We start from the raw sequence: 86,157 nt of genomic DNA on the forward strand, positions 1-86,157 counted from the left end.
TGACTCACGAGGTAAATGACTTGATTGAAACCAACATGGGGCTTCATCAAGCCATTGCCAATGACGAGCTTGAAGTCTTCTTCCAACCCAAAGTCAACTTAGACTCGCAAGACATCATTGGTGCCGAGGCTCTAATACGTTGGCGTCACCCTAAACTGGGCTTATTGCCGCCCGTCGATTTCCTTGAGGTTGCCGAAAAAAGCGATCTCATTATCGACATTGATAAATGGGTATTTAAGAAAGTAGCGAATCTGATTACCGAATGGCAACGCGCAGGAATGGACCTACAGGGCGTAATTTTTTCCATCAACTTCTCAGCGAGAATGTTCTATATGACCGATCTCGCAGACCAGTTACAAGTGATACTCGACGAAACGGATTGTCAGCCTCATCAGCTGCTTCTGGAAATCACAGAAAGGGATATGATGCGAGATTTCGAGACCTGTTCAAGGACCATCGAGGTACTTCATTCTAAGGGTTACAAGATCGCTATCGATGATTTTGGAACGGGTTATTCTTCGTTGTCGGTGTTGAAGAATCTTTCCGCCGATTGCGTAAAATTAGATCGAAGCTTTATTGAAGATATTAACTCGTCAAAAGTAGATTATGAGATTACTTGCGCGGTTCTCAAGCTCGCGCAAATACTCGATTTCTCAGTGATTGCAGAAGGCCTTGAAACCCAGAATCATGTAACGACTCTGCGCCAGATCGGTTGTAAATATGCTCAAGGCTATTTCTTCGCGCGACCTTTGCCTATTGATGATTGGGTGTCCTACTTCTTGCTTAACTCAGAACAGAGCCCAAAAGAGGCTTAGCATCCGTTACTTAAATGAAACAATTCAGTAAGTTAAGTTCCTTCACTGATTTATGATTAAACAAGGGCTGCCTTCGGGCAGCACCAAGCGAAACATATCTTACGAGTCCCACCTGACTCTAACTTGTAGGTCAATATCCCGTCCCCTTGTAGTAAACACCGCTTACCTCAGCTCAGGGATACTGGCTTTCTTTCCATTTAAAATTGCGCGAATGCTTTCTATGACCATGCCCTTTAGAAGCTAACTTGATAACTCTTTTGCTGCCGCTTTGAGCTTAGTGCGCAACCACTTGTGGCTAGGTTCGTTAGTGCGACTGGGGTGCCAAATCATACACATATCGAGGTCTTCCAATTCGAATGGCAAAGGCAGCGTTTTAACGTCATATTTTTCAGAAAAGCAACGCACCGATGACATAGGTAGCACGCCAATGTAATCAGAGCCCTCAATAACAGGCAGCATCTCAACAACGCCAGCAGCTCGATAGACTATTCTACGTTTTTCAAGGTCACTGTAGTGTTCAGAACTCAATAAGCTTCTACGTGCATGCCACCTAGAGACCACCACATGATCAAGTGATAAAAACTGTTCCATATCGATAGTATCACCAATCGTGGGATGGTCTTTACGACACACCACCACCAGTTCCTCTTTAGAGATCACCTCATGCTTGAGCATGGTTCTTCCTCTTGGCGTCATATCGATAATGACATCATGTCTTTGAAGCCTTAAATCAGACTCGTAATCTTCCGTAAATAGAGGATGAACTTCTAATGCGATACCAGGTGCGACTTGACTGATTAACTGCATGACTCTTGGCATCATTTCATAACTCGCTGCTGAAACGCAGGCAATTGAAAACACACGGCCAGAGGTTTTAGGGTCGAAATCTCTTGATGCGGATAAGGTAGAAGTAAAGTTTTTAAGCGCAGCAGCCATTGCTGGATAGATATCAATAGCGAATGTGGTTGGCTCTACGCCAGAAGTAGTTCGATGAAACAGTGGCTCGTCATAGATATCTCTCAACCTTGCAAGCGCTTTGCTCACAGCTGGCTGGCTTATATCCATGCGATTAGCAGCCCTAGATAAGTTCTGCTCTTCATAAATAGCGACAAATATAGGAATTAGATTGAGTTCGGTACTTTTCATACAGTTCCATATTAAAGAAGCAGGTTCCCTATAGTAGAGAACCTGCCGATTTTGTTCGATGCGAATGACTAAAGTTTGCTACTTAGTTCTATCTTTTAAGTCTGGCAAGGCTTTAGGGATTTTCAAGCGGTCGAAAATTGAACGAGAATTGCTTGAGTTTGATTTATCACTGGGTAATTTACGTAAGCTTTTCCATAAACGAGTAAATACGTTTTTGTCTTCACGCCCTAGTTGAAGCGCTTCACTATCTTCTAGCCAACGCTTCTGTCCATTCAATTTACCAAGTTGCGCTTTATTCAGTTCTAACTGAGAGGTTTCGTTTCGCAATTGACGGTAGATAAAGGTTCTCAATGCAGCCCAATTACCTTGCTTAAGCAAACGACGGAATACCAACCAACTCGGTGTTGGGCGGTTCTCGTAATAACGTTTAACAGAAACAAAGCACGCCACACTGAACAACAGTGCCAGACCAACGCTAATAAACACTGACATGTAAGCCTTGATGAAAGATTGGACTGTGTGTTTAGCTTCAAACACATTCCCTTTTATCACCACGGTTTCAAGGCGTTGATTCTTGCTGTCCCACCACTGAAATGAAAACTCTGGCAACGTAAATTCACCGCCCTGCTGAATAACATAAACCGTCTCCTCAATTCGACTGGAACGGTAGTTACCACGATCTTGAGTATCATCTAAACGATTAGGTTGAGGGTAAGCTTGGTACTGCTGGGTCGATTCATTGTTCAACACATCCGGCAGTAATACAGACAAACTGTCTTTGGCCTTGATGGTTACCGTTCGAGTAATGGCATCGCCTACTTTTAAGTTTTCACTCGAGCGTTGCCATTGTTGCTCTGTATCTACTTCTGTTGCAGAAAACCAAGGCGATTCATTATCAAGTAAACCTGAAGGCAACGAAGCTTCAAACTTAATTGGCTGCGTGTAAAGCGTGCCTCCAACGTTAGAACCATCAGGTGCAGAAACTTGGACGCGAACCGGCACGGTTGGAATGACAAACTCGCCAGAAGTCATCGGATAAAGTGTCACTTCCCATCGTTGACGCGACCATGTAGTGCCATTGACCCGTTCCGTGTAATTAGTCGCGAGTTGGTTACGTTGCTTAGCGATCACGTTAGGGATTTCGATACTGCCGATTCGAGTCCCTCCCGTTAACCAACGCGGCGTCGCCACCTCAATGTTCAGAATTACCTGCTCATTAACGCTCACTTTAGTCGGCGTTATCTTATCGCCTGACTTTGGCTTTTCCCCTACCCAAGCTATAAGCTCAACGTCACCACTTTTTTGGAGATCGAAGATATCGGCAGCAGAAGCAACAAAAGGAGAAAACCAACTCAATATAAGAGTCATCGACAGTAACCACTTATGGGATCTGAATCGCACTCTCTTTGATTGAATGGCTTCAAGAGCTAAATCATATCGACTCATTGGGTTTGCTCCTGTTTTGATGCCTGTTCCTGTTTTGACGCTTGTTCGATGGAAGGTGCAGGGTCTCGTAGCTGAATTTGGAATTTAGATTTTAAGAAGAACTTAGGGTCCGCTTCTACTCGTTTTAACCACTTGTCAGCAAGTTCTTGGCTGCCCAAGATTTCATTGGCGTTAAGCGTTTCCTTAAGCATCAATTCTGCGACCGTTTCTTCTTCAGCGCCATCACCCGTTCGCGGCTGATCGTCTTCGAGTTCTAAAGACTCTTCAGGGCCATCTGTGGTTCCGGACTGGCTTTCACTGGTTCGGTTTACCTCTTCGACAATTCCACTAAGCACAGCAAGATTGTTTTCCACATCCGTTCTTAGTTCTGGTGACAGATCCTCTTTCTCGCTTAATGATTTCAAAAGGTCTCGCGCAGCAAGGTATTCACGCTGCCTGGCTAACGCACTTGCCGCGTTGTACAAACCAAGGTCAGTTTTGGTTTGCAGGAAGGCACTGTGAGCGAGCTTAAAATCACGAGCATAGTAGTAAGCCGCACCTTTTCTCATGGGTTCAGTGAAATGTTTTGCCGCTTCAAGGTATTCTTTCTGATTCAACAGGCGTTGACCTTGCTGATCGGGCGTTAGCCATAAGTCCCACCACCATTGAGCTGTTTTGTCCCAAGCCGTAACCGACTCCACCACAACTGGTTTCTCAGCGGTTAAGTTGACTGTTTTCGCCAAAGTGTCTGGTGAATACATACTGCTTGTGATCATCAAACCAACGACACACCACTGCACCAACCAGCCTTTTCTGAACCACAACAACATGATAATCGCCATTGGGATAAGCAAGCCATAGCCCATGTCTTTCCAAGGCATTGAAGATTCGCCGTTGAGCTGCATGTTTCTTTCAACCGCTCTGTTCAGTTGTTGGATATCCGAATCATCAACGGTCACCTCAATCACTCGTCCACCCGTCTTACTCGCTAAGTTACGCAGTGAATCTAGGTCGACTGGGTTATCGCTCACCACATTACTGTTTCCTGCGGCGAGAATGAGCAACTGATATGGATTGTCGTTAAAGAAACTCTCGTACGCCCTAATGGTGCTTGGGTTTACACCATCTAATACCAACAGTACAGAAGAGCCTAACTCACCAGACAGTTGCTGATTAATCAATGGCAGTGCTTCTTCTGCTGACTTACCTGATACCGGCATGATATCGGGTGTGATAGCCGCTAGAAACGGTTCGAATACTTTGCTGTCTTGAGTAACGGGCATCGCGACGTGTGCGCTGCCTGCGTAAACCACTAAGCCCGTATTACCGCCTTTCCGAGCTGCCAATAAGTCTCTAATTTTCTGCTTAGATCGTTCCAAGCGACTCGGTGGTAAGTCTTTAGCGAGCATGGATTCACTGTTATCAAGCACCACTAACATCGACGCTTTGTCTTCACCAAAAGGCGAAGCCTCACGTTGCCATGTTGGGCCAGAACAGATAATGATGGCGATAGTTACAATCACCACCAATAGCTTCAATGGCAGTTGCTTACGCCAGCCTGTTTCGCCAATCGTCAATGCATCACGTAAGTGTGCAGGTAGAATGTCTTTCCACGTTGGTTTGGTCTCTTCTCTCCAACGAACCCATAACAGGAAGAACATCGGAATAAAGGCCAACAACCACAAAGGTCGGATAAAATGAAACTGGGTGAAGAACTGTTGTAGAGTGAGAGAATCAGGCATCATCCTCTCCTTTCAATTTTTTAGTTTTAGAAGCCAAAAGCGACCTTCTACGTAAAGTCGCCAGACTAAAGGCAGCCAGATACATCACAACAACAATCGCCATTAAGTAATGGTGCAGCCCCTGTCTAGGACTATAAGTGGTACTTTCATATAACTGTGGTTCTAGTTCACCGATTTGAGCGTAGGCTTTGGTTAGTTCGTCGCGGTTAAGCGCCTCAAAGGCTTCGCCACCAGACTCTTGAGCCACTCGTTTGATGGTTTCCATATCCAAAGCCACTTCACCAACGGTTTGTGGGTCACCCATGGCGATCACGTGAATACGAACGCCTTTCGCCTTCGCCACTTTGGCGGCATCAATCGGTTCAACAAAGCTTCCCGTATCATTACCGTCGGTTAGTACGATCACGACCTTCTCTTTTTCGTTGGCATCAACACTTGAATCTTGAACGGCAGCACTTTGCTTTTCGCTTTGTTCAAACACCTTAATCGCCAAGCCAATTGCATCACCTAAGTGCGTGCTTTGCCCTGCCATAGCGACATCGGTTTGATTAAGCAGTTCAAGCCACACATCTTGGTCAGCTGTAAACGGTGTTTGTACAAACGCTGCATCACCAAAAAGAATCAAACCGAGTCGATCCCCTTTTCGGGTAGTCGCAAAATCAGCCAGCACTTCTTTGGTCGCGTCCAAACGAGATATTTTATCGCCGCGCTTAGAGGTAAAGTCTTGTTCTGCCATTGAGCCAGATAAATCGACCACTACCATCACATCACGACCTAATTGTTCGCGAACTTGCGGCTCACCAAGAATGGTTGGTTTAGCGAGCGCGCACACCACTAATGCCCAAGTAATAATGAGCGTGGTTCGTTGCCACCAGCTTGGTGTTAGCTGGCTTGCCCCTTCAGACGGCGCTTCACCAATAGCTTCAACCAATTCACTGAAAAATGGCACCTTGATGGCCATTTGCTTAGTTCGATAAGCTGGCACGGCAAAGTAGACCAACAACGGCAAAGGCAGCGCGATAAACCACAGTGGGTGCGCGAATTCAAAGCTGGCAGATAAACTATCAAACATTATCTTGCCCCTCTGGTTTCGCTTGTACATCTGGTTTATGAATTTTTAGCCACATCATCGCGGTTTGAATCACCTCTAAACGCTGTTCAAAGCTCAAACGCACATTAGGGTCAATTAGGCTTTGCATCCATAATTCTGAAACTTCATCGGCAAAGAACGCATTGCTGTTTTCACTTGTGTTAGCGCTAACAGGCAGATAAGCGTTCAGACGGTTCACATAAGCTTGTCCAAACAGCTTTGCATTACTACTGTCTAGGTAACGAAGTACCACTTTCAGTACTTTGAAGGTTCGCTCTGTTGAATTTTTGTCTCGTGCATCCAATACCATGAGCTCTTGAAGCGCTTCTTTGCGATAACGGTTATTCCACCATTTCTGCGCTAAACGATAAGCCAGATAGATAGCGACCAATAACAAAATAACGCCAAGGATCTTCCAGCCGATCGTTTGAGGAGCCCAGCTCACACTGTCAGGAATCGCTACATCGTGCAGTTCACGAAGGATATAAGTACTTGGGGGAGTATGTTCAACAGACATTTAGCGCCCTCCCACTAGCTTCTGCAGCTGTGATATGTGATTGCCCGACGTGTCTAATTCTATATAAGGGAGGTTTTTCATCGCCATCAATTTAGCAAGGGACTGTTTCTGAAGTGCCGCTTTCTGAGCAAGACTTTCACTCGCGAGGTTTACCTTAGATTGGCTATCCAGATTAAGTTGAAAGCGACCATCACCCACCACCCAGTTTACGCTTGCAAGATCTTGAGGCAATGACTGTTCTAATGGATCGGTGACCATAATGGCCAAGATATCGTTGTGTTGCTGTAACTGCTTTAGTCGATCGAGATGTTGTTCTCGGCAGTCTCGCCAGTCACTAATGAATATCAAGGTTGATTGCTTGAGTCTCATTTGCTTGATCAGTTCAATCCACTGACTAAACCCAACTCCCTCGCTGTCACTCACACTCACATCTAAGCTTTGATTAGCCTTGGTAAGGTGCTTTAACTGAGCCAATAAATCAGGCTGTGAACGCTGTGCTTTGGTATGAAAGAGCTTTTGATGTGAGGCTAAAACAAAGCCGACACGGTCACCGTCTTTTAGCACTCGCCATCCACACAATGCAGCGACTTCCGCTGCCACAACGGATTTCATGGTGTTTTGAGAAGCGAAGAACATCGAACTACGCTGATCGACGCAGATAATCACATTACGGTCTTTCTCTTCGGTATAACTGCGAACATGAGGCTTCCCCGTTCGCATCGTAACTTTCCAATCGAGATTACGGATATCATCACCCAATTGGTAATGACGTAATTCTTCGAAGTTCAAACCACGGCCACGGAACAGAGAATTATGTCGACCCGACAGTACACTGCCCGCCTTAAGATGAGGCAACAGAGAAAACGACTCAGCTTGAGCCTGAATTCGCACTAACCTTGAATAGTCACAGTACAATCGTGGATCAAGGCCTTGCGGTTTGGGAGCTTGTGTTGGCTTCGCCATGACGCCCCCTAGTTATCCGATCTCAACATTATCAAGCAGTTCTTCAACTACTCTTTGATGATCAACGCCATCGGCCAATGCGTCATAAGACAACGAGAATCGGTGGCCTAATACGGTCGGCAACATGGCACGCACATCATCTAACGTGACGTGGTCACGCCCTTGCAACCACGCATAAGCGCGAGCGCATTTATCCAATGAAATAGATGCACGAGGGCTTGAACCAATTTCAATCCATTTCGATAAGTCTGATTCTGGATAACGCTCAGGTTTTCGTGTAGCCATTACCAAAGCCACAATGTAGTTCTCAACTAAATCGGAAACGGCAATGTCTGGAAGTTGGCGGCGCGCTTCAAGCACCAATTCAGGTTCAATATGCTGTGGTGTGACTAATTCAGAACTCGTCTCGCTACCAAGTTCCTCACTGCGCACAAGTCGAATGATGTCACGTTCAGCTTCATCTTCTGGATAGTCGACCGTCACTTTCATGATAAAACGGTCCATTTGGGCTTCAGGTAGTGGATACGTACCTTCTTGCTCTACTGGGTTTTGAGTGGCTAGCACCATGAATAGATCTGGCAGAATATGAGTTTGCCCCCCCACCGTAATCGTTCCTTCCGCCATGGCTTCAAGCAGAGCCGCTTGTACCTTTGCAGGAGCACGGTTCACTTCATCGGCTAAAACAATACTGTTGAAAATAGGACCCGGTTGAAAGTGCAACTGAGGCTTTCCATCAAGCTCTTGATACACTTCAGTACCCGTTACATCTGATGGCAGGAGATCGGGCGTAAACTGAATTCGACCAAAACTGGTGTTCAGTAGGTTCGCCAGCGATTTCACTGAACGAGTTTTCGCTGTACCGGGAAGTCCCTCTAAAAGCACATGCCCATTAGTCAATAACCCTATCACCAGAGCCCGAACGACGTGGCTCTGACCGATAACACTTTTCTCTGTTTGTTCAATCAGTTGGTTTATTGCTTGTTGCGCATGGTTCATAGGTCTTCCCTTAATTCAATCTGGCTGCGTACATCCTACTCACAAGCCCCATAACTATTAGTTATACACGTGATAATTGCTCATCAGCGCGATAATTGGTTACAAACGGAATAAGCAGCAAGCACAATAGCCAAGCTCACCTCATCGCTTTATTTAAACTTAGCTTTCAATTGGTTAATGGCCTCCGGCGGTGCCACTTTGCTAAGTGATGAAATACATTGCTCAAACGCCTTTGGTACGCCCGGTATATGGCTGTTTCGCGCCAACACTTCACACTGGGCATACAGGTGCTGTGGGTTGCGGCTAAATTGGTAAGCCTTGTGCAGTGATTGACTTGCCGCAAGCACATCAGATTTCTCCAAAGCCAATCCGTACACATACCAATATTGTGGGTCGGTTTGCGCAGCTTCAGCGGCTTGTTTAAGGTAGTCCGTTGCTTGTTCGTAATCTTTCACTCGAAGCAGAGATAACCCTGTGCTGTATGGCAATACACTCGATTTAGGCTGAGCTTCAATACCTTGCTTCAAGGTCGACAACGCTTTTGCCTCGTTACCTTTCGCTCGATACAAATCCGCTAAATTGGCGTAGCTGTTCTCGAAATAAGGCTCTATCTCGATAGCACCTAGATAAAACTCAATCGCTTTGTCGTGCTGACCTAAATCTCGGTAAACGTTGCCTAGATTAGTACGTCCAAATCCTCTATCAGAATTAAATTGCTGTATCTCAATGTACTCTTCCAATGCAGGCTTGATTTGGTCTTTCTGCAGAGGATTCATTTCTCCCCAATAACGCACTAATGCGCCTGCGGTTTCTGAACGAATCGATAATACAGGGTCTTTCAGTAGCGGCTCTAGAATCTGCCAACGGTCAGTGAATGGGAAACCAGACGAGCCTTGAACAGCACCTAAACGGATCATCTCATCATCGTGTTTCACCGCTCTTGCCAGCGAGATAAGCGTGTTCTTACCCGTGTTGCCACCTAAGCGTTCTAAGCTCGATGCTCGAATAATATTACTTAAACTTGAATCCTGAGCAGAATACGCCAATGCATCTTCTGATCCTCTGTGCCCTATTGAGTCAGCATAAAAGGCAACGGCAAAGTGCTGCTGATTACGATACTTAGAATCTGGGAACCACCCACCAATTTGCTTATCGGCCCACTGATCGGTTTGATCTTCATGACAGCTAGTACAGACGTTCGGCGTTTTAATGTGTTGGCTGATATCTGGGCGTGGAATATGCCAACTGTGGTCACGCCTTGGATCGACTTCCATGTACGTCGTCTCTGGCATGTGACAAGTCGTACATTGTGAAGCTTCGGTATTCGCCTCGTGGAAGGTGTGCTTTTCAGGCGTGTATTCAGAGGCAATGTGACATTGGCTACACACAGCTTCTTCCGCAATTTTTAGTTCAGCAGTATGTGGATCGTGGCAGTTAGTACATGTGACGCCTTTTTCAGCCATCACTGATTGAAGGAAAGATCCGTAAACGTAATCTTCGTCGTAGATTTGACCGTCGTTGTGGTAAAGCTCAGGAGTAATTAAGCTCAGGCGATATTTATCAAAGAATGACCCGTTAACATGATCGCCTGTTTCATTCAGCTGAGTGCGTCGGCTGTGACATTGAGCACAGGTTTGAACTTGGTTAGTATGGATGATGTCTTTTGGTTGCAGGGTTGAGTTGCCCTCTTGGTAAACCCATTCTTTCACCGACTTCGACAAGTCGCGATCAAAGCCATAATGCGACGAGACTTGAGCATCCTTTCCGCCGTTGGCTTTTGCTAGCTGGGCTTGTTTAACGTGCTCGCTTGCAGGGCCATGACAGGCTTCACAACCGACATTAATCTCAGACCAAGTCGTGTTATAGGTATTACTCGCGCTGTCGTAGTTTTTCTCTAGATTCGTTGAGTGGCAATCGGCACACATGAAGTTCCAGTTTTGACCGCTATTGGTCCAGTAGAATTCATCAGTGTTGGTGGTATCCGGGTAGAGGTTAAACCAGCGTTGACCGCCTTCGCCCTCAGTGCGAGAGTCCCAAGCGAAAGGAATCAACTGTACTCGACCGTCTTCAAACTCAACCATGTACTGTTGTAATGGTTCAAAGGCAAAGGTATAGCTGATTTTGTAATCTTTGAATTGCCCGTCTGGGCCTTCGATATTGACCCAGAACTCTTCACCCTTGCGAAAAAATCGGTTGGGTTTACCGCCATGAGTGACCGTTTGATCGTTGAAATCGCCTAATACAGATTCATCTGTAGCGTGTTTCATCGCCATGTCATGATGAGAGCCCTGCCACGCTTCGACTTCTTCACTATGACAATCAACACAAGCTTCCGATCCAACATAGGTGGCTTTAGAGCCGATAGGTAAAACATCAGAGCTAGCGTGTGAAGCTACAGAACTGAGTTTTGAAGTCTCAGTGTTGCTATTAGGAGCTTGCTCGTTGGCATAGGTGCTCAAACTGAACAGCGACAACATAAGTGGAGACAAGATTACGGATAATACTGCGACTCTCTGGTGTTTCAATCCGTTCACTAGCGAGCACAACCATGCAGACATAACATTCCTTGTTTTTATACATCCTTATGCTTACTAAGGTAGACGTAAAAACGACTAAAATACAATTATTTAGTGGCAATGAGCACGATAGTTGTGATTCATATTCACGACCGGGATTTACTCATCGATATGCGCATAAAAAAAGAGCTCCTAGGAGCTCTTTCGTGTTATCAGTTTCATCAAGCTATCAGTTTCAATAAACCAAAGCTTACTTATTATGGTTCTCTTGAAGTTTCTCCATAACCTGATCCAAGCTAAAGCTTGCTGCTTTTTGGCGTGGTGGGTATTCGGCAAACGTTTCTAAGAACTCGCCTACATACGCTTGCGCAGGAACGAACATATAAGCATGGTCTAACAACCAGTCATAATAGGTATTCGACGTAATATCTGCATTTTCGTATGGGTCCATACGCAGGTTAAACAGCTTAGGAAGACGTAACGTCACGAACGGTTCTGACCAAATCTGCATGGTGCCCGTTGCACGTTGCTCCATGAACACCGCTTTCCATTGGTTGTAACGAAGCGCCGCTAAATCGCCATCGTCGGTAAAGTAGAAGATCTCTGAACGACGGCCTTTTTCTTCTTCACCCGTTAGGTAAGGAAGGAAGTTATAGCCATCTAAGTGAACCTTAAACGTTTTATCACCAGCAGTATGACCTTTAAGTAGTTTCTCTTTGATTTGGTCATCACCAGCAGCGGCAACGAAGGTTGGCATCCAGTCCATGTGGTGCATGATTTCATTGGATACTGTTCCAGGTTCAATCTTACCAGGCCAACGGACCATTGCTGGTACACGATATGCGCCTTCCCAGTTAGTGTTTTTCTCACCACGGAACGGGGTTGTACCCGCATCTGGCCAAGAGTTCATGTGTGGGCCGTTATCCGTTGAGTAGAAAACAATCGTGTTGTCTTTGATTCCCAACTTATCCACTTGCTTCAATAGTTGCCCAACGTGTCGATCGTGCTCAACCATACCATCAGCGTAGTTACCGACACCGGTCACACCTTTACTGTCGGCTTTCACGTGCGTTCTAAAGTGCATACGTGTTGCGTTCCACCAAACGAAGAATGGCTTGTCCGCTTTCACTGCGCGATCCATGAAATCAAGTGCCGCGTCTAGTGTTTCTTCATCGACCGTTTCCATACGCTTACGCGTCAGTGGACCCGTATCTTCAATCTTGCCATCAGCGAATGACTTAATGACACCACGCGGACCGAACTTCTTACGAAACTCAGGATCGGTTGGGTAATCTTCATTCTCGGGCTCTTCTTCAGCATTCAGGTGGTAAAGGTTGCCAAAAAATTCGTCAAACCCGTGTGCTGTTGGAAGGAATTCATCTTTATCGCCAAGGTGATTTTTACCAAATTGACCTGTCATGTAACCCATAGGTTTTAGCATTTCTGCAATTGTCGCGTCTTCCGCTTGCAAGCCAATGTCCGCGCCCGGCAAGCCTACTTTACTCAAACCTGTTCGTAATACACTTTGTCCCGTAATAAAGGTAGAGCGACCCGCAGTACACGATTGCTCAGCGTAATAATCGGTAAACATCATCCCTTCTTTGGCGATGCTATCAATATTAGGCGTTTTGTAACCCATTAAACCAAAGGTGTATGCGCTAACATTAGACTGTCCAATATCATCCCCCCAAATCACGAGAATATTTGGTTTTTCAGCTGCGAATGTGGTGGTGGAAGCCGCCATCATCGCCGTACCCAAAATCGCTAAACGACGTTTAACGCCATATTTCGCTGTCATAGAAACCTCTTCGTAAGTTATTTGCATCCTGCCCTACAACGTATAGTCCATTTTTTAAGCATGCGCGAGGTTCGCTAAGCTATTAATCTTTTTGTCATTTTTTATTCCGATACAGGTGCAGAAGTTATCGATAAGGTTTACGGCGACAAACATGATAAGGATCACACATGTTATCTAAGGGTTTCTGGTAACCATCAGACTAAATTCAATTTAATCAGCAAGTTAACCATGCATCATAACGATTGGTTATAAGCACTATAAAAGGACGTAACGGAATTTTGAGAATAACATTTGCTCATCGATGCGTTGTTCTAACGCATTAATCTTAAAAGTGAATCGGAGTCCTTATGGGTACTAAAATTAATAAACTAGCATTAGGTGTTGGCTTATTAGCAGCTTCTTCAGCGGCAACAGCAGCAGAAAAACCAAACATTCTTGCTATCTGGGGTGATGACATTGGTGTATTCAACATCAGTGCATACAACAACGGTATGATGGGTTACGAAACACCTAACATCGACCGTATTGCTAACGAAGGCGCACTATTTACTGACCACTACGGTCAACAATCGTGTACTGCTGGTCGTGCTGCATTCCTAACCGGTCAAGAACCTTTCCGTACAGGTCTACTGACTATCGGTATGCCAGGTTCGGACCACGGTATCCCTGATTGGGCTCCAACGATCGCAGACCTTCTTAAAGAACAAGGCTACATGACAGCTCAGTTCGGTAAGAACCACATGGGTGACCAAGACAAACACCTTCCAACGAACCACGGTTTTGACCAGTTCTTCGGTAACCTGTACCACCTAAACGCGGAAGAAGAGCCAGAGACTTACTACTACCCTAAAGATCCTGAGTTCCGTAAGAACTTTGGCCCTCGTGGTGTAATCAAATCGACTTCTGACGGTAAGATTGAAGATACAGGCCCTATGACGCGTAAGCGTATGGAGCATGCGGATGAAGAGTTCCTAGAAGAATCTCTAGCATTCATGGAAAAAGCAGTGAAAGCTGACAAACCATTCTTCATTTGGCACAACACGACTCGTATGCACGTGTGGACTCGTCTACAAGAAAAATACCAAGGCGCATCTGGTATCAGCATCTACGCTGATGGCATGTTAGAGCACGATGACCAAGTGGGTATCCTTTTAGACAAGCTTGATGAGCTTAAAATCGCAGACAACACTATCGTCATCTACTCGACCGATAACGGTGCAGAAACGGTATCTTGGCCTGATGGTGGTGCTACTTACTTCCACGGTGAAAAAGGTACAACGTACGAAGGTGGCATGCGTGTTCCTCAGCTAGTTCGCTGGCCTGGCACTATCAAACCGGGAACTAAGATCAACGATATCATGGGGCACCAAGACTGGATCCCTACTCTACTAGCAGCCGCTGGTGATGATAAAGTGGTTGAGAAACTTGCGTCTGATAAAGGGGCAACTTACAACGGTAAAAACTGGCGTGTTCACCTAGATGGTTACAACTTCCTACCTTACTTCCAAGGCAAAGAAGAGAAAGGCCCTCGTGACAGCATGCTTTACTTCTCTGCTAACGCTGAGCTAAACGCAGTTCGTTGGAATGACTTCAAGATTTCGTTCGCAGTAATGGACGGTAACATTGTTGATGCAGTTCGCTTCCAACCAAACTGGCCTCAAGTTGTTCATCTACGTGCTGACCCATTCGAAAAAGCACCACACGAATCGGGCATGTACCTACGCTGGATGGCAGATAACATGTGGCTATTCGTACCAGTAGGCGGCAAAGTACAAGAGTTCATGAACACGCTACCTGACTACCCTATGCAGCAAAGCCAAGTGTTGAACCCTGGTAACTTCAACCAAAATGCTTACATGCTTCAAGGTAAACTTAAGCAACTAGAAGCGGCAGCAGCGCAAGCTAAATAAGCCCCTTTAGACCATGTAATTCAAGTAGTTTAGAAAGTACATGATGTAATACCAAAGCCGTGGTCACTCTATGCAGTTACCACGGCTTTTCTACGTCTGGCACTTGTTTTCTGTATCTGCATCAGTATCTGTATCTTAAAAATCCGAGTTTTATACAACAAGGTCTTTTCGAATTGACCGTTAGGTCACTAACTTACCCTACGTAACGCGTTGTTTCTAACGATCCCTATTCCTTGTCATTCAACGATTCAATGACTTCATCTTGCTCCTATCCTCTTGTTACACCATCTTCTTGCAACATCACCACTATAAAACTAAGTTTATAAATATGCACCTCTCATCCACAGGGTGAATAAGGTTTAAATCAGAAGGATTCTGACTTGCCAAAATTATCTAAACTAGATGGAACTAATACTATGAAAACGCCATATTTAGCAGTAATAAGCATCACTGTCATTTGCGTTTCAATAGGCCTACTGGTTTATGACGCCGCTTCTTTAAAGATGCACGCCTCATTTGAGCACCAAGAAAATCACTCTCATGCAAACGACCATGATGATTCATACTCTTCAGAACACGACTCAAATACAAACTCACAAGATGCCCAACAAGCGGCATTTCCAGATCAACAAATCTTCCCAATTCCAGATTCGACCGAGATTAACAATGAACTTGCCAAGATAGGTTGGGCGCTATTCAAAGACCCTAACTTATCATCGAACCGAAGTGTCAGCTGTGAAAGTTGTCATAGCCTACAAACCAATGGTGCTGAAGTGATTCCTGTTTCCATTGGCGTAAATGGAGCAGGAATGCGAAATTCACTCACCGTTTTTAACGCTGCCTTTAACTACCGATTTTTTTGGGATGGTCGGGTGAATAACCTTGGCGATCAAATCGATGGTCCAGTACACAACGTTGACGAAATGGATTCAAACTGGAAACACATTACGGACTATGTCTCTCAATCGGAGACTTACATCAGCCTATTCAAAGAACAATCGACAACCATCAACGAAGCTTCGATTAAGGCTGCACTTATTGAGTTCATGCAAGGGCTAGCCACGCCTGATTCTCCTTTCGACCAGTATTTGCGAGGCGATCATTCAGCGTTGTCTGATAAGGCCAAGCGAGGCTGGGAGGCCTTTCAAGAACAAGGCTGCATTCGCTGCCACCAAGGTACCAATATTGGCGGAGGTATGGTGATGCGATTTGGCTATTTTGGGTTATCAAAAACGGGCTCAGAACGAAGTGAAGACCAAGGTCGATTTATGTTTACAGGACAACCACAAGACAAGCACCTCTTCCGTGTCGCCAGTTTAAGAAACGTGGCGATCACTGCCCCCTATTTTCATGATGGTCAAACTGAAACGTTAGAGGAAGCCATCAAAATCATGGGGGAAAGCCAACTCGGTAAAACATTTGAAAAGCAAACCATTAGTGAGATTAAAACATTTCTAGAAACCTTAACGGGCAGCCGCCCTCAGATGTTAGTGGAGTTTGAAAATGAATAAAATCAGACTCATCTTTTTGCTGTTTTTCTCGCTATTCTTGGCTTTGGTTAGCTTAATTATATTGACCTATTCTGAGCACGGGAAAGTATCGGAATATGGAGAATCTGTTCGAGAGCTGGGGCATGAAGTTTTAGAAATGCGCGATCAGATAACCAACGCTGCTCTCGCTGACATTTCGAACCCTTACCAAATATCGGCTGATTTAGTCAGACTAGAAATAGAACTGCAAGAGCTCAAGGATAGCTATAAGGGGGAAAGCATCCACTCAACGTTCTTTCAAGACTTACAAACCACCCAATTACTTGAGCGTTTCCACAAGGCCTCGATAGCCAATGTCGATACGCTCGACAAGCTCGTCGGGTTGAGTGTCGCTCGTCAGTTCATACTGCAATCCCTAACGCTGCAACTCATTGATAGTCATTCAGCAAACCATCGAGAAGCAGCAAGGGGACATGATTCAGAAAAACTAAATGCTCTCTCTACACCGGAGCTCAACATTCAAAGTGAGGTACTTGCTAGCGTGTTATTTTCAGGGAGCCAAATTCAACATCAAGAGATTAGCTCAGAGTTGGCGGACCTGTCTGAAACGTTCGCTGAACTCAATCAGCAACAAAAGGTACTGTTATCTCAAGTTCTTTCGGTGCATAACATGGAGTATCTTGAGCAAATTGAACATCAGTTCACCGACCTTCAAGACCAATTAGAAGGCGTGATTGTCAAACTTATCATCACACTCGCGCTATTAACCTTCGCTTTCTCGTTCGCCATCTTTATCTTCCGAGTCTTTGAATTAAAACGAAACAACCTTGCCTATCAAGAAGCCGCAGACAAAGCAGAAAAAGCCAACGAAGCGAAGTCCTTATTCCTTGCCACCATGAGTCACGAGTTAAGAACGCCGATGAATGGCGTACTAGGAATAGCTCAAATAATCAAAGAGGATTCGCAAAGCGCCGATACTCGCCAACAAGCACAGATCATCATCGATTCAGGCCAGCATCTTGTCACCATATTGAATGATATTCTTGACTTTTCTAAGGTTGAGCAAGGAAAAATGGAGCTTGAATATAGCCCTTTCTCAGTGGCAGACGTGGTGACACATCTTGATAAAACCTTGACGCCTCTTGCAAAAGACAAAGGCCTCGCTTTTACCATTAAAGATAACATCCCTCCCCATATTCAGTTGATTGGTGACTCTGCACGTACACGTCAGATCTTATTTAATTTAGCAGGCAATGCCGTCAAATTTACTGAGTCAGGAAAGGTTGAAGTGGAATTCTTGATTGCACCAACCACCCCACCAAGCGTGAATATCTTAGTGACTGATACAGGTATTGGCATCGCAGAAGACAAGATCGACCATATATTCACGGCATTTGAACAAGCCGAGATCTCAACGACCCGTAAGTTTGGCGGGACAGGATTAGGGCTTTCCATTGTTAAGCAGTTAGTCGAACTGATGGGTGGCACCATCACGGTTACCAGCCGGCTTAATTTCGGCACTCGATTTGCTATCTCGCTTCCGCTTGAAATGCACGAACTTGAAGAACAAGTCATCGATCAAACGCCAACCAAAACCAATAAGACTCTCGATGACTTCTCAGTATTGTTAGTCGAAGACAACAAGATCAACGCAATGGTGATTAGGAAGTTCTGTGAATCTATCAACTTAACGGTTGAGAACGCCTACGACGGTTTACAAGCCTTAGATAAATTAGTTTCAAACCAATATGACCTGATCATCATGGATAACCACATGCCTAACATGAGCGGCATTGAGGCAATTCAAAAAATCCGTAACGAACTCAAGCTGACTACCGTAGTTTTTGCATGCACAGCAGACGTATTTAAAGAAGCACACGATGAATTTATCATGTCAGGGGCTGATTTTGTTCTCACCAAACCATTACAGAAAAACAGCTTACAAAACGCTATCAATGAGTTTCATGACCAATTTGAGGGTAACCGACATAACTTGGCTAACGAACATAACCTTTTAACCAAAGGTGCAAGCAACATCACCATGTTAACGCGTCATCCCCAAAATAAATTGCCACTCACAGAAGAAGAACTGTCGCGTAGCCAATTCTTAGCTAACGATGAGCTCAAATCAGACGAAAAGCTCAAATGCTTAACGTCTCTCGTTGATGAGCTAGAAAACGAAATCGATGAGTTGATAGAGCTATTTTCGGACGCTAAACAGGATGACCTCTCCAGAACATTGAAGGCGGTTAAAGAGATTGCCGCAAGATATGAAATGAACGAAGTGCTTGAACTCGCGAGCTCAGCCGAACAAATAGCCGATCAACACATTATGCCCGAAGCAGAATTGCTTCAACAACTGATCAATCGATTGATGGTCAATAGTCACCAAGCCACTCGATTGATACACAAACTCCACCAACAACGCAAAATTGGGTAAAGGAAGGTATCACATGATATGGAATTTGAACTTACCTAGCACCGGTCCACACTTGTTCTTGGCTCTTGGTGCAACCATCATTTTTGTGGTCGACTATCATGTACCTTTGGGCATTGCTATGGCCGTTCCCTACGTTACGATAGTATTGCTGGCGGCAACAACGAAAGATCCAACCTCCACAGTCATGTGGGCTATCACCTGCACCTTGCTTACGCTCATTGGCTACTACCTATCTAGTACGGGCAGTGAAACCTGGTTCGTCGCCTTCAACCGAGTGATTACGATTTATGCCATTTGGGTATCTGCTCTCGTTCCTATGTATATCACTCTGCAGTCGCTTCGAAGCGCTCAAGAGAGCGATTTAGATAATCCAGAAGAGAAAACGTTGAGGCCACACCATAATACGAACGAAAAAAACACGTTTCGTACGTTCAAGAATTAGGCTTAGGTTAAGTTTCGGTGAATTTTACCAAATCGAGACAAGGTAACTTGAAATACTTCGTTCTGCATGAGATTGTAATTTAACTATCCATAAACAACTGTATGATTATGAAAACATTACAATCCATCGCGCTGCTTTCCACAATTATCGTAGCACCACACGTGTTAGCTGACGTGACAATTGAAGTTCCTTCTAGCGCAGATGCGTTAGTCGAAGTCTTAGCTGTAAATGAGGCTAAGCCTGATCTTGACGGTGGCTTTTTCTCTTCGAGCAAAACGATAACCGTTCCAGATGGCGTGAACCAAATCGTTTTCAAATATCAACTTGCTTTTAGCCAAGGTAACGACCGCGAGTTTGTCGATAGCGACACCATTATTGCTACTTTTGACGCGACAGACACCGCATTAACGTTCGACATGCCGAAGTTCCGCAACACCAACGAAGCGAAAAAAGGCCTTCAAAACTTAGATTGGAAACTGGTTGATGAAAACCAAAATGCAATCAGTGTTAAGCAAGATAAGCTAATCAAAGATGGCATGCAGATTGGTCGTAAGTACCCGCAAGAAGCGAAGGAATACAACCAAAAAGGCGGCATCGCTGCACTTACACTAGGTGCTAGCGCGGGCGCAGCAGCAGTAGCACAACCCGTAACGCTTCCAGCAAAGATTGACGGAAATGCAGAGAATACAGTTGAAGAAATGTTGTATTTCTGGTACGAAAAAGCGGATGCTGAAACGAAGCAGAAATTCAAAGACTACGTGAACAAGTAGCTCAATGGTCTTAATTTAAAAATGAAAGAAGCTGGCACACTGCCAGCTTCTTTTTTGTCTTCATCTAGATGATTTAGGCTTATATTGATTAAGCCGACTCAGTCGATAACACTTTACCATCCACTTTAGTTGGCCATCCTAGCGCTTTATACTCAGCTGCCAGTAAGTGTGCACAGCGGCTAGAGACTCTTGTTTTAATCCAATCACCAAGCCCCAATACTTTATATTCCAATACAGCCATTTTCATAACAATTCTATTCCGCTCTAATTCAATTTATAAATCTAGAGTGAACATTATAGATGTTCTCTTGTAATGTATGTTCCTAAAAGAACACTGTGCATAATTTTTTGAGATATTTAATACACACTGAAATCGGCGTTGTTGCTTAAATCAGTTGAACCTTTACCAAGTCCTGTGATCTGATCCTTTATGGTGCTCAGAACTGTGGTGACATGGATAAAGCGAAAAAGAAGATAACTAACTGGGCGGAATACAATAAGGCTCTGTGCAAGCGTGGATCGGTGACGTTTTGGATAGATGATTCAGCCATAGATGCATGGCGATGTGCAACCCATCATGGTAAGCGTGGTAAAGGTTTCCAGTATTCTGATACCGCGATTGAAACTGCCTTGATGATTAAGGGGATCTTCTCTCTGCCATTACGTGCTCTTCAAGGCTTTATTGATTCTATCTTTGAGCTATTGGATGCTCCGCTGACTACACCTGTATCAGCAAACGTTCGAAGACAGTTCAGGTCAAATATCGCAATAACTCCAAAGGAGCTATTCGTCATATAGCCATTGACTCGACTGGTCTCAAAGTTTTGGCGAGGGTGAATGGAAAGTGAAAAAGTACGGCGCCGAAAAACGTAGAACTTGGCGCAAACAGCACTTAGCTGTTGATTTAGAAACTCATGAGGCTATTAGGGCAGAAGTTAGTCTTGTAAGTGTTGGCGATAGCGAAGTGCTACCAACATTACTCAACCCCTTGCGTAGAAAGATCCTGACGGTATATGCCGATGGAGCACATGACACTAAAAGCTGCTATGAGACTCTGAAAAATAAGGGTTGTACTCCGCTGATACCTCCTAGAAAGAATGCGGCGCTTTGGAAAGATGGGCATCCCAGAAACGAAATTGTAGAGGTTCTGAAAAATGGAACAATAGCGGAGTGGAAATCTGAATCTGGTTACCACTATCGCTCAATATCGGAGACCGCAATGTCTCGATATAAAGGACTAACCAACGGTAAATTGAGCTTGAGATGGGCTTTATTGCGTAATTCAATGGAACTAAATCAAGAACCTACGATCTGATCAGCTACGTTCACTCCTTCTCGTAGCTCTATGCCTAAACCTCTTTATAAAACAACCAACTGGAAGCAATACAACCAATCACTCATTAACCGTGGTTCTCTGACCTTTTGGATTGATGAAGAAGCAATAAGCGGGTGGGCGCAAAGCAAACAGAATAAGCGCGGGAGGCCGCGTCGGTTCAGTGATTTAGCTATCACGACAGCACTGATGGTCAAACGAGTTTTTTCTATGCCATTGAGAGCGCTTCAAGGATTTATCGACTCGATATTTAGGTTAGCTCATGTACCGTTAAGTTGTCCGCATTACACCTGCATCAGTCGTAGAGCCAAGCAAGTTGAGGTTTCATTTAAGACTAAAGCGAGAGGAGCAATACAGCACCTGGCCATTGATGCAACTGGCCTAAAGGTTTATGGCGAAGGTGAATGGAAAGTCAAAAAACACGGGACAGATGGCAAGCGTAGAGTTTGGCGAAAGCTGCATATTGCCGTTGATACAAGCACTCATGAAATTATCGCAGCCGAGCTAAGTTTATCGACGGTTACAGATGGAGAAGTACTCCCTAACTTACTGAAACAAACACGCCGAAGTATCCTTGAGGTGTCTGGTGATGGAGCTTACGACACGAGATTGTGTCATGCTGCTATTAAGATTAAGGGAGCCATTGCGCTTATTCCCCCAAGAGAAGGGGCAGCCTTCTGGGAGCGTGGTCATCCTCGAAACCTCGCCGTGGGTTGCCAGAAGTTATACGGCTCAAATAAGTATTGGAAAGAGCGGTATGGGTACCACAGACGTTCACTATCAGAAACAGCGATGTATCGAGTTAAACAGTTACTAGGAGGACGATTGAGCTTAAGACATTACAATGCGCAGGTGGGTGAGACTTACGCGATGATAAAAGCGTTGAACAAGCTTACTGGGTTAGGTATGCCTGAAACTTGTCGTATTGACTAAGAAACACACGAAATGGGGTAGCTCTATCTATAAATTTAATTACGCAACAAAGCCGGTCAAAAGCCGTATTCATGTCCATCGCTACTGCTTCGATATTTACCCCATTCTCGCCTAGCTGCTCGAAGAACGGCCGTATGTCCTTGCGGCTGCGGCCTAATCCAACCCAAATGACTTGATGAGTCTTCGCATCAGCGATGACGGTGGCATATCGATGCCCTTTAAAGATGGCGAACTCATCCATCACGAGCTGCTTTAGCTCACCCCATTTCACTGGCGGCACCACTTGTCGAAGTCGGCGTTTATCTATTTCTTTAATGGTGTGCCAATGAACGCCCGTAATTTGGGATATATGCTTAATGGGAAGCAGGGGTAGCAGTTGTTCTATATAGCTTTTTAGGCGCTTTGTTATACGAGCATAAGGCTCTAACCAAGAGAGAGATTCTGTTTTTATGCCGCAGTCACGACACTTAATCCTTCGAGTTTGCACGGAAAGTTCAACAGGCACACCGAGCAACATGGCATCCTTTACGTGACGCCATTGATACTCATGGATAGCCTCGGCCTCAAGACCACAAAGGCATTTAGCCTCAGAGCTAGGTTTAAGAGTCAGGGTAATAAGTGATGCTGTCTGGAGAGACTTTACTATTTGAAAGCCTTCCCAGAATGAAGATAGGAAAGTATGATTCGGCATAGAAACGGTAGTTTGTGTATGATTTTTGTTTGGCGACTAAACCATATCACTTACTACCGTTTTTGTTTTTAGTTCCCGCTAATCCGCGATGAACCATTTTTTTACCCGCTATTCAGAGATTTAAGGTAATATTCCCCCTCACTATTTCTACCTAAGACACCCCTCAATGGCTCTTAAACCGACAATCTATAAGTTTCACTAAAATACACCACTCCCCGCCCTACCTAGCAACAGCCACATACGCCATTATTTTCAAACACTTAATATAAATAACAACCTAGAAGAACTTTAATAAACTGCTATAATCTCTGAACCTTGGTACACCTTTTGTACCCCTCAAATCACCCTTTTGGTACACCTCAGAGGCACACGTTCATGGCATCTTATAGTATTGAAAAGCGAACTCTAGCAAGTGGCGAATCTCGCTACAAAGCCACCATTACAGTGAAACATCGAAGTAAGATTGCTCAACGTTTCTCCAAAACTCATAAGAAGAAAATGCTTGCTACTGCCTGGGCAAAAAATGAAGTCCGAAAGATAGACGAAGGTGAAACTCAAGACCGTTCTGTACCCATTGGCCAGCTGCTAGACATGTTCATTGAGAACAAAAACCTTTGGGACAATACTGGCCGATCTAAACAAACAGTATTAAAAATGCTCCGTGATTGTGACATCGCTAAAATCTATTCCGATGAGCTAACCACTAAGGACTTGATTGAGCACTGCCAAGATAGATGTAGTACGGGAACCAAGCCCTCTACCGTCTATTCCGACATCTATTATTTACGTTCGGTATTCAAACGAGCTAAGCCTGTATTCAACGTTGCTGCTAACTTGGATACATTCTTAGAAGCAACACCTATTTTTTACGAAATGAAACTCATCGGTAAATCAGAGAAACGAACAAGGCGCCCTACTACCGATGAAATAGACTTATTGAAAGAAGCACTAGAAGAACGCGAGCAACGCAGAGAAAACAAAATCCCCTACTCCATGCTTCTAGATTTCAGCATCCTGAGCTGTATGAGAGTAAGCGAAGTTTGTGGTATTCGTTGGGAAGACTTAAACGAAGAACTTAGAACAGTGATCGTACGTGACCGAAAAGACCCACGTAAGAAAGAAGGCAACCACATGGTCGTTCCCCTACTCGGTGAAGCATTCGATATTGTGATGAAACAAGAGCGTAATGGTGAATTGATATTCCCATATAACCCACGCTCAGTTGGCCGAGGCTTTGTGGAAGTGTGTCAGAAGGTTGGGATTGATAACCTACGCTATCATGACCTACGCCGTGAAGGTGCAAGCCGCTTGTTCGAGAAAGGTTTTACGATTGAGGAAGTTGCTCAAGTCACCGGTCATAGAAACCTAAATACCTTGTGGCAGGTTTACACGCAGTTGTTTCCACATAAATTACATGAACGTAAGATCTGAAAAAAGCCGCTAAGAAGCGGATTTTTATCATGTGCCAGCCGGAGCGACGCCCGCAGTGTTGTGATTGAATAGAAATTCTTAACAAGTCAATAATTGATGAAGATCTAACCATTCACCTTCAGGTGGGTAATAAAGGGAGTGCGCCCATCATATCAAAGCCAGTCGATAATGTATGATTAATTCAACTAAGTTATATGATATTCCGTAGATTCTAACGATATTCCCATATTGTACCAAAGTGTTAATTAAAGTTAAAAAATCATATCATCCCGACACTTAAGTATAGATTGCAAAATTACATTTCTTATTTCCCTTAAGTTTTCAGATGGTGGTGACCAGAGTGCAACCGGAACACTAAAATATTCATTAAGCTCATCAATTGCAACTTCTGAAACAAAATCAGCATATAATGAGTTAACCACTGATATAGGAATAAGAGCCCAAGAATCATTAATCTGTAACAACTCAATCAATAGTGCGTACTGTTCAATTACATCATAATTTGATGACAACTTTATTTTACTTTCTAAACCATCATCTATCATAGATGACAAAACAAGCTGTTTAACATTTTTCATTTTCGTCAAACTTGCGGACGTACCATTCATCAGGGTACTAGATCTACCCACAAAAATACCACACTTAATATTAAGCAGAAAATTATGTTCTATACTATTCACGATTTTACTATCATATATATTAACAAGTCCAAAATCGATATCGCCGTTTTTTATTCCATTTTTTGTTTCCTTTTTATTTCTTACAATAAACTTCACATTCAAATTCGGAAATTCTAAAGAAAGGGCTTCCCTAACTGCCAATAAAACATCGAAAGGAAAGAAGCTAAAGTAAGATATAGTAATAGTTCCAGGGGTACCCATAGAGATATTTAACGCTACTTTTTCGAAAGTTTCCATCGTTGAGATACTTTGTCTAGCATAATGATATAAAACCTCACCTTCCTTTGTTGGTAATAGACTTTTCCCCTCTTTATTGAATAGTTTTACCCCTGAGGAATCTTCTAACGCAATAATAACTTGGCCAATTGTAGTTCTGTGCTTACCAAGTTTTACCGCAGCTCTATTTATCGACTTAGCTTCATAAACTTCAACAAATGCGACTAACTGTTCAATATTAAAGTTCACCCTCTCCCCCTCAACTAACATTCGAAATAAAAATCACAAAATTCCAAGATCTATTTTGAGCATAAAACCATACATTACAGAGTTAACAAATACATTAAAGTATTATAGCTTAACGTCAACCAAAGTAACCATATGTTTTAGAGGATTTTATGAAGCATCTAACTAAACTAATATTTCTAACTCCAATCTTATACCCATTCGATTCAATAGCAACCCAAGAAACCCTTCGAGGCTTAAGCGTAAAGAGCGACATTGTCGATATTTATGTTGACTCAACGGGATGCACAACAAAAGAAAGCTTCAATACAAAATTAAATGAAGATGGATTTATAAGCATTAATAGGATACAACCTGACACTTGTAATACCATCAAAAATAGCAGTGTCAGAATATCATATTCACTTGATGAACTGGGAGCAAGTGAATACTTTAAAATTTCAAACAAAATAAGCCCTATAAATATCGAAATGCCTGAATCGCTAATAGGTCTAGATTTTAGATATTATAGGGATGGGGATATACTGACTACAGATTACAACTCAGAAAGGATTAATTTTAAAATCGACAGTAATGGAAAGATAGTTAAAGCTTGGTTTGGTTAATGATTTTTAGGAAAATTTACAATATAGCAGAATACTATTATTTTTATATTGAAAATATATTACGACACTAGAGCAAGACTAATTTTTCATTAGATACATAGAAAAACCAGCAACTAATGTTGCTGGTTTTTTTACTTCAACAATATAATATCAAGCCATTATAGCTATTTTACACTTGCGAATTTAAGGGTCGAAAGTACATGAAACAGCTCCCTCTTCGCTGGTTGATTGTACAGGTTCCAGTTCTCCTGTTCGCTTCCCACCTGCGCCAATAATATCCCATGCAAAGGCACCGGACTGACCGATGAAGTAAGCACCATTATTCCACTTAAATATTTCCACCTCACCTCCTATATCACTCAAGAAGTTTAAAAACTCACTGGTGGTAGTTAACCTCCAGTCATCTCGACCTTCGAAATTATGAAAAGATAAGTCTTCACACCAATATGACGCCGAGTTTTTTTCTGGGTACTCTTGAGATGGCAACAATTGAAATGTCGCAGAACTGTAGTAAGTTCCGCCCATAATTCCAGCGTATAACCTCGGGTTCGTAACTCCATTTGGATGATCACCTCGAATTCGTGTATAACCAAGATTTCCTAATAAGAAAGCTGAAGGCGCACCAGTGAATAATCTTCCTGAGTCATCTGATGCAACTTTTACGCAATTACCACCTGCATTATCCTCAGAATCATTAACATTTCCACCACACATAGGAATTATTGAACTTATATTGATGTTTATTATATTACTCGAAATCCCATCTAAATCGGCATAAACGGTCACATCACCAAACTCAACACCTTCAGCGACACCATCCATATCGATAGAAAGCAAGCTATTATCAGAACTATGCCAATTTACCTGATCAGACAGGATATGCTCAGATTGATCTGAATAGATCCCTTTAATCACAAGTTGTTCCGTTGTCCCCTTAGGTAGACGGTCGTCAACTAAAGATGATAGCTGCAACGTTAATAACGCTGCGTCTATGATCTCTACATCCACTGTGTTGCTAACAACACCATCTAACTTGGCTGTAGCTGTTGTTAGGCCGACATTTTCAGCCGTTAATAAACCATCAAGTGATATTGTTGCAATATCAGTATCATCTGAAAACCATGCGACTAAGTCAGTAATATTTTGGTTTGCACCATCAGTGAACGTCGCAACAGCTTCCAATTGTTCATTATAACCTTTAGCTAATAACACCGTCTTCGGATTTACATCAATACTATCGATTACTGCAGCCGTTACATCAATATCTGCGACATTACTGATTCGACCATCAAAAGATGCTGTGGCGGTGGTTGCTCCGATGTTTTCAGCCGTTAATAAGCCATCGGTATTAATTGTTGCTATATTAATATCATCAGACACCCATGCAGCTGTGGATGAGATGTCTTGAATAGTTCCATCAGTAAATGTGGCTTCAGCGGTAAGCGAGAACTTTGTTCCTTTGGCGAACGAAACGATTGCAGGTGATACCTGCACAGTATCGACAGTAGCCGCTGTTACATCAATACTTACGTTATTACTAGTTACTCCATCTAACATAGCCGTTGCTGTAGTTGTGCCAACACCTTCAGCTTCCAATAGACCACCTGATGTGATAATCACAACACCTGTATCATCAGCAACCCATGCAACTGACTGTGTCATATCTTGCAAAGTGCCATCTGTAAAAGTCGCGTTCGCTTTCAATTGTTCCGTCATACCTTTAGCTAACGAAATAGTTTCAGGCGAAACCTGAATGCTGGCTACCACCGCAGTAGTAACATCAATATTTACAGTATTACTGATTACACCATTAAGCGTAGCACTAGCAAATGTAGTCCCTACACTCACAGCTGTAGCCAAACCGTGTCTAGTTATAGTCGCTATATTACTGTCATCCGGAGACCAAGCTACTATTGACGAGACATCTTGAGTTGTACCATCGGTAAAACTTGCCACTGCGGTTAATTGTTCCTTCGTACCCTTAGCAAGAGAAATCGTCGCGGGTGTTACTTGAATACTATCAATAGCGGCCGCTGTAACTTGAATGTCGACATCATTACTGTCAACGCCTTTCAAGCTTGCTCCCAAAACAGCAAACCCAACTTCGTTGGCTGTAATAAGACCATAGGAATCAACAGTAAACGTTTGTCTATCCGATGAAGACCAATTAACTAAGTCTGTAACTTCAGCTGTAGTATTATTACTGTAATAAGCAGTTGCAACAAATTCGCGTGTAAGACCTTTAGGCAACAAGAAATCACTATTGCCCCTTCTTGTATTTTTAGGTTCTATTTGTAAGGCAACTAACTCTTCAGGGGTTACGTTGACCTTAATAAGGTTGCTAGAAATATTATTGTACGTAGCATTGATCTTTGCTTCATCAATACTTAACGCTGTGACCAAACCAGAATCATCAACCGAAGCAATATTGTTAGCATCACTATACCAATAAACAAGATCTGTAAGCTCTGACTTAGTACCATCAGAATATAGACCCATTGCTGTTAATTGTTGTGTATTACCTAAAGCCAAGCTGAGTTCAGATACCCCTTTTGTAGTTCGGGTCTTGGGATAAATATCAATTGAATCTAACTTTGCATTCGTGACTTTTATCTTAACATTGTTGCTCACAACCCCATTTTTGCTTACTTCAACATCCGCGTCCCCCACTTTTAAACCTGTGACTACGCCATCTCTTGAAATAGACACTGCCGATGATAAATCAGAAGTCAAAGTGACTTTATCAGTAATATCCAGTGAGGTACCATCGCTATATTGCCCTAATGCCATTAATTTTAATTGATTACCTTGAGGTAACGTCAGTTCACTACTGCCAAAAATTGTCGCGCCGGTTACAAGCTGAATACTAGTAATTTCAGCATCTGTAACCTCTAACGGAATAACAGGACTGTCAATACCTAGGTACGTCGCTGATATGTCGGCATAGCCAGTATTAATGCCTAAAGCAACCCCTCTTTTGTCTAGTACAGCAACATCATTATTACTACTTATCCAAGTAGCTAACTCAGTAATGTTTTCAGTTGAACCATCATTATAGGTTGCGATAGCTGAAAATTTTTGAGAACTGCCCACACTAACTTTTAATAATGTACTTCCTTGTACCTTTAGCTCTCCCGGAGTTATCTGTATCGACGTTATTTTTTTATCTACGCCCCCATCAAACACTCCCTCGGAATTACAACCTACGAGTAAAGTTACTAATATTGCCAGTAACCATTTGTAAACGGGAGAGTGGAAGTACTTTCTTTCTATCATAATTTTACCATAAAACTATATTTTTAATTCATACTCAAAAGAATGGAGCACAATATCTACTCGACGGTTTTTTAAACGCCCTAAAGATGTTTCATTCCCCGCTATAGGTTGACTCTCACCTTTACCGTGGACTATCATTTGATTAACTTTCACACCACGAGAAATTAACTGTTCTTGAACAGATTTCGCTCTTCTTTCTGATAATGCTTCATTATATTTAACCTTACCAACACTATCTGTATGTCCAATAATACTGACTTGAGATTGTGGGAATTCTTTCAATATTTTTGCTACGACATCAATAGCACCTTGTTCCTTGGAATAATTAGAATCGAATTCAAATCCAGAAACTTGATATGTTGTAGATGGGAAATCCTTAATCACAGGACTTTCAATTTCTGGTGACTCAATAGGCTTATCGACAACAATAGGTTCTGAATTTGATTTTTTATCATCTCCCACACCAAAAACATAAGTCAGACCAATCAAAACCGAGTGACTATCAAACCTACCCATATAACCATCACCAATGGAATCAATATATTGATAACCTAAACTTGTAGATAATCTTTCATTTAAGTCATAAGTAAACCCAACGCCTCCTAACGGAGAAAAACCTGAGATGTTAACTTTTCCTTGAAGACTATTTTTTTCACTGTTCCAATATGTTGCTCCCAAACGCCCATATAAACTAACGCTTTCACTTAAATACCAATTATACTGAAACGAAGTTTCATAAAATGAACTCTCCAATTGAACATGAGTATCGTCCGTACTAAGTTTAGTATGCGCCTGATAACCTAAATCCCATGACATAGAATCTGAAAATTTTATTCCACCATAGATACCATAGGCTCCTGAAGAAGGCATGCTCGAACTGTAACCTCTATCGTCAGCAAAATGTATCCCTCCTTTCAAGCCCAGAAAATAGTCAAACTTATTAGTTGAATTGCTGTCATCAATATTCGCGTAGGTAAGCATTGGAAAAATTAAAGCTGGGAAACAAATTAACCTTTTCATTTACAACCCCAATAAAAAATCATGTAGGTATATTAACCAAACACAAAACAACCCGACACTCTCATATGTAGGGAAAAACACTCAAAAATACATGAGACATAGATCTGTGTTATTTCATCACAAAAATTAATAAGCGAAACAAATTGAATTTAGGGCTACGAGGATAGAGTGTCGTTCTATTTATTTGGTCACGACAACTAGGATTGTGATGTTGCTCAAGTAAATTGCTCACTGTTGCATGCATGCCGTTAGCACAGCACTGAACTCAATAGAACGAAAATGCACGCTAAACTCATTCGTTTGGCTCCGATAGCGACTTCAAGGCGTGAGTGGCCTATTAACCTCAGGGGAGAATTGTCTTAACAAATCAGCAATGGAGGAGCAATTCTCGTAACTCAAAGCGGCTACTAAATTTATGACTAACTGTTCTAGTAAGAACGCCCGACATCGTTTCATTAGTCCTGTATTTTTTGCCATTTTTGAAGGTTATCGGGGCGTTGTTGCTTAAATCAGTTGAACCTTTACCAAGTCCTGTGATCTGATCCTTTATGGTGCTCAGAACTGTGGTGACATGGATAAAGCGAAAAAGAAGATAACTAACTGGGCGGAATACAATAAGGCTCTGTGCAAGCGTGGATCGGTGACGTTTTGGATAGATGATTCAGCCATAGATGCATGGCGATGTGCAACCCATCATGGTAAGCGTGGTAAAGGTTTCCAGTATTCTGATACCGCGATTGAAACTGCCTTGATGATTAAGGGGATCTTCTCTCTGCCATTACGTGCTCTTCAAGGCTTTATTGATTCTATCTTTGAGCTATTGGATGCTCCGCTGACTACACCTGTATCAGCAAACGTTCGAAGACAGTTCAGGTCAAATATCGCAATAACTCCAAAGGAGCTATTCGTCATATAGCCATTGACTCGACTGGTCTCAAAGTTTTGGCGAGGGTGAATGGAAAGTGAAAAAGTACGGCGCCGAAAAACGTAGAACTTGGCGCAAACAGCACTTAGCTGTTGATTTAGAAACTCATGAGGCTATTAGGGCAGAAGTTAGTCTTGTAAGTGTTGGCGATAGCGAAGTGCTACCAACATTACTCAACCCCTTGCGTAGAAAGATCCTGACGGTATATGCCGATGGAGCACATGACACTAAAAGCTGCTATGAGACTCTGAAAAATAAGGGTTGTACTCCGCTGATACCTCCTAGAAAGAATGCGGCGCTTTGGAAAGATGGGCATCCCAGAAACGAAATTGTAGAGGTTCTGAAAAATGGAACAATAGCGGAGTGGAAATCTGAATCTGGTTACCACTATCGCTCAATATCGGAGACCGCAATGTCTCGATATAAAGGACTAACCAACGGTAAATTGAGCTTGAGATGGGCTTTATTGCGTAATTCAATGGAACTAAATCAAGAACCTACGATCTGATCAGCTACGTTCACTCCTTCTCGTAGCTCTATGCCTAAACCTCTTTATAAAACAACCAACTGGAAGCAATACAACCAATCACTCATTAACCGTGGTTCTCTGACCTTTTGGATTGATGAAGAAGCAATAAGCGGGTGGGCGCAAAGCAAACAGAATAAGCGCGGGAGGCCGCGTCGGTTCAGTGATTTAGCTATCACGACAGCACTGATGGTCAAACGAGTTTTTTCTATGCCATTGAGAGCGCTTCAAGGATTTATCGACTCGATATTTAGGTTAGCTCATGTACCGTTAAGTTGTCCGCATTACACCTGCATCAGTCGTAGAGCCAAGCAAGTTGAGGTTTCATTTAAGACTAAAGCGAGAGGAGCAATACAGCACCTGGCCATTGATGCAACTGGCCTAAAGGTTTATGGCGAAGGTGAATGGAAAGTCAAAAAACACGGGACAGATGGCAAGCGTAGAGTTTGGCGAAAGCTGCATATTGCCGTTGATACAAGCACTCATGAAATTATCGCAGCCGAGCTAAGTTTATCGACGGTTACAGATGGAGAAGTACTCCCTAACTTACTGAAACAAACACGCCGAAGTATCCTTGAGGTGTCTGGTGATGGAGCTTACGACACGAGATTGTGTCATGCTGCTATTAAGATTAAGGGAGCCATTGCGCTTATTCCCCCAAGAGAAGGGGCAGCCTTCTGGGAGCGTGGTCATCCTCGAAACCTCGCCGTGGGTTGCCAGAAGTTATACGGCTCAAATAAGTATTGGAAAGAGCGGTATGGGTACCACAGACGTTCACTATCAGAAACAGCGATGTATCGAGTTAAACAGTTACTAGGAGGACGATTGAGCTTAAGACATTACAATGCGCAGGTGGGTGAGACTTACGCGATGATAAAAGCGTTGAACAAGCTTACTGGGTTAGGTATGCCTGAAACTTGTCGTATTGACTAAGAAACACACGAAATGGGGTAGCTCTATCTATAAATTTAATTACGCAACAAAGCCATCGCAATACCAAGCCCAGCACAGTGCCTGTCTCTCACCTTTGTGGTCATGAATAGCGTAATGTGTCCTACGACTTCCTCTGATAATTCGGCGACCAATGTGAAATGATCAGAATGGCCAAACAGTCGCTCCACTTGGTCAGAACTAAGATAAGGCTTTTGTGAGGTATTTTCTGAAACTGAAGGGTGGCGATAAATATCAACAATATCGTGGCTATCCGTTGCTTCTAAATGTCTAATTTGTATATCCAAAACGTTTCCTTATCATATTATTTTTGTCCATAAGCTAATTTTCATATTACGGATAGCAACGGGCACCTACAACCTTTGAAAGTGTAAGTGCCCGAAATAATTAAACAAATAGAAAGACTGAGCTTCTGCTTCTGCTTCTGCTTCTGCTTTGATTAGTATTGTTTACGCAGTGTGAATATCAGAATTTGTAGTCAACACCAACACTCGCTAATGCTTGTTCAGAGCTGTAAAAGTCAATCTTAGAGTCAATCGACCTTACACCGAGTAATGAAATAAACGACCAATCTTCATAACCCATTAAGCTACCAAACTCATAAGCTAAGAATGCACCGAATTCATTCTCTTCACGTACTTGCCCGTAAATTGGATTCGACTCATCATATTCACGATCACTTGCATCTAGGGTGACAACAAAACCATGACGACCGATTCTCTTTGCGTAGTTTAATTCAATACCATAACTATCGAAGCTGAGTGCTCCTCCTTCTGCGTCTGAGTGGAAATACACCATTGAAGGAACAAATAGACCTGCTTGGTTTGGCAAGATAAAGCGGTACCCTGCTTTGGCGTACACATAGGTTCTTTCCCTATCCAGCAGCACAGCATTTTCCGGAGATAAGCCTTGGCTACCAGATAGCTCTTCATCAACATCAGATTGCCCAAATGCGAGATCCGTTCGAAAACCAGTTCCACCGATATTAGTGAGCTGCAGTCGTCCTACATTACCTTTCACATCCGTTTCATTTCGATTAACGCCAACAGCATACGGATCCGTCCAAGCCTTGCCCGAGATAAGCGTAGGAAGAACAGAAAAATCCAATATTGTGCCTCCAGATAGCTGATGTCGATAACCAATCTCAAAAGCAATGGTACCTGTTGCAATATCCTCTCGAGTGGTACCCGCATACACTTGATGAGTCAGTGACTCACCAAAGGTATATTGAACCGTACCCAAAAAACCGAGTAGCCCTAGATTTTCGCTGTCCCCCTCCTTGGTGTTAGTTGCTTGATTCGCGTCTTGCTCGGTGCTCAAGTTACTGCTATCAGAAGATACACCCGTCAAGACACTGAAGTTACCACTGAAACCTTCCGTTGGTGCAAGGCCACTATAAGCTGGCATTGAAGCGAATGCCGAAAATACAACTGGTAAAACAAACCTCATATTCACATCCATTAATTGAATAATCACCCGTTAACTATATGTATTAAATTAAAATTATAACAACTATTTAACGGAGACATTCATTCAACTGACGAATTGGGTGTCTAAAAAATAGGTTCAAAGGTGCAATTAGTTGATCTATCGCTTTTAAGCTTTCGTAGAACTTCTCGAAAATAACGGACAAAACTCAAAGGAAGACAATATGTTTAACAAATTAATCAAAACCACATCAGTGCTAGTTGCGACGCTTCTTTTTACGGCTTTTGCTCACGCTAACCACCACGAGATGAAGAAAGACATCGTTGATGTTGCGGCTGAAAACGGCTCTTTCAATACCTTAGTGGCTGCAGTAAAAGCAGCGGACTTAGTTGACACATTGAAAGGTGAAGGCCCTTTCACCGTATTAGCTCCCACTGATGAGGCATTTGCTGCGTTACCAGAAGGAACGGTCGACATGTTGTTGAAGCCAGAAAACAAAGACAAATTAGTTGCAGTGCTCACATACCATGTAATACCAGGTAAAATCATGGCAGCTGAAGTTATGAAATTAAATAGCGCAGTAACGGTTCAAGGCGGTGCGGTAATGATAGCGATTGATGACGGCAACGTAATGATAGACAACGCTAAAGTTATTATGCCAGACGTTGAGGCTAGCAATGGTGTTATCCATGTGATTGACGCTGTGCTGTTGCCTAAATAAGAAATACAATATCGGTCAAAGTCTTTTAAGAGGGTGTGACAGGTCACGCCCTTTTCATCTTTTAACTAAAAAGTTAATCACGGTCTCAAGCCAAGCGAGGCTGCCTTTATATCAACAAGAACCCGAGTTACACAAACAAGCGGCCGAATATTAGAAATGCCGCCATCGACACCACCTTCGTGAAGACCACCACCCAGATGCAATCACCAATACTAGAGTGCGTCGCTTTCCCGAGAAGGAACACAAACAGAATCAACCCCAACACCCAACCCACTGTCGGAATCAATGACACCAAAGCAACGATTACAGCAATAGTAAGAAGGGATTTAAAGTCTGCGACCACGAAAGACATTTTGGAGGCGATATACATGCAGCATGCTGTTATTAATGCGTCCATCACAAACGCTAAAGCTTCAATTCCCACGTTACTTCCTTCACTCAAATTAGTTGCAGTGAATATTATCGCTAAAGTGATGATTTTTCTTTAAGAAGAGAACCAAAAACAGGTGAAAACTGTAACAAAAATGAGATTACCGTTCGTCTGAAGGCACTACCTTCTCCATCACGTAATTGGTGAGTTTTACGCCACGCATTTCAACTTCCTGCTCATTAACGACCTTAAAACCAAGGTGTTCATAGAAAAGCCTTGCGGTAATACTTACTTCAGAGAAATACCGCGATACACCACGAACACGACCAACAGCAAGAACATGTTCCATTAGCGCTCTTCCAACGCCTTTACCCTGGCATTCATGATGACAGAAGAAATGATCAATCAAGCCATTGGGTTGCAGGTCAGTATAACCAACAACGCAACCATCTAGCTCAGCCACAAAAGGTAGTAACTCGTTCATACGCTTTTGCCAAAGCTCAGAGTCAAAGCTACTTGGTGCCCAAGCTTCTACTTGCTGCTGAGAATAATCTCGAACATTAACATTGCGAACGGTATGAAAGTAAATCTCCCACAACGCCTTAGCATCACTGGTTTGGTAATTTCGAATTCTAACCACGACATAGTCCTTTCATGTATCTAGTGTATTGGACAGGTAAAGTATTATCCCTATGTGCTCTCTGAATGAGTCGACTATAGAACAAAGAGTTTCAACGATAAAACACAGCCAACCAGATCGTCACCATGTCTTTGTCCGTACCAATAACCTTGTGCTTTTCTCTTGCGGAAATGTTGATGTAATCCCCTTTTGATAAAGTCACAACGCGTCCATCTTCAAACTCAATCACACCTTGACCTTCGATCACCATTACCCACTCATTCTCATCTTGGTCATACCAACCCTCTTCAGGGGAACTCTGACCATGAGACAATATTCTTTCGATTCGAACACTGTCGTTCGCAAGCAGGTCATTGAATATTTCATTGGGCATTGACGAAGGAACATCAGCGTAAATATTAGACATCGAACTCTCCTAATCCTTGTTAACTGTAATCTGGTGCTGCGCTTTAAAGCTTGTGGTTCTTTAACTTAATAAACAGTAGAAAGCCGAAACCTAGGCAGCAGCACTCTTTTTGAAGTAAAAACGGTAATAACCCACCAAGTTACTGCAGATAAACAGGGCTTCCATCAGTACAGCCGTAGGAGAGCCTACTAAGTAATTGTGAACTAGCCAAAAGCTGGTTCCGATGATCATCAACTCTCTTAATCGACGGTCATCTTTATTGAAGGCGGCAAAGGTTTGAAACACCGAGGCAAAACAGCTCAATACACTGGTTAATCCTGAGTAAGTCACGGCCGTTGCGACCACCGACATGGAACAGAACAAATATTTAAACTTAGACGATGTAGAAAACACGCTCGTTAAATAGCGAACAGTGGCAATCGTCATTAGGCTCGCCGCTGTCCATTGTTCGAGAAGAATAAAGTGACTCGAAATAAGCACACCAGCAAAGAACAGACAAGTGACGATTTTCTTCCTTTCCTTAAACTGGAATGACAAAAGATCGAAACAGATCGCAATCGCGACTAATACTTGAGAAAGATAAAAGGCTGACACGGTGATTCCTTCAATAATAACATTACGCCGAGCCGTTTCGTTCAACCATGAATAGCCAAAGAAACTCTCTTGGTTAATTCAAAAATACGGCAGCAGTGATCTAAAGCTTCAACAGAGAACTAAAGTTTCAACACACCACTAATCACAGTGATAGCAGAACCGATTAACTTTATTCGCCCGTTAGCTAATAACTCTGTCGACATATAGCCACCACGACGAGACGCCTGATAAGCATTGAAACTACTTTTGTTTTGCTTTTCTGCCCAGTGCTGCGTCAATGCACAATGTGCCGAACCAGTGACAGGGTCTTCATTAACACCCACCCATGGCGCAAAGTAACGAGAAACAAAATCAAGTTCAGGATTTGATGGAACTGCCGTTACCACAACACCTCTACCATCCATGCGTTTCAAGGAGTCAAAGTTTGGCGACAAATCCAATAGAACGCGCTCATCAACGACTTCGATTAACTGCTTAGAGTCAAATTCTTGGAATGATACGACTTGATGCGGCTCTAAACCTAGATGTTCAAGCAGCGTGAGGTTGGGTTCAGAATCTAATGACAGTTCGGAGCTAGGAAAATCAAGCTCGATAGACGATTCACAAACGGCGGCAGATAATTCCCCAGATAAGGTGTTAAACACGACCTTATCACCTGTCTCAAGCAGTCCTTGTTCTTTCATCACATGAACCGTTGCCAGTGTGCCATGTCCACACAGCTTCACTTCGACTTCGGGAGTAAACCATTTAAGCGTCATAGTGTTAAGCGCGAGAAAAGCCGTTTCAGATACCGCCATCTCTTCAGCGATTGAAAACATTAACGACTCATCCAACGGCTCTTTGGAGATACAGACCCCGGCAGGGTTCCCTTTAAACGCTTGAGTTGTAAACGAATCTACTTGATATATCTCTAAATCCACAATGGCTCCTAAATGCACAACATTTCCCAAACCGGCAATCATGGCTCGTTGGGACATAACCTAGATATTGCTGCCCACAATAAGCACAATCACCTTGTGCTACAAGTCTTTAGAAACAAATTTATAGATACTTAATCAGAAACAAAAGAAATGACAAACAAAGAGTTATGCAAAGAATTCGTGGATTAAGCAGAAGGTTTATAATCGAGCAGATAAAAGATAAAACGTATCAGCCTGGCAGGAAACAAGCTCACATTCGTGGCACACCGACACCATATCGAGCTACGAACGTAAGCTTACCAAGTAATTATAATTCAATATAATCTACTGGCGGACTAGAGCAGATTTCACAATAGTCAAGCCAAGTAGCCCCAGCATGACTCCTGTCACTTTATCAATATAGTAAGCAACACGTGTAAACTCTTGACGCACTTTAGGTGCAGATAGCAGGAAGATGATCGCCGCATCCCATACAAATACAACCACCGTCATCCAAATACCTAGACCTAACTTAAACATGAAGCCAACGTCATTGTTCAGTACAACAGTAAATAAGCTCAAATAGAACAAAAGGTTTTTAGGGTTAAGGATGCCCGATAGAAAACCGGTGAGGAATTCTTTAAGAAAAGTGGTTTGATTGGAGGCACCTTCTTCGTCAACATCGAAATTACTGTAATTGCATTTTTTCGCTCTTATCGCTTGTACAGCAAGATAAACAAGAAACACACCACCAATGATCTTGAGTGCAATCATAATAGAAACGGATGCCGCTAGAATCGAGCCAACACCAACCAAGCACAAAGCAATATAAACCGCATTCGCACTGGCAATACCGAATGCAACGCCTAGGGCTTTTTTTCCCTTATTTCGAACAGCACTCTTCACCACAATCACAAAGTCTGGTCCGGGGCTCAACAACGCCAAAAAATGAGCAATCGCCACGGTAACAAAAATCCCAACTAAACCTGCATCCATAAATCAACGTCCTTATTTTGAAATTTAATGCATTATTATCGCATAATTAACTTGCGGTTGGTTTTTTGGTTCATAATTAATGCTTCGATACGAAGAGAATCAGACGGACAACACGTTTTCATAAGCCTCGTTAGGTAAAGACGCTCTAATAACCGACTTTCCAACATTTAGTTTAGATAGTTAATCCATTATTTTGCCTAGCGATCTCATAACCCAGACTCATTTCCCTTCTATTTTGGTAATTAAAAGTTGGTGTTCGCATGCATTGCATTAGGTTGTACTAAAATAAGAGTCGTAAATTTGAATCAGGTTGCAGATTTTGGGCTACGATTTAGTTATCACGTACGAAAGGGAATCCGTCAGTGAAAGCGTTTTGCGTATCAATACTTGCGTCAACATCCTTTTTGGCTAGCCCTGTATTTGGCCAGCAGCATGATATTTATCTCTACAATTGGGATGAATTTTTATCTGACAGCGTCGTTACTCAGTTGAGTGATACCTACGGCATCTCACTAAAGCAACAATTCTTCTCTGATGAGTCAATAAGGGATGAGGTTCTATTAAGCGAGCGTCGAGGCGCTTTTGAACTGGTCATCATCGAAAGCGTAAAACTTAAGGCATTAGCCAAACAAAACCTGTTCCATAACCTAAGTGACTTACAACAATCCATTGAAAGCAATTTTGATCCCAGGTGGGCAGATGGATGCGGTGAATATGGTATTCCTTACGCTTGGGGAACATCCGGTATCCTATATCGCAGTGATAGAATCTCCGCCCCAGAATCTTGGATGGCGATTCTTGAACCCGACTCTAAAGTCAGTGGCCGTATAAGTATGTACTACGACCCCACCGACTTGGTGAGCACGGCGTTATTGGTCAATCGATTTAACCCATTTACTAATAATGAGCAAGAACTTCGTGTTGCGTACAAAACGCTACAACTGCAAAAACCACATCTTGAAAGCAATGAGTATGTCATCGACCACATCCACCAGCTTGAGCGCTTAGCCAATATCGACCTCGCCTACGGATACTCAGGTGACAGCTATGTGCTTAATGATGCCGAACCTGAGGCATCTTGGGCCTACACAGTGCCTCTAGAAGGAACAACCTTATGGTTAGAGTGTATGGCTGCAATTAACAACGGAGAGCGATCTCCACAGGCAACCACGATTCTCGCCTTCTTATCGCAACCCGAAATCGCCGCTCAAAACGCAATGGATTCATGGTTTGCAACGCCAAGTTCAAAAGCAAAAGCACTCACTTCTCAGGAGTATCAAAACGATCCCGAGCTTTTCCCGAATAAAGAAGTATTAGATCGCAGCTACCTTTATCAGCCGTTAGAACCGAGTAGCATTCAAATTCGCAATCGTATTGTCGACAGTTTGAGATAACTCATGCCAGTATTGAAGAAGCTCTATTTTGTACTTTTACCAACGCTGACATTTGTGCTCCTGATAGCAGGAATCGTGATGTACAACTTCGCATCAAATCATGCTAAGCACATGTATTTGGACAAGGTGCAATCTGATGTGAACACCGCTTTAGTCGCGGCGGAATACGAGCAGCTCGGCTTGTCCTTACTAGTTAAAGATATCGGTTCTTCGTTGCAGTTCCTCCGCTACATTCAAAATCCTGGCGACTACACGACTCTATCGCTATTGGAAAAACGAGTACTCCGAGTATTAAGCCAGAATCACGTCAATCAATTTGGGCAACGCAATGTTTATATCGTGGACCCTAAGTTCAAATTAACGCTTTCGACTCTCAGAGCCGATCCTTTCGAGGAGCTAAAAATCCCTGACAAGATTTATGAAAGAGTCTTCGACATATACACCTCGTTAATCAGCAAGAAGGAACTCTCCTACGAAGGCTTCTCTTATGTCTCGATTAGTGGCGAGCTCAGATATTCGTATGTTGCGGCAATTGACCCTTACCTCCTTCCTCAAGATAAACGTGCAAGTAGCAGTTTAAATCGCTACATTTTGATTGCTGACGGACCTCTGATACAACTCTCTAGCTTATTAATCAAATACAATGACGATGACAATATTCAGTTCTTAATCGAGCCATCCTCAGACGCTGCCAACATCGCAAATACCCAATTCGTTATCAAATCAATTGAGCAAACCCAAGATAATATCAATGTGCAGATGACCAGCCGACATCTCATCGCGCAAGTAAATATTCGAGAACAAAAGTTCAACCATGAGAAAGCCATCATCGCTAAACAAACCTTGTTAGGTGGCTTTGGCACTCTCTTTACGATCATGTTGATCGTGCATTTAGTGGTGCGTTACCAACTTGTGCGCCCGCTTAAAGACTTACTGCAAGAGATATCGATCGGCGGGCTCAAGCTTAGGTATTTCAAGCGTTCATCGGGGCAAAGTGAAATTGATGGCTTAAAGAACGCGTACATTGACTCGTTGACGGAATTAAAATTCGAAGCTGAGTTTGATCAACTCACCAAGTTAGCCAACCGACGTTCGTTCATACGTCACCTTGATGTACGCCTCAAGAGTTCAATGAACCCACACTGCTATGTGGTTTGTTGGGACATCATCGACTTCCGTAAAATCAACGATCTCTACGGTGCCAAAGTTGGTGATAATGTACTAATAAACTTAACTAGAGTGCTGAGAGATACTCTACAAAACCAACAGTCATCTTCCGGTTTCAATTGCAATGACTACTCCATAGCAAGGCTTGGGGGGAATCAGTTTATCGCCATTTTAGAAATGAATAAAAGCCAAGTGATAAACGAAGAAATAGAGAACATCAATAATACGCTGACTAGCACTACGTTCCTTGATTACTATGGATTTAGGTTATCACTCGCAACAGGTGTTTTACCGCTCGACACACCAAAGTTTGAAGAAATTTGGCACCGATGTATTGATGAGATGTTGCTCCGTGCAAAATCTCACAATGATGGAGAAAGCCGTATTGTTTATGGCGAGGAGTTATTACACACGTTAGAGAGACACGACATTATAGAAAAAAGGCTTTTAGAGTGCTGTGAAAGTGATAACTTTGAACTTCGCTTTATGCCTATTTTCAACGCTAAAACACTTCAGGTAGATGGCGCTGAGTGTTTGGTTCGTTGCCCTGCTTTATTTGCCATAAACGCGGGTCCAGACGAATTCATACCTGCAGCAGAGAAGAGCAACCTCATATCCAAACTCGATATGTGGGTTATTAGCACCGCTATCAAGAGCTATAAAGAGCTCTCAGAAATCCACAAGTACAAAGGTACCTTATCCATTAACATTTCAGCAATGGAGCTATACAACCGCAATTTTGCCGACAATATTCGTAAGGTTATCGAACGGTACCAAGTACCTCCTAGCAACATTATTATCGAGATAACTGAGACCAGTTACGTGAAAAGTACCAAGCTTACGGTACAGACTATCGAGAGAATCAGAAGCCTAGGCTTAAAGGTTTCACTTGATGACTTTGGTACTGGATACACAGCCTTCAACCAGCTACTCCACTACCCTGTGGATGAGCTAAAAATTGATAAGAGCTTTATCGATAACATGGTAGACGGCAAAGCCGACCGTAAGATGGTCGAATCTATGGTTAACTTAGGCCACTCTTGTGACACGCGAATCGTCGCAGAAGGTGTCGAGTCCATAGAACAGTATCATTACCTTAAAAAAGCGAACTGTGACCTAATACAAGGCTACTTCTTTAGCCAACCACTCACTTATCTGGAATTCATCGAGTTTGTGCGAGACCATAATCCGCAAGCAATTTTAAACCCGCAGTCTGTTACCAGTTCGAGATCTAACGAGCGAATCGTTGCTCTCACTCAAAAGCAGTAACCTTAAACCTTAAACCTAAACCTAAACTTCAAGGCCTCCCTTCCTATCCAAGCGTTGCAATCCACTATAGCTATAACTAGTAGTAGGACTATCTTCATCAGTGCAGGAGCTCTGCGTTGGCTACACATTGAATGAGGAGGCAAATAAAGGATGGCAAAGGCCATGATAGTGAAGCGGGAGAATGGCGAGCAAAAAGCAAACAAAACCTGACGATTTAACTTATCGCTAATGCGGAGATTAGCTCTGCATTGTCGTTAATAGCTCCATCATATCTTTAGAGCTGATATTCTTCTTATGCCTGACTACAGCGTCAATCATCAATTCTAAATTGCCCGCCGAGATATAGTCCTTGAGCACGTCATTGAACTTTTCCTGTATCTCATCACTTGTGTACAAGTGCTCAGGAATGAAGAATAGAAATTGGCTGCCACTACTACGAAACGAGATAGTACTTTCCGGAACCTTTGCCGTCAGAGACTTAGCGGCTGAACTCACCACCAAGTCTCCATATTCAAGCCCATACTTTTGGTTTATCTCACTGAGATTTCTGATTCGTACAAAGTAAAGGTCGAAGTTACCGTTTGTAGGATAGCTGTTCTTAACAAATTTCATTAACGATACTCGATTACGAAAGCCTGTAATGAAGTCGGTAGAATAAAGTTTTCGTTTGATGGAAAAATCGAGATAGAAAATGATGCCTGTCATCAACAAAATCAAAACAAGAAAGGCGCTGCTGATTTGGTGAACAACAACAAATTTGCCTACTATGGACGTATTTTCTTCAATAACTGGGCTTTGTAATCGAAACTTTTCGTTAATGAATTCGACCAAAGTGGTGTAGCAAATATCAACTTTCTTCTGCAGCGATTCTTTAGGTAATTGCCCTGTACTGACCAACTTGATTGACGATTCTAGCGACTTAAACTTTTCAAACTCTGCGGTAAAGTAAGGCTTAAAGTTTGCTGAGCGAATAAAATTGGACGATTCAGTGCTGTTGATCAGAATATCAAAGCGACTCCATGTAATGTCATAAGCCAACCAAAGTTCATCATAATCAATCTTCTTTGCGTGGCTAACCATCAAGAAGTTTGCATACTCTTTGACAAGTTGAAAAACAAACCATGTAGCCTCATTTTGGCGATTAGAAAAGCTCTTGTTGATGTCATTAATTCGAGTAACGCTGTAGATATTGACGGATAGAACAACCACGGCCAAAGACAAAACAACGACTTTGATTGCAGCCATAGACAACAGCTTCTTCATAATTAGCCTCTACAGATGAATATCACGAATCTGCCAAATCATCTTGGCATGGAAATCAGGGGTATTGGTCTCAGGGTTCGCAGAGATTGGGTAAATCAACCAAAACGGGCCTTTCTCCCTCACAGACATCAACTCACCATTCTTTTTAATCGCAATGATGGGTTCATAGGTATCAAAATCTTCTTTGGGCACCGCAATTTTATAGTCATTCAATGCTACGAAAGTAACTTGTGATGATATCGGTAGATCTATATTTTCAAGCACCGTTTGTAACGTCACACCACTATAAACGGTCAGCCCTTCGACCCAAGGCAAGGTGGTAGTAATTTCTTTTTGAGGAAGTGACAGGAGTTGCTCTCTACTAAAACCATGCTTTTGCCCGGAGTGGTCGAAAACCGTTAACTCTGAGGCTGCAAAAATCGAAAACGAGCAAAGCCAAAGCATCAACAAGAATACAGTTCTCATTCTAAACTCCATTTAAAAAGGTCACTAAATTGAGTCTAGTATAAATTGACCATTTAACTTGTACCGATACCACTCAGATTGATTGGTATCGATTTATCCCTAAGGCCCCCTACACCTCGCTGTTTTTCAATAGCTTCGCAGTTTCTCTCTCACTTCTCTGTCGCTTCCATCACCGCTCTCGTTCAGCACTCCCTACCCGCTTGACGTATTCCTTCTCGACCGTCTAGTAACAAAAACTCGTATTTTACTCTGCGGAAGTAAACCAATAAGCCTTATGAATACGTATCAAACAACAAAATTAACAATAAATATGAGTAAGTAAGTAGCGAGAATGCTGGTTGCTGCATAACCTTTAATCGAACGTAAGCAGCTTTAAGAGACTTAATAACGGGTTCCAGTCGTTTCTACTTCACCAGTTGATCTCGTGTATTGATCTTAGAAAGCTTACTCATTTCATAATCAAGGGAATCGAGAATGAGTTTGAATATAAAAAAATTTAACCCCATGGCGATACTTTCTACCCTGGTAATGACGCTGGTCATGTTTCCTGTTTCTGCCGAAGTTAACCAAGAACAATTCGAGTTAGGTAAACAAAAAGCCAAAGTGTGCATGACTTGTCATGGCGCTGATGGCATCTCAACACAAGACCCCTACCCGAACCTTCGCGGTCAAAAAGTGGGTTATCTCATCTCCTCACTGAAAGATTACCAGACTCGAGAAAGAACCAGTGGCTTAGCGATTCTCATGCAACAACAAGCCGACACGCTCTCAGACCAAGACATCCGTGACATTTCCTATTTCTATTCAGTGCTCGGCAACGAAGCAAGCTCGCTTGGCGATTCAAATGAAGTCAACGAATAAAATTAAGTCAGCGGTTCAAAACCTCTAGGCAAGGAGCCTTGTTATGGAACAAGTGACAACGCAATACAGCATTAAGGTCGTGAAGTACTTCATCGTCGCATCCTTAGTGTGGGCGATCGTAGGTATGATCATCGGCGTGATTCTCGCCGCGCAATTATATTGGCCAGTCTTAAACTTTGATTCTCAATATTTCCAATTTGGTCGACTGCGTCCGCTACATACCTCTGGAGTAATTTACGGCTTCGTCGTGAATATCTTGATGGGGACGTCTTTATACATTGCCCAGCGAACAGGCCATTGTGACTTGTTCAATAAAAGCCTTTCATGGATGGTATTTTGGGGCTGGCAATTCATCTTGTTACTTGCGGTCATTTCGTTACCCGCAGGACACACCAGCTCAAAAGAGTATGCGGAGCTTGAATGGCCAATCGACTTAATGATTGTACTGGTTTGGGTGCTGTATGCGGTGTTGTTCTTTGGCACCCTTGCTAAGCGTAAGGTCAGCCATATCTTCGTGGCTAACTGGTTCTTTGCTGCTTTCATCATCGTCGTTGCAATGATTTTCATCGTGAACAACCTCGCGATGCCTGTGTTGGCGATGAAGTCTTACTCTGTGTTTGCAGGCGCTCAAGATGCGATTGTTCAGTGGTGGTGGGGACATAATGCCGTCGGCTTCTTGCTGACTGCTGGTGTGATTGGTATGAATTACTATTTCATACCCAAAGCAGCGGATCGACCTATCTATTCGTACCGTTTGTCTGTGATCCATTTCTGGGGCTTGGTCGGCTTTTACACGTGGGCCGGAACGCACCATTTGGTTTACTCTTCCGTTCCTATCTGGATTCAGAACATCGGCATCGTAATGTCTTTGATCCTGTGGCTCCCTTCTTGGGCGGGCGCGTTCAATAGTGCAATGACCCTCCTACAAAACAAAGAAAAGCTGAAGTCCGACTACATTCTTTTATTCTTTTTCTCAGCGATTCTTTACTACTGCTTAGCAACATTCGAAGGTCCGTTACTCGCTATTCGCTGGTTCAACATGGTGGCACACAACACCGAATGGATCATAGGACACGTCCATTCCGCGGCTCTCGGATGGGTTGGAATGTCAGGGATAGCGGTTTTTTACTACTTCATTCCACGCTTATGGGGCCAAACCGATCTATGGTCACGACGACTGATTAAATGGCACTTTTGGCTTGCTCATGCTGGCGTCGCCATCTATGCAATAGCACTATGGATCGCAGGCATCGGCGAGGGGTATATGTGGCTCGCTCAAAATGAAAATGGCGAACTGATTTACAGTTTTGTAGAAGCTATGGACTTTAAAGCACCTTGGCTATTCATGCGTTTCTTTGGTGGTGCGCTGTTTGTACTTGGATTGTTCTTAATGGCTTTCAACTTGTACAAAACGGTTCGTATGCCCGCAGTACATGATGCTAAACACACCGTTAATGAGGGGGCTTAAATGATGAGTAAAGACTTTACACATTCAATCGTCATTTTAATTTTGACCACTGTTGTCGTGGCCTCCTTCTCTTTATTGGTTTGGGTAGTGCCTAGCATTGTCCGTGGAGACGATATTGCCAAAGGCAGCTTAGCAATGCCGCTCACACCTCTTGAGTTAGCAGGACGAGACATTTACATCAGTGAAGGCTGTCATGTATGTCACACACAAATGGTTCGCCCTCTAGAGCCAGAAGTGAAACGTAATGGTCGCCCGAATAAAGAAGCCGACGATATTTACGAATTTCCTAACTTGTGGGGTTCTAAACGTACCGGCCCTGACCTCACTAACTTAGGTAGAAAGTATTCTGACCAGTGGCATGTTATTCACCTAACTGATCCTAGAAAAGTCGTTCCTACATCGATCATGCCCTCTTACCCGTGGCTGTTTGAGCAGACGCTTACTGGCGATGATATCAGCGCCAAAATGGAGGTTTTACGTACCTTAGGTGTGCCTTATACCGATCAAGAAATTGGTGATGCCAGATTGCAAGTAAGAGGCAAAACCAAAGGTGAAGCGCTGATTCGCTATTTACAAAGCCTGGGTAAAGATACGTCACAGGAGGTATCACAATGAGCACATTCTGGAATCTATGGGCGGTACTCTTAACCTTAATATTCTTTATTCTGATGGTGTCTGTTGTCGTTAAATACTGGCGTAGCAATCACAAGGCCGATCACGACCACACCATTGGCACCTTTGATGGTATTGAAGAGAAAGATGCACCTCCACCTAAGCTGTTATTTGTAAGCTATGCAGTGGCATTTCTTTTATCTGCAGGCTATTTAGTGCTTTACCCCGGGCTTGGCGAATGGGAAGGATTAGTCGATTGGAAGCAAAGCGACGACAAACTCAGTTCACCATCCACCACTCTCAATGAGCAATTTGCACAAACCAGCGAAACTACGTTAGAGGGATTAGCTGCGGTCCCAGAGATCGTCAATAGCGGTAGGATTCTGTTCCAAACTCACTGCGCTGCTTGTCACCGAGATAATGCTCAGGGACAAAAGCACTTTCCTAACCTAATAGACCAAGAGTGGCTCTATGGTGGCAGTGATGAAGCTGTGATTCATTCGATCGCCAAAGGTCGGAACGGTGCTATGCCAGGTTGGAGCGAAATCATGCGCCCCGATGAAGTGGCTAAGGTTTCTTACTACTTAGCTTCCCTCAATCAACGCCATACCGATGTTCCAGAAGTAAAAGTTAAAGTCGGCAAAGAGCTGTTTGTAAAATACTGCTCGTCTTGTCACGCTGATGGTTCTGTTGCGAACCCAGAGATTGGCGTGCCTGATCTCTCAGACGATATTTGGTTGCACGGCGGCAGTATTGAAGAGATACAACACACTATCAACAAAGGCTTGAACAACCTAATGCCTGCGTTTGATGAGCAGCTCACCGAGAACGAAATACTCGCACTGGGTGCTTACATTAGACATGCGGGCTCAGAGCAGCAACAAAGACTCGCGAACCTAGAAACTCAATCTGTTGAACGTGGTGAATACCTAGCGTATGCCGGTGACTGTGTAGCTTGTCATAGTGCAGAAGGTGGCGAACCCTTTGCTGGCGGCCTACCGTTTGTTACTCCTTTCGGCACAGTGTATTCAACCAACATAACTCCACACACCACCGAAGGGATTGGGACTTATGACTTTGATGACTTCCGAGCCGCGTTAGTTGCAGGTAAAGGTAAAAATGGTTACCTGTACCCAGCAATGCCTTACACCTCTTATCAATACCTCACCGACCAAGACATGGTCGATTTATGGGAATACATGCAGTCAATCACCGCCGTGCCGAGACGCAATGATGACAACAGCATGATGTTTCCATCCAATATTCGCTTAGGTTTGCTTGGCTGGAACATCGTATTCATGGATACCGACCCGATTGATTACGAAGTACCAGAGGTGCTCAAAGGAGAAATTGAGAATGTCGATAAGTGGCAACAAGGCAAGTATTGGGTCGCAGGACTTGGTCACTGTTCGGAGTGCCATACACCACGAAACATTGCCCAAGCACTGATACCAGAACGTATTTTCCAAGGTAACTTGATCGACGGTTGGAACGCGCCTGATATCACAGCTAATGAGCTCTATGTCGATGGTTGGGATGAAGCAACACTCACCGACTTTTTACACACAGGCCATTCAGACAAAGGCACCGCTTTTGCGGGTATGGCTGATGTAGTGAAAAACAGCCTAAGTTTGATGACACGTGAAGATATTGAGTCGATGTCCTATTACCTACTCAGTGGGGACATCAACAACACCATTGCTAGTGATGCCGTTCAGTTACAGCCTAAAGGGTTTGATGAAGCTGCGTATGCCAGTGAAATCTACACCACGTATCGTCAAACTTGTGGGGCGTGTCATGGTGACGATGGTAAAGGTCGCGACCCAATAGCCCCTACTCTGTTGAATAACGGTATTATCATGCACAGTGACCCATTCAATACCATTGCGGTAACGGTGCGCGGCTTGCAACCCACCTATCTCGACAAAGATCGAAACTTCATGCCGATGGCAAGTTTCGAGGATGTATTGTCGGATCAACGCTTAGCCGAGCTAATCACGTTTGTGCGTTTAAACCTTGGCGCCCGAAATGAACCGGTCACGGCTGAGCATGTTCGAGAGGTAAGAGAAACACTTGAAGCAGCAGGTTATGCGGGTGGATTACACACCACACCTGAAATGTACGAAAATCGAGATAAGAACATTAACATACGATAGGCGCTGTAGCTGTGCGTAGCCTATGGGCTCAATAATCAGCGAACAGCACGTAACCTTTATCTTTGCCTAACAAACCAAAAGGAGACCACTGTGTCTCCTTTTCTTTTGCCCAAACCCAAGTTTTCGATGCTTTGCCGTACAACACAATTGTAACTAACTGATTACACAATTAAGCAGAGCTGCACATAATGCGATCAATCTCGCAGAACAAAGATGACACCAAGTGCATAATACGCAAAATTTTCTAAAGATGTACTAAGGACAGTTATGGATACAACTACACTCATCTACGATACGTTGGAAGGCCTGTCGAGCGCAAAGCCACAGCAACACGCTCAAATCCGCCAAAATCTATATAACCAATTAGATTTATCATTTGAGAAGCAGTTGGCTTTATATTCATCAGTTCTTGGTCCAGCAAGTGCTGGTAGATTGACCGACTTGGATAGTGCAGTGATGTCTGCACGCAAGATTGTTGGCTTAGAAAACAGCTAAACAACCTTCAACCTATCTCAACTTTAACGCTGCCATTGTGCAGCGTTTTTTATGGACGCTATTTACAATAAGGACGGTTGGTTACGATAAACGTCGTTAGTTATGATAAGTACGGTTAAGTGCAGTTGGGCCTGTTTTTTAAGTTACACGCATTCTCATTTGGTTAATCTTATGTTCCATTTTTAACAGGTGTGTAACCACAATAATGGCGCTAATGTTAGTAGCACGTTAACCACACATCGGATGGAAGAATCATGAGAGTACTTATTGAATATACACAAACAGGCAAATACCGTGATCATGCGTGGGAAGCACTAACCATTCGTTCAAAAGGCGAAATTCAAGCTGTGACTCCCTCTTATGCGGCTCAACTTATCGAACAGAACCGCGCCAGCTTATCTACTACTGAGAATCAAGATATCGTCATCCAACCTTAATGAGTTTAGGAACTATCCCTCCCGGTTCTTAAATTCTCTGCTTTACTCGCTTTAGTTATCAATACGATACTGAGAAAAACAGAGTTTGATGACATAAAAAAAACGCTGCACGGATGCAGCGTTTTCTTGTTTCTAGCGTATCTTATTTCTAACGTAAATCGTCTAATTATTTTGGCAGGTTTTCTAACGCTTCAACCATCGTCATTAGTTTATCGACAATTCTTTCGCCATCCACTCTCAAACCATTGTGCTCATACTCGTTGGTAATCCACGCTTTCGAATTTGGAATATTCGCCAGTGTTTCACGGCTGTAATCCAGCTCTACATACATATCATCCGCATAAACCGCACATGCCATCGGAACCGTATTCTTGCTCAGTTGCTCTGCGTTATACAAAGAACCCCAATCCGACTTCTCGGCCAACATGTTTGCCGCTTCACGTAATGGCTTCAGCGTTTCTAGTTGGTCGAACATCCATGGGTACACCATTTCTCCGGTAAACCAGAACTCGCTACCCGTTTGGTAGTTAAAGTGTGAGTACTGTTCACGAACTCGATGTGCAGACCAGTTAGACGCTGCACCTTGGCAGTAAATCGATTCATGCAAAATCGCGTAGATTGGGTTCGTTAGGTAGCCCTGCTCTTGCTGCATTTGATTTAAGAAGCTGTAGCTTAACTGCTTGCTTCCGCTCACTTCAACAAACGCACTCTCCAATGTGAAATACATCGGCAGATTCGCTTCTCCGCCACCAAGGTTAATACCAATCAGCTGGAACTGTTCAACTGTAAACACCTGACCGTTTGGCAGTCTCACATCATTGTTAAGCAGGTAATCAGAGATCTCGCGACACATAGCTTGTGCTTGTGGGAACTGAGCAAAGAAAGCTCTGTTTTTGTCTTCTACACGCTTGTAAGTCGCACGATAAACATCGTCAGCTTCTCGTTCAATAGAAGGAATGCCGCCCGTCACATAACAACGCTGCAAGCTCTGTGGGAACAGTGACAAATAGCTCAGTGTACAGAAGCCACCAAAGCTTTGACCAATCGTCGACCATTGCTTAATACCAAACTGTTCACGAATCGCTTCAGCGTCACGAACGATGTTATCCGCTCTGAAATGCGTTAAGTACTCGACTTGTTGTTCTGGAGAAAGGGGCGCCAACGTTTCATGACTGATAACCGTGCTGTTGCCTGTACCACGTTGGTCCAGAAGCAGAACACGATAGCTTTGTAATGCACGCTTTAGCCAACCAGATTGACCGCTCACCCGTGGAGAAGGAAAACCAGGGCCGCCTTGAAAGTAGATCAACCACGGCAGCTCTTGCGCATCTTTAGCGAGATCAACCAGCTCACGTGCGAAGACTTGGATCTGTTGTCCATCTTTGGCTTGATAATCAAGTGGCAACTCGAAAGAGTGCTGACGATACAGGGTGGTTCCATCAATAAAGTTAGCTTGCACGCTTCATTCCTTTTTATCTGATTCTAAAGTCATTGGTACGAATAAAAATGGCGCCCTTTGGCACCCATATGAGCAAGATACGCATAGTAGCTTGTAAATGAAACCGTTTGTTTAACATGAATGTGAAGGTGCTTCGTTTAATTGTTCAATTACCTCTCAACGGGTAACAACGTGTGTCAAAACAGTCAGTTTAGAAGAGGCTGATCCAGCGAGAGAGCAAAAGAATGAGGTAAAGCAAACCCAAAGCGTGAGGCAAATAAAAAGAGCTTAACGAGGTGAGGATTCGTTAAGCTCTTTGGTTTTATCTGTGTTGATAAACTAACTGGCTTACTCGCTGTTAATCTATCGAACCTGTTAGTTCTAATGAACCTAATAAATCGAGCGACTACGAAGCCGTCAGTTCACCTGCACCTTGAGTCGAGCGTTCGCTGCTCTGAACTAGGATTGCGGTAGCGGTCTCTTTCAGTGCCGCCCACTCTCCATCATCCACCTCAATGCCATCGTTCCATGCTTTCTCTTGAGTTTTAAAAAGCGCTTCCGATTCAATGTGTGTTTGGTAGCCATCTGACAAACGTTCGATATCGAAATCCTGGACGGAAAGTTCGATGGTCATATTGTGGATATGTTCGACCGATGCCAGTGGCAAATCTGATAAAAACAGTTCTGGTGCAACGCAACCACGATTAAGCACATACAAAGTGCTCTTAGGGTTAGAGCCGTTATCCCAACGTGCCATGCACGCGATACCCTTCGCAGCCAGTTTTACAAGCTCGCTATATGCCAACCAACGGTTATGGCAGTTATTTAGCTCAATTTTAAGCGTCTTCTTACCAACCATTTTTTCAATCGAGTAGTCCATAATCACAGGAAGATGACACGCCAAACTCGCCTTGTGCAGGTCGACTTCAACCGTATTATCGCTGCGCACCTGAATATCTACAGGGCGGTCGTCTTCTAGCCCGATGAAGTTACTCGCACTGTTAAAATGACGAACACCATCCAAACCGACCATTTGTAAATCTGCCACCATGTTCGCTATCACATCAGCTTCACCACATGTACGACGCATACCTAAAAAGGCTTTATTGACGGCCGCTACCAGTTCATTGTGAGAAACGATCATAACGATTTACCTCCATGTTGGCCTTTCGCCGTTGTGCTGTGAATAGAAACATTTTGCGAACCAGACAGTTCAGCTGCACTTGGTAATATTGGGAACACCCATTCATCCTGATGAATCTCATCAAGCAGCGGTGCGCCTTGGAAAAACGTTACTCGCACCCAACGGTCTGAGCGAGGATCAAACTTAGTCGCACCAAACATCGCTAGCTTGCAACGCAGCAAGTGCATTGGCGGCGAATCTTGATGCAGCACATTCATTTGAATGTCGCCCATCGCTTTGTTACCCAACGTCCACACACGGCGCGCAATTGCACGGTGCTGCGGCTGTTTAACAAGGAATTCAGCCAATGAAAGCTCAGGTGCGAATTGCAATAAAGCATGGTACAAACGGTAAGCTTGACGGCCGATATCCAACGGCAGTTCACGCTCTTCACCCAGTTCTTCACCTCGAACACCGAGTCTTGGCTCTTCTTTGTCTTGAGAGCGATACCAGAACCAGTAGTTGTTCTCTGCTTTTGTAAAATCGGTCGTGATCGCCCAGCGATACTTCTCTTCTAGTACAACAAGAAGATCTTGAATCTTTTTGCCGCTAGGAAGCGACAGTGTTTCGCTGCAATTCATTTGCTCTTGATGGGCGTCCACTAATTCTGGGTACAATTCCATCAAACATGAGATAAGGATTTCTTGGGCTTCCATACTCATTTGCTTAGATTGCTCGACTAACTGCAACCATGTATCACACTGGCTGACAGACGTTTCTAGCGATTGCTCTGTTTCTTTCAAATCATCAACAGCGGCTTTGTTCAGCTCTTGCTGTGTTTCATTGATGGTAACGACTTGTTCTAAATGACAAATCGCTTTTTTAACTAAGGTACGTAGTGGCTCGATCAACGACGTATCAGTCTGATTGGACAACACGTCCGCCAATGCATGTTCACGGGTTGTCATCCACTGATCGACAATACTAGGGTGGTTAATAAGGTATGGCGCCATACCCAAGCCAGTCGCATTACCAACACCAAGGTAACGTTGTAATCCTCGATGCAAGGTAATCGCTTGTTCACCGCCCTGTTGTTCGGCTAGGTAATGAACCCAATCTAGGCTGAACTCACGTAGCATATAAACTGCACACATTTGCGCACTAAATGACTGATTAAAATCTTCATTTTTCTCCAAGATTTTAAAGTCTGCAATGCCAAATTTGCCATTACCATAAACGGCAGTGGTTCTTAGGATGTAGCCTACTTCAGCGAGTTCTTTTGGCGTTGGTTGAACACCTTTCGCCAAGTGACTCACGATGTGTTCAAACACACGTACACTTTTGTTTGCACGCGCTAAAACAAGTACGTTATTTGGATTACGGCCGGCTTCTTGAAGCGGTACATTCGCACGAAGTCTTTCAAGTAGGGTGACATCAACATCACCAAGAACAAGCGCAAACGTTACGTCCCACTTTTCAGCAATTACACGGTCATTTCGTTCGTCATCTGCAATTTCATCGCAAAAAACAACCAAATGATAAACATGGTTTGGCGTCACTAGTTTATAGATAACATGACCAAAACCCTGAGCGTCTAATTGCCATTCATGTTTCGTCACTTTCCATTCTTGCTGCGCCATTTTACGAATCAGAGTTCTTACAAAGCTGATACGTGTTTGGTGCATCGCACCTAGCCTTTCCGGTGCCATGACGACCGTTGCGTCACGTAATGCTGATTCAGTGTAGGTAGAACGATGTGCATCCATTTTGCTCACCACCTTATAGTTATAGGATTTTGCTAGCCATTCAGAACCGATCGTTGCCGTCATTTGAAGCATTCGTTATTACTGTATGCTGGTTAGCTTTCACGTTATGTGGGGCAAGCGAGCTCGCACCTTATTATTTGTCCTGACTAGATCGATTGACCTAAATACGTTGCCGTCCGGTGTATCTTCACCAGTACGGTTTTGCTGTTCCTTTCGGAATTTTTGCATCAGCCTTCTTTCGAAGGCTGATTTTTCTTATTTAATCAGTTTCTTGTTTTACAGAGCCCTTGTCTTACAGAGCCCTTTTCTTTACAAAATCTGTTCTTTAAAAAACCTGTTCTTTAAAAACCTTGCTCTTTCGCCATCTTGATTGCGATTTGAGGCGCATTCCAAAGCGATGGCAGTAAGATTATGGACACCGGTACCGCTGTGATTACAATGAACGATTGCAGCGCAGAGATTCCGCCTGAACCTAGGGAAATCAGAATCAATGCTGTTACCCCCATCATCACACCCCAGAAAGTACGAATAATTGCGTTAGGCTCTGTCTCACCACTGACTACCACACTGATGGTGTAAGTCATCGAGTCACCGGTCGTTACGATGAAGATCGTCGTCAAGATCAAGAACAGAATAGACGTAAGCATTGGCATTGGTAGCTGTTGAGTTACCGCCAGTAGCGCGCCTGGTAAGTTAAAACCTTCAAATGCTTTACTTACACTGCCCGGATCTGCGATTTCAAATGCCAGACCTGAACCACCAACAATCGTGAACCAAAAACAAGTAACAAACGGAGCAACAATACTAATGGTTGTCACCAACTGACGAATACTACGACCGCGTGAAATTCGAGCAATGAAGATTGCCATCATTGGTCCGTAACCTAGGAACCAGCCCCAGAAGAACACTGTCCACCAGCTCAACCAACCTTCGTCACCACGGTAAGTCGCCATTGGGATGAAGTTGTCAATCATGCTGCCTACACCTTGGATGTAGCCATTGAAGATGAAGTTCGTTGGACCAAAGATCAGAATGTAGACCATCAATGCCATTGCTAAAATTACGTTGTAACGGCTTAGCATTTGCATCCCGCGGTTAAGACCACTTAATGCAGACAATGTGTAAAGAACGATAGCGAACAAGATGATGATCAGCTGTGTCGTGAAGCCATCTGGAATACCAAACAGTTCGTTCAGTGCGTAGCTCACTTGCAAGCCCAAGAAGCCAATCGGACCGATGGTGCCCGCTGCTACTGCAACAATACAACATGCATCAATCAGTGCGCCGGTATGACCTTTCAGTGCTCTTTCGCCTAAAACTGGGTATAGCAAAATACGAGGCTTAAGAGGCAAGCCTTTGTCGTAGTGAAGGTGCATAACCACAATAGACGTTAAGCTACCAACGATTGCCCATGCGAGAAAACCCCAGTGCATAAACGATTGTGATAATGCGTTTACTGCGCCTTGTTGTGCGTTTTCTTGTGCGCCATACAACGGTGGAGGACTCACATAGTGTGCGATAGGCTCTGCTGCCGCCCAAAACACACCGCCACCCGCAAGTAACGTACAAAAGATGATCGCCATCCAGCGGAAGCCGTCCATCTCAGGCTTATCGATGCCACCTAGGATAACCTTGCCTGTTCGCCCTGCCGCTAGGCCAAGACCAATAAGAAAAGTCAGAAGAAGAAGCATTTGCCAATATGGGCCGAACACTTTTACAGACCATGCAAAGCCGGTATTTACTAGGGTAGACAGCAGCTCGCCATCAAACAAAGCAAGGGCTACAAACAGAGCAATAAAGCCGCCGCTGTACCATAGTGCTGGGTTGGTTAGTCCTAATTTGTCTGACGTAGATTCAGACTGTGTATTTTGGCTTGTTGTATTACTTGCTGTGTGTGTTTGACCCGCATTTACGTTTGAAGATTTCACGCTATTGGTTAAATCAGACATACTCTGACTCCAGAGGTTTCTTTGCAGCTGTCACTTTAATGATGACTACAAGAGGTGTATTTAACACCTGCCCTATTGTTTTTTGTGTTGGGCAGGCTAATCCATGTTTGGGTTACCGCGTTACGAAATAGACCGTTGTTCCTTTTGAATAGTGAAATTGGTTAAAACAGCACGTCTAAATGAACGTTTATTAGAAGGCTGCTAATTCGATGATTGCTTGTGAAAAAACACTTAACCCTTGCTTTGAGGCTCTAGGCCATCTTTCAAGAAATTAAACCAGTTTTCTCCCAAGACTTGCCCAGCTTCAGATTCGCTAAAACCGTGACGCATCAATCCGTTATAGATGTTTTCCATACCCGCACTACCACAGAACCAAGGCAGCGCATCTGGCCAACCTGAGTTGTTCGCAGAGCCTTCACCGTAGTCCATTGCTTTAGACCAACGACCATTTCTCATCCATTCAAGAACGGCTTGAGGTTGGTTTAAGCATAGGTCACTACCAATACCTAGGTGTTCTACGCCGACCATGTCAGCAGTCGTTGCAACCATTTGGCAGAAATCTTCCAACGTACATTGGCTGCCGTTTGGTAGGTGGAATGGGTATAAGCTGAATCCGATTAAGCCACCGCGTGCGGTTAGGGCTTTAATCACATCGTTTGATTTGTTTCTTAGTGCATCATGAGCAAACGTTGGGTTCGCATGGCTGATACAAATAGGACGAGAAGACAGGTCAATCGCCTCAAGCGTTGAACGCTCGGCACTGTGAGACATATCGATGATCATGCCCACTCGGTTCATCTCTTCGATTGCTTGCTTACCAAAGCGAGTAATACCGGTGTCGTTCTTCTCGTAGCAACCTGTCGCCAATAAGCTCTGGTTGTTGTACGTCAATTGCATGATCAAAAGACCCTGCTGACGCATCACTTCGATAAGACCAATCTCATCATCGATTGGAGAACAGTTTTGAGCCCCTAGAAAAATGCCGACTTTGCCCGTCGCTTTTGCAGTTTCAACATCAGCCATTGAATGAATCGGCATGATAATGTCTGCGTTCTGCTCGAATCTTAAGTTCCATTCTGCAAAGCGAGATAAGGTTTCACGAGCTGTCTCGTGGTAAACCGCGGTAGCGTGAACTGCTGTAATGCCGCTCGCCTTTAGTGTTTGGAAATATTCTCTGTTCCAATTGCAGTATTGCAATCCATCTATAACAATCCGTTGCTGGTACATAACCACTCCTATTGAAAGCTCAGTGTTCTAGCTCGGTTTTGAAAACACGCTCAAATAACATGTTTTCAAAAATGGGTTAAATCACTTGTCTAATTTCGTTTGCTGCTTTGGTTGGGATGTTGGCCTGACTCTGTGAATCAGGCCAATTCGATAGCAGGATAGCTTGGGACTTAATATCCTCAGCTATCCAATTCTTATATAGAATGTTGATTAGTAAGGACGCTGGTAAGCTGTCTTCACTACTGTGTAGAACTCTTTCGCGTACTGACCTTGCTCACGAGGACCGAAGCTAGACTCTTTACGACCACCAAACGGTACGTGGTAATCCGTGCCTGCTGTTGGTAGGTTCACCATCACACAACCTGTTTGCGCTTGTTGCTTGAACATTGCGCTAGTACGTAGGCTTTGAGTAATGATGCCGCCCGTTAGACCAAAGCGAGTATCGTTTGTTGTCGCAATCGCTTCTTCTAGGTCAGCGACACGAATCACGCTTGCCATTGGTGCAAACACTTCTTCTTGGTTCACTTCCCAATCGTTCTTAGTGTTCAAGAACAGCGTTGGAGACATGTAGAAGCCTTCGTGTTTCATGCTTAGGCGTTCGCCACCAAATGCTAGCTCACCGCCGCTTTGACGTGCTTTCTCAACCCAACCTAGGTTTACTTCAAGTTGGTTACCATCGACAACAGGGCCCATGAATACGCCGTCTTCTAGTGCATGACCCACTTTAAGCTCGCTCATACGCTTGATCAGTGCTTCAACGTATTGGTCGTGAATGCCATCCATAACCACTAGACGAGAAGATGCTGTACATTTTTGGCCTGCGCCAGAGAACGAACCTGCGATAGTCGCATCAACAGCTGTTTGGATATCAGCATCATCAGCAACCACAAGTGCGTTCTTACTGCCCATCTCTAGTTGGCAACGAACGAAGTTTGGCGCTGTAGCCGCCGCAACCTTACGACCTGTATCAACAGAACCGGTAAAGCTCACACCGTTCACTTCTTTAGAGTTGATCAGTGCATCACCTACTTTCGAACCGCTACCTAGAACAAGGTTAAACGTGCCTGCTGGCATGCCTTGGCGGTGGATAATCTCAGTTAGCGCAACCGCACTTGCTGGTGTTAGGTTTGCTGGTTTCCAGATAACGCTGTTACCGAAAGCAAGCGCTGGAGCGATTTTCCAAGCAGCAGTCGCTGTCGGGAAGTTCCAAGGAGAGATGATGCCGATAACACCCACCGCTTCACGAGTCACTTCTACAGAAACGCCTGGGCGTACTGATTCTGCGTTGTCGCCAATTTGACGAAGCACTTCAGCCGCAAAATACTGGAAGAACTGACCTGCACGGTAAATTTCACCACGACCTTCAGCAAAAGGCTTACCTTCTTCACGAGAAAGCAACGTACCTAGCTCGTCACAACGCGCAATCAGCTCATCACCAATCGCTTGAAGTACCGCTTGCTTACGTTCAATCGGCGTTTTTTCCCACTCTGGTTGAGCGTGCTTAGCCGCTGAAATCGCCTGTTGAACTTGGTCAGCACTTGCTTGTGCGAAGTTACCGATGTTTTCAGAAATATCTGATGGGTTAATGTTCGCAACGGTGCTTACACCCGCTTGCCATTCGCCGCCGATGTAAAGTGCGTTTTCTGCTTGAACATTCTGTAATTGAGTCATCATTCTGTCCTTGTAACGGTTAGGTTGCGGTTGAGTCTGGCAACCATCTGGTTAATTAATAAACTGTTAATATTCAGGTAATTAATTGCTAAAATAAGATGTATATTTTGTTTCTAAAATGAACCAAGTCGCTTGCATCAATAAACCACTTCAATTTAAAAGAGTTTTGATCCGCAAATAGCTTTAGTTCACAGTCTGATTATTCAGGTTGAGACGCCGATGCATAAACCACGAACTCGACCAGCATCTCTTCTCTTGCTAACCCTGCAACGACGACCGCAGCACGGTTTGGATAAGGTGCATTGAAGTATTCTCCGTATACGCTGTTTACCGTTTTTAGATATTCACGGTCTGTCACGTAAATCAGAACTTGCAGCACTGAATCCATAGATTCGCCTGCACACTCCAACGTATGAACAAGGTTGTTAAAAGTCTGACGCGTTTGCGCTTCGATACCGCCTTCTACTACTGCGCCAGTTTCATCAATTGGAATCTGCGCTGTGTATAGAGTGCCGTTATTAACGATTGCCCACTCTAGTGGTGCTTTTGAAGCAAAAAGCTCGGTTTTTACTGGGTGTTTTTTAGTTTGTGCGTTCACGATTCCATCCAACTTTGTAACAACTATGTTTCAAGATGGTTAAATACTGCGCCTTGACGGCTGATAAATCTAACGGTAAATTTTGTGCATTTGATAAATAAAATCTATCACCTTTCAAAAAGTAAGGTATAGCAAGGGCTAGAGAAGGATCAGTGCCATGAGTATTAAGCTACAACAGTTAAAACATTTTGTTTTAGTGGTCGAAGAAGGCGGATTTCGAGCGGCATCTCACCGTGCAAATCGATCGCAAGCGGCACTTTCTACGTCGATAAAAGAGCTGGAAAAAATACTCGGCCAGCCACTGTTTGAAACAGGCAACAAATCAACCCTGACACCTTTCGGGGAAATATGCCTTCCAAAAATCATTCAATTCCTGAATGTTTACAAGGCATTAGACAATGACCTGCGCGCAGCCGCGGCAGGACAACAAGGAAGAGTTCGAATAGCGAGCGTGCCATCGGTCGCCGCAAAATTAATCCCTAGTGTTTTAGGGGCTTTTTGTGAGCAGTACCCTAATGTAGAAGTCAGCTTGATTGATGATAATGCGGCAGGTGTGGAAGCGAGACTATTGTCTGGAGAGGTGGATGTTGCCCTAGGAAATAGCTCCCATTTAGAAGAAGAGAGCATCGACTTCACACCTTTACTTTCCGATCCTATCGGTGTGGTCTGCCTCAAAGACAACCCTATCGCCTCTCAAAAAGAGGGAATCGAATGGCAAACTTTGTTAAAACAACCCTTCATTCGCAACGGGACTTGTACCCTGCTTGACCCAACACCCGCCCGAATGCTCAGTGAACAAGCTCTGTACTCAGTAGAGAACATCACTTCGTTGTTTTCGGTGTTAGAACTCGGGATAGGCGTCACCACACTACCTAAGCTGGCTTTCCCAACCAATGAAACCCGTTTGGTTTGGATTCCATTGATTGACCCGCCCTTACAGCGTCAGATCGGTATTTTCAGATTGTCTGATCGTACGATCTCGCCACAAGCGCAGGCTTTTCATGACTTATGTATTCAATATTTAAGTTATGAGGACTAATAGAGGGACATGATTGAGTTTGTTTGCTTAAAAAGCGGTTGTTAGAGCAACACATCAAGAAATTCCAGCTCGAATCTCCAGACTTTTGACCTTTCTATCTTGGGCTTAGTGCCCTAACCTTCAGATTTTTGCCCTATCTTCAGCTCATTTCATCCATGTGAGGAGCTGAATTTCTTCCATCATATTCATCTTAAACGCCGATTTATCCGCTTCGAATCGCTTGAAAGACGTTAAGAATGAAGTCGTGACAAACTATTTTGAAAAATAATCACTTCCAGATAGAGAACGCCGTATAGATAAATAACTCAATGTACGAAGGCTTTCATCGCTGACTAAAACTGACTTTATCCACTTGTAGAATGGCACTCAATAATCAACTTATAAATGACGCTAAGTGTTTGAATATGCTTAATTGATAAGATCGTAACTTGCCAAATTTACGTCTAAAATTTTCACATAAAAGCGCCCCTTTCCGCTGAAAATAAAGCATTTAAAATTTTCATGAATAAAGTTATTCAACTATTACTTTCATAAATGAAAAACACTCATTTCAAAAATGGAATTATTGATGTCGATATTTGTCGTTTTGATCACATAATTTTAGGCGTAGTTTATATTTTGTCGAAACGATAGCGAATTAGTTTTTATCGTTTAATTTCGTCAGGAAATATAAAGCCAGAAAGATTATTTCTTTGTTAACAAGTAAAGGTTTATTAACAAGTCAAATTGCTATTAACAAGTAAGTGCTAGTAACAAAACATATTCAAACTGTGTTTTATATTAACTTACACTGTTAAATATAGGGTTTTATTATGAGGCTTAATGGGATAAGTAGCGACATCCTTGTTGCTGCTAAAAGAGTTGTTCTCTGCCAAATAGTATTAGCCGTCGGTGTAGTTTTATATGAAGTGTTTTTTGGTAATAAAGTAGATATGGAGTCTTCAGCTTTGGGTGTCGTAATCGCGATGTTACCACCGCTGTTTGGTTTTATATATGCAAGCCTAAAGGTGCACAAGAATCCTAATTATAGTTTACGTGACTTAATGCAAATGAGTCGTGTCGTGAAAATAACCTATACGTTCTTAATGTTTATCTTGGCATTCCAGTTTTTTAAATTGGATAACCCAGTAATATTATACGCGTATATTTTCACAATGATTGGGTACTTCTTAACACCATTTATTACTGCCTCTACAAGATCGGAGTACGTGTAGTATGGATCAAGTCACTACCGCTCACGAATACATAGAGCATCACTTAACCTTCTTAACTACAGGTGATGGTTTCTGGGCGTTCAACATTGACTCAATGTTGGTATCTTGGATCACGGGTTTACTGTTTATTGGAGCTTTTCGATATGTAGTGACCAAGGGCACTAGCGGTGTTCCAGGTCGTTTTCAATGTTTTATCGAGCTTATCTTTGATTTCGTTAACAACCTAGTCAAAGAGATTTTTCAAGCGGAGGATAAACTAATAGGGCCACTGGCATTAACCACTTTTGTTTGGGTGCTGTTAATGAATGCAGTCGACCTATTACCAATTGATTTAATACCAGGGTTAACTCGTGCAATAGGTTTAGAACACTTTAGAGATCTACCGACAGCGGATGTAAATATTCCAATATCGATGGCACTCGGTGTGTTTATTTTATTGTTAACTTATACGTTTAAAAATAAAGGTTTGAAAGGCTTTATCAAAGAGCTAACTACTCAGCCATTTGATAACCCTCTTTTATATCCTGTTAACTTTGCTCTTGAATTAATAACATTAATTTCAAAGCCAATATCGCTAGGATTACGATTATTCGGAAATATGTATGCAGGCGAGATGATATTCATCCTTATCGCACTAATGCCTTGGTGGATGCAATGGGCACTAAGTGTTCCATGGGCCTTATTCCACATATTAATCGTATTCTTGCAAGCATTTATATTTATGGTACTGACCGTTGTTTATTTAGCAATGGCAACAGAAGAACACCATTAATTAATAACTAAAAAATTAACTAACACATTATTTATCGGAGATACAAATGGATATCGTAAGCGCAGTTTTATATGTAGCAGGTGCATTACTGATCGGTTTAGGTGCAGCAGGTGCGGCATCTGGTATTGGTAACTTAGCAGGTAAATACCTTGAAGGTGTTGCTCGTCAACCAGACCTTACTCCAATGCTTCGTACTCAATTCTTCATCATGATGGGCCTTGTTGATGCTGTACCGATGATCGGTGTTGGTATCGGTCTATACATCATCTTTGCCGTTGCTTAATTAAAAGCTTTGAAAAGATCGATTTGTAAATAATCAAGATTTAGTGAGGAAGGTATGAATTTAAATGCCAGCATGTTTGGTCAAGCAATCTCATTCGTGATTTTTGTTTGGCTATGCATGAAATATGTATGGCCCCCTCTCACCGCGATGTTAGACGAGCGCCAAAAAGAAATTGCTGATGGTTTACGCCACTCAGAGAATGCAGCGAAAGAGCTAGAACTAGCAAAATCAAATGGCGCACAAATCGTCGCAGATGCGAAAAAAAATGTGACCGAACTGATTGAGCAAGGCAAGAAACGCCGCAACGAAATCATCACCTTAGCTCACCAAGAAGGCGAGCAAGAAAAGGCACGCATCTTAGAACAAGGTAGAGCTGAGCTAGAAGGCGAACGTCAAAAGTTACGCCGTGAACTTCAGGCGGATATGGCAGATGCTGTTATTCAAAGTGCACAGAAATTGATCAGCAAAAACCTAGATTCTGAAACGAACCGAGCGTTAGTTGATCAAATGATAAGCGAACTCTAAACGGAGGCAATATGTCAGATTACACCAATATTGCTCATCCCTACGCTAAAGCATCGTTCGACTTTGCTTTAGGTGAAAACAAGTTACAAGAGTGGCACTCAATGCTGTCCATTCTTGTGACGGTAGCGGAAGAAGAAACGATCGCTAAACAGATTTCATCAGCAGAAGGTGTTCACACACAGCAATCTGAAGAACTGGTCAATCTCATCATTCACGTTTGCCAAGGACTTGTTGATGACCACGTCATTAATCTCATCAAAGTCTTGGCTGAGAATGGCCGTCTTGCAGTGATCAGAGACTTGTTTAACTTGTTCAGCGACCTAAAGGACGAACATGAACGTGTAATCCCTGTCACTGTCACCAGTTCAGAGTTGCTTACACAAGATCAAGTTACATCACTCACTGCTGCACTTGAGAAGAAATTAGAGCGTCAAGTTGAAATGGAACAGGTTATTGATGACTCGCTGGTTGGCGGGATCGTAATCAAGGCGGGTGAAACCGTCATCGATGGTTCATTGAACACATCAATTAACCGATTAGCTCATCAACTTCACGCGAGATAGGTAACAATTATGCAATTAAATTCAAATGAAATCAGCGACCTGATTAAAGATCGCATCTCGAAATTTAATGTGAGCACCGAAGCTCGCAACGAAGGCACCATAGTCTCGGTTCGTGATGGCATCATTACCATTAATGGCCTTGCGGATGTCATGCAGGGTGAGATGATCGAGCTTCCAGGTGGCAAGTACGCTCTTGCACTTAACCTAGATACCCACTCAGTCGGTGCCGTAGTTATGGGCCCCTACACTGACCTCTCTGAGGGTATGAAAGTAAAAGGGACAGGTCGTATCTTGGAAGTACCTGTCGGTAACGGACTGCTTGGCCGTGTCGTGAACACACTAGGCGAACCTATTGATGGCAAAGGCCCAGTAAGTTGTGACCGACTAGACCCAGTAGAAGTGATTGCACCGGGTGTAATCGAGCGTAAGTCCGTCGATCAGCCAATTCAGACAGGCTATAAAGCGGTCGACACCATGGTGCCTATCGGTCGTGGTCAACGTGAACTTATCATCGGTGACCGTCAGACTGGTAAAACGGCACTCGCTATCGATGCGATCATCAATCAGAAAGATTCTGGCATCAAATGTGTGTATGTGGCTATTGGCCAGAAAGCCTCTACTATCGCAAACGTTGTTCGTAAACTCGAAGACCACGATGCACTTAAAAACACCATCGTTGTTGTGGCATCAGCATCAGAATCAGCAGCGCTTCAATACCTAGCACCCTATGCAGGTTGCACAATGGGTGAATACTTCCGTGATCGCGGTGAAGATGCACTGATCATCTACGATGACCTATCAAAACAAGCCGTCGCTTACCGTCAAATCTCATTGCTACTTAAACGCCCACCGGGTCGTGAAGCCTTCCCTGGCGACGTATTCTACCTCCACTCACGCCTACTAGAACGTGCAGCACGAGTGAATGCAGAGTATGTAGAGAAGTTCACGAACGGTGAAGTGAAAGGCCAAACAGGCTCATTAACAGCGCTGCCTATCATTGAAACTCAAGCGGGTGACGTATCTGCGTTTGTACCAACCAACGTAATCTCAATTACTGATGGTCAGGTTTTCCTACAAACCCAACTGTTTAACTCAGGCCTACGTCCTGCTGTTGACCCAGGTATCTCGGTATCTCGTGTGGGTGGTGCTGCTCAGTGCAAGATCATCAAGAAATTGTCTGGTGGTATCCGTACATCGTTAGCTCAATACCGCGAATTAGCCGCATTTGCTCAGTTCTCTTCTGACTTAGACGACATGACGCGTAAGCAGCTTGACCATGGTGAGCGTGTAACCGAACTCATGAAGCAAAAGCAATACTCGCCTATGTCTGTCGCTGAGCAAGCAACGGTTATCTACGCAGCAGAAAAAGGCTATTTGGCTGACGTAGAGTTGCACAAAGTTGCACGTTTTGAAGAAGAGTTAATTGCTTACGCAAAAGGTCAAAACCCAGAATTGTTCGACACCATCAACGCTAACGGTGACTACAACGACGAGATCGACAGTGCACTTGCAAAACTTCTCGGTGATTTTGTAGCGTTGAAAGCTTGGTAAACGCTCCGGTTTGTTGGCTGGAAATCAAAACAAATTAGGAGCAGATAATGGCAAATACTAAAGAAATTCGCACCAAGATAGGCAGTGTTAGTAACACTCAGAAAATCACCAGTGCAATGGAGATGGTTGCGGCAAGTAAGATGCGTAAGGTTCAAGACAATATGACGCTAACACGTCCATATGCCGAGAACATGCGCAAAGTTATCTCTCATGTCGCATCAGGGTCGCTGGAATACCAGCACCCCTATCTTCAACAGCGTGAACCAAAACGTGTTGCTTACATCATTATTTCGTCCGATCGAGGCTTATGTGGTGGCTTGAACTCTAACCTGTTCAAGAAAGTGCTAGAAGAAATGGAACAGTGGCGTACCAAAGGTGTTGAGGTAGAAACCACCTTAATTGGTTCAAAAGCTATCTCATTTTTCCAACGCAGCGGCAATGTTATCGCGCAAACGTCAGGTCTTGGTGACGCGCCTAAATTAGAAGACATCTTAGGTACAGTTAACGCGATGCTAGGGCATTACGACGACGAAAAAATCGACAGTTTGTATCTCGTTTATAACCAGTTCATCAACACCATGGTTCAAGAACCAACGACCTTACAGTTGCTACCCCACCCCTCAGATTCTGAGGCTGATGGCGGTACGAAAAAAGCGCGTCGTTGGGACTATATCTATGAGCAAGCACCAAGAGACATCCTCTCTGAGCTGTTACATCGATACATTGAATCGCAAGTTTATCAAGGCATCGTAGAGAGCATTGCCTGTGAACAAGCAGCCCGAATGGTAGCCATGAAAGCGGCGACCGATAACGCAGGCCAACTCATCGATGATTTGCAGTTGGTTTACAACAAAGCGCGACAGGCTGCCATTACCCAAGAACTGAGTGAAATAGTCTCAGGTGCTCAAGCTGTCTAAGGGCAGAAAGAGTGGGTCAGAATAGAATTTGAGGATTTAGAGATGAGTGTTGGAAAAATAGTTAAAGTTATCGGCGCGGTGGTAGACGTCGAGTTCAGCGGCGGCAACAGCCCACGCGTTTATGATGCATTGAAAGTGACGAGCGAAGAAGCAAGCTCGCTCGTATTAGAAGTTCAACAACAGTTGGGCGGCAGTATCGTTCGTTGTATTGCAATGGGTACGTCAGATGGCTTGCGCCGTGGCCTCACGGTTGAAAACACAGGCTCTCCAATCACGGTTCCTGTGGGCGAAGAAACCTTAGGCCGTATCATGAACGTGCTTGGTCAGCCAATTGATGAATGTGGTGAAATCGGCCAGAAAGAAAGCTACGAAATTCACCGTGAAGCCCCTTCTTATGAAGAACAAGCAAACAGCACTGAGCTTCTAGAAACAGGCGTTAAGGTTATCGACCTTATCTGCCCGTTCGCGAAGGGTGGTAAAATCGGTCTGTTCGGTGGTGCTGGCGTAGGTAAAACCGTCAACATGATGGAGCTTATCAACAACATCGCCAAAGCTCACTCAGGTCTCTCTGTATTTACCGGTGTTGGTGAACGTACTCGTGAAGGTAACGATTTCTACTACGAGATGAAAGAAGCTGGCGTACTAGACAAAGTTGCCATGGTTTACGGTCAAATGAACGAGCCACCAGGAAACCGTCTACGTGTTGCACTTACAGGCCTGACTATGGCTGAACGCTTCCGTGATGAAGGTCGTGACGTACTGTTGTTCATTGATAACATCTACCGTTACACACTGGCGGGAACAGAAGTATCAGCTCTGCTAGGACGTATGCCATCAGCAGTAGGTTACCAGCCAACATTGGCTGAAGAGATGGGTGTACTTCAAGAACGTATCACTTCGACTAGACAAGGCTCTATCACGTCTATTCAAGCAGTATACGTACCTGCGGATGACTTGACCGATCCATCGCCAGCAACAACCTTTGCTCACTTAGATGCAACCGTTGTACTGTCGCGTAACATCGCTGCATTAGGCCTCTACCCTGCAATCGACCCATTGGATTCAACATCTCGCCAATTGGATCCGCTTGTGGTTGGCCAAGAGCACTACGACATTGCACAAAAAGTACAAACAACGCTGCAACGCTACAAAGAGCTAAAAGATATCATCGCGATTCTTGGTATGGACGAGCTATCGACTGAAGATAAGCAGACCGTATCTCGCGCTCGTAAGATTGAACGTTTCTTAACTCAGCCTTATCACGTAGCCGAAGTATTTACTGGTCAGAAAGGTGTATTTGTACCGCTAAGTGAAACACTAAGAGGCTTTAAAGGTCTATTAGGCGGCGAATACGACGATATTCCAGAACAGGCATTCTTGTACTGTGGCTCTATCGACGAAGTGCTTAACAAAGCAAAATCACTCTAAAAAGGTAGGTGCATCATGGCTATCGGAGTTACAGACAATACATTTCAACTTAATATCGTAAGTGCGGAAGGTACGCTGTTTTCAGGGCCAGCCTATGCCCTAGCCGTTTCTGGCGCTGACGGTGAGCTGGGGATTCGCCCAGGTCACTCCCCGCTTCTCAGTAAAATAAAGCCAGGCGTGACAGTGTTTGTCACAGACCCTAAATCAGAGGGGCAAGTGCTGTATGTCTCTGGTGGCATGCTTGAAGTTCAGCCGGATGTGGTCACAGTGTTAGCCGATACGGCCTTGCACGGCAAAGACATTGACCGCGCTCGCGCAGAAGAAGCGAAATATGCGGCTCTTGAGAATATCAACAAGGGCAATGTCGACATCAATTTTGCACAAGCTCAGCTTGAACTGGCAAAAGCCGTTGCTCAGCTACGCGCATCAGAACTGACGTCTTCTCGCACTCACCACTGAGAATAGAACTTAGATGCTTGATGCTTAGTGCTTGATGTGTAAATAGTCTACCCACTTAAAAACTGTTTAAGTGGGTAGACTACATCAGGAACCCTTCTCTCCCTTTCAACCATCCCCAATACATTCTTTTTCACCAGCGCTTACACCATTATTTCTCAGCAAACGCGCTTGGTGCGGATCAAGTTCATGACCAAGAGGTTGTGTGAGTGAATGATATAACTCTGGCTTGCGGCCGCGAATCCAGCGTCTGCCAGTACACATATCTAACTCTTCTGCTTTTAGCTCTGCAATCACCATATCGTTATCAACACTATCGGTCTCAGCAATGATTTCACCATAAGGGCTGAGGATCATCGCATTGCCTGTTCTTACTTCATCCATATCAACGCCGACACCATTACTAAACACCACAAACATACCATTGTCGTGAGCTCTTGCAGGCAGCCAACGCATTAACCACTCGCGGCCATTCTTGCCCTGCATTTCAGCACGAATTGCTTCCGGATTGTCATCTCGGTTAAACCATAACTCTGGGTCAATTCGCTTCATCGCATTAGGGCTTCGTGAATGACAACCGCCCGTTTGGTGTGGCGCAATCAATATATCTGCCCCTTTCAAAGCAGTGATCCTGACATTTTCGACCAAGTTGTTATCCCAACAAATCAAGATACCGACTTTGCAGCCATGCGGCGTATCGAAGACCGTGTATTGATCGCCACTGCTCATGTGAGAACTAACAAAGGTATGCAGTTTTCGATGTTTCTGCACCTCGCCATTAGGCATGGCGAACACATAGGTGTTGTATAGCTCGCCATCAGTACCCTGCTCTATCAAGCCTGCGCCAACGCTCATCCCAAATTGCGTTGCCAGAGAAATGAGTTTTTGAGTTGATTCACCGCTCGGTACAGGTTCCGCTAGCACTTCAATTTCATCTCGCGACAAAGCAGACACATGCCAGTAGCCAGTGATGCACATCTCTGGGAAACTGATGATCTCCACGCCATTGTCCGCAACTTGTCGAACATATTGTTCTATGACCGATAAGTTATACGCCTTATCACCTGCGTGGTGGTTGAATTGAACCGACGCTACTTTGATGTCTCTCTTCATGATTCGTCCTTAAGTTTCGCTTTATCTGATTTGGTATGAACTCAGTATAAAAAATCGATTCAATTCCATATAATGAAAGATATTCTTAGTTCAATGAGCATTTGGAATGGAATTTGATTTACTGAAGGCATTCTGTCAGTTGGCTAAATCGGGCAATTACCGTTTGGCGTCAGAGCAGCTCTACATCACTCAATCTGCACTCACTAAAAAGATTCAACGACTTGAATCCAATATTGGGGCATCTCTGTTTTCTCGTGGTAGGAATGGCGCAGAGCTCACACTCGCGGGCAAAACGTTACTGGCAGAAGCCCAACGTTTGGTTCATTCAATGCAGGCGTTTGAACAACTATCAGGCTCGGTGGTGAAAGGAACTCAGGGACATTTGAACATTGGCTTTGGCGTTTCCACTTATCATGAAGCACCCAAGCTTATTGCGGCTTATAAACAGCGATATCCAGACGTTCATGTCACTTTAAATGACACACCTTCTAAGCAGCAGACGGATGAATTATTGATCCATGAACTCGATATCAGCTTCAATCGAATACCCGACGCCTCGGATTTAGAGAGCCTAACGCTTTTCAATGACTCCCTTGTGATAGCTATACACAAAGATCTTCTCAAACAAGTGCCAAGCAACGTTCAGGCTCTCTCTGAGTTATCGAATTGGCCTTATCTAAAGCTTGCCCAACATCGCGGCCCTGGATTAGACAGACAGATTCAACAATATTGTCTTGCCAATAAAATCGACTTATCAAAGACGCAAGAAGCCGATGACATTCTCACCCTGCTTGCCTTGGTTTCTGCCAATATCGGCTTCACCATTGTTCCCAGCAGTGCCCAGTTCATTAGTAACACCGATGTGGAATTCATTACGTTAGAAGGTGAATACGCCACCTGGCCAGTGGGGTTGATATGGAATGGTGAGTGTGAAAATCCACTCAGGGATAGGTTTGTAGAGTTTGTGGCTGTTCAAAAATAAAATTGGCCAGGACCTAAATTACACCTACAAAAAAGGCTCACTAAATAGTGAGCCTTTTGATATCTGTTTAACGTAAAACCTGGGTCTAACGGTGCTTACGTTTCAAAGTAATAACTTTAGAAGAATTCAATCGAATTACGGCCGCTTTTGTCGTCACGTGTTGGCTTTGGCGCATCCGCTTTCTTTTTCGGTTTGTTTTCTTTCTTCTTCTCTTTTTTCTCTTTCTTTGGTTCAGCCGTTGCGCTTAGCATTTCGGCTTTGCTTTTCTTAGATTCTTTCTTCTTAGAATCCTTTTTAGACTGACCTTTCTTCGCCTTGTTATCTTTTTTAGGCGCTTCTTTCTTTTTCGGCTTTTCTGATTCTTCTTGTACTGGCTGATCACACACCACTACATAGTATTCTTGGTTGAATTCAAAGAAATCACCATCGTACATTTTACGACGCTTACGCGTTTCCAGCTCACCATTTACCGCTACGTAGCCTTCAGAGATGATGTGTTTAGCTTCACCGCCACCACTAACTAGGTTAGCAATTTTAAACACTTTGTAGAGCTCGATTGGCTGTGATGAAACATCAATACCAATTGCTTCAATTTCAATCTCTTCGCCTTCTTCGCCCAGCTCTTGGCCTTCGTAATCAGCGTCTTCGTAATGTTCTTGGTCCATGGTGACCTCTACCTAAATATGTACTTCTGGAATATTGGGCGCAGTGTAATCTTAAAACAACAAAATGACCATGTTGAATTGATCAGGTCATTATTTGTTTTAGTGCTGACACCTTCGTTATAACGTCCCACCAACATTGGAAAGACTCACAAGTTGCTTGGTGTATTCATGCTGCGGATTACCAAACAAAGTCTCAGTGTCACCCTTCTCTATTACCTCGCCTGCTTTCATCACAATGGTGTAATGACACAAGGATTTCACGACATTCAGATCATGACTGATAAACAAATAGGTCAGGCCATACTTTTCTTGAAGTGACTTCAACAAATCCAGTACTTGAGCTTGGACGGTTCTGTCTAATGACGATGTTGGCTCATCCAACAATATAAACTCTGGTTTAAGAATCAGTGCGCGTGCAATCGCGATACGTTGCCTCTGCCCGCCAGAAAATTCGTTGGGGTAACGGTGACGAGTTTCTGGGTCTAAGTCGACCTCTTTCATTACGTCACAGATGCGTTGGTCGAGTTCAGTGTCATCCAATTGTTGATGCACCAATAAACCCTCACCAATCACTTGAGCAACTGACATTCTTGGGTTCAATGCCGAGAATGGATCTTGAAACACCACTTGCATACGGCTTCTAAACGGTAGCATCTGCTGGCGGTTTAAGCCTTGAATTTGTTCGTCAGCGTAGGTAATCGAACCTTCACTTTCAACCAATTTGAGAATTGCCATACCGGTTGTCGATTTACCAGAACCACTCTCACCGACTAAACCAATGGAGTGCCCTTTTTTCAAGGTGAACTCCATATCAGTCACTGCCTTTATATGCGAAATTGTGCGCTTAAATAAGCCCCCCGTAATCGGGAACCAAACACGAAGTTGGTCCACATCAAGCAAAGGCTTACTGTCAGGAGAAACAGGTACTGGTAACCCTTTAGGATCAGAGTTAATCAGCTTTTGCGTGTAGGGATGAGTAGGAGCATTGAATAATGTTTGGCAATCGTTGCTTTCAACTAGCCGCCCATCTTTCATTACCGCGACTCTGTCGGCAATTTGACGAACGATACTTAAGTCATGAGTAATGAAAAGCATCGCCATACCGAGTTCTTGTTGCAGGTCTTTTAGAAGATCAAGGATCTGCGCTTGTACCGATACATCCAATGCCGTTGTAGGTTCATCAGCGATCAGTAACTCTGGTTCGTTGATTAATGCCATCGCTATCATTACACGTTGACGTTCACCACCCGATAACTCATGAGGGTAAGCCGATATTTTTTGTTCCGGGTAACGAATACCCACCTTTGAAAGCCACTCTATCGCCAAGGCTTGAGCTTTATTGGTTCGTATTCCTCGGTGAATAGAAAGAGTTTCAACCAGTTGCTTACCGACTCGATGAAGCGGATTCAATGAAACCATAGGCTCTTGGAAGATCATACCAATGCGGCCACCACGAATCCCGCGTAACTGTCTTTCTGAACAGCTCAGGATATCGGTACCAGAGAAATTGATCTTACCGTTCAAGTAATGCGATGAGCCTTTAGGCAGCAGTTTTAAAATCGAGTTGGCTGTAACCGATTTACCTGAACCACTCTCGCCCACCAGCGCCAATGTCTCACCTTTGTATATTTCTAAAGAGACATCTTGCGTCACTTGCTCTATCGAATCTTTTCGGCCGAAACCGACAGACAGTTTATCTATGGTAAGAACTGGAGATGCATTAGAAGCCTCTGCTGTTGACCCTGAAGTAGGAACTGTATTTGAAGTCATAACTTATCCTTACTTCTGTTGATGTGGGTCGAAGGCATCACGCACCGCTTCACCAACAAAGACGAGTAACGTAAGCATCAGAGAAAGTACGACGAAAGCAGAGATGCCAAGCCAAGGCGCTTGCAAGTTCGCTTTACCTTGCGCTAAAAGCTCACCTAACGAAGGTGAACCAGCAGGCAAACCAAAGCCCAAGAAATCTAATGAGGTTAACGTGGTAACCGAGCCAGAAAGAATGAACGGCATCATGGTTAACGAAGCAACCATCGCATTGGGCAACATGTGACGAAGCATAATACGTTTATCGTCGACACCCATGGCTTGCGCGGCTCGCACATAATCAAAGTTTCGACAGCGTAAGAATTCTGCACGAACGATACCCACTAAACTCATCCAACTGAAGAGCACCATAATCCCAAGCAACCACCAGAAGTTAGGTTCGATAAAACTGGAAAGGATAATCAGCAAGAACAAAGTCGGCATGCCAGACCAGACCTCGATAAAACGCTGCCCGAGCAAATCGACCCAGCCACCGTAGTAACCTTGTGTCGCGCCAACCACTACACCGACAACACTCGATACAATCGTCAGAATAAAACCAAATAACACGGAAATTCGGAACCCATAAATAATGCGAGCTAACACATCTCGCCCTTTATCATCGGTTCCTAACCAGTTCACCGAATCGGGTTCCGATGGCACCGCGCCTGAAATATCGAAGTTTATTGTGTCGTAGCTAAACGGAATGATTGGCCACACGATGTAACCGCTGTCTTCAATGAGTTCGATAACATATGGGTCTTTATAGTCGGCTTCGGTTTCAAACTCGCCACCAAATTCGGTCTCGGCATACTCATTGATAACAGGCACAAACCACTGATTATCATAAGAAACCAAGAGTGGCTTGTCGTTGGCGATAATCTCAGCGAACAGGCTCAATCCAAACAAGATGGTAAATATCCAAAGGGAAATAAAACCACGCTTGTTTGCTTTAAAACGTAACCAACGAGCTTCAGCTAAAGGGTTGTTAAACATTTATTATCAATACCTTTTTATTCATTCGCCATTAACGCGCTTCAAAATCAATTCGAGGATCAACCCAGGTATACGTCAGGTCGGAGATAATGCTCAGCACCAAGCCAAGCAAGGTCATGATATAGAGAGAACTGAACACCACTGGATAATCTCGTTGAATGGTCGACTCAAAGCCAAGCAGACCGATGCCTTCGAGTGAAAACATCACTTCAATCAACATAGAACCCGTGAAGAAAATACTAATAAACGCGCTCGGGAAACCAGCAATAATGATCAGCATAGCGTTACGGAAAACGTGTTTGTAGAGAATACTGCTCTCGTCCAAGCCTTTCGCTCTCGCGGTCACCACATATTGCTTGTTGATTTCATCAAGGAAGGAGTTTTTGGTCAACATACTGAGTGTTGCGAAACCGCCGATGACCATAGCGAAAATAGGCAAAGCCAAATGCCAGAAATAGTCGCCAATTTGCTGATACCAGTTGAGCTGGTCGAAGTTACTCGACACGAGTCCACGCAATGGGAACCAACTGAAGTAGTTACCACTCGCGAACAAAATAATCAGGATAATCGCAAACAAGAAGCCCGGTACGGCATAGCCAACAATGACCACAGCACTCGACCAAATATCAAAGCGAGATCCGTGATGTATCGCTTTCATGATGCCTAAGGGTATCGAAATCACATAGATGATTAACGTACTCCACAACCCTAAAGAAATGGAGACTGGCAACCGTTCGATGATTAAATCAATAACGTTGCCGCCTTTAAACAAGCTTTCGCCAAAGTTAAAGGTCGCGTAGTTTTTCAACATGTCGAAGTAGCGAACATGAATCGGCTTATCAAAACCAAACTGCTTTTTGATCTCTTCAACCACTTCAGGATCAAGCCCGCGAGAGCCTTTATAGCCACTGGCAGACGCTTGGTCACTTTCACTTAAATCAACTTCTTGTCCACCACCAGAAAAGCGTTCCATGATTCCAGAGTTATGCCCTTCTAACTGAGCAACGGCTTGTTCTACCGGACCTCCTGGGGCAATCTGGATAATGAAAAAGTTGATGGTGATGATCGCCCACAACGTGGGGATCACCAACAGTAAACGCCGAAATATATACGCGGCCATGCTAACTAACTCCTAGCGACGTTTTTCAGGAAGCAATGCCGCCTTCTCTTCTGAAATCCACCATGTATCAATGCCTAAATCGTATTTAGGTAATACATCTGGACGCTCAAACTTGTCCCACATTGCTACGCGGTATTCACCAACATGCCATTGCGGAATATTGTAGAAATTCCACTGCAGTACACGGTCAAGTGAACGACCAAGCGCAAGAAGTTTTTCAGGATGCTGTTGGTTACGCGCAATTTCTTCTGTCAATGCGTCAACCACCGGATCCATCACACCTGCAGTATTGTAAGTAGAATCAATGTAGTTAGAGTTCCAAACGATCATTAAGTTCGGGCTAGGATAAGGGTTTGCCGAAAACGATGAAGACACCATGTCGAAATCACGATCACGAAGACGCTTGATGTACTGAGTCGTATCGATAGTACGAATCTTCATTTCGATACCCATACGCTTGAGGTTCTTTTGAACCGGTGTTGCGATACGCTCTGTGGTTGGGCTGTAAATCAACAACTCAAACGACATCGGCTTGCCAGTCTTTTCATTGGTCATTACTTTGTCTTTCAATACCCAACCCGCTTCTTTCAGCAGTTTGAAAGCGGTACGCATTTGGCTACGGATACGGCCACTGCCATCGGTTACTGATGGCTGGAATTCTTCGGTGAAAACTCTTGGCGGGATTTGATCTTTGTACTGAGACAACAACTCAACTTCAGCTTCGCTTGGTAAGCCTTTCGCTTCATAGTCGGTGTTTTGGAAGTAACTACGAGTCCGTTTGTACTGACCATAGAACATATTCTTGTTCATCCACTCAAAATCCATCGCGTAAGTTAACGCTTCACGCACTTTAGGATCAGAGAACACAGGAGATTGAATATTGAAGACAAAACCTTGAGTCGTTTCAGGCTTCTCATGGTTGATCTCTTCTTTAATGATGTAGCCTTTGTCGAAGTTTGCGCCCGTATATGAATTGGCCCAGAACTTAGCCGAGTTCTCAGTTCGAAGATCGAATTCCCCTGCTTTGAAGGCTTCCAGCATTACGGTGTCATCGCGATAGTAATCGTACTGCACTTGCTTGAAGTTATTACGGCCCACGTTAACTGGCAGGTCGGCTGCCCAGTAATTGTCATCTAGACCGTAGGTAACGCTTTGACCCGATTTATAGCTGATAATTTTGTAAGGGCCGCTTCCTACTGGTGGTTCACTCAGCGGCTCAGACAGTTTTCTGTCTTTCCAGAAATGTTTTGGTAATACACGTGTACTTTGTGCAAAGCTAAACAGCTTCTCACGGTTTGGCTTGTTCATCTCAATGCGAACAACCGAATCAGAAACAGCCGTCACTGATTCAATTTCTTTGTAATACACGCGATATTGAGGCACACCTTCTTTTGAAAATTTATCAAAGGTGAAGGCAACATCGTGAGCTGTGATTGGTTTGCCATCTTGGAATTTAGCATCTGGGTTGATATCGATTTCCATCCAAGAGAAGTCACTTGCGTAGCGAATTTTAGAAGCGATCAATGGATAGTAAGCATCAATTTCGTCACTCGGAGAAAACATCAAGGTATCGTAAATCTCACCCGTATAACTTGCAGCAACGCCGCGGGAACCGAATCGATTAAAGCTATCGTAAGTACCTATGCTGCCATAAGTCACCTTGCCTTGCTTTGGCGCATCAGGATTAACGTAATCGAAATGAGTGAAATCGACAGGATATTTTGCTTCACCAAAACCGACCAGTTGCGTGGTTTCAATAACGGTGACAGCGGGAGTTGATTCGGTATCAGAGGCGTGTGTAACGGAGGGATATAGAGCAATTAGTGGCAGCATGACTGCACATGAAGTTAAATTTAACCTGAAAAACTGAGTGCGCTGCGAGGCCTTGCTTCGGAAATCTGTTCCCATTTGACTCTCCCTTCAAATGTCATGAATTCGATATTCAAGTTGATTAATCGGCTTTGAATGCATGCCGTTAAATCAAGTATAGGTTCAAATCTAACATCATGTAATAACTAATAAAACCATCAGCACCCTAACTCTTACCGTTTATTTACAATTAACTTGTCACTACTCGAATTTATTTGATGACGCAGACTAAAACTGCATCACAATAGTCTCACTAACGTAAATGACAGAAGCGTCGCTGACTTTGATTGGCCTAATTAATCAAACTTAACCCCCAAATAATCAACAAACTATACTTTACTGGAGTATCCTTGCTGCCTAGGTCTAAATGGAATGACACTTTGAATAAACCAAACCACATAACATTCGCAACGTTCAATCTTTTGAACTACCTCGAACCACCGAATGCTTATTATGATTTTGAGAACATCTACAGCTTTGAGGAATGGCAGAAGAAGCAACACTGGATGGCTGAAGCGATTGGTTCATTAGATTGTGATGTGATTGGCTTCCAAGAGATATTTAGCCCACAGTCTTTAGAGCAGTTAATGAATGATCTGGGTTATCCGTACTTTGCGGTTGTCGATTGCCCGCATGTTGAAGATGATTACCTGTATACCTCGCCTGTCGTGGGTATCGCCTCTCGCTACCCGATTGAAAAAGTTCAGCCCGTCACACCCGATTCAGAGTTGCTTTCCGCCTTCAATCTTAGTGACAATTTTTCATTCAACCGAACGCCTGTCCACGCAACCATTACGCTTCCTCACTTGGGCTCTACTGATTGTTACGTTGTACACTTCAAATCTCAGCGAGCAACCGAGCCAAAAAATCACACTCTAGATAACGTTGATAAAGCTAAAGTCTCGGAAGCCTCAGGCAACCAAAAGCCAAAAAGTGACACCTTGGTTAAGCTTCATCAGGAGCAACTTGGGTCTTGGTTATCTAGCGTTCAGCGCGGCCTAGAAGCTCAAATGCTACATCAATATATTACGAATCAACGTCACCAAACCGATCAGCCAGTTGTATTAATGGGTGATTTTAACAAGCCACTGTTTCACGATGAGTTCAAAGGACTTCTTAGCTATTCATTGAATCGAGATGAAGCGAGCAGACATTGGTTATCGCACTTTCGATTAAAAGACAGTTGGGAGCTATATCATCAGCTGCATGAAGAAGACTTGCTCGAACAGCGCAAACCAACCCACTACTACGGTGCTTCAGGGTCGATTTTGGATTACATCTTGATGTCGAACGAGTTTGATTGTCAGAACTCATCAAGCTTGATGGAGATCTCTAGTTACACAGTGCTAGACCACCACCTCATCAATCCTAGTTTTGAACACGACCAATTCAGTACTGACCATGCCATCGTTGCAGTCACCGCTCATATCCGTGAAGCCTAACTATTCGATTACATTCTCAATCGGATTCACCAAAGATAAGCATTAAAAAAGCCGCAGTTAAAAACTGCGGCTTTCCACTTTAGCCAAACGGGTTGAGCCAACCGACGCCCCATTTAGAACCGATTTACCGTTTAGCAAGGTGTGAAACTTAGAATGTGTACATTGCGCCTAAGTAAAAAGAGTCCAGAACAACGGTTTCTTCTGTCTTGTGTCCGTTGTCGTTATCTTCGATGTCAAAAGCATCAGCTTCGTACGCTAGGCGAACGCTCAACGAAGACATTGTAGGTGGTGCGTATTCAACACCAACACCCATACGGATGCCGTCTCCCGTATCATCAAAACCACTTTCTGAAGGGCGAGAGCCGTCTGCGAGCTTCATGTCTAGATCAATAGTCGATAAACCGATAGTACCAAACGGACGAACGCCATTATCAAACGTGTAACCAAGATTAGCCGTTACTGAAAAGATTTGAGGTGTCCAAGTGAAACCATCATTACGACCTGGTGATTTAGCAACAACATCACCAAAGTCCGTGTATTGCGCTTCAATCGCAACGATGCGATTAAATTTGTAACCTGCAATCAAACGATATGTGTTGTCTTCTGCTTCAAAGCTAACGGGCACATTTACAGAATCAAACATGCCACCGTCATCCACACCAGACGTACCGATTGCACCACCTAGGTAGAAACCGCTGTCCGCTGCCATTACGTTGTTTGCTGAAAATACTGACATCATTGCGATGCTTAGAAGAAATTTTTTGTTCATTACGGCTTGACCTTACTTAATGCAAATCAAGATTGTTACGCCTTCCTGTGCTGCACAATCTTGTTAGAGTTATCCGACACCCCGTCGAATTGGCAAGCAGGTTAATCTCACAGAAAACAAAAAAATAAATAAAAATATAATCACTTTGTAATCTCATACAAAACAATCAGTTATAGCTAAATAACCATTTGAATAATCGACAAATAAAATCCATCTATTTCTTCAAAAAACCTCCCATCAATTTTCAAACCATCCCATTTTTAGATTTTATTCGTGCGGACTTACGCATGCTTACTTTCAACAGTGACGTTATTTTGCATAATCCGCGCGCTTTATCTGCTATCCCAATCCACTCCTCCACAATGAAGAATGAGAAAGATCGAAAAACAATGAATAACGAAATCCACTTTGGCGACCTAACTCTTAACGTAGATACTCGAAACATCACGAACAAACAGGGGAACAAGATCTATTTACGTCACCACTTGTTTTCCGTGCTTTGTCTACTGTCGAAAAGCGCCGGACAACCCATCCCTAGAAAAGACATCGTGAACGCATGTTGGGGAAACGAAACGGTGCCGACACAAGCACTAACCAATGTCATTTATTGCTTAAGGAATGTTTTTGTTCGCTTGAGAGCATCTAACATAAAAATTGTTACGATTCCTCGATATGGCTATACGTTGTTCGTCATACCCAATACAAATGAAGCTGGATATGTAGCAATAGAAACACCCCTTAAAACCTCCCCTATAGAATCTGTTCAAAATGTTCCGGTGAATAAACTTTAGCTCCCTTTGCCTTAAGTTAACGTTACGTTGCCTTACCTTCTTAATTGCCGATGAAAGTGATTGCGATCACCAAAAAACACCCCATCGAAACGTTTCGATGATCGTTATCACACTCTAAGAAAGTGAATAGTGCAAATGATAAATCACACACTATTATCACTATCGAAACGTTTCGATGGCTTTTTCTTGAGTTGTTCTCAACCCATCAAACGTTATTTTTCGATAGGTCGTGATATGAAAAAAAGTACTCTAATTAATTCTGAACTCTCTTACTTAGTGGCGACTCTTGGCCACACAGATGAAATCACGATTTGTGACGCAGGCTTGCCGATTCCGGATCATGTAACTCGTATTGATCTTGCTTTGACTCACGGTGTACCAAGCTTTGCTCAAACAGTGAAGACCATGCTTGATGAGTCTCAAATCGAAGGCGTTGTGATTGCAGAAGAATTCGCGAAAGTCAGCCCTGAACATCACGCAGCGCTGATTGATCAAATCAAAACGGAAGAAACACGTTGTGGCAAACCACTTTCGATTACTTACATCACTCATGAAGAATTCAAAGAGCGCACGCATGAAAGCCGCGCGGTTATCCGCACTGGTGAATGCACACCTTACGCGAATGTTATTTTCCAAGCTGGCGTAACGTTTTAGCTCAAGCGAAACGCAACGACAGTCCAGCGTCATTGCTGAACAAAGATAGACACAACCAAATACAACTGGCCCCGAGTAAAGGAACCGACATGACTCAAGCCATTTTAGAACTTAGCTCAATTGAGAAAGCCTTCCCTGGTGTGAAAGCACTGGATAAGGCAAGCCTCAACGTTTACCCAGGACGCGTAATGGCGTTAATGGGTGAAAACGGTGCAGGTAAATCAACGCTCATGAAAGTGCTCACCGGCATTTACCACTTGGATGGCGGCACTATCGCCTACCAAGGTAAACCAGCGGCATTTAAAGGACCTCGTGATTCACAACAAGCCGGCATTAGTATCATTCACCAAGAATTGAACCTAATTCCAGAGCTAACCATCGCCGAGAACATCTTCTTAGGTCGTGAAATCACCGGGACTATGGGTCGTATTCTTTGGAACGAAATGTACCAAGAAGCGGATAAGCTACTTAAACGTCTTAATGTAAAACACAGCTCGAAAACACTTTTAGGTCAGTTAAGCCTTGGTGAGCAACAAATGGTTGAGATAGCGAAAGCCCTATCGTTTGAATCTAAGGTCATCATCATGGATGAGCCAACGGATGCACTAACCGATACTGAAACTGAGTCGCTATTTAAGGTGATTAACGAGCTGCGTTCTGAAGGCTGCGGCATTGTTTACATCTCTCACCGCTTGAAAGAGATCTTCGAGATTTGTGATGACATCACCGTGCTTCGTGACGGTAAGTTCATTGGCCAATGTGAAGTAAAAGATACTGACGAAGATGGCCTAATCGAAATGATGGTTGGCCGTAAGCTGGACGAGCAATATCCTCGTATCGGCCAAAGCCACGGTGAAACTTGCCTTGAAGTGATTGGCCTGACGGGTTCTGGTGTTCACGACGTGAGCTTTACTCTAAAGCGCGGCGAAATCCTGGGTGTATCTGGCTTGATGGGTGCAGGTCGTACCGAACTGATGAAAGTGATTTACGGCGCTCTTCCGAGTGAGCGCGGTGTCATCAACTTAGAAAACAAAACCATTAACCCTGTTAGTCCAAAAGATGGCCTTGCCAATGGCATTGCATACATCTCTGAAGACCGTAAAGGCGATGGCTTGGTTCTAGGGCTTTCAGTAAAAGAAAACATGTCTTTATGTTCACTTGACCTACTGACTAAAAAAGGTCAAATCCAACACAAAGACGAAGTAATGGCGGTTGATGACTTCATCAAGCTGTTCAACATCAAGACCCCGACTCGCGAGCAAATCATTGGCAACCTTTCTGGTGGTAACCAACAGAAAGTAGCTATCGCTAAAGGCTTGATGACCAAACCAAAAGTACTGATTCTCGACGAGCCCACTCGTGGTGTCGATGTCGGTGCTAAGAAAGAAATTTACCAACTCATTAATAAATTTAAAGCCGACGGCATGAGCATTATTTTAGTCTCATCTGAAATGCCAGAAGTGTTAGGAATGAGTGACCGCATCATGGTGATGCATGAAGGCCGTGTAAGCGGTGAATTTGATGCTAAAGAAGCAAACCAAGAATTATTACTGGCGTGTGCGGTCGGTAAAAAGATCAACGAGGACGCAGCATGAGTACTAAAACCATGAGCAAAACAACTGAAGCTCCAAAGAAGAAACCGTTAATCAGCAAAGAATGGCTGATTGATCAAAAGTCATTGATTGCTTTGATTTTCCTGATTGTTGTCGTTTCATTCTTAAACCCAAACTTTTTCACCGTCGATAACATCCTCAATATCCTACGCCAAACTTCGATTAACGCCATTATCGCAGTAGGCATGACGCTGGTTATCTTAACCGCGGGTATCGACTTGAGTGTTGGTTCTGTACTTGCGCTTTGTGGTGCTTTCGCAGCCAGCATGATTGGCATGGAAATCCCAGTGATGATCGCAGTGCCAACCGCTCTAGTAGCCGGCGCAGCATTGGGTGCGATCAGTGGCGTGATTATCGCCAAGGGTAAGGTTCAAGCCTTCATCGCAACGCTTGTAACAATGACTCTATTGCGCGGCGTAACCATGGTTTACACCGACGGTCGTCCTATATCGACTGGCTTTACTGACACTGCAGACGCGTTTGCTTGGTTCGGTACAGGCTACGCAATGGGCATCCCAGTTCCAGTATGGATCATGGCCGTGGTATTCGCTGCAGTATGGTACCTACTTAACCACACACGCTTTGGTCGCTACGTTTACGCACTGGGTGGCAACGAATCAGCAACTCGCCTGTCTGGCATCGACGTAGACAAAGTAAAAATCGGCGTTTACGCAATCTGTGGTCTGTTAGCAGCGGTTGCAGGCATCATCGTGGCATCTCGTTTGTCATCAGCTCAGCCTACCGCAGGTATGGGTTATGAGCTAGACGCCATCGCAGCCGTAGTTCTTGGTGGCACAAGCTTAGCCGGCGGTCGTGGTCGCATCATGGGCACATTAATTGGTGCATTGATTATCGGTTTCCTAAACAACGCCCTAAACCTATTAGACGTATCTTCTTACTACCAGATGATTGCAAAAGCAGTGGTTATTCTTCTGGCGGTATTAGTCGACAACAAAAACAAATAAAACCTATTTACACTCTAGGTTAATACAAGTAACACTCTAGTTTAATAAAAGTAACAGTTTGTTTTACCTTAAAATATTAGAATCTATAAATAATGTAACTACGAGCTAGGACTCACCTCCTAGCTCACCCTACACAAAGGACTTACACCATGAAAAAATTAGCGACTCTTATTTCTGCTGCTCTTCTTTCTACAACGGTATCTGTGTCTGCACAGGCGCAAGATACAATGGCAATCGTTCTGTCTACATTGAACAACCCATTCTTCGTAACCATGAAAGATGGCGCAGAAGCGAAAGCGGAAGAGCTAGGCTACAAGCTTATCGTTCTTGATTCTCAAAACGACCCAAGCAAAGAGCTTTCGAACATTGAAGATCTAACCATTCGTGGTGTTAAAGCAATCCTGATTAACCCAACGGATTCAGATGCTGTGTCTAACGCTATTCGTATTGCTAACCGCTCAAACATCCCAGTATTAACGCTAGACCGTGGTGCAAGCCGTGGTGACGTAGTGAGCCACATTGCTTCTGATAACGTAATCGGCGGTGAAATGGCGGGTCACTACATCATGGAAAAAGTGGGCGAAAAAGCAAAAGTAATACAACTTGAAGGTATTGCTGGTACTTCTGCTGCTCGTGAACGTGGTGAAGGCTTCATGAACGCAGTAAACGGCAGCGACCTAGAGCTTCTAGCAAGCCAACCTGCTGATTTCGACCGTACTAAAGGTCTGAACGTAATGGAAAACTTGCTTGCAGCTAACCCAGACGTACAAGCAGTATTCGCTCAAAACGATGAAATGGCACTAGGTGCACTTCGCGCAGTTCAAGCTTCTGGTAAAGACGTAATGATCGTTGGCTTTGATGGCACTGAAGACGGCATCGCTGCTGTTAACCGTGGCCTACTTGGCGCAACGGTTGCACAACAACCTGACCTAATCGGTTCTTTAGGTGTTGAAATGGCAGACAAAGTACTGAAAGGCGAGACAGTAGACGAGTACGTACCAGTACCTCTAAAAATCATCGCTAAGTAATCGTTACTAGATAACGCGATATAAAGCAGGGGTCCCCTACCCCCTGCTTTGCTTAACTCATTAGCTCAAGACAAAAAGCAAAACTCCGACAGTGCATCGCTGTTTCTCATAAGCCGTCTAACAAGGCGAGCAATTTACGTAATGAGAAAGACCCATGCATTTTCAAATACGATATATCATAAGGCTCGTATCATGACTCAACTGATTGTTTTAGGTAGCGTTAACGCTGACCACGTACTGCAAGTTCCTTCGTTCCCTCGTCCGGGTGAAACCTTGATTGGCGGTAACTATCAGGTCATCCCTGGCGGCAAAGGCGCAAACCAAGCGGTAGCTGCAGCAAGACTAAACGCAGACATTGGCTTTATCGCCTGTGTTGGTGACGACCCATTTGGGATCAATATCCGTCAAGACTTTGCCAAAGATGGCATCAACATCGACGGTGTGATCGTTGCAGAAAACACACCGACGGGCATCGCGATGATCCAAGTATCAGCAACAGGTGAAAACAGTATTTGCCTTTCTGCTGAAGCCAACAACAAACTGACTTGCGATCAAATCGAACCACACCTAGAGAAGATTCGCGGCGCTAAATACCTTCTAACTCAACTTGAAACGCCAATTGAAGGCATTGAATACGCGGCAAAAGTAGCAAAAGAGAGTGGCACTCAAGTTATTCTAAACCCGGCACCTGCTCGTCCATTATCGGATTCATTGCTTGCTTGTGTTGATGTGATTACACCCAACGAAACCGAAGCAGAAGTTTTGACAGGCATTACCGTGACGGACAACGCATCCGCTCATCAGGCAGCTTTGGCTCTGCATGCTAAAGGCATCGAGACTGTAATGATCACGCTAGGCGCGAAAGGCGTGTGGGTGAGTCATCGTGGTCAAGGTAATGAAGCTAGCGAAGGTGAATTAATCGCAGGCTTCCGCGTTGAAGCAACGGACACAACCGCTGCTGGTGATACTTTCAATGGCGCATTAGTCACAGGGTTGCTTGAAGACATGCCACTTGAGCGTGCGATCAAGTTTGCTCACGCTGCCGCTGCCATTTCAGTGACTCGCTTTGGCGCTCAAACGTCGATTCCAAGCCGTGCTGAAACCGATGCGTTTTTAGCAGAGCAACTGTCTGCTTAGCTTGATACCTATTTGAAGGGTTAACTCCTGAACTAAACCGCAGTTAACGGATGTAAGCCTTCAAATTCGGTAACAACAAATATCAAGCATAAGCCCCTGTTTTCAGGCAGAATATCGCCCAACGTGGAAAAGTGATTCCCACAAGGATTTTAT

At 43.7% G+C, this 86,157-nt stretch carries 73 protein-coding genes and 5 pseudogenes (1 of these 78 only partly in view); 39 read left to right on the forward strand and 39 right to left on the reverse strand.

What is annotated here, in order from left to right; all coding sequences use genetic code 11:
• A protein-coding gene (locus AC3CHU_RS23940; RefSeq protein ID WP_488525864.1) for an EAL domain-containing protein crosses the window boundary here: on the forward strand, positions 1–815 show its final stretch. The gene continues 1,660 nt to the left of window position 1, outside the view; only the last 815 of its 2,475 coding nucleotides appear in the window; its start codon lies off the left edge, out of view; its stop codon occupies positions 813–815.
• 240 nt (positions 816–1,055) lie between these two features.
• Here AC3CHU_RS23940 and AC3CHU_RS23945 read toward each other — a convergent pair whose 3' ends face one another.
• The 9 genes from AC3CHU_RS23945 to AC3CHU_RS23985 form a co-directional block, all read right to left on the reverse strand.
• Positions 1,056–1,961, reverse strand: coding sequence for a LysR family transcriptional regulator (locus AC3CHU_RS23945; protein ID WP_004730495.1), 906 nt, complete (start codon positions 1,959–1,961; stop codon positions 1,056–1,058).
• Positions 1,962–2,039: 78 nt separating this feature from the next.
• Positions 2,040–3,407: a BatD family protein gene (locus AC3CHU_RS23950; protein WP_488525865.1), complete on the reverse strand. Its 1,368-nt coding sequence runs from the start codon at positions 3,405–3,407 to the stop codon at positions 2,040–2,042.
• Entirely contained in the window at positions 3,404–5,128 is a 1,725-nt protein-coding gene (locus tag AC3CHU_RS23955) for a VWA domain-containing protein (RefSeq protein ID WP_488525866.1), read from the reverse strand. The genes AC3CHU_RS23950 and AC3CHU_RS23955 overlap by 4 nt, the downstream gene beginning before the upstream one ends.
• The gene (locus AC3CHU_RS23960; protein WP_488525867.1) at positions 5,121–6,200 is read right to left on the reverse strand and encodes a vWA domain-containing protein; all 1,080 of its coding nucleotides are present in this window, start codon (positions 6,198–6,200) and stop codon (positions 5,121–5,123) included. Before AC3CHU_RS23960 ends, AC3CHU_RS23955 begins: the two co-directional genes overlap by 8 nt.
• On the reverse strand, positions 6,193–6,735 hold the full coding sequence (locus AC3CHU_RS23965) for a DUF4381 domain-containing protein (RefSeq protein WP_488525868.1): 543 nt from the start codon (positions 6,733–6,735) through the stop codon (positions 6,193–6,195). Before AC3CHU_RS23965 ends, AC3CHU_RS23960 begins: the two co-directional genes overlap by 8 nt.
• Positions 6,736–7,698: a DUF58 domain-containing protein gene (locus AC3CHU_RS23970; RefSeq protein WP_488525869.1), complete on the reverse strand. Its 963-nt coding sequence runs from the start codon at positions 7,696–7,698 to the stop codon at positions 6,736–6,738.
• A 12-nt stretch (positions 7,699–7,710) separates the two neighbouring features.
• Positions 7,711–8,694: an AAA family ATPase gene (locus AC3CHU_RS23975; protein ID WP_004730485.1), complete on the reverse strand. Its 984-nt coding sequence runs from the start codon at positions 8,692–8,694 to the stop codon at positions 7,711–7,713.
• Between the two features lie 149 nt (positions 8,695–8,843).
• A complete protein-coding gene (locus AC3CHU_RS23980; RefSeq protein WP_488525870.1) occupies positions 8,844–11,252 on the reverse strand; it encodes a tetratricopeptide repeat protein in 2,409 nt (802 codons plus the stop codon).
• Between the two features lie 208 nt (positions 11,253–11,460).
• A complete protein-coding gene (locus AC3CHU_RS23985; RefSeq protein ID WP_488525871.1) occupies positions 11,461–13,008 on the reverse strand; it encodes an arylsulfatase in 1,548 nt (515 codons plus the stop codon).
• Between the two features lie 347 nt (positions 13,009–13,355).
• On the opposite strand from AC3CHU_RS23985, the gene AC3CHU_RS23990 reads away from it, so the two are divergent.
• The 5 genes from AC3CHU_RS23990 to AC3CHU_RS24010 all read left to right on the forward strand — a co-directional run bounded on the left by AC3CHU_RS23990 (position 13,356) and on the right by AC3CHU_RS24010 (position 20,060).
• Positions 13,356–14,918, forward strand: a complete 1,563-nt coding sequence (locus tag AC3CHU_RS23990; RefSeq protein WP_004730480.1) for an arylsulfatase — start codon at positions 13,356–13,358, stop codon at positions 14,916–14,918.
• Positions 14,919–15,334: 416 nt separating this feature from the next.
• Positions 15,335–16,429 carry a cytochrome-c peroxidase gene (locus AC3CHU_RS23995; protein ID WP_488525872.1) on the forward strand — a complete coding sequence of 365 codons (1,095 nt, stop codon included), beginning with the start codon at positions 15,335–15,337 and terminating at the stop codon, positions 16,427–16,429.
• Positions 16,422–18,848: an ATP-binding protein gene (locus tag AC3CHU_RS24000; protein ID WP_488525873.1), complete on the forward strand. Its 2,427-nt coding sequence runs from the start codon at positions 16,422–16,424 to the stop codon at positions 18,846–18,848. Before AC3CHU_RS23995 ends, AC3CHU_RS24000 begins: the two co-directional genes overlap by 8 nt.
• A gap of 13 nt (positions 18,849–18,861) precedes the next feature.
• Positions 18,862–19,290: a hypothetical protein gene (locus tag AC3CHU_RS24005; protein WP_017080121.1), complete on the forward strand. Its 429-nt coding sequence runs from the start codon at positions 18,862–18,864 to the stop codon at positions 19,288–19,290.
• 107 nt (positions 19,291–19,397) lie between these two features.
• Complete coding sequence (locus AC3CHU_RS24010; RefSeq protein ID WP_488525874.1) at positions 19,398–20,060, forward strand: DUF2057 family protein; 663 nt, start codon at positions 19,398–19,400, stop codon at positions 20,058–20,060.
• Positions 20,061–20,148: 88 nt separating this feature from the next.
• Here the strand turns inward: AC3CHU_RS24010 and AC3CHU_RS24015 are convergent, their stop codons facing one another.
• A complete protein-coding gene (locus AC3CHU_RS24015; RefSeq protein ID WP_017070406.1) occupies positions 20,149–20,307 on the reverse strand; it encodes a hypothetical protein in 159 nt (52 codons plus the stop codon).
• Positions 20,308–20,513: 206 nt separating this feature from the next.
• Between AC3CHU_RS24015 and AC3CHU_RS24020 the strand changes: the two are divergent.
• Positions 20,514–21,375 (forward strand): annotated as a pseudogene (locus AC3CHU_RS24020) (IS5 family transposase).
• A 30-nt stretch (positions 21,376–21,405) separates the two neighbouring features.
• Positions 21,406–22,326, forward strand: a complete 921-nt coding sequence (locus AC3CHU_RS24025; protein ID WP_488525385.1) for an IS5 family transposase — start codon at positions 21,406–21,408, stop codon at positions 22,324–22,326.
• Between the two features lie 55 nt (positions 22,327–22,381).
• Here AC3CHU_RS24025 and AC3CHU_RS24030 read toward each other — a convergent pair.
• A pseudogene (locus tag AC3CHU_RS24030) lies at positions 22,382–23,017 on the reverse strand (transposase); the annotation flags it as partial.
• 375 nt (positions 23,018–23,392) lie between these two features.
• On the opposite strand from AC3CHU_RS24030, the gene AC3CHU_RS24035 reads away from it, so the two are divergent.
• Positions 23,393–24,448 carry a tyrosine-type recombinase/integrase gene (locus AC3CHU_RS24035; RefSeq protein ID WP_488525875.1) on the forward strand — a complete coding sequence of 352 codons (1,056 nt, stop codon included), beginning with the start codon at positions 23,393–23,395 and terminating at the stop codon, positions 24,446–24,448.
• 251 nt (positions 24,449–24,699) lie between these two features.
• On the opposite strand, the gene AC3CHU_RS24040 is transcribed toward AC3CHU_RS24035, so the two are convergent.
• The gene (locus tag AC3CHU_RS24040; RefSeq protein WP_488525876.1) at positions 24,700–25,593 is read right to left on the reverse strand and encodes a LysR family transcriptional regulator; all 894 of its coding nucleotides are present in this window, start codon (positions 25,591–25,593) and stop codon (positions 24,700–24,702) included.
• Between the two features lie 149 nt (positions 25,594–25,742).
• On the opposite strand from AC3CHU_RS24040, the gene AC3CHU_RS24045 reads away from it, so the two are divergent.
• Positions 25,743–26,195, forward strand: a complete 453-nt coding sequence (locus AC3CHU_RS24045) for a hypothetical protein (protein WP_488525877.1) — start codon at positions 25,743–25,745, stop codon at positions 26,193–26,195.
• Positions 26,196–26,378: 183 nt separating this feature from the next.
• On the opposite strand, the gene AC3CHU_RS24050 is transcribed toward AC3CHU_RS24045, so the two are convergent.
• The 3 genes and pseudogenes from AC3CHU_RS24050 to AC3CHU_RS24060 all read right to left on the reverse strand — a co-directional run.
• A complete protein-coding gene (locus AC3CHU_RS24050) occupies positions 26,379–29,471 on the reverse strand; it encodes an Ig-like domain-containing protein (RefSeq protein ID WP_488525878.1) in 3,093 nt (1,030 codons plus the stop codon).
• Between the two features lie 15 nt (positions 29,472–29,486).
• The gene (locus tag AC3CHU_RS24055; protein ID WP_488525879.1) at positions 29,487–30,491 is read right to left on the reverse strand and encodes an OmpA family protein; all 1,005 of its coding nucleotides are present in this window, start codon (positions 30,489–30,491) and stop codon (positions 29,487–29,489) included.
• A 348-nt stretch (positions 30,492–30,839) separates the two neighbouring features.
• A pseudogene (locus tag AC3CHU_RS24060) lies at positions 30,840–30,971 on the reverse strand (IS4 family transposase); the annotation flags it as partial.
• A gap of 91 nt (positions 30,972–31,062) precedes the next feature.
• On the opposite strand from AC3CHU_RS24060, the pseudogene AC3CHU_RS24065 reads away from it, so the two are divergent.
• Both AC3CHU_RS24065 and AC3CHU_RS24070 read left to right on the forward strand, forming a co-directional pair.
• A pseudogene (locus tag AC3CHU_RS24065) lies at positions 31,063–31,924 on the forward strand (IS5 family transposase).
• A 30-nt stretch (positions 31,925–31,954) separates the two neighbouring features.
• The gene (locus AC3CHU_RS24070; RefSeq protein WP_488525385.1) at positions 31,955–32,875 is read left to right on the forward strand and encodes an IS5 family transposase; all 921 of its coding nucleotides are present in this window, start codon (positions 31,955–31,957) and stop codon (positions 32,873–32,875) included.
• Between the two features lie 53 nt (positions 32,876–32,928).
• Here AC3CHU_RS24070 and AC3CHU_RS24075 read toward each other — a convergent pair.
• A pseudogene (locus AC3CHU_RS24075) lies at positions 32,929–33,180 on the reverse strand (GNAT family protein); the annotation flags it as partial.
• A gap of 178 nt (positions 33,181–33,358) precedes the next feature.
• Positions 33,359–34,342, reverse strand: a complete 984-nt coding sequence (locus AC3CHU_RS24080; RefSeq protein WP_488525880.1) for a DUF2860 family protein — start codon at positions 34,340–34,342, stop codon at positions 33,359–33,361.
• A gap of 202 nt (positions 34,343–34,544) precedes the next feature.
• Between AC3CHU_RS24080 and AC3CHU_RS24085 the strand changes: the two genes are divergently transcribed.
• Positions 34,545–35,042, forward strand: a complete 498-nt coding sequence (locus tag AC3CHU_RS24085) for a fasciclin domain-containing protein (protein ID WP_054546975.1) — start codon at positions 34,545–34,547, stop codon at positions 35,040–35,042.
• Positions 35,043–35,169: 127 nt separating this feature from the next.
• Here AC3CHU_RS24085 and AC3CHU_RS24090 read toward each other — a convergent pair whose 3' ends face one another.
• The 6 genes from AC3CHU_RS24090 to AC3CHU_RS24115 all read right to left on the reverse strand — a co-directional run bounded on the left by AC3CHU_RS24090 (position 35,170) and on the right by AC3CHU_RS24115 (position 38,947).
• Positions 35,170–35,466 carry a hypothetical protein gene (locus AC3CHU_RS24090; RefSeq protein ID WP_004730457.1) on the reverse strand — a complete coding sequence of 99 codons (297 nt, stop codon included), beginning with the start codon at positions 35,464–35,466 and terminating at the stop codon, positions 35,170–35,172.
• A gap of 106 nt (positions 35,467–35,572) precedes the next feature.
• Complete coding sequence (locus AC3CHU_RS24095; protein WP_488525881.1) at positions 35,573–36,052, reverse strand: GNAT family N-acetyltransferase; 480 nt, start codon at positions 36,050–36,052, stop codon at positions 35,573–35,575.
• 91 nt (positions 36,053–36,143) lie between these two features.
• Entirely contained in the window at positions 36,144–36,458 is a 315-nt protein-coding gene (locus AC3CHU_RS24100) for a cupin domain-containing protein (protein WP_488525882.1), read from the reverse strand.
• 90 nt (positions 36,459–36,548) lie between these two features.
• Positions 36,549–37,052, reverse strand: coding sequence for a YgjV family protein (locus tag AC3CHU_RS24105; protein WP_488519198.1), 504 nt, complete (start codon positions 37,050–37,052; stop codon positions 36,549–36,551).
• Between the two features lie 119 nt (positions 37,053–37,171).
• A complete protein-coding gene (locus AC3CHU_RS24110) occupies positions 37,172–37,972 on the reverse strand; it encodes a PhzF family phenazine biosynthesis protein (protein ID WP_488525883.1) in 801 nt (266 codons plus the stop codon).
• 324 nt (positions 37,973–38,296) lie between these two features.
• A complete protein-coding gene (locus AC3CHU_RS24115) occupies positions 38,297–38,947 on the reverse strand; it encodes a LysE family translocator (RefSeq protein ID WP_488519200.1) in 651 nt (216 codons plus the stop codon).
• A gap of 362 nt (positions 38,948–39,309) precedes the next feature.
• Between AC3CHU_RS24115 and AC3CHU_RS24120 the strand changes: the two genes are divergently transcribed.
• Together AC3CHU_RS24120 and AC3CHU_RS24125 are read left to right on the forward strand one after the other, a co-directional pair.
• Positions 39,310–40,341 carry a polyamine ABC transporter substrate-binding protein gene (locus AC3CHU_RS24120; RefSeq protein WP_019825033.1) on the forward strand — a complete coding sequence of 344 codons (1,032 nt, stop codon included), beginning with the start codon at positions 39,310–39,312 and terminating at the stop codon, positions 40,339–40,341.
• Positions 40,342–40,344: 3 nt separating this feature from the next.
• The gene (locus tag AC3CHU_RS24125; protein WP_488519201.1) at positions 40,345–42,777 is read left to right on the forward strand and encodes a putative bifunctional diguanylate cyclase/phosphodiesterase; all 2,433 of its coding nucleotides are present in this window, start codon (positions 40,345–40,347) and stop codon (positions 42,775–42,777) included.
• 237 nt (positions 42,778–43,014) lie between these two features.
• On the opposite strand, the gene AC3CHU_RS24130 is transcribed toward AC3CHU_RS24125, so the two are convergent.
• Positions 43,015–44,040 (reverse strand): GGDEF domain-containing protein, encoded by a 1,026-nt coding sequence (locus AC3CHU_RS24130; RefSeq protein WP_019825037.1) that lies wholly within the window; start codon positions 44,038–44,040, stop codon positions 43,015–43,017.
• 9 nt (positions 44,041–44,049) lie between these two features.
• Positions 44,050–44,505, reverse strand: coding sequence for a putative pterin-binding protein (locus AC3CHU_RS24135; RefSeq protein ID WP_029405637.1), 456 nt, complete (start codon positions 44,503–44,505; stop codon positions 44,050–44,052).
• Positions 44,506–44,979: 474 nt separating this feature from the next.
• Between AC3CHU_RS24135 and AC3CHU_RS24140 the strand changes: the two genes are divergently transcribed.
• From AC3CHU_RS24140 to AC3CHU_RS24165, 6 genes are all read left to right on the forward strand, one after another.
• Positions 44,980–45,366 carry a c-type cytochrome gene (locus AC3CHU_RS24140; protein ID WP_488519202.1) on the forward strand — a complete coding sequence of 129 codons (387 nt, stop codon included), beginning with the start codon at positions 44,980–44,982 and terminating at the stop codon, positions 45,364–45,366.
• Positions 45,367–45,409: 43 nt separating this feature from the next.
• Complete coding sequence (ccoN, locus tag AC3CHU_RS24145) at positions 45,410–46,834, forward strand: cytochrome-c oxidase, cbb3-type subunit I (RefSeq protein WP_488525884.1); 1,425 nt, start codon at positions 45,410–45,412, stop codon at positions 46,832–46,834.
• A complete protein-coding gene (locus AC3CHU_RS24150; protein ID WP_488525885.1) occupies positions 46,835–47,449 on the forward strand; it encodes a cbb3-type cytochrome c oxidase subunit II in 615 nt (204 codons plus the stop codon).
• Entirely contained in the window at positions 47,446–49,602 is a 2,157-nt protein-coding gene (locus AC3CHU_RS24155) for a c-type cytochrome (RefSeq protein WP_488525886.1), read from the forward strand. The genes AC3CHU_RS24150 and AC3CHU_RS24155 overlap by 4 nt, the downstream gene beginning before the upstream one ends.
• A 267-nt stretch (positions 49,603–49,869) precedes the next feature.
• A complete protein-coding gene (locus AC3CHU_RS24160; RefSeq protein ID WP_004730426.1) occupies positions 49,870–50,097 on the forward strand; it encodes a PAS factor family protein in 228 nt (75 codons plus the stop codon).
• A 254-nt stretch (positions 50,098–50,351) separates the two neighbouring features.
• Positions 50,352–50,534 carry a hypothetical protein gene (locus AC3CHU_RS24165; RefSeq protein WP_004730424.1) on the forward strand — a complete coding sequence of 61 codons (183 nt, stop codon included), beginning with the start codon at positions 50,352–50,354 and terminating at the stop codon, positions 50,532–50,534.
• Between the two features lie 166 nt (positions 50,535–50,700).
• Here the strand turns inward: AC3CHU_RS24165 and AC3CHU_RS24170 are convergent, their stop codons facing one another.
• From AC3CHU_RS24170 to AC3CHU_RS24200, 7 genes are all read right to left on the reverse strand, one after another.
• Positions 50,701–51,993, reverse strand: coding sequence for an alpha/beta fold hydrolase (locus tag AC3CHU_RS24170; RefSeq protein WP_488525887.1), 1,293 nt, complete (start codon positions 51,991–51,993; stop codon positions 50,701–50,703).
• A gap of 385 nt (positions 51,994–52,378) precedes the next feature.
• Complete coding sequence (locus tag AC3CHU_RS24175) at positions 52,379–53,116, reverse strand: DUF3726 domain-containing protein (RefSeq protein ID WP_004730420.1); 738 nt, start codon at positions 53,114–53,116, stop codon at positions 52,379–52,381.
• On the reverse strand, positions 53,113–54,924 hold the full coding sequence (locus AC3CHU_RS24180; protein ID WP_488525888.1) for a hypothetical protein: 1,812 nt from the start codon (positions 54,922–54,924) through the stop codon (positions 53,113–53,115). The genes AC3CHU_RS24175 and AC3CHU_RS24180 overlap by 4 nt, the downstream gene beginning before the upstream one ends.
• 278 nt (positions 54,925–55,202) lie before the next feature.
• Positions 55,203–56,810, reverse strand: coding sequence for a BCCT family transporter (locus AC3CHU_RS24185; protein WP_488525889.1), 1,608 nt, complete (start codon positions 56,808–56,810; stop codon positions 55,203–55,205).
• A 231-nt stretch (positions 56,811–57,041) separates the two neighbouring features.
• Positions 57,042–58,037 carry a membrane dipeptidase gene (locus tag AC3CHU_RS24190; protein ID WP_029222845.1) on the reverse strand — a complete coding sequence of 332 codons (996 nt, stop codon included), beginning with the start codon at positions 58,035–58,037 and terminating at the stop codon, positions 57,042–57,044.
• 210 nt (positions 58,038–58,247) lie between these two features.
• On the reverse strand, positions 58,248–59,708 hold the full coding sequence (locus AC3CHU_RS24195) for an aldehyde dehydrogenase family protein (RefSeq protein WP_488526337.1): 1,461 nt from the start codon (positions 59,706–59,708) through the stop codon (positions 58,248–58,250).
• Between the two features lie 199 nt (positions 59,709–59,907).
• Positions 59,908–60,306 carry a RidA family protein gene (locus tag AC3CHU_RS24200; protein WP_004730412.1) on the reverse strand — a complete coding sequence of 133 codons (399 nt, stop codon included), beginning with the start codon at positions 60,304–60,306 and terminating at the stop codon, positions 59,908–59,910.
• 157 nt (positions 60,307–60,463) lie between these two features.
• Here AC3CHU_RS24200 and AC3CHU_RS24205 point away from each other — a divergent pair, with 157 nt between their 5' ends.
• The 10 genes from AC3CHU_RS24205 (at position 60,464) to AC3CHU_RS24250 (ending at position 69,057) form a co-directional block, all read left to right on the forward strand.
• On the forward strand, positions 60,464–61,345 hold the full coding sequence (locus AC3CHU_RS24205) for a LysR family transcriptional regulator (protein ID WP_171330088.1): 882 nt from the start codon (positions 60,464–60,466) through the stop codon (positions 61,343–61,345).
• An 812-nt stretch (positions 61,346–62,157) separates the two neighbouring features.
• Positions 62,158–62,559, forward strand: coding sequence for a hypothetical protein (locus AC3CHU_RS24210; protein WP_004730409.1), 402 nt, complete (start codon positions 62,158–62,160; stop codon positions 62,557–62,559).
• Position 62,560: 1 nt separating this feature from the next.
• Positions 62,561–63,331, forward strand: coding sequence for a F0F1 ATP synthase subunit A (gene atpB, locus AC3CHU_RS24215; RefSeq protein WP_488525890.1), 771 nt, complete (start codon positions 62,561–62,563; stop codon positions 63,329–63,331).
• A 46-nt stretch (positions 63,332–63,377) separates the two neighbouring features.
• Positions 63,378–63,614, forward strand: a complete 237-nt coding sequence (gene atpE / locus AC3CHU_RS24220) for a F0F1 ATP synthase subunit C (RefSeq protein WP_004730405.1) — start codon at positions 63,378–63,380, stop codon at positions 63,612–63,614.
• A gap of 54 nt (positions 63,615–63,668) precedes the next feature.
• Entirely contained in the window at positions 63,669–64,139 is a 471-nt protein-coding gene (locus tag AC3CHU_RS24225; RefSeq protein WP_171307887.1) for a F0F1 ATP synthase subunit B, read from the forward strand.
• Between the two features lie 11 nt (positions 64,140–64,150).
• Positions 64,151–64,702: a F0F1 ATP synthase subunit delta gene (locus tag AC3CHU_RS24230; RefSeq protein WP_009844933.1), complete on the forward strand. Its 552-nt coding sequence runs from the start codon at positions 64,151–64,153 to the stop codon at positions 64,700–64,702.
• 9 nt (positions 64,703–64,711) lie between these two features.
• A complete protein-coding gene (atpA, locus tag AC3CHU_RS24235) occupies positions 64,712–66,253 on the forward strand; it encodes a F0F1 ATP synthase subunit alpha (RefSeq protein ID WP_016794807.1) in 1,542 nt (513 codons plus the stop codon).
• A gap of 47 nt (positions 66,254–66,300) precedes the next feature.
• A complete protein-coding gene (gene atpG / locus AC3CHU_RS24240; RefSeq protein WP_286301292.1) occupies positions 66,301–67,170 on the forward strand; it encodes a F0F1 ATP synthase subunit gamma in 870 nt (289 codons plus the stop codon).
• 42 nt (positions 67,171–67,212) lie between these two features.
• Positions 67,213–68,598: a F0F1 ATP synthase subunit beta gene (gene atpD, locus AC3CHU_RS24245; RefSeq protein ID WP_004730394.1), complete on the forward strand. Its 1,386-nt coding sequence runs from the start codon at positions 67,213–67,215 to the stop codon at positions 68,596–68,598.
• A 15-nt stretch (positions 68,599–68,613) separates the two neighbouring features.
• Positions 68,614–69,057, forward strand: coding sequence for a F0F1 ATP synthase subunit epsilon (locus tag AC3CHU_RS24250; protein WP_488525891.1), 444 nt, complete (start codon positions 68,614–68,616; stop codon positions 69,055–69,057).
• Between the two features lie 105 nt (positions 69,058–69,162).
• Here the strand turns inward: AC3CHU_RS24250 and AC3CHU_RS24255 are convergent, their stop codons facing one another.
• A complete protein-coding gene (locus AC3CHU_RS24255; RefSeq protein ID WP_488525892.1) occupies positions 69,163–70,167 on the reverse strand; it encodes a nitrilase family protein in 1,005 nt (334 codons plus the stop codon).
• A 106-nt stretch (positions 70,168–70,273) separates the two neighbouring features.
• Between AC3CHU_RS24255 and AC3CHU_RS24260 the strand changes: the two genes are divergently transcribed.
• Positions 70,274–71,149, forward strand: a complete 876-nt coding sequence (locus tag AC3CHU_RS24260; RefSeq protein ID WP_488525893.1) for a LysR family transcriptional regulator — start codon at positions 70,274–70,276, stop codon at positions 71,147–71,149.
• Between the two features lie 116 nt (positions 71,150–71,265).
• On the opposite strand, the gene AC3CHU_RS24265 is transcribed toward AC3CHU_RS24260, so the two are convergent.
• From AC3CHU_RS24265 to AC3CHU_RS24285, 5 genes are all read right to left on the reverse strand, one after another.
• Positions 71,266–71,814, reverse strand: a complete 549-nt coding sequence (locus tag AC3CHU_RS24265) for an RNA-binding S4 domain-containing protein (RefSeq protein WP_017089914.1) — start codon at positions 71,812–71,814, stop codon at positions 71,266–71,268.
• Positions 71,815–71,931: 117 nt separating this feature from the next.
• On the reverse strand, positions 71,932–73,584 hold the full coding sequence (yejF, locus tag AC3CHU_RS24270; protein WP_488525894.1) for a microcin C ABC transporter ATP-binding protein YejF: 1,653 nt from the start codon (positions 73,582–73,584) through the stop codon (positions 71,932–71,934).
• A gap of 9 nt (positions 73,585–73,593) precedes the next feature.
• On the reverse strand, positions 73,594–74,616 hold the full coding sequence (locus AC3CHU_RS24275) for an ABC transporter permease (protein WP_488525895.1): 1,023 nt from the start codon (positions 74,614–74,616) through the stop codon (positions 73,594–73,596).
• Positions 74,617–74,647: 31 nt separating this feature from the next.
• Complete coding sequence (locus AC3CHU_RS24280; protein WP_004730359.1) at positions 74,648–75,736, reverse strand: microcin C ABC transporter permease YejB; 1,089 nt, start codon at positions 75,734–75,736, stop codon at positions 74,648–74,650.
• A gap of 12 nt (positions 75,737–75,748) precedes the next feature.
• On the reverse strand, positions 75,749–77,644 hold the full coding sequence (locus AC3CHU_RS24285) for an extracellular solute-binding protein (RefSeq protein WP_488525896.1): 1,896 nt from the start codon (positions 77,642–77,644) through the stop codon (positions 75,749–75,751).
• 341 nt (positions 77,645–77,985) lie between these two features.
• On the opposite strand from AC3CHU_RS24285, the gene AC3CHU_RS24290 reads away from it, so the two are divergent.
• Entirely contained in the window at positions 77,986–79,047 is a 1,062-nt protein-coding gene (locus AC3CHU_RS24290) for an endonuclease/exonuclease/phosphatase family protein (RefSeq protein WP_488525897.1), read from the forward strand.
• 148 nt (positions 79,048–79,195) lie between these two features.
• Here the strand turns inward: AC3CHU_RS24290 and AC3CHU_RS24295 are convergent, their stop codons facing one another.
• On the reverse strand, positions 79,196–79,816 hold the full coding sequence (locus AC3CHU_RS24295; protein WP_488525898.1) for a porin family protein: 621 nt from the start codon (positions 79,814–79,816) through the stop codon (positions 79,196–79,198).
• Between the two features lie 389 nt (positions 79,817–80,205).
• Between AC3CHU_RS24295 and AC3CHU_RS24300 the strand changes: the two genes are divergently transcribed.
• The 6 genes from AC3CHU_RS24300 to rbsK all read left to right on the forward strand — a co-directional run bounded on the left by AC3CHU_RS24300 (position 80,206) and on the right by rbsK (position 86,004).
• Positions 80,206–80,607, forward strand: coding sequence for a winged helix-turn-helix domain-containing protein (locus AC3CHU_RS24300; protein ID WP_017081200.1), 402 nt, complete (start codon positions 80,206–80,208; stop codon positions 80,605–80,607).
• Positions 80,608–80,841: 234 nt separating this feature from the next.
• A complete protein-coding gene (rbsD, locus tag AC3CHU_RS24305) occupies positions 80,842–81,261 on the forward strand; it encodes a D-ribose pyranase (protein ID WP_488525899.1) in 420 nt (139 codons plus the stop codon).
• Between the two features lie 89 nt (positions 81,262–81,350).
• A complete protein-coding gene (rbsA, locus tag AC3CHU_RS24310) occupies positions 81,351–82,856 on the forward strand; it encodes a ribose ABC transporter ATP-binding protein RbsA (RefSeq protein ID WP_065112864.1) in 1,506 nt (501 codons plus the stop codon).
• Complete coding sequence (gene rbsC / locus AC3CHU_RS24315) at positions 82,853–83,839, forward strand: ribose ABC transporter permease (RefSeq protein ID WP_004730344.1); 987 nt, start codon at positions 82,853–82,855, stop codon at positions 83,837–83,839. Before rbsA ends, rbsC begins: the two co-directional genes overlap by 4 nt.
• Positions 83,840–83,988: 149 nt before the next feature.
• The gene (rbsB, locus tag AC3CHU_RS24320; protein ID WP_102556585.1) at positions 83,989–84,867 is read left to right on the forward strand and encodes a ribose ABC transporter substrate-binding protein RbsB; all 879 of its coding nucleotides are present in this window, start codon (positions 83,989–83,991) and stop codon (positions 84,865–84,867) included.
• Between the two features lie 192 nt (positions 84,868–85,059).
• Positions 85,060–86,004 (forward strand): ribokinase, encoded by a 945-nt coding sequence (gene rbsK / locus AC3CHU_RS24325; protein WP_102456392.1) that lies wholly within the window; start codon positions 85,060–85,062, stop codon positions 86,002–86,004.
• Positions 86,005–86,157: the final 153 nt, after the last annotated feature.

It is taken from the genome of Vibrio sp. QJM3NY_39 (genome assembly GCF_057785895.1).

Coding starts and splice junctions, on each gene's coding strand:
- AC3CHU_RS23945 (WP_004730495.1), bottom strand. CDS start 1,961: ATGAAAAGTACCGAACTCAATCTAATTCCTATATTTGTCGCTATTTAT.
- AC3CHU_RS23950 (WP_488525865.1), bottom strand. CDS start 3,407: ATGAGTCGATATGATTTAGCTCTTGAAGCCATTCAATCAAAGAGAGTG.
- AC3CHU_RS23955 (WP_488525866.1), bottom strand. CDS start 5,128: ATGCCTGATTCTCTCACTCTACAACAGTTCTTCACCCAGTTTCATTTT.
- AC3CHU_RS23960 (WP_488525867.1), bottom strand. CDS start 6,200: ATGTTTGATAGTTTATCTGCCAGCTTTGAATTCGCGCACCCACTGTGG.
- AC3CHU_RS23965 (WP_488525868.1), bottom strand. CDS start 6,735: ATGTCTGTTGAACATACTCCCCCAAGTACTTATATCCTTCGTGAACTG.
- AC3CHU_RS23970 (WP_488525869.1), bottom strand. CDS start 7,698: ATGGCGAAGCCAACACAAGCTCCCAAACCGCAAGGCCTTGATCCACGA.
- AC3CHU_RS23975 (WP_004730485.1), bottom strand. CDS start 8,694: ATGAACCATGCGCAACAAGCAATAAACCAACTGATTGAACAAACAGAG.
- AC3CHU_RS23980 (WP_488525870.1), bottom strand. CDS start 11,252: ATGTCTGCATGGTTGTGCTCGCTAGTGAACGGATTGAAACACCAGAGA.
- AC3CHU_RS23985 (WP_488525871.1), bottom strand. CDS start 13,008: ATGACAGCGAAATATGGCGTTAAACGTCGTTTAGCGATTTTGGGTACG.
- AC3CHU_RS23990 (WP_004730480.1), top strand. CDS start 13,356: ATGGGTACTAAAATTAATAAACTAGCATTAGGTGTTGGCTTATTAGCA.
- AC3CHU_RS23995 (WP_488525872.1), top strand. CDS start 15,335: ATGAAAACGCCATATTTAGCAGTAATAAGCATCACTGTCATTTGCGTT.
- AC3CHU_RS24000 (WP_488525873.1), top strand. CDS start 16,422: ATGAATAAAATCAGACTCATCTTTTTGCTGTTTTTCTCGCTATTCTTG.
- AC3CHU_RS24005 (WP_017080121.1), top strand. CDS start 18,862: ATGATATGGAATTTGAACTTACCTAGCACCGGTCCACACTTGTTCTTG.
- AC3CHU_RS24010 (WP_488525874.1), top strand. CDS start 19,398: ATGAAAACATTACAATCCATCGCGCTGCTTTCCACAATTATCGTAGCA.
- AC3CHU_RS24015 (WP_017070406.1), bottom strand. CDS start 20,307: ATGAAAATGGCTGTATTGGAATATAAAGTATTGGGGCTTGGTGATTGG.
- AC3CHU_RS24025 (WP_488525385.1), top strand. CDS start 21,406: ATGCCTAAACCTCTTTATAAAACAACCAACTGGAAGCAATACAACCAA.
- AC3CHU_RS24035 (WP_488525875.1), top strand. CDS start 23,393: ATGGCATCTTATAGTATTGAAAAGCGAACTCTAGCAAGTGGCGAATCT.
- AC3CHU_RS24045 (WP_488525877.1), top strand. CDS start 25,743: ATGAAGCATCTAACTAAACTAATATTTCTAACTCCAATCTTATACCCA.
- AC3CHU_RS24050 (WP_488525878.1), bottom strand. CDS start 29,471: ATGATAGAAAGAAAGTACTTCCACTCTCCCGTTTACAAATGGTTACTG.
- AC3CHU_RS24055 (WP_488525879.1), bottom strand. CDS start 30,491: ATGAAAAGGTTAATTTGTTTCCCAGCTTTAATTTTTCCAATGCTTACC.
- AC3CHU_RS24070 (WP_488525385.1), top strand. CDS start 31,955: ATGCCTAAACCTCTTTATAAAACAACCAACTGGAAGCAATACAACCAA.
- AC3CHU_RS24080 (WP_488525880.1), bottom strand. CDS start 34,342: ATGAGGTTTGTTTTACCAGTTGTATTTTCGGCATTCGCTTCAATGCCA.
- AC3CHU_RS24085 (WP_054546975.1), top strand. CDS start 34,545: ATGTTTAACAAATTAATCAAAACCACATCAGTGCTAGTTGCGACGCTT.
- AC3CHU_RS24100 (WP_488525882.1), bottom strand. CDS start 36,458: ATGTCTAATATTTACGCTGATGTTCCTTCGTCAATGCCCAATGAAATA.
- AC3CHU_RS24115 (WP_488519200.1), bottom strand. CDS start 38,947: ATGGATGCAGGTTTAGTTGGGATTTTTGTTACCGTGGCGATTGCTCAT.
- AC3CHU_RS24125 (WP_488519201.1), top strand. CDS start 40,345: ATGCCAGTATTGAAGAAGCTCTATTTTGTACTTTTACCAACGCTGACA.
- AC3CHU_RS24130 (WP_019825037.1), bottom strand. CDS start 44,040: ATGAAGAAGCTGTTGTCTATGGCTGCAATCAAAGTCGTTGTTTTGTCT.
- AC3CHU_RS24135 (WP_029405637.1), bottom strand. CDS start 44,505: ATGAGAACTGTATTCTTGTTGATGCTTTGGCTTTGCTCGTTTTCGATT.
- AC3CHU_RS24140 (WP_488519202.1), top strand. CDS start 44,980: ATGAGTTTGAATATAAAAAAATTTAACCCCATGGCGATACTTTCTACC.
- ccoN (WP_488525884.1), top strand. CDS start 45,410: ATGGAACAAGTGACAACGCAATACAGCATTAAGGTCGTGAAGTACTTC.
- AC3CHU_RS24150 (WP_488525885.1), top strand. CDS start 46,835: ATGATGAGTAAAGACTTTACACATTCAATCGTCATTTTAATTTTGACC.
- AC3CHU_RS24155 (WP_488525886.1), top strand. CDS start 47,446: ATGAGCACATTCTGGAATCTATGGGCGGTACTCTTAACCTTAATATTC.
- AC3CHU_RS24160 (WP_004730426.1), top strand. CDS start 49,870: ATGGATACAACTACACTCATCTACGATACGTTGGAAGGCCTGTCGAGC.
- AC3CHU_RS24165 (WP_004730424.1), top strand. CDS start 50,352: ATGAGAGTACTTATTGAATATACACAAACAGGCAAATACCGTGATCAT.
- AC3CHU_RS24175 (WP_004730420.1), bottom strand. CDS start 53,116: ATGATCGTTTCTCACAATGAACTGGTAGCGGCCGTCAATAAAGCCTTT.
- AC3CHU_RS24180 (WP_488525888.1), bottom strand. CDS start 54,924: ATGACGGCAACGATCGGTTCTGAATGGCTAGCAAAATCCTATAACTAT.
- AC3CHU_RS24185 (WP_488525889.1), bottom strand. CDS start 56,810: ATGTCTGATTTAACCAATAGCGTGAAATCTTCAAACGTAAATGCGGGT.
- AC3CHU_RS24190 (WP_029222845.1), bottom strand. CDS start 58,037: ATGTACCAGCAACGGATTGTTATAGATGGATTGCAATACTGCAATTGG.
- AC3CHU_RS24195 (WP_488526337.1), bottom strand. CDS start 59,708: ATGACTCAATTACAGAATGTTCAAGCAGAAAACGCACTTTACATCGGC.
- AC3CHU_RS24205 (WP_171330088.1), top strand. CDS start 60,464: ATGAGTATTAAGCTACAACAGTTAAAACATTTTGTTTTAGTGGTCGAA.
- AC3CHU_RS24210 (WP_004730409.1), top strand. CDS start 62,158: ATGAGGCTTAATGGGATAAGTAGCGACATCCTTGTTGCTGCTAAAAGA.
- atpB (WP_488525890.1), top strand. CDS start 62,561: ATGGATCAAGTCACTACCGCTCACGAATACATAGAGCATCACTTAACC.
- atpE (WP_004730405.1), top strand. CDS start 63,378: ATGGATATCGTAAGCGCAGTTTTATATGTAGCAGGTGCATTACTGATC.
- AC3CHU_RS24225 (WP_171307887.1), top strand. CDS start 63,669: ATGAATTTAAATGCCAGCATGTTTGGTCAAGCAATCTCATTCGTGATT.
- AC3CHU_RS24230 (WP_009844933.1), top strand. CDS start 64,151: ATGTCAGATTACACCAATATTGCTCATCCCTACGCTAAAGCATCGTTC.
- atpA (WP_016794807.1), top strand. CDS start 64,712: ATGCAATTAAATTCAAATGAAATCAGCGACCTGATTAAAGATCGCATC.
- atpG (WP_286301292.1), top strand. CDS start 66,301: ATGGCAAATACTAAAGAAATTCGCACCAAGATAGGCAGTGTTAGTAAC.
- atpD (WP_004730394.1), top strand. CDS start 67,213: ATGAGTGTTGGAAAAATAGTTAAAGTTATCGGCGCGGTGGTAGACGTC.
- AC3CHU_RS24250 (WP_488525891.1), top strand. CDS start 68,614: ATGGCTATCGGAGTTACAGACAATACATTTCAACTTAATATCGTAAGT.
- AC3CHU_RS24255 (WP_488525892.1), bottom strand. CDS start 70,167: ATGAAGAGAGACATCAAAGTAGCGTCGGTTCAATTCAACCACCACGCA.
- AC3CHU_RS24260 (WP_488525893.1), top strand. CDS start 70,274: ATGGAATTTGATTTACTGAAGGCATTCTGTCAGTTGGCTAAATCGGGC.
- AC3CHU_RS24265 (WP_017089914.1), bottom strand. CDS start 71,814: ATGGACCAAGAACATTACGAAGACGCTGATTACGAAGGCCAAGAGCTG.
- yejF (WP_488525894.1), bottom strand. CDS start 73,584: ATGACTTCAAATACAGTTCCTACTTCAGGGTCAACAGCAGAGGCTTCT.
- AC3CHU_RS24275 (WP_488525895.1), bottom strand. CDS start 74,616: ATGTTTAACAACCCTTTAGCTGAAGCTCGTTGGTTACGTTTTAAAGCA.
- AC3CHU_RS24280 (WP_004730359.1), bottom strand. CDS start 75,736: ATGGCCGCGTATATATTTCGGCGTTTACTGTTGGTGATCCCCACGTTG.
- AC3CHU_RS24285 (WP_488525896.1), bottom strand. CDS start 77,644: ATGGGAACAGATTTCCGAAGCAAGGCCTCGCAGCGCACTCAGTTTTTC.
- AC3CHU_RS24295 (WP_488525898.1), bottom strand. CDS start 79,816: ATGAACAAAAAATTTCTTCTAAGCATCGCAATGATGTCAGTATTTTCA.
- AC3CHU_RS24300 (WP_017081200.1), top strand. CDS start 80,206: ATGAATAACGAAATCCACTTTGGCGACCTAACTCTTAACGTAGATACT.
- rbsD (WP_488525899.1), top strand. CDS start 80,842: ATGAAAAAAAGTACTCTAATTAATTCTGAACTCTCTTACTTAGTGGCG.
- rbsA (WP_065112864.1), top strand. CDS start 81,351: ATGACTCAAGCCATTTTAGAACTTAGCTCAATTGAGAAAGCCTTCCCT.
- rbsC (WP_004730344.1), top strand. CDS start 82,853: ATGAGTACTAAAACCATGAGCAAAACAACTGAAGCTCCAAAGAAGAAA.
- rbsB (WP_102556585.1), top strand. CDS start 83,989: ATGAAAAAATTAGCGACTCTTATTTCTGCTGCTCTTCTTTCTACAACG.
- rbsK (WP_102456392.1), top strand. CDS start 85,060: ATGACTCAACTGATTGTTTTAGGTAGCGTTAACGCTGACCACGTACTG.